The sequence below is a fragment of the Streptomyces sp. NPDC050534 genome (genome assembly GCF_044457745.1).
In the GTDB taxonomy this organism is placed as follows: Bacteria; Actinomycetota; Actinomycetes; order Streptomycetales; family Streptomycetaceae; genus Streptomyces.
Map to the genome: position 1 here is coordinate 62243 of NZ_JBITHF010000015.1, position 113411 is coordinate 175653.

At 69.4% G+C, this 113411-nt stretch carries 99 protein-coding genes and 10 pseudogenes; 58 read left to right on the forward strand and 51 right to left on the reverse strand.

What is annotated here, in order from left to right; translation table 11 throughout:
- Positions 1–50: 50 nt before the first annotated feature.
- The 8 genes and pseudogenes from ACIBN2_RS38095 to ACIBN2_RS38130 all read right to left on the reverse strand — a co-directional run bounded on the left by ACIBN2_RS38095 (position 51) and on the right by ACIBN2_RS38130 (position 6812).
- Positions 51–167 carry a DUF6207 family protein gene (locus tag ACIBN2_RS38095; RefSeq protein ID WP_399141829.1) on the reverse strand — a complete coding sequence of 39 codons (117 nt, stop codon included), beginning with the start codon at positions 165–167 and terminating at the stop codon, positions 51–53.
- A gap of 302 nt (positions 168–469) precedes the next feature.
- The gene (locus ACIBN2_RS38100; RefSeq protein WP_399141557.1) at positions 470–1177 is read right to left on the reverse strand and encodes a plastocyanin/azurin family copper-binding protein; all 708 of its coding nucleotides are present in this window, start codon (positions 1175–1177) and stop codon (positions 470–472) included.
- Positions 1165–1683 (reverse strand): hypothetical protein, encoded by a 519-nt coding sequence (locus ACIBN2_RS38105; RefSeq protein ID WP_399141559.1) that lies wholly within the window; start codon positions 1681–1683, stop codon positions 1165–1167. Before ACIBN2_RS38105 ends, ACIBN2_RS38100 begins: the two co-directional genes overlap by 13 nt.
- Before the next feature lie 120 nt (positions 1684–1803).
- Complete coding sequence (locus ACIBN2_RS38110; RefSeq protein WP_399141560.1) at positions 1804–2826, reverse strand: cupredoxin family copper-binding protein; 1023 nt, start codon at positions 2824–2826, stop codon at positions 1804–1806.
- Positions 2827–2885: 59 nt separating this feature from the next.
- The gene (locus tag ACIBN2_RS38115) at positions 2886–4202 is read right to left on the reverse strand and encodes a copper resistance protein CopC (protein WP_399141562.1); all 1317 of its coding nucleotides are present in this window, start codon (positions 4200–4202) and stop codon (positions 2886–2888) included.
- Entirely contained in the window at positions 4199–4810 is a 612-nt protein-coding gene (locus ACIBN2_RS38120; RefSeq protein WP_399141564.1) for a hypothetical protein, read from the reverse strand. Before ACIBN2_RS38120 ends, ACIBN2_RS38115 begins: the two co-directional genes overlap by 4 nt.
- A gap of 714 nt (positions 4811–5524) precedes the next feature.
- Positions 5525–5770 (reverse strand): annotated as a pseudogene (locus ACIBN2_RS38125) (transposase); the annotation flags it as partial.
- 139 nt (positions 5771–5909) lie between these two features.
- On the reverse strand, positions 5910–6812 hold the full coding sequence (locus ACIBN2_RS38130; protein WP_399141831.1) for an NAD(P)-dependent oxidoreductase: 903 nt from the start codon (positions 6810–6812) through the stop codon (positions 5910–5912).
- Between the two features lie 134 nt (positions 6813–6946).
- On the opposite strand from ACIBN2_RS38130, the gene ACIBN2_RS38135 reads away from it, so the two are divergent.
- Positions 6947–7564 (forward strand): TetR/AcrR family transcriptional regulator, encoded by a 618-nt coding sequence (locus tag ACIBN2_RS38135; RefSeq protein WP_399141565.1) that lies wholly within the window; start codon positions 6947–6949, stop codon positions 7562–7564.
- 809 nt (positions 7565–8373) lie between these two features.
- Here the strand turns inward: ACIBN2_RS38135 and ACIBN2_RS38140 are convergent.
- Complete coding sequence (locus ACIBN2_RS38140) at positions 8374–8778, reverse strand: winged helix-turn-helix transcriptional regulator (RefSeq protein WP_399141567.1); 405 nt, start codon at positions 8776–8778, stop codon at positions 8374–8376.
- Between the two features lie 144 nt (positions 8779–8922).
- On the opposite strand from ACIBN2_RS38140, the gene ACIBN2_RS38145 reads away from it, so the two are divergent.
- The 3 genes from ACIBN2_RS38145 to ACIBN2_RS38155 all read left to right on the forward strand — a co-directional run bounded on the left by ACIBN2_RS38145 (position 8923) and on the right by ACIBN2_RS38155 (position 12809).
- Entirely contained in the window at positions 8923–9795 is an 873-nt protein-coding gene (locus ACIBN2_RS38145) for an SDR family oxidoreductase (protein ID WP_399141569.1), read from the forward strand.
- Positions 9796–10456: 661 nt separating this feature from the next.
- Complete coding sequence (locus ACIBN2_RS38150) at positions 10457–11683, forward strand: CARDB domain-containing protein (protein ID WP_399141570.1); 1227 nt, start codon at positions 10457–10459, stop codon at positions 11681–11683.
- A gap of 127 nt (positions 11684–11810) precedes the next feature.
- The gene (locus ACIBN2_RS38155; RefSeq protein ID WP_399141572.1) at positions 11811–12809 is read left to right on the forward strand and encodes a hypothetical protein; all 999 of its coding nucleotides are present in this window, start codon (positions 11811–11813) and stop codon (positions 12807–12809) included.
- 302 nt (positions 12810–13111) lie between these two features.
- Here the strand turns inward: ACIBN2_RS38155 and ACIBN2_RS38160 are convergent.
- Positions 13112–13327: pseudogene (locus tag ACIBN2_RS38160) on the reverse strand (transposase family protein); the annotation flags it as partial.
- A 143-nt stretch (positions 13328–13470) separates the two neighbouring features.
- Between ACIBN2_RS38160 and ACIBN2_RS38165 the strand changes: the two are divergent.
- Positions 13471–13815, forward strand: a complete 345-nt coding sequence (locus ACIBN2_RS38165) for a VOC family protein (RefSeq protein WP_399141574.1) — start codon at positions 13471–13473, stop codon at positions 13813–13815.
- 217 nt (positions 13816–14032) lie between these two features.
- Complete coding sequence (locus ACIBN2_RS38170) at positions 14033–14596, forward strand: dihydrofolate reductase family protein (RefSeq protein ID WP_399141576.1); 564 nt, start codon at positions 14033–14035, stop codon at positions 14594–14596.
- A 286-nt stretch (positions 14597–14882) separates the two neighbouring features.
- Here ACIBN2_RS38170 and ACIBN2_RS38175 read toward each other — a convergent pair whose 3' ends face one another.
- Both ACIBN2_RS38175 and ACIBN2_RS38180 read right to left on the reverse strand, forming a co-directional pair.
- Complete coding sequence (locus ACIBN2_RS38175; protein WP_399141578.1) at positions 14883–15212, reverse strand: ANTAR domain-containing response regulator; 330 nt, start codon at positions 15210–15212, stop codon at positions 14883–14885.
- Positions 15212–15643 carry an STAS domain-containing protein gene (locus ACIBN2_RS38180; protein ID WP_399141580.1) on the reverse strand — a complete coding sequence of 144 codons (432 nt, stop codon included), beginning with the start codon at positions 15641–15643 and terminating at the stop codon, positions 15212–15214. The genes ACIBN2_RS38175 and ACIBN2_RS38180 overlap by 1 nt, the downstream gene beginning before the upstream one ends.
- 127 nt (positions 15644–15770) lie before the next feature.
- Here ACIBN2_RS38180 and ACIBN2_RS38185 point away from each other — a divergent pair, with 127 nt between their 5' ends.
- Positions 15771–16109 (forward strand): helix-turn-helix transcriptional regulator, encoded by a 339-nt coding sequence (locus tag ACIBN2_RS38185; RefSeq protein WP_399141581.1) that lies wholly within the window; start codon positions 15771–15773, stop codon positions 16107–16109.
- A gap of 381 nt (positions 16110–16490) precedes the next feature.
- Here ACIBN2_RS38185 and ACIBN2_RS38190 read toward each other — a convergent pair.
- Positions 16491–16742: pseudogene (locus ACIBN2_RS38190) on the reverse strand (DUF2267 domain-containing protein); the annotation flags it as partial.
- 89 nt (positions 16743–16831) lie between these two features.
- Positions 16832–17191 (reverse strand): ATP-binding protein, encoded by a 360-nt coding sequence (locus tag ACIBN2_RS38195; RefSeq protein WP_399141583.1) that lies wholly within the window; start codon positions 17189–17191, stop codon positions 16832–16834.
- A gap of 553 nt (positions 17192–17744) precedes the next feature.
- On the opposite strand from ACIBN2_RS38195, the gene ACIBN2_RS38200 reads away from it, so the two are divergent.
- Positions 17745–18089, forward strand: coding sequence for a MerR family transcriptional regulator (locus tag ACIBN2_RS38200; RefSeq protein WP_399141585.1), 345 nt, complete (start codon positions 17745–17747; stop codon positions 18087–18089).
- Positions 18090–18358: 269 nt separating this feature from the next.
- On the opposite strand, the gene ACIBN2_RS38205 is transcribed toward ACIBN2_RS38200, so the two are convergent.
- Together ACIBN2_RS38205 and ACIBN2_RS38210 are read right to left on the reverse strand one after the other, a co-directional pair.
- On the reverse strand, positions 18359–18745 hold the full coding sequence (locus ACIBN2_RS38205; RefSeq protein WP_399141587.1) for a pyridoxamine 5'-phosphate oxidase family protein: 387 nt from the start codon (positions 18743–18745) through the stop codon (positions 18359–18361).
- 659 nt (positions 18746–19404) lie between these two features.
- Positions 19405–20316, reverse strand: coding sequence for a LysR family transcriptional regulator (locus ACIBN2_RS38210; protein ID WP_399141589.1), 912 nt, complete (start codon positions 20314–20316; stop codon positions 19405–19407).
- A 275-nt stretch (positions 20317–20591) separates the two neighbouring features.
- Here ACIBN2_RS38210 and ACIBN2_RS38215 point away from each other — a divergent pair, with 275 nt between their 5' ends.
- The 3 genes and pseudogenes from ACIBN2_RS38215 to ACIBN2_RS38225 all read left to right on the forward strand — a co-directional run.
- Positions 20592–21224 carry an NADPH-dependent F420 reductase gene (locus tag ACIBN2_RS38215; protein WP_399141591.1) on the forward strand — a complete coding sequence of 211 codons (633 nt, stop codon included), beginning with the start codon at positions 20592–20594 and terminating at the stop codon, positions 21222–21224.
- A gap of 96 nt (positions 21225–21320) precedes the next feature.
- Positions 21321–22262, forward strand: a complete 942-nt coding sequence (locus tag ACIBN2_RS38220; protein ID WP_399141592.1) for an SDR family oxidoreductase — start codon at positions 21321–21323, stop codon at positions 22260–22262.
- A gap of 91 nt (positions 22263–22353) precedes the next feature.
- A pseudogene (locus ACIBN2_RS38225) lies at positions 22354–22572 on the forward strand (NAD(P)-binding domain-containing protein); the annotation flags it as partial.
- A gap of 33 nt (positions 22573–22605) precedes the next feature.
- Here ACIBN2_RS38225 and ACIBN2_RS38230 read toward each other — a convergent pair.
- Both ACIBN2_RS38230 and ACIBN2_RS38235 read right to left on the reverse strand, forming a co-directional pair.
- Positions 22606–23724: a fatty acid desaturase family protein gene (locus tag ACIBN2_RS38230; RefSeq protein WP_399141593.1), complete on the reverse strand. Its 1119-nt coding sequence runs from the start codon at positions 23722–23724 to the stop codon at positions 22606–22608.
- 7 nt (positions 23725–23731) lie between these two features.
- Positions 23732–24793 carry a ferredoxin reductase gene (locus ACIBN2_RS38235; RefSeq protein WP_399141594.1) on the reverse strand — a complete coding sequence of 354 codons (1062 nt, stop codon included), beginning with the start codon at positions 24791–24793 and terminating at the stop codon, positions 23732–23734.
- Between the two features lie 87 nt (positions 24794–24880).
- Between ACIBN2_RS38235 and ACIBN2_RS38240 the strand changes: the two genes are divergently transcribed.
- Entirely contained in the window at positions 24881–26020 is a 1140-nt protein-coding gene (locus ACIBN2_RS38240; RefSeq protein WP_399141596.1) for a PucR family transcriptional regulator, read from the forward strand.
- Between the two features lie 477 nt (positions 26021–26497).
- On the opposite strand, the gene ACIBN2_RS38245 is transcribed toward ACIBN2_RS38240, so the two are convergent.
- The gene (locus tag ACIBN2_RS38245) at positions 26498–27424 is read right to left on the reverse strand and encodes an alpha/beta fold hydrolase (protein WP_399141598.1); all 927 of its coding nucleotides are present in this window, start codon (positions 27422–27424) and stop codon (positions 26498–26500) included.
- A 443-nt stretch (positions 27425–27867) separates the two neighbouring features.
- Between ACIBN2_RS38245 and ACIBN2_RS38250 the strand changes: the two genes are divergently transcribed.
- Complete coding sequence (locus ACIBN2_RS38250; RefSeq protein WP_399141599.1) at positions 27868–28458, forward strand: TetR/AcrR family transcriptional regulator; 591 nt, start codon at positions 27868–27870, stop codon at positions 28456–28458.
- A 350-nt stretch (positions 28459–28808) separates the two neighbouring features.
- Here ACIBN2_RS38250 and ACIBN2_RS38255 read toward each other — a convergent pair whose 3' ends face one another.
- Positions 28809–29318: a universal stress protein gene (locus ACIBN2_RS38255; protein ID WP_399141601.1), complete on the reverse strand. Its 510-nt coding sequence runs from the start codon at positions 29316–29318 to the stop codon at positions 28809–28811.
- Between the two features lie 1032 nt (positions 29319–30350).
- Here ACIBN2_RS38255 and ACIBN2_RS38260 point away from each other — a divergent pair.
- A complete protein-coding gene (locus tag ACIBN2_RS38260) occupies positions 30351–30947 on the forward strand; it encodes a hypothetical protein (protein WP_399141603.1) in 597 nt (198 codons plus the stop codon).
- On the opposite strand, the gene ACIBN2_RS38265 is transcribed toward ACIBN2_RS38260, so the two are convergent.
- Complete coding sequence (locus ACIBN2_RS38265) at positions 30907–32070, reverse strand: epoxide hydrolase family protein (protein WP_399141605.1); 1164 nt, start codon at positions 32068–32070, stop codon at positions 30907–30909. The genes ACIBN2_RS38260 and ACIBN2_RS38265 overlap by 41 nt on opposite strands.
- Positions 32071–32167: 97 nt before the next feature.
- Here ACIBN2_RS38265 and ACIBN2_RS38270 point away from each other — a divergent pair, with 97 nt between their 5' ends.
- On the forward strand, positions 32168–32767 hold the full coding sequence (locus tag ACIBN2_RS38270) for a TetR/AcrR family transcriptional regulator (protein ID WP_399141607.1): 600 nt from the start codon (positions 32168–32170) through the stop codon (positions 32765–32767).
- Between the two features lie 465 nt (positions 32768–33232).
- On the opposite strand, the gene ACIBN2_RS38275 is transcribed toward ACIBN2_RS38270, so the two are convergent.
- Positions 33233–33769, reverse strand: coding sequence for a TetR/AcrR family transcriptional regulator (locus tag ACIBN2_RS38275; protein ID WP_360268504.1), 537 nt, complete (start codon positions 33767–33769; stop codon positions 33233–33235).
- Between the two features lie 75 nt (positions 33770–33844).
- Between ACIBN2_RS38275 and ACIBN2_RS38280 the strand changes: the two are divergent.
- From ACIBN2_RS38280 to ACIBN2_RS38305, 6 genes and pseudogenes are all read left to right on the forward strand, one after another.
- Positions 33845–34892, forward strand: a pseudogene (locus ACIBN2_RS38280) (aldo/keto reductase).
- Entirely contained in the window at positions 34889–35608 is a 720-nt protein-coding gene (locus ACIBN2_RS38285) for a DUF998 domain-containing protein (protein ID WP_399141609.1), read from the forward strand. Before ACIBN2_RS38280 ends, ACIBN2_RS38285 begins: the two are co-directional and overlap by 4 nt.
- A gap of 10 nt (positions 35609–35618) precedes the next feature.
- Positions 35619–36641, forward strand: a complete 1023-nt coding sequence (locus tag ACIBN2_RS38290) for an SDR family oxidoreductase (RefSeq protein WP_399141610.1) — start codon at positions 35619–35621, stop codon at positions 36639–36641.
- Between the two features lie 500 nt (positions 36642–37141).
- Positions 37142–37531 carry an SAVMC3_10250 family protein gene (locus ACIBN2_RS38295; RefSeq protein ID WP_399141612.1) on the forward strand — a complete coding sequence of 130 codons (390 nt, stop codon included), beginning with the start codon at positions 37142–37144 and terminating at the stop codon, positions 37529–37531.
- A 482-nt stretch (positions 37532–38013) separates the two neighbouring features.
- The gene (locus ACIBN2_RS38300) at positions 38014–40539 is read left to right on the forward strand and encodes a sigma-70 family RNA polymerase sigma factor (protein WP_399141613.1); all 2526 of its coding nucleotides are present in this window, start codon (positions 38014–38016) and stop codon (positions 40537–40539) included.
- A 593-nt stretch (positions 40540–41132) separates the two neighbouring features.
- A complete protein-coding gene (locus ACIBN2_RS38305) occupies positions 41133–41381 on the forward strand; it encodes a hypothetical protein (protein WP_399141615.1) in 249 nt (82 codons plus the stop codon).
- Positions 41382–41483: 102 nt separating this feature from the next.
- Here ACIBN2_RS38305 and ACIBN2_RS38310 read toward each other — a convergent pair whose 3' ends face one another.
- The 6 genes from ACIBN2_RS38310 to ACIBN2_RS38335 form a co-directional block, all read right to left on the reverse strand.
- Complete coding sequence (locus ACIBN2_RS38310; RefSeq protein WP_399141616.1) at positions 41484–43442, reverse strand: helix-turn-helix domain-containing protein; 1959 nt, start codon at positions 43440–43442, stop codon at positions 41484–41486.
- 77 nt (positions 43443–43519) lie between these two features.
- The gene (locus ACIBN2_RS38315) at positions 43520–44557 is read right to left on the reverse strand and encodes a branched-chain amino acid ABC transporter permease (RefSeq protein ID WP_399141618.1); all 1038 of its coding nucleotides are present in this window, start codon (positions 44555–44557) and stop codon (positions 43520–43522) included.
- Positions 44554–45420, reverse strand: coding sequence for a branched-chain amino acid ABC transporter permease (locus ACIBN2_RS38320; RefSeq protein ID WP_399141620.1), 867 nt, complete (start codon positions 45418–45420; stop codon positions 44554–44556). Before ACIBN2_RS38320 ends, ACIBN2_RS38315 begins: the two co-directional genes overlap by 4 nt.
- 64 nt (positions 45421–45484) lie before the next feature.
- Entirely contained in the window at positions 45485–46732 is a 1248-nt protein-coding gene (locus ACIBN2_RS38325; RefSeq protein WP_399141622.1) for an ABC transporter substrate-binding protein, read from the reverse strand.
- A 62-nt stretch (positions 46733–46794) separates the two neighbouring features.
- Positions 46795–47487 (reverse strand): ABC transporter ATP-binding protein, encoded by a 693-nt coding sequence (locus ACIBN2_RS38330; RefSeq protein WP_399141623.1) that lies wholly within the window; start codon positions 47485–47487, stop codon positions 46795–46797.
- Positions 47480–48238 (reverse strand): ABC transporter ATP-binding protein, encoded by a 759-nt coding sequence (locus tag ACIBN2_RS38335; RefSeq protein ID WP_399141624.1) that lies wholly within the window; start codon positions 48236–48238, stop codon positions 47480–47482. The genes ACIBN2_RS38330 and ACIBN2_RS38335 overlap by 8 nt, the downstream gene beginning before the upstream one ends.
- Positions 48239–48479: 241 nt before the next feature.
- On the opposite strand from ACIBN2_RS38335, the gene ACIBN2_RS38340 reads away from it, so the two are divergent.
- On the forward strand, positions 48480–50087 hold the full coding sequence (locus tag ACIBN2_RS38340) for a long-chain fatty acid--CoA ligase (protein ID WP_399141625.1): 1608 nt from the start codon (positions 48480–48482) through the stop codon (positions 50085–50087).
- A gap of 81 nt (positions 50088–50168) precedes the next feature.
- Positions 50169–51545 carry a tannase/feruloyl esterase family alpha/beta hydrolase gene (locus ACIBN2_RS38345; protein ID WP_399141627.1) on the forward strand — a complete coding sequence of 459 codons (1377 nt, stop codon included), beginning with the start codon at positions 50169–50171 and terminating at the stop codon, positions 51543–51545.
- Positions 51546–52725: 1180 nt separating this feature from the next.
- Here the strand turns inward: ACIBN2_RS38345 and ACIBN2_RS38350 are convergent.
- Positions 52726–53796, reverse strand: a complete 1071-nt coding sequence (locus ACIBN2_RS38350; protein WP_399141628.1) for a PHB depolymerase family esterase — start codon at positions 53794–53796, stop codon at positions 52726–52728.
- A gap of 842 nt (positions 53797–54638) precedes the next feature.
- Here ACIBN2_RS38350 and ACIBN2_RS38355 point away from each other — a divergent pair.
- The 3 genes from ACIBN2_RS38355 to ACIBN2_RS38365 all read left to right on the forward strand — a co-directional run bounded on the left by ACIBN2_RS38355 (position 54639) and on the right by ACIBN2_RS38365 (position 57583).
- Positions 54639–55406, forward strand: coding sequence for a hypothetical protein (locus ACIBN2_RS38355; RefSeq protein WP_399141630.1), 768 nt, complete (start codon positions 54639–54641; stop codon positions 55404–55406).
- Positions 55407–55520: 114 nt separating this feature from the next.
- Positions 55521–56192, forward strand: coding sequence for a response regulator transcription factor (locus ACIBN2_RS38360; RefSeq protein WP_399141632.1), 672 nt, complete (start codon positions 55521–55523; stop codon positions 56190–56192).
- Positions 56189–57583: a sensor histidine kinase gene (locus ACIBN2_RS38365; protein ID WP_399141634.1), complete on the forward strand. Its 1395-nt coding sequence runs from the start codon at positions 56189–56191 to the stop codon at positions 57581–57583. Before ACIBN2_RS38360 ends, ACIBN2_RS38365 begins: the two co-directional genes overlap by 4 nt.
- A gap of 87 nt (positions 57584–57670) precedes the next feature.
- On the opposite strand, the gene ACIBN2_RS38370 is transcribed toward ACIBN2_RS38365, so the two are convergent.
- Both ACIBN2_RS38370 and ACIBN2_RS38375 read right to left on the reverse strand, forming a co-directional pair.
- Positions 57671–58321, reverse strand: coding sequence for a response regulator (locus tag ACIBN2_RS38370; protein WP_399141635.1), 651 nt, complete (start codon positions 58319–58321; stop codon positions 57671–57673).
- Positions 58318–59412 carry a sensor histidine kinase gene (locus ACIBN2_RS38375; RefSeq protein ID WP_399141636.1) on the reverse strand — a complete coding sequence of 365 codons (1095 nt, stop codon included), beginning with the start codon at positions 59410–59412 and terminating at the stop codon, positions 58318–58320. The genes ACIBN2_RS38370 and ACIBN2_RS38375 overlap by 4 nt, the downstream gene beginning before the upstream one ends.
- 185 nt (positions 59413–59597) lie before the next feature.
- On the opposite strand from ACIBN2_RS38375, the gene ACIBN2_RS38380 reads away from it, so the two are divergent.
- Both ACIBN2_RS38380 and ACIBN2_RS38385 read left to right on the forward strand, forming a co-directional pair.
- Positions 59598–60323: a class I SAM-dependent methyltransferase gene (locus ACIBN2_RS38380; RefSeq protein WP_399141638.1), complete on the forward strand. Its 726-nt coding sequence runs from the start codon at positions 59598–59600 to the stop codon at positions 60321–60323.
- Positions 60324–60325: 2 nt separating this feature from the next.
- A complete protein-coding gene (locus tag ACIBN2_RS38385; protein ID WP_399141833.1) occupies positions 60326–61144 on the forward strand; it encodes a DedA family protein in 819 nt (272 codons plus the stop codon).
- Between the two features lie 355 nt (positions 61145–61499).
- Here ACIBN2_RS38385 and ACIBN2_RS38390 read toward each other — a convergent pair whose 3' ends face one another.
- The 3 genes from ACIBN2_RS38390 to ACIBN2_RS38400 form a co-directional block, all read right to left on the reverse strand.
- Positions 61500–61817: a hypothetical protein gene (locus ACIBN2_RS38390; protein WP_399141640.1), complete on the reverse strand. Its 318-nt coding sequence runs from the start codon at positions 61815–61817 to the stop codon at positions 61500–61502.
- 1144 nt (positions 61818–62961) lie between these two features.
- Complete coding sequence (locus ACIBN2_RS38395; RefSeq protein WP_399141642.1) at positions 62962–63807, reverse strand: aldo/keto reductase; 846 nt, start codon at positions 63805–63807, stop codon at positions 62962–62964.
- A gap of 101 nt (positions 63808–63908) precedes the next feature.
- Positions 63909–65096 carry an MFS transporter gene (locus tag ACIBN2_RS38400; RefSeq protein WP_399141644.1) on the reverse strand — a complete coding sequence of 396 codons (1188 nt, stop codon included), beginning with the start codon at positions 65094–65096 and terminating at the stop codon, positions 63909–63911.
- Positions 65097–65356: 260 nt separating this feature from the next.
- Here ACIBN2_RS38400 and ACIBN2_RS38405 point away from each other — a divergent pair, with 260 nt between their 5' ends.
- Positions 65357–66247, forward strand: a complete 891-nt coding sequence (locus ACIBN2_RS38405) for a LysR family transcriptional regulator (RefSeq protein WP_399141646.1) — start codon at positions 65357–65359, stop codon at positions 66245–66247.
- A 470-nt stretch (positions 66248–66717) separates the two neighbouring features.
- On the opposite strand, the gene ACIBN2_RS38410 is transcribed toward ACIBN2_RS38405, so the two are convergent.
- A complete protein-coding gene (locus ACIBN2_RS38410) occupies positions 66718–67023 on the reverse strand; it encodes a putative quinol monooxygenase (RefSeq protein ID WP_399141648.1) in 306 nt (101 codons plus the stop codon).
- 218 nt (positions 67024–67241) lie between these two features.
- Between ACIBN2_RS38410 and ACIBN2_RS38415 the strand changes: the two genes are divergently transcribed.
- Complete coding sequence (locus ACIBN2_RS38415) at positions 67242–67742, forward strand: sugar phosphate isomerase/epimerase family protein (protein ID WP_399141650.1); 501 nt, start codon at positions 67242–67244, stop codon at positions 67740–67742.
- A gap of 102 nt (positions 67743–67844) precedes the next feature.
- Here ACIBN2_RS38415 and ACIBN2_RS38420 read toward each other — a convergent pair whose 3' ends face one another.
- Positions 67845–69413: a PucR family transcriptional regulator gene (locus ACIBN2_RS38420; protein WP_399141835.1), complete on the reverse strand. Its 1569-nt coding sequence runs from the start codon at positions 69411–69413 to the stop codon at positions 67845–67847.
- 442 nt (positions 69414–69855) lie between these two features.
- Here ACIBN2_RS38420 and ACIBN2_RS38425 point away from each other — a divergent pair, with 442 nt between their 5' ends.
- From ACIBN2_RS38425 to ACIBN2_RS38480, 12 genes are all read left to right on the forward strand, one after another.
- A complete protein-coding gene (locus ACIBN2_RS38425; RefSeq protein ID WP_399141652.1) occupies positions 69856–70377 on the forward strand; it encodes a general stress protein in 522 nt (173 codons plus the stop codon).
- Between the two features lie 67 nt (positions 70378–70444).
- Positions 70445–72361 carry a molecular chaperone DnaK gene (gene dnaK, locus ACIBN2_RS38430; protein ID WP_399141654.1) on the forward strand — a complete coding sequence of 639 codons (1917 nt, stop codon included), beginning with the start codon at positions 70445–70447 and terminating at the stop codon, positions 72359–72361.
- A 10-nt stretch (positions 72362–72371) separates the two neighbouring features.
- Positions 72372–72956 (forward strand): nucleotide exchange factor GrpE, encoded by a 585-nt coding sequence (gene grpE / locus ACIBN2_RS38435; RefSeq protein ID WP_399141655.1) that lies wholly within the window; start codon positions 72372–72374, stop codon positions 72954–72956.
- A 6-nt stretch (positions 72957–72962) separates the two neighbouring features.
- On the forward strand, positions 72963–73916 hold the full coding sequence (locus tag ACIBN2_RS38440; protein ID WP_399141657.1) for a DnaJ C-terminal domain-containing protein: 954 nt from the start codon (positions 72963–72965) through the stop codon (positions 73914–73916).
- Positions 73916–74284, forward strand: coding sequence for a chaperone modulator CbpM (locus tag ACIBN2_RS38445; protein ID WP_399141659.1), 369 nt, complete (start codon positions 73916–73918; stop codon positions 74282–74284). The genes ACIBN2_RS38440 and ACIBN2_RS38445 overlap by 1 nt, the downstream gene beginning before the upstream one ends.
- Entirely contained in the window at positions 74275–76914 is a 2640-nt protein-coding gene (gene clpB / locus ACIBN2_RS38450) for an ATP-dependent chaperone ClpB (RefSeq protein WP_399141661.1), read from the forward strand. The genes ACIBN2_RS38445 and clpB overlap by 10 nt, the downstream gene beginning before the upstream one ends.
- On the forward strand, positions 76911–77357 hold the full coding sequence (gene trxA / locus ACIBN2_RS38455; protein ID WP_399141663.1) for a thioredoxin: 447 nt from the start codon (positions 76911–76913) through the stop codon (positions 77355–77357). The genes clpB and trxA overlap by 4 nt, the downstream gene beginning before the upstream one ends.
- Before the next feature lie 5 nt (positions 77358–77362).
- Positions 77363–77626, forward strand: a complete 264-nt coding sequence (locus ACIBN2_RS38460; protein WP_399141665.1) for a UBP-type zinc finger domain-containing protein — start codon at positions 77363–77365, stop codon at positions 77624–77626.
- On the forward strand, positions 77626–79407 hold the full coding sequence (locus tag ACIBN2_RS38465) for an FAD-dependent oxidoreductase (RefSeq protein ID WP_399141667.1): 1782 nt from the start codon (positions 77626–77628) through the stop codon (positions 79405–79407). The genes ACIBN2_RS38460 and ACIBN2_RS38465 overlap by 1 nt, the downstream gene beginning before the upstream one ends.
- Positions 79408–79454: 47 nt before the next feature.
- Entirely contained in the window at positions 79455–79952 is a 498-nt protein-coding gene (locus tag ACIBN2_RS38470; protein ID WP_399141669.1) for an Hsp20/alpha crystallin family protein, read from the forward strand.
- A 474-nt stretch (positions 79953–80426) separates the two neighbouring features.
- On the forward strand, positions 80427–82358 hold the full coding sequence (locus ACIBN2_RS38475) for an MFS transporter (RefSeq protein ID WP_399141671.1): 1932 nt from the start codon (positions 80427–80429) through the stop codon (positions 82356–82358).
- Positions 82359–82384: 26 nt separating this feature from the next.
- A complete protein-coding gene (locus ACIBN2_RS38480; protein WP_399141673.1) occupies positions 82385–82777 on the forward strand; it encodes a DUF2267 domain-containing protein in 393 nt (130 codons plus the stop codon).
- Between the two features lie 410 nt (positions 82778–83187).
- Here the strand turns inward: ACIBN2_RS38480 and ACIBN2_RS38485 are convergent, their stop codons facing one another.
- The 3 genes and pseudogenes from ACIBN2_RS38485 to ACIBN2_RS38495 all read right to left on the reverse strand — a co-directional run bounded on the left by ACIBN2_RS38485 (position 83188) and on the right by ACIBN2_RS38495 (position 85267).
- Complete coding sequence (locus ACIBN2_RS38485; protein ID WP_399141675.1) at positions 83188–84381, reverse strand: PP2C family protein-serine/threonine phosphatase; 1194 nt, start codon at positions 84379–84381, stop codon at positions 83188–83190.
- A 4-nt stretch (positions 84382–84385) separates the two neighbouring features.
- Positions 84386–84608 (reverse strand): annotated as a pseudogene (locus ACIBN2_RS38490) (ISNCY family transposase); the annotation flags it as partial.
- A gap of 209 nt (positions 84609–84817) precedes the next feature.
- Complete coding sequence (locus tag ACIBN2_RS38495; RefSeq protein WP_399141676.1) at positions 84818–85267, reverse strand: DUF1931 family protein; 450 nt, start codon at positions 85265–85267, stop codon at positions 84818–84820.
- A gap of 532 nt (positions 85268–85799) precedes the next feature.
- On the opposite strand from ACIBN2_RS38495, the gene ACIBN2_RS38500 reads away from it, so the two are divergent.
- Together ACIBN2_RS38500 and ACIBN2_RS38505 are read left to right on the forward strand one after the other, a co-directional pair.
- Complete coding sequence (locus ACIBN2_RS38500) at positions 85800–87089, forward strand: hypothetical protein (RefSeq protein WP_399141678.1); 1290 nt, start codon at positions 85800–85802, stop codon at positions 87087–87089.
- A gap of 442 nt (positions 87090–87531) precedes the next feature.
- Positions 87532–89706, forward strand: a complete 2175-nt coding sequence (locus tag ACIBN2_RS38505; protein WP_399141680.1) for an FUSC family protein — start codon at positions 87532–87534, stop codon at positions 89704–89706.
- A 119-nt stretch (positions 89707–89825) separates the two neighbouring features.
- On the opposite strand, the pseudogene ACIBN2_RS38510 reads toward ACIBN2_RS38505, so the two are convergent.
- Positions 89826–90218: pseudogene (locus ACIBN2_RS38510) on the reverse strand (phosphate-starvation-inducible PsiE family protein); the annotation flags it as partial.
- Positions 90219–90695: 477 nt separating this feature from the next.
- Here ACIBN2_RS38510 and ACIBN2_RS38515 point away from each other — a divergent pair.
- Positions 90696–91679: an AraC family transcriptional regulator gene (locus tag ACIBN2_RS38515; protein ID WP_399141682.1), complete on the forward strand. Its 984-nt coding sequence runs from the start codon at positions 90696–90698 to the stop codon at positions 91677–91679.
- Between the two features lie 470 nt (positions 91680–92149).
- Here the strand turns inward: ACIBN2_RS38515 and ACIBN2_RS38520 are convergent.
- Positions 92150–92506 (reverse strand): annotated as a pseudogene (locus ACIBN2_RS38520) (transposase); the annotation flags it as partial.
- A 247-nt stretch (positions 92507–92753) separates the two neighbouring features.
- Between ACIBN2_RS38520 and ACIBN2_RS38525 the strand changes: the two are divergent.
- Positions 92754–93253 (forward strand): annotated as a pseudogene (locus ACIBN2_RS38525) (pyridoxamine 5'-phosphate oxidase family protein).
- Between the two features lie 85 nt (positions 93254–93338).
- Positions 93339–93887: a GNAT family N-acetyltransferase gene (locus ACIBN2_RS38530; RefSeq protein ID WP_399141684.1), complete on the forward strand. Its 549-nt coding sequence runs from the start codon at positions 93339–93341 to the stop codon at positions 93885–93887.
- Positions 93888–94229: 342 nt separating this feature from the next.
- Here ACIBN2_RS38530 and ACIBN2_RS38535 read toward each other — a convergent pair whose 3' ends face one another.
- The gene (locus ACIBN2_RS38535; RefSeq protein WP_399141686.1) at positions 94230–94526 is read right to left on the reverse strand and encodes a hypothetical protein; all 297 of its coding nucleotides are present in this window, start codon (positions 94524–94526) and stop codon (positions 94230–94232) included.
- Positions 94527–94854: 328 nt separating this feature from the next.
- Positions 94855–95208 carry an iron chaperone gene (locus tag ACIBN2_RS38540; protein ID WP_399141687.1) on the reverse strand — a complete coding sequence of 118 codons (354 nt, stop codon included), beginning with the start codon at positions 95206–95208 and terminating at the stop codon, positions 94855–94857.
- Positions 95209–95610: 402 nt separating this feature from the next.
- Between ACIBN2_RS38540 and ACIBN2_RS38545 the strand changes: the two genes are divergently transcribed.
- Positions 95611–96054 (forward strand): glyoxalase, encoded by a 444-nt coding sequence (locus ACIBN2_RS38545; RefSeq protein ID WP_399141689.1) that lies wholly within the window; start codon positions 95611–95613, stop codon positions 96052–96054.
- Between the two features lie 630 nt (positions 96055–96684).
- On the opposite strand, the gene ACIBN2_RS38550 is transcribed toward ACIBN2_RS38545, so the two are convergent.
- The 3 genes from ACIBN2_RS38550 to ACIBN2_RS38560 all read right to left on the reverse strand — a co-directional run bounded on the left by ACIBN2_RS38550 (position 96685) and on the right by ACIBN2_RS38560 (position 99787).
- The gene (locus ACIBN2_RS38550; RefSeq protein WP_399141691.1) at positions 96685–97905 is read right to left on the reverse strand and encodes a metallophosphoesterase; all 1221 of its coding nucleotides are present in this window, start codon (positions 97903–97905) and stop codon (positions 96685–96687) included.
- A gap of 683 nt (positions 97906–98588) precedes the next feature.
- Positions 98589–99014, reverse strand: coding sequence for a DUF4267 domain-containing protein (locus ACIBN2_RS38555; protein ID WP_399141693.1), 426 nt, complete (start codon positions 99012–99014; stop codon positions 98589–98591).
- A 320-nt stretch (positions 99015–99334) separates the two neighbouring features.
- Positions 99335–99787, reverse strand: coding sequence for an anthrone oxygenase family protein (locus ACIBN2_RS38560; protein WP_399141695.1), 453 nt, complete (start codon positions 99785–99787; stop codon positions 99335–99337).
- A 90-nt stretch (positions 99788–99877) separates the two neighbouring features.
- On the opposite strand from ACIBN2_RS38560, the gene ACIBN2_RS38565 reads away from it, so the two are divergent.
- From ACIBN2_RS38565 to ACIBN2_RS38575, 3 genes are all read left to right on the forward strand, one after another.
- A complete protein-coding gene (locus tag ACIBN2_RS38565) occupies positions 99878–100456 on the forward strand; it encodes a TetR/AcrR family transcriptional regulator (protein ID WP_399141697.1) in 579 nt (192 codons plus the stop codon).
- A 488-nt stretch (positions 100457–100944) separates the two neighbouring features.
- Complete coding sequence (locus tag ACIBN2_RS38570; protein ID WP_399141699.1) at positions 100945–101130, forward strand: hypothetical protein; 186 nt, start codon at positions 100945–100947, stop codon at positions 101128–101130.
- Positions 101127–101438 (forward strand): hypothetical protein, encoded by a 312-nt coding sequence (locus tag ACIBN2_RS38575; RefSeq protein ID WP_399141701.1) that lies wholly within the window; start codon positions 101127–101129, stop codon positions 101436–101438. Before ACIBN2_RS38570 ends, ACIBN2_RS38575 begins: the two co-directional genes overlap by 4 nt.
- Before the next feature lie 259 nt (positions 101439–101697).
- Here ACIBN2_RS38575 and ACIBN2_RS38580 read toward each other — a convergent pair.
- The 4 genes and pseudogenes from ACIBN2_RS38580 to ACIBN2_RS38595 all read right to left on the reverse strand — a co-directional run.
- A pseudogene (locus ACIBN2_RS38580) lies at positions 101698–101874 on the reverse strand (hypothetical protein); the annotation flags it as partial.
- 185 nt (positions 101875–102059) lie between these two features.
- On the reverse strand, positions 102060–102284 hold the full coding sequence (locus ACIBN2_RS38585; RefSeq protein ID WP_399141702.1) for a hypothetical protein: 225 nt from the start codon (positions 102282–102284) through the stop codon (positions 102060–102062).
- A gap of 28 nt (positions 102285–102312) precedes the next feature.
- Complete coding sequence (locus ACIBN2_RS38590) at positions 102313–104574, reverse strand: MMPL family transporter (RefSeq protein ID WP_399141704.1); 2262 nt, start codon at positions 104572–104574, stop codon at positions 102313–102315.
- Between the two features lie 96 nt (positions 104575–104670).
- Positions 104671–105699, reverse strand: coding sequence for a terpene synthase family protein (locus ACIBN2_RS38595; RefSeq protein WP_399141706.1), 1029 nt, complete (start codon positions 105697–105699; stop codon positions 104671–104673).
- A 427-nt stretch (positions 105700–106126) separates the two neighbouring features.
- Here ACIBN2_RS38595 and ACIBN2_RS38600 point away from each other — a divergent pair, with 427 nt between their 5' ends.
- The 7 genes from ACIBN2_RS38600 to ACIBN2_RS38630 all read left to right on the forward strand — a co-directional run bounded on the left by ACIBN2_RS38600 (position 106127) and on the right by ACIBN2_RS38630 (position 111631).
- The gene (locus tag ACIBN2_RS38600; protein WP_399141708.1) at positions 106127–106303 is read left to right on the forward strand and encodes a transposase family protein; all 177 of its coding nucleotides are present in this window, start codon (positions 106127–106129) and stop codon (positions 106301–106303) included.
- Entirely contained in the window at positions 106300–106593 is a 294-nt protein-coding gene (locus ACIBN2_RS38605; protein ID WP_399141710.1) for a hypothetical protein, read from the forward strand. Before ACIBN2_RS38600 ends, ACIBN2_RS38605 begins: the two co-directional genes overlap by 4 nt.
- Before the next feature lie 450 nt (positions 106594–107043).
- On the forward strand, positions 107044–107649 hold the full coding sequence (locus ACIBN2_RS38610; protein WP_399141714.1) for a PEP/pyruvate-binding domain-containing protein: 606 nt from the start codon (positions 107044–107046) through the stop codon (positions 107647–107649).
- Positions 107583–107996 (forward strand): hypothetical protein, encoded by a 414-nt coding sequence (locus tag ACIBN2_RS38615; protein WP_399141715.1) that lies wholly within the window; start codon positions 107583–107585, stop codon positions 107994–107996. Before ACIBN2_RS38610 ends, ACIBN2_RS38615 begins: the two co-directional genes overlap by 67 nt.
- Before the next feature lie 55 nt (positions 107997–108051).
- Complete coding sequence (locus tag ACIBN2_RS38620) at positions 108052–108216, forward strand: hypothetical protein (protein WP_399141717.1); 165 nt, start codon at positions 108052–108054, stop codon at positions 108214–108216.
- A gap of 455 nt (positions 108217–108671) precedes the next feature.
- A complete protein-coding gene (locus tag ACIBN2_RS38625) occupies positions 108672–110063 on the forward strand; it encodes a glutamate decarboxylase (protein ID WP_399141719.1) in 1392 nt (463 codons plus the stop codon).
- A gap of 209 nt (positions 110064–110272) precedes the next feature.
- Positions 110273–111631: an anaerobic sulfatase maturase gene (locus tag ACIBN2_RS38630; RefSeq protein ID WP_399141721.1), complete on the forward strand. Its 1359-nt coding sequence runs from the start codon at positions 110273–110275 to the stop codon at positions 111629–111631.
- A gap of 167 nt (positions 111632–111798) precedes the next feature.
- Here the strand turns inward: ACIBN2_RS38630 and ACIBN2_RS38635 are convergent, their stop codons facing one another.
- Positions 111799–113079: a hypothetical protein gene (locus ACIBN2_RS38635; protein ID WP_399141722.1), complete on the reverse strand. Its 1281-nt coding sequence runs from the start codon at positions 113077–113079 to the stop codon at positions 111799–111801.
- Positions 113080–113411: the final 332 nt, after the last annotated feature.

A 113411-nucleotide genomic window follows, 5' to 3' on the forward strand; every position in this document is an offset into this window, starting at 1 on the left:
CCGGAGTGCCGGGGCGCTGGGCGGTGGGAGCGGACAGGGCTTACGTGCATTTACACCCTGACCTGGGGCTCATGCCGCGCGGCAGGCAGCTGGCACACGTCCCAAAAGCAGCGCAGCCGTACGCCGGGCTCGCCCGGACCTCGCGTCGTCCGCTCCGCCGGAGCGATCGCGCGGCGAGGAACTCCTGGACGGCCAAGACGGCCTGGTCATCGCACGCCGCGATCTCCAACCACGGCCAGTCCCGGCTCCGCCACGTGCCCCTCGGTGATTGGTCTCATGCACGGCACCACGTGCCGGCGGCCCCGGAGGTGCCGCGACCGCCGTGTCTTCGCCCGGACGGGCCGTCGGTTGAACGCCCAACTCGTGGAAGTCTTCGACACGATGGCAGGCGGTGAAGACCACTTGCGCTGACCGCCCAGGTCGAGATGCCACTCCCGGGGCGGCGCGGCACCGGACACCGCGGGCGTTGTCAATCCGTGCTTCGTTCGTCGTTCCGGGATGGGAAGGCGGCCGAGCGGGAGCCGACCAGCAGCAGGCACAGGACCGCCACACCCGCGATGACGCCGCTGAGGAGAAGGAGCGGATTGAGGGGGCGGGTGGCGGAGGCGGCGTTCTGGGTGTCCACTGCGGGTTGCGCCGCCCCGGGTGGGGCGGAGGTGGAGGTGGTGGCCGTGGGGGCGGGGGACTGGTCGTCCGTCTTCGAGGCTGCGGGCGCACCGGCTTTGGCAGTGGGGCTCATGTGCATGGACGGGGGCATTGCCGGGGTGGGGCGGGTCGTGGGTGCGGCGGATGTCGGGTGCTGGTGGGCGGTGTGGGTGGGGGCGGCGGCAGGTTCGACGACGAGCTGGGCCGTCATGTTCGGGTGCACGGTGCAGACGTAGCCGTACGTCCCGGCGGTCGCGAAGGTGTGGCTCCAGGTGCCGCCCTTGTTGAGCATCGGGGAGTGGATCGACGCGGGGCCGGAGGTGGTTTTGACGTCGTGGGGTGCTTGGTCCTGGTTGGTCCAGGTGACAGTGTCCCCGGCGGTGATTGTCAGGGTGCGGGGGCTGAATGCGTAGCCCGACATGAGGAGTTGGTGGGTGGTGGCCGCCTGGGCCGCGGGCGCGGGCAGGACGGCGGCGGAGCCGGCCACGAACAGGGCGGCGAGCAGGGCGCGCGGTACGGTCAGGCGGGGCATGTGAACTCCGCGGCGACGAGCAGCCGGATGCGGGCTGCGGGGCGGGTGCGGGGCAGGGTGAAGCCGGTCGTGCGACGCAGGGCGCGGTAGGGCACAGCGAGGGTGCCGAGGACGAGCAGCCGCTCGGCGGTGCGGTCGACGACGCGGAGCGGGAGCGTTGTTTGGACGGGGGTGTCGTCCAGGGCGAGTGCACCGGCCACGCGGAGGCGGGTGCCGTCGTCGTTGGCCGTGATGTTTGTACTGAGGAAGGTGAGCGATTTGCCGCGGAGCAGTCGGCCCCCCAGCTCCAGGCTCAGTACGCAATCCTCGGCGTCGGACGTGACGGTGAGGGTGGCGTCGAGGGGGGTGAGGCGGCGGCGCAGGGTGGGCAACGGGCCCAGGCGGCCGGTGAGTTCGGTGATGCAATGGTCGGGCCGGGCGGCGCTGTAGGTGCCGGGCTCGGGTAGCCATTCGGGGCCCGGGCGGGGCGTGGGCAGGGTGGGGGTGGGAAGGGTTTCGGTGGTCATCTCGGCACCTCGGTGGGCGAGTGAATTTGAGGGCGGGGAGAATGAGGCGGGCGGCGGGCCGGCCGACTGTGACTCGGCCGGCCCGCCGTGTCTTGCTGAGGCCAGCGGGCAGGGGCTGGTTCAGCAGGAGTTGGTGACGTAGTCCTCGGTGGGGGCGAGCAGATGCTCGGCCCAGACGGTGTGCATCTTCACGTAGGCGTCGGGGTTGAGGATGTCCGTGACCTGCTGGCCCAGCGACTCCTGAAGGTGCGCGGAGTTGATGTGCTGGAGCAGCACGCTGAGTGTGTCGTCGGAGACGCTGCCGGCGCCGTTCACCGCGGGGGTGAGGATCGACTCCAGCCAGACGGTGTGCATCTTGATGTAGCTGTCGAGCTTGAGCGCGTCCTGGACCTGCTGGCCCGGGGACTCTTCCAGGTGCGCCTTGTCGATGTGCTGCAGGATCGGCAGCAGGACCTGCTGGACGCTGACGCACTGCTTGTCGCCGCCGTCGTCCCCGCCGCTGGTGCCGCCGGAGCTGCTCCCCCCACCGGTCGACCCGCCGGTCGACCCGCCGGTGGAACCGCCGGTCGAGCCGCCTGTGCTGCCGCCCGTGGAGCCGCCGGCGGACCCTCCGGTCGAGCCGCCCGCGGACCCGCCGTTGGAACCGCCCGTGCTGCCGCCGCTGTCGTCGGCGACCACGGTGACGGACGCCGTCATGTCCGGGTGGACCGCGCAGTAGTACTTGTACGTACCGGCCTTGGTGAAGGTGTACGACCAGCTGTCGCCCTTGTTCAGTGTGCCGGAGTCGAATTTGGCGGGGCCGCTGGTGGTGGTCACCGTGTGCGGAGCGGTGTCCTCGTTGACCCACTTCACGGTCTGGCCGACCTTCACCGTCAGCTTCGGCTGGGCGAACTTGTAGTCCTTGATCTCGATGGTGTGGTCGGCCGCCGCGGCCTTCGTGGCCGAGTGGTCCATGTCCGCCATCGACTGGGCTTCGGCCGCCGGTGCGGCACTGTGCGGGGTGGAGGCCCCGGCAGATGCCTGGAGCAGGCCGAGGCCGGCGACGGCGGCGAGTCCGGCGCCCAAGCCGGTGGCGAGCAGCACCCGGTTGCCCACCCGTGTGTGCCGGTGGTGCGGGGGTGCGGTGGTTTCCTCAGTGTGCATGGTGGTGCGTCTCCCTTGTGAGATCCCGTGTGAGGTGAGTGGAGTGGGACGGGCGCCGGTCAGCGGCCGGGGGCGGACGTGACCAGCAGACTCGTTGCGGCGAGGACGACGAGGACGAGTCCTGTCTCCGCTGCTACCGAGTGGACGAAGGGCCGTACGGTGGCGCGGTCGCCACGCAGCAGCACGGCGATGTCGAGCCGTGTCTTCACCCAGCCGCGGCTGCGCTGGGCGATCAGCAACACCGTGGCCAGTACGGCGAGTTTGAGCAGGAGTAGCCGCCCGTAGCCGGTGTGCACCAGGGCGTCGAACGAACCGATCACCTGCCAGGTCAGCACTGCCCCGGCCGCCGCGATCGCGGCGACCGAGACCCCGGCCAGCGTGGAGTAGCCGGGAACGACGGTCGACAGTTCCTCGGGACGGCGCCGGGGCAGCACGCCGATCAGGAGCAGCGTCAGGCCGCCCAGCCAGAGCGAGACACCGAGCAGATGGACCAGGTCGGCGACCGCGCCCCAACCGGGGTGCGTGCCCTCGGAGTTGTGTCCCGTCATGCCGGTCGTACGCAGCAGCCCGAGACCCACTGCCAGAGCGCCGACGCGCCAGCCTGGCGAGCGGGCGGCGCGGTCCCCGCCCTGTAGGAGGGCGGCCAGGACTACCGCGGCGAGCACCCACATCAGCACGCGGCAGGCGGCCACGATGCCGACCTCGCTGGTCAACAGGTCGGTGTAGGTGGCGGGTTGGAGTACGTCGTCGAGCGTGCCCATCGTCCCGTACGCGCCCTGGAGTCCCGGTGCGAGCAGGCTTGTCGCGAGGCCGGCGGTCCAGGCGAGTGTGAGGGTTCGCCGGGTGCGACGGTCTTCGGTGCCCTGCGGCCACAGCAGCGCGAGGAAGGCCACGCCGCCGACGAACAGGGCGAGTGAGAGATAGCCCGCCCAGCGGACGGCGGTCCAGGCGGCATGCAGGGTCGCGGACGGTTCCGGTGCCGCCTGCGCTGCGGCGTCGGACGTGGCCTTCGCCGTGAGGGGGAAGGAGAGCGTCCCGGATGTGGGATGCCCGTCTTCCATGTCAAGTACCTGCCAAACCAGGGTCAGCCGGCCATGACCGGCGGCTTTGGGGACGCTGACCTGGAGGGTGTTTTTTCCGTGGCCGGTGCGGGAGGGTGACAGCACCCGGCCGGCCGCCTTGATGTGCACGTCGGTGAGGTCGACCGGCTCGCTGAAGGTCAGCTTCACGTTGGCCGGGGTGCGGGCGAGCCGGGCGCCGTTCTTCGGGGCTGAGGACTCCAGTTCCGTGTGGGCCGAGGCGGGCGGCGCGGCGAGCAGCAGCGCGGCGAGGGCGGCGAGCGCGACGACGAGCAGAGACGGTGGACGGTGTCTCACGGCAGCGCCTCCGGGATCACCGAGGGCGAGGGGGCGACGCCCACGCACAGCGACGAGAGGGTGTCGGCCGATGGTGCGGGCGAGGGGGCCGGAGCCGATGTGGCCGAGCCGAGGAGCCCGTCCAGCAGACCGGTGACCGGAGTGACCGCACCGTTCAGCAGCGGCTGCACGAGACGGACCTCGCCCTCGTCGCAGGGGCCCGACGGGCTGGGTGAGAGGGTGGGGGTAGAGGAGGGCGAGAGGGTTGGCCCGGGTCCGTTTCCGTCGGCGCCGCCCGTACCGTGATCGTGGTTGCCTTCACTGTTGACCGGCGAAGTGGCTTCGGGATTTTCGCTGTCGCTTTCTCCCGACCCGAATCCGCCCACTGAGCCGGACCCCGAATTCACCACGGAGGTGACGGGGGGACCGGTGGCGGAGCCGGCCGAGGGCTGGCGCGACGGGGACGGGGTCCCGGCGGCCGGTGGTGACGCGGTGTCGACGGTCGTCGGTGCGGATGCGCCGATGCCCGAGGCGTAACCGAGCACCACGACGACGGCCGCGACGAGTGTCCCCGCGACGAGCTCGTCGCGGTGGTCTCCTGGCCAGGACGCCCTGGCGAAGAAGGACATGGCCCCTCCTGATGCTGTGTGAACTGCGGTGCACAGGAGTGGACAGGGGTGACGATTCTCTTCGACTACGCGTCCGTTAATCGATCGTTTCGTTGCCTCATTTTCGGCCTGGGGCGGTCTGTGAGAACGGACCTCACTGCCCCAATGCACGCAATGCATTCCGTGAAGAAATCGAAGGTACCGTGAATTCGAACACCTAAGGCATTTCCTCTTTCTCGGAATCGCCGTGAATGCACACGCGAGTGGGGCGGCCGTTCATCCGCCCCAGCCCGAGCCGTGGCGCCTTCCAGTGGGAGCGGCTCGGGCATGTCGGAACGTGTGAGGCGAAGCTCGTGCAGAAGAGGCAGTGACGTCCGCCTGGCGTCAACGGGCTGGTCATCTCACTCGCCGCGAAGGGCCCGACGGCCGTCGAGGTCCAGGCCCACTTGGCCGAGGTCCATGACCTCGACGTTTCCTGCCAGGCGATCTCGACGTGCGGGCGCCGGCGCGCAGCGCGCGGATGGTGGATCGACAGGCGCCTTCTTCTACGGGAGTTGGGGGGCGAGCGCGGCCGTGCCGTCTCCAGCGGTGGCCGCACGCGGCAGAGTTCGAGCCGTCGGTCGGCGAGGCGGCAATCCGTCAGTTCAAGAAGAATCCCCAGATCGCCGCTGTCGCAGAGTTGGTGTGGGTCGCCCTCGACGCGCACGCAACCCTGACCGGTCCGGGCCACGTCCCGGGAACTCTGACCTTGACCGGGCCGACATCGGTCAGCACTGTTTTGGTGCGGGTGCCGTTGCGGCTGTTGCCGCTGTTCTTCCGGGCCGGATCGTGCTTCTCACGACCGACGTGATCGGTGATCTCGCCCTTCAGCGCCCGCATGGTCGGCCGCTGTAACAGCCCACCCTCGCCGGTCAGTTGCGGGCCCTCACCACGGGCCCGGTCAACCAGCGTCGCGATCAACTGCTCGTCCGACGTGGCCATCCCGACCGACTCGACCACGCGCTGTTGCTCGATCGTGGTCTCACTCACTTGGCGTCTCCGTGATCAACAGATCCGCCGTTGATTGGACGCTCCCGGTGCGCAGCGGGCCCCCGTCGTGTCGCAGAAGTCCGACGATCAACTACTGGCGCAGGGCACTGGTCGTGTGCGGGCTACCGTCCGTGCGGGCCTCCAGGGCTCGCAGGACGGCCACCATGTCCTCGTGACCGTGCCCCTGCGCCACGGTCTCGCCGAAGAGGGTGTGGCAGATGTCGAGGAGCGGGGAGGCGAGGCCTGCCTTGCGGGCGGCCTCGGCGATCAGCCGGTTGTTTTTGAGGACGTCCGTGGCGGCCGCCTGGACGGTGAAGTCGCGGGAAAGCAGCTTGGGCGACTTCATCCGGGAGACGGAGCTGGCCATCGGGCCCGCGTCCAGGACGTCCCGCAGCAGGCGCTGGTCGAGCCCGTGCCGGTCGGCGAAGTGGAACGCCTCGGTCAGACCGGTCACCTGGGTGATCAGGAACAGATTCACGGAGAGCTTCATCAGCAGAGCGTTCGGGACGGGACCGCAGTCGAACGTCTGGCGGCACATGGGGGCGAGCAGCGGCCGTACGGCCGCCACGGCCTCGTCGTCGCCGGCCAGCATCGCCACCAACACCCCCTGCTCCGCCGGGACTCGGGAGCCGGAGACCGGCGCCTCGGCATACCGTCCGCCCGCGGCTCGGATGTCGTCCTGGAGGCTGAGGGAGTACTCCGGCGAGGTCGTCCCCATGTGGACGACGGTGCGTTCGGCGACGAGGGCGGCGAACTGCGGGGTGCCCCGGCCCAGCACCGCATCGACCGCCCCCTCGTCGGCCAGCATGAGGAACACGACGCCGGAGCGCCCGAAGACGTCGGCGGGACGCGCCGCGACCTCGGCACCGGCGGCGCGCAGGGGCGCGCACCACTCCGACGTGCGGTTCCACACGACGAGGTCCGTTCCGGCGCGGGCCAGATTGAGAGCCATGGGCTGCCCCATGACCCCGAGTCCGATGAACCCCACGGTCACGATGCACCGCCGTTCCCGGCCCGCAGGAGCGGAGCCGTCGCCGCAACCGCTTATGACAGCGGTCATAGTAGCCGCCTCTATGACCGTGGTCATAGAGTGGGCGGCGAAGTGCTCGCAACATCCCGGGGGTCGAGATGGCAGCGTCGCAGTCGTCCGCACGCGGACCACGCGAGCGGATGGTCTTCAGCGCGGCCCAGCTGATCCGGCGCGACGGGGTCGCCGCGACAGGGATGCGCGAGGTCGCGGCCTATGCGCGCGCGCCGCGCGGCTCGCTCCAGCACTACTTCCCGGGCGGCAAGGAACAGCTGGTCAACGAGGCCGTGGGCTGGGCGGGCCGGTACGCGGCCGACCGCGTCGCCCGCTTCCTCGCCGCCCTTCCCGAGCCGACCCCCGCCGGGCTGTTCGCCGAAATGGTGCGCCAGTGGACCGACGAATACGAGACCGCCGGCTTCGCGAGCGGCTGCCCGGTGGCCGCCGCGACGGTGGACTGCGCGGAGTCCGCCGCCTCCACCCGCAAGGCCGCGGCCGCCGCCTTCTCCGCCTGGACCGAGCCGGTGGCCGGGGCCCTGGCCGGCCTGGGCGTGCCGCACGCGCGGACCGCGTCCCTCGCGACGCTCATGATCAGCGCCCTGGAGGGCGCCATCCTCATCGCCCGCGCCGAGCGCGACGTGCGCGCCCTGACGACCGTGGTGCAGGAGCTCGGACCGCTTCTCGACGCCGCGGTGGACGACACCGCGCGCGAGCCCCGGTGACCGCAGCGCCACCGGGTCGACCCGCCCCGGCATGATCAGCATCATCCCGACGCGTTCTGGCGGGCTGCCGTCATGCTCGAGGAATGTGTGCTGCTACGTCCACTGCCGGCTCGAAACGAGGTTTATGGATACGGCGTCGCCCTCGCCTACCTCGAGGCTTCGGGAGAGCGCGTGGACACGAAATTCGAGCTGTGGCGGGAACTGATCTACGACATTCGCGCGATGCGGCTGGACTCGTACGGCATCGCCGAGAAACTGCGTTCGTGGCGACAGACGTAACCGGACCAGCGGCGCGTACGCCGGCTTTGAGGAGGTGCGAACCTCGGACGCCATACAGGCGGCGACGGCAGACGATGGGCGGGTTGCCCGTGCTGCGCCGCGGGCAACCCGCTATCGCAGAGACTGGGGCCTTTCGGTTGGATCCTCGGAAGGACCGGAGAATGATGTCCGCGACATGGAGTGCAGCCCGGCGGATGGTGGCTGCCTTTTCGTAGCGGGGGGCGATGCCCCGCCACTGCTTGAAGCGGTTGACGCAATGCTCGCCGGTGTTGCGTTGCGTGGAGGTCTCACGGTCGAAGGCGGGTGACCTGCGCCCCGGCTGCCGCGGCGCAGACGGTGACCGCGTTGGCCCGCGGGAGCGGAAAACCCTGGCGCGGATGCCGCGGCGGCGCAGGTGCTTACGGATCGCCCGGGACGAATACGCTCCTGAGGTTGAACTCGTGATGTCGCCGGGTTGCTCAGGTGAGTCTGATTGTCGGGCCGGTCTCGGCGAGGCAGCCGTCTACGACCAGACCGTGGGCCGCCGCCGATTACCGGGTGCGCTCAGTGCGGTCGTCGTACTCTTCGCGGGCGGTGATGACTTCTTCGATGTGCAGCACGGACCACTCCGTGAGCGCCTTCAGCGGTTCCCGCAGCGTCTGGCCGAGCGCGGTCAGCTCATACTCCACGTGCGGCGGCACCTCCGGGTAGACGGTCCGACTGATCAGCCCGTCGCGTTCGAGGGTGCGCAGCGTCTGGGTGAGCATCTTCTCGCTCACGCCCGCCAACGCCTGCCGGAGCCGGCCGAACCGAGAGGTCCCGTTCCGGCCGAGTTCGCCCAGCACCAGGACCGCCCACTTGCTGCCGATCTGGTCGAGCAGGTCCCGCGACGGGCAGCCGCGCTCGTACGGATCGAATGACGGTATGGGCCCGGTCACGTTCTCGACAGAAGCCATACGGCTCACCTCAATGCTATCGCTCCGGTAAGTACCATACCGAAAAGTGGCTACTCCCCAACAGAGAGTGTCCAGGTCATTCTGTGTTCCATCCCGCCGCGGACGGACCGCGGCAGGCGTGCGAGGCACGCACGGAGGGAAGGAATGACCATCATGCCGATCGTCGTCACTGGAGCCACCGGTCAGCTGGGCAGGCTCACCATCGACGCACTGCTGCGGCGCGGGATCCCGGCCGCGGACATCATCGCGACCGGCCGGGACATCGCAAGGATCAAGGATCTGGCCGACCGAGGCATCACGGTACGCCGCGCCGACTTCGCGGACACCGACAGCCTGGCCGAGGCATTTGCGGGGGCGGACAGGCTGCTGCTGATCTCGGCCTCGGTCCCTGTGGGCGAGCGGGTCGCCAACCACCGCCGCGTGATCGACGCCGCGGCGTCCGCAGGCGTGTCGCTAGTGGCGTACACGAGCACGACGCACGCGGACACGGCCACGACCGTCATCGGTGCCACGCACGGCAAGACCGAAGAGTATCTGCGGGACCGCGGAATCCCCAGCGTGCTGCTGCGCAACGGCTGGTACCTGGAGAACTACACCGGCCAACTGCCGCAGATCCTGCAGAACGGCGCCGTCGTCGGCGCCGCAGGCGAGGGGCGGATCAGCGCCGCCTCCCGTGCCGACTACGCCGAGGCCGCAGCCGTCGTCCTCACCGCCGAAGGCCACACCGGCGCCGTGTACGAGCTCGGCGGCGACGAATCCTTCACCCTGACTGAGCTCGCCGCCGCGATCTCTGCTGCGGCCAGAAAGCAGGTTACCTACGCCGACCTCCCGGTGACCGACTTCGCCCAGGTACTGGCCGCCGCGGGCCTACCCGCCGAGCTGGCGGAGGTCCTCGCTGACGCTGACCGCGGCATGAGCCGCGGCGAGATGTACACCGACTCTGGCGACTTGCGCCGCCTGATCGGCCGCCCGCCCGTGACCCTGGCCGAGGCACTCGCGGTCGCCCTGCATCACTGAGGTTGCGTCATCCCGTGCCGGCTCCGCCGCAGTCAACCTGATCAAGGCGCGGCTGGAGAGGGATCAGAAGCGGTCGGTCGAAGCAACCGTGACCAAGCCGGGCGAGCAGCCTTTCATCGTGCGGGCTTCCGGCGAGAAGATCTCAACCGAGTGTCCTCGACGAGAGCTCGAAGGCTGCGGTGCAGGGAGCATCACAACCGACGTCTCCCGGATATAGCGGGAACTGAGCAGGCGGGCGGGAGCGTGAATGCAGCGGCGCCATGGGCGGGTGGCTGTACCAGCACAGCGGCTGGACGTCGCTGCAGTCCTTCGCCAACGCCGTCGGCTACAGCCGGGGCACGCTCTCACGCTTTGTCTCCGGCGAGTGGCGTCCCGCGGCAGCGACTTCCTCTCGTTCCTTTCGGCTCATCGGTGGCCGAGCCCGCCGGTGCGTGGTCGATGCCGAGGCAGCGGCGTGTTCGACAACGGCCTTGCGGTAGCCGCCGCCCGGCCCAGGTCTTGCGAACTGCGCGGTGAGGGGCTCGGGTTGGTGGCTGGTGAGCGCCGCTACAACCAATGGTGACGATCAGGTGTCCAGTACATGTCGTGATCGGGTGGCGTGGCAGATGATCTGCCGGGTCGGCCGGTGCGCCGTTGTGCTGCCGTCGCTGAGGAGCTGGTCGTGCGTCCACTGCTGCGTGGCTGGGTGAGGTTTGTGGCCGCGGGGGTGATCGGGGTGGGGGTGCCCGCCATGGCGGCACCCGCCTCACACGCCGACGAGGCCCAACCGGACCTCGTGGTCTCGTCGTTGCCCACCTCCTCGCCGAAGCCCGGTGAGACCTACGACCAAGCCGTCACGATCACCAACAACGGAACCGCCGCCGCGAGTGATGTCACCTTCCGTGTACGTCTCACCCGCGGGCTCGACTTCACGGCACCCGAGAAGGGCTGTACGTACAGCGTCGTAGCCGACCAGGTGAGGCAGGCGCTGTGCAAGCTGGGCCAGGTCATCGAACCGGGCGGCTCCGTCACCACCCCAGTCCGGTTCACGGTCTCCTCCAAGGGGCTGCTGGAGGTGGTCGAGTACGGAACGGGCCGCACCGGACAGCCGCCCGGTTCGGAGGGATTCGACGACAGCTACCGACGCCTTGCGTTGACCGTGGGCAGCACCGCCGACCTGGCGGCCGTCGGCGATGAGGCCACGGCCGAGCCGGGCGAACTGGTCAAGGTCACGGCCACGCTGCGCAACGACGGCCCGGGATGGATCCACAACCAGGAGAGCGATGACCAGCCGGGCCTCCTTGTCCGGATCCCTAAGGGCACGAAGGCTGTTCAAGTACCCCAGGAGTGCGCGCCGTTCGGAATCGATGGACCGACCGGCCCGTCGGAGCCCGGCCATCCGGTATACGTGTGCTGGCACAGCGACAACCTGCTGGAGGTGGGCCAGTCGCTCAGCTACCTCTTCGTGCTGAAGGTGACATCGGCGTCGGGTCGAACGCGCGGTGAAGTGAAGGCCACCTCCGTCTACGACATCCCCCCGGTGTTCGACGAGAATCCTGCGAACGACACGGCGTATCTGACCATCCACGTTCCGGAGCGGGGCGGATCTACGTCGAGTGGTTCCTCCGGCGGCTCCGACGCAAGCGGCTCCGGATCGGGTGGCCGGGGCAACGACAAGGACCCGCGCGGTCAGTCGGTGGGTGGTTCGAGCAGCGGTGGGGCTCAGACGTCGTCCTCCGGCTCCGTCGCCGACGGCCTTGCAGGCGGCGTGGGCACCGTGCCCTCGCGCGGGCGCCTGGCCGGCACGGGCACCGGCCGCTCGGTGCTTGTGGCAGCTGTCGGAGCGGCCGTACTCGTCGGTGGCGGATCGACAGTCCTGTTGTTCAGGCGCCGGTCTGCGACTTCCTGAGCGTGGACGGACCCGCTTGCGGCGATCGGCCACAAGCCGCCGACCTGCAGCGTCCGACGATCGAAGATCAACATGCCATCGACCCTGAGATTGTGTCGCGAAGAGAATCCGGTGAGGAGAACCGCCCATGCCACGGATGCCCTGCTTCGGCGCTGTGTTCATGCTGCTTGCCGCGGCGACGGCCATAGCCGGGTGCGGCCGCCCGCAGGCCTCGCCGGCCCGGGAGCCGTCAGCGAGCCGGGCCGCGTCTCACCCGGTCGTCCGCCTTGGCGCGGACGGTCGCACGCTGATCCCCGGCGGGCCGCCGCTCCCGTTCCATGTCTCCGTCGGGGGCCTCACCCCCGGGCAGGCCGGCCACCGCTACCTGGCGGTCTACGTCGGGACCGTCGCCGACCGGCTCCAGGTTCGTGAGGACAAAGGGTGGCGGGATACGGAGCTTTCCTGGACCAACGAGCAGGACGACAACGGGGAGTTCGTCGCCCGGGTGCCGCTCTCGCAAGGCGGCAAAGAGCGGACGCGGATCGACTTGCGGCTGATCGCCGCGGACCAGCAGAACGAGTACGAGAACAACCGGCCCCGTGCCTCGTATGACATGGTTTCCGCTGAGATCGCCCAAGAGGGTCGGGATCCGGCCATCCACCCGACGGCGGCCGCGGCGCGGTTGCGTCTTCCCGTGGACGCCACGCACCTCACGGTCACGGTCCCGGACATTCTCAAGGCCGCCCCGGGTGGCCCGGCGGTGGAGTGGTCCGTGCGGGTGCGCAACTCGGCGGGCGAGCGCACCCGCTCGGGCCTGCGCATCGCGGTTGCCCTGTCACCCGCGTCAAAGGACGCGTCCGTGCAGCACGTGCACTGGTCGATCGACCGCGGAGGCCGGTGGGAGGACCTGACCGGACGAACGTACACGGAGACCGACGTGTTCTCCCTCAAGCCGGGTGCCTCACGGACCGCCCGGATCCGCATCGCCCTGCCGGTCGGCCCGGTCCCGGCGAGCTCTGGCGGCGTCGGTGCCGTCCTGTGGGCCTCGGTCGGCGCCCCCTGGTGGCCGTCCGGCCCGGACCGGCCCTCAGGGGTCACCATCGACCCGTTGTCCACCAACGTTCTCACCGACCCCACCGCGGGCTGACTCCGACGGGTGAGCAGCCGGCCGAGGTCGCAGCCCTCGGCCAGGGCGGCACCGTCACCCTTGTGCGTGATGACACCCGGAACCTGACCAGTCAGTCACAGATCCGTGGCCAATCGGCCATCGAGCGGCCACGGTTCGTGAGATTCGGCCACGGGATCTGAGATCCAACAATGGCCGTCACACGGGTGCCTGGTGATGGCGTGGCTTTAGGTTGAGATGTCGACCAGGGCCCGGAGATTTGCATGGGATCGGTTGACGGCCTGCTGACCGGCGGAGAGGCGGTCCCACCGGCCGCGGTACGCGTAGCGGTAGACGGTCGTGGCGCCGATCCCGAAACCGGCCGAGAGCTGAGCATACGGCTGGCCGTTGCGGAGGTGGGCGAGAGTGAGCAGGGCCTGGCGGCCCGTGCTCAGGCGCCGCCATCGGGTGCCGAGGACACGGCGGTGCTCCCGCAGACGGGCGGTGAGGAAGCGTAGGGCGGAGCTGGACACGTCGGCGCCGGACGGGGAGACAAGCAGGCGAAGCCTCTGGTGGAGACGGTTCTCTTGGTCGAAAACCCATCTACCAGGGGCTTCATCTTCCAGAACCGGGCTACTCCCTCCGATGAGTTTTGGTCACGGGAGTGGTCCGACCTCCGAAGCGACTGTGAGGAGTGATCCGAGTGGACCTGTACAGCATCATGTGCGTGAGTGACCGGATCAAGGCACGTGGGTGGTTCGAGGCGTTCTTCGGGCGCCCAGCGGACGAGATCATCGGCGAGGAATACCTGTGGCAGCTTGGTGAGAACGCATGGGTTGTCGTCGACGATCGGGACATGCGCACTGAGCGAGTGGGCGGAGCCATGATCACGCTCGGTGTGAACGACCTCGACGACATCCTGGCCCGACTCGCCGCACACGGGATCGACCACGAACCGGTCGAGACCTACAGCAACGGCGTGCGCCACGTCGTCGTGCTGGACCCTGACGGGAACAGCCTGTCACTTGCCGAGGCGCCCATCCGGTGAGTTTCTATAACGTGTGCGCTGCGCTGCGCCTGACCTGCTCGGATTGAGGTTGGAAAACGCTCAGTCTCAGATCGATGCTGTTTCCTCGGCGGAACGATGAGTCTGCGGCTGGGGCACAGAGTACGAGGACTACGTGCGAGCTCAGATCGCGCTCCGATGAGTTTCCCGCGCCGCGCCGGTCTGTACGCGTGCGACCGACTCACGGAAGGCTGGCGCCATGCGGAAACTGATCTACGGCATGAACCTGACCCTGGACGGCTACATCGCCGCGCCCGGCGACGACATCGGCTGGAGCGTGCCGAGCGACGAGCTGTTCCAGTTTTGGTCCGACCAGCTGCAGGCGACCGACCTGTCGCTGTACGGGGGCAAGCTGTGGCAGACGATGAGCGCCTACTGGCCGACCGGCGACCAGCAGCCCAACGCCACTCCGGCGCAGATCGAGTTCGCGCGCCGCTGGCGGGACATGTCGAAGGTGGTGTTCTCCTCGACGATCGACAAGGTCGACTGGAACACCCGCCTGGTCACCGGTGACGCGGTCGCCGAGATCACCCGGCTCAAGGCCGAGGACGGCGGTCCGATGGACATCGGCGGCGCGACGCTCGCCGGGGCGGCCATGCGGGCCGGGCTGATTGACGAGTACGTGCTGGCCACCGCGCCGGTCCTGGTGGGCGGCGGCACGCCGTTCTTCACCGCGCTGGACAGCTGGGTGAACCTGAACCTGGTGGAGACGCGGACGCTTCCCGGCGGCGTGATCCTGACCAGGTACGGGACGAGGCGCTGACCACCCGTCACGCGACTCGACCGTCTGCCGGGGTCCGCGCGAACGTGAAGGACACCACCGGGGCGGGCCGCCGTCTATGCGGCTTGCCATCCACCACCACCGGGCCGTTCTCGGTGAGCTGTAAGTAGTCCGGGATGTGCTTGCGGACCTGTTCTTTGACCTCGGCCGTCAATAGGAACGGCACTCAGCCGGGCCTTCGCTCTCGCCGGCGCACGCCCCGACCTGTTGCGCCAGGAGGCGGCCGGTACGTGACCCTCGCGCCGAGCCCTGGATCCTGATGGCCGTGTCACTGGTCGTTCGTTCGCTGGGTCAGCTTCTTCGACAGTACGTTTTCGATCTCCGCAGGCAGTTGGCCGGAGTGCACCCAGGAGATGAGCGCCTCGGCTACCCGGCGCAGCTTGATGTTGGTGTGCATGGACGTCTCGCGGATCATGTCCCAGGCTTCGTCGGGCGTCACCCCGTACACCGTGACGATCACACCGAGCGCCTGGTCGATGACCGCGTGGGAGTGCACCGCCTGCCGAAGCTGCGCGATCTCGGCTTGCAGTTGGAGGATGGTTTCGGAGCGGGTCGCGGGCGTCTGGGGCGCGTCGGCCTGCTGGTCGGGGCCAGACATCACCGGGGACTCCGCTGTGGGGGGCACGTCGCCGCGTGCGTGAGGTGGGGCAGGGTGCCGGTGAGGGTGAGCAGGCGGTGAACGGCCGGGCTGGCAGCGCGAACGACGAACGACTTGGCCATCCCGTGGGCGCGGTGACGCATGTGGAGCAGGACGTTGAGAGCGGCGCAGTCGCAAAAGCCGACGCCGGAGAGGTCCAGTTCCAGGCCGCCGGTGGCGCGGGTGAGTGCCTCACTCAGCGTCTGCTGCAGGATCGGGTTGGTGTCCAGGTCGAGTTCGCCGCAGACGAAGACCGTGCTGCGGTCGCCGGCGGCCTCGACGCTGAAGGTGAGCGGCACCGGCAGGGCCGCCGACGTCGACGGCTGCTGGAGTGCGGCGCCGTAGACAGTGCAGGGCACGTCTTCCTGGGGGAAGGCCGCGTGAGGGGACATCGGTGCTCCCGGCGCAGATCGGCATGTCGACTGCTTCCAGCATCACCCCACCAGCTGTTCACGTCAACTGAAACATGAAAAATCGTTCGCCCTTTTGAATGCGTGAATCGAACCGTATCCTGGTGGGATGGATCGAGCGCCACAACCGCACGCAGGCTGGACCTTTCTGACCAATCATTCCCGGGTGCTGGCGGCCATCGCCGAGGATCGCACCACCCGCGTCCGCGACATCGCGGCCCGCTGCCGGCTCACCGAGCGGGCCGTGCAGAAGATCATCGCCGACCTGGAAGAGGGCGGGTACCTCACCCACAGCCGGGAAGGCCGCTCCAACGTCTACAAGATCGCCCCCGACCGGGTGCTGCGCCATCCCGCCGACGCCCCGGCCACCGTCACGGAACTGCTGTCGGTGCTGGTGAGCCACGAGGCCGGGCATCCCGCCGCAGTCACCGCAGACCACGACGGCTGACCGATACACGATCAGTGGGACACCTGCCTTGAGGAGCCTCGTTCCTCGAGTCCGCGGCGGCCGTCGCGCCTGCCGCGGTGCTGGCGGCGGCCCTTGTCTGAGAACCTGCCGCCTGGAGATCCCCCGCCCCTGCGCCCTTTGCTGGGACCTCGAGGGCATCGGGTTCGCCATCCCGGCCACGCCAATGTCTGGTGCGGCGCCGGCGCAGCCGCGCCGTTGCCGCAGGTGGTGGCGGAGTGCGGCGGAACGGCGATCACGTGGTGCGCATCCGCCCGGCCTTCCCGCCCCCCGTCCGGCTTGCTGCGCCGGTGCGGGGACGGCTCCAGGCCTGGGTCCCGGGCGGGGTCAGGCCCGGAGAGGTGACCAAGGGGCAGGGGCCGGCTAAGCGGCTGGCGTGAGTTCGGCGCGGCCGAACAACAGCGCGTGGCCGGAGGGGAACTGGCGCAGGATCCGAGTGAGCGGGTCAGGACCGACCAAGGCTGCGACGACGCCAAGCACAGAGCCTGTGTCCCAACGGGTGGGGCCCACGGGGGAGTCGGCGCGGGCGGCGAGGTCGTGGACCAATGCCCAGCCGATGAGGGGTCGGGTGTCGGGGAGCTGAGCGGTGAGGATGCGTGCGGCCTCAAGATCAATCTCAGTGGTCCGCGGGTGATCCTAGGGCCGCCATCACCGCGGGAGGCGGGCGTGGATGGTTTTGCCCCGCCCGGGGCAGGGAGTGAGGTTCACCTCGCGGGCCAGACGGCGGACCATGGACCATCCGAACCCGCCGGCGCCTCCGTTGAGGTCAGGGGCGCGTTCGCGCGGGAGTGCGGGACTGGGTCGCTGACAGCGACCTGCATCGCATCGGCAGTGGCGCCAAGACGGAGGATGCAGCGGCCGCCGCCGTGGCGCAGCGCGTTGGTGGCGAGCTCGGAGACCACGAGAGCGAGGGTTTGCGCCGCCTCGCAGGCCGGAGTGGGATCCAGGGCCTTGGTGAAGACTCGGGCGACGTCACGGGCGCGGGCGATGTCGGCGGGGCTGCCACCCTTCACCACGACCGGGGCCCCGGGGACCTGCGTGCGTGTCGCCTCCATGTCGGTCATGCACTGTCACCCCTCCTGGATCGGCGGTGCCTTCGGGCTCAGCGCCTGCCCGCCCAGTCGGGAAGCAACCAGGGCGACAGCCTTTCGGGTGTATGTGCCATAGGAGGCCACTCGTCAGACATGGAGGAAACCTGTCCTGGCGGTAGTAGACATTGGGGTCTCACGGAGTTACTGTGTTCTCGTACCCAGGAAGTCGACGTGGGCACGGCAGACACGAACTGCCGTGCCGGCAAGTCCAGCAGGGCACGGCCCGCAGCGGCCGTGAGCAGTACCCGCGATATCCCAGCAGTACAACCGAGTAACCGAAGAAAAGGAGCAAGACGCCATCAGGATCGCCCGGGCGAGGAAGCAAGTCCGCCCGGTACGCAAGGCCCCGGATTGGAAGGTGGTCCCCGGTCACGCATACAAGATCCCCGCAGTCCCGCCCTCCCAGGCGGAATCCCGCGGACACAGAAGACCGGCACGGTTAGCCGGTAGATGGTGTTGAAAGCTCGGGGCCCGGGCGCCAGGACGGCGCCCGGGCCCCCCGACGCGTCCCCGGAAGAAGAGGTCTATGCCCCCTGCCAGTCCGCGTCTCGCCGACAGCCTCGACGATGACGACTACCCCGCCTACACCATGGGCCGGGCCGCCGACATGCTCGCCACCACCCCCGCCTTCCTCCGCGCCCTCGGCGAACACCGCCTGATCACCCCGTTGCGCTCCGAAGGCGGACACCGCCGCTACTCCCGCTACCAGCTGCGCATCGCCGCCCGCGCCCGCGAACTCGTCGACCAGGGCACCCCCATAGAGGCCGCCTGCCGCATCATCATCCTCGAGGACCAACTCGAAGAAGCCCAGCGCATCAACGAGCAGCTGCGCGCCCAAGGCGTCGAGCCGCTGCCGAAGGCCTCGGCCTGATCAGGGCGTGTGACGCGAGCTGAACACCGGCCGCCGGCAGACAGAGCCGCCCGCAGCGGTCGGTGGCCGGCTGCATGCGGTCACCGCCGGCCGCGGTGTCCACGGTGGTGGCCGCGGTGCTGGTGGCGATGCCGGCGTGAATCCCGGCTGCCCGGTGGACCGGGCAGAGCCTGCGGCGACGGCCAGGCATACCGGCCGTCCTGACAGACGGGATGCACTTCCAAGAGCAGGGCGAGGGCCTTCCTCACGTGGCGTCGACCGGCTGCTGGTCAGGCGCGCCAGGCGGTAGCCGGTGACAATCTCGGCCGAGATCCGCACGACGTGATCCATCGCCCCGTCGAAGCAGGGATGAGGAGTCTGCGGTAGCGGGCCGCCTCCGATGACGTGGTGACCGGGACGGCCCGGCCGGTGACCATGACGGTCCAGCCGATGCGGGCGTCCAGATCGAGGCAGTCAGCCTCGTAGGCAACGACCCGGCCGATGCCCGTGGCGCTCAGCAGCGCCGATCCGGGATGGGTGTGGATGACGATACTGTCGCCGTCGACCAGGTGGTTGACCGGGCGGACAACCGGAAGTGCCTGGTGGGCCAAACCGATGCGGTCCACCGGAACGCTGGTCAGCAGCGCCAGGGACTCCTCCCGGCCCAGTTCGATCATCCGGCCCGTAGGTACAGCAGGGAACTCACTTGTCCTGACAGGCTCCCGTCCCGAACTCCTGGCGGGGTTCGCGCGCTGGGAGGACGTCTCCTTCGACTACACGGGGCCGGGCCCAGGCCGAGGGCCTGCAGCCGACCGGCGAGGTCGGGCGACTCCAGCAACTCCGAACGGCTGGTGGAGTCCGCCCACTCCTGGAGTTGTCGCGCGGCCTCCTGCAGGCTGGAGGCTCGTGATCTGCGGGAGCTGCGGCACCACACTCCGGGACTGCGCGCCGAATTCACGCAGCTGCGTGCCGCCCCCAACGCCGGTGACCGCCACGGCAGCTGGGAGGCGCCGCTGGGCCGGATCCGCGGCGTCGCCGGCCTGGAGCTTCTGCTGCCGCCGTCCGTCCACTTGCTGCGGCAGTACGCCGGACAGGGCCCCGGAGTGATCGTGTATGCGGGGGAGCAGCGCGGCCACGCGCTCATCCTGCGGTCGGCCGGCGAAAGGCCGGTTCAGGTCGTCCCGCTGACCGGACACCCCGCCCAGGGCCCTCGCGGCTTGACAGACCGCACTAGGAATCACCGTGCGCCGACATCGCCTCCGCCCCCGAGCTCCATGCCTTCGCCATTGCTGTGGCCGCGTGCCCCTGTTGGCGCTGCTGTTGTTAGTCGGACCGCTCAACCGTGCTTAGAAACGGTATCGCTTGCAAGCTGCCACATTTCATAGTTCCCACATTCTGCCGTGATCTCGGCAGTCGCCTGAGCCGCAGTGAAGAAGTCATCCACTACTGGCGACGTGCGCGATGCCGCCACCGCGAGGCACACCTGGTCGGGCGCCAGGTCCGGGATGGGCACATAGATGATGTCCGGATGTGAGTAGAACACGGTCGCCGAACGGGCCAGGAACGAGATGCCCCGGCCAGCCGCGACATGCTCGAGCGTCTCGTCCACCCCGTGCACCCGGTATCCGGCGTTAGGGTGCGGGCGCCTGGTGGGCTGCGTGCTCGGGTCGGCATGCCAGACCAGCGGTTCGCCGGCCAGGTCGGCCTCGGTGACCTCCTCCTTGCCGGCCAACCGGTGGCCGGCGGGCAGCACCGCCACCCGCGGCTCGGTGTACAGCGGGGTGACGCGCAGGCCGGCCTCGTCGATGGGCAGCCGCACATAGCCGACGTCGATGCGGCCGTCGAGCAGCATCGGGGCCTGGTCGTCCCATTCGATCCGCTGCACGTCCACGACCACGTCCGGGTGCCGGGCCTCGAACGCCCGCGCCGCCGGGATGACCGGGATGCCGGCCCGGAAACCGACCACCAGCCGCCGGCTGCCGCGGGCGGCCACAGACACCCGGCCGCGGATGGCGTGCGCGGAGGCGAGCAGCGGACCGGCGTCCTCCAGCAGTTGTCGGCCCGCGTCGGTCAGCGCTACGCCGTGGCGATCCCTGGTGAACAGCGAGGCGCCGAGATCCTGCTCGAGGGCGCGGATCTGACGGCTGAGCACCGGCTGCGCGATATGCAGCTCATCGGCGGCGCGGCCGAAGTGCAACTGGTCGGCCACGGCGACGAAGTAACGCAGTTTGCGCAGGTCCAGATCCATGGCGTCTCCCGGTCCGGTGATGCCTTCAGGGTATCACCACGGAAAAAAGAGGTCTTGGACACCTGCTCAGGCCAATGGCAGCCTGAATAAGTACCTGATGGGGCCGAAGCGAATTCGGCACAGGAATTCGACATCGGAACGTTATGGCAGGGCCCAGGCCCTAAACGAGCACATCAGGAATTGAACGCCGCCCATCGCGCCATTCGACGGCATAGCCGTCAACGACGCCAGGGTGGGCATGGCGTCCTATCCAGCTCCAGAAAGCAGGCACACCCATGAGCAGCATCAGCATTATCGGTCTGGGGAACATGGCCCGCGCCCTGGCCGCCCGGGCGCTCGCCGGCGGCAACGCCGTCGAGATCATCGGCCGTGACCCGGACAAGGCCAAGGAATTGGCCGCCGTGCTCGGCGGCGCCACTGCCGGGACGGCCGGCACCGCCCCGGCCGGGGACATCGTCATCCTGGCCGTGCCGTACGCCGGCGCGGCGGCGGTGGTGAGCGAGTACGGGGACGCACTGCAGGGCAAGATCATCATTGACCTCACCAACCCCGTCTCCCTCGATTTCAAGGGCTTTGTCACCCCCGACGGCAGTTCCGGCGCGCAGGAGATCGCCAAGGCCGCCCCCGCCGGCGCGCACGTCGTCAAGGCGTTCAACACCCTGTTCTCCCATGTGCTGGCGGCCGCTGCGGCCGAGGGTCGTCGGTTGGACGTGTTCATCGCCGGCGACGACGCGCAGGCAAAGGCACGCGTGTCGGCGTTCATCGAGAGCCTGGGGCTGCGTCCGCTGGACTCCGGGGAGCTTCCGATGGCGCGGGCACTGGAAAACGTCGGCCTGCTGGAGCTGGGCCTGATCACCCACTCCGTCCAGCACGCCAACTTCTCCCTCGGCGTCACCATGCTCGGCTGAGCGCACCCGCACCACCACGACTCGTGCCGCATCACGCCCGTCGGTCTGCGGCACGAGAAGAACAGCCCCTCCACCTACCTTCACAAGGACAGTAAGATGCGCGTTCTCGTCGCTGGGGGGACCGGCCATTCCGGTTCCTACATCATCCCCGAGCTCATCGCCGCCGGGCACGAGGTCACCGGCCTCGCCCGGTCGGACACCGCCGCAGCGGCGGTGTCCGCGCTCGGGGCCAAGGTGCGTCGCGGTGACCTCCAGGATCTCGACGGGCTCAAGGAGGCAGCCGCGGACTCCGACGGCGTCATCCACGTCGCGCACAGGCAGGACCTGCTGCCATCCGGCGGGATCGACGCCGTGGCCGCCGCGGAGCTCCCGATCATGCTCGCGTACGGCGAGGCACTGGCGGGAACCGGAAAGCCGCTGGTCGCGGCGGGGAGCATTGGCTCGCCCGGGCAGCACTTGGGCCGACCGGCCACCGAGGAGGACCCGGCCCTTCCCGGCGGCGATGAGTACAAGGGCACCCTGCGGGTTCGTAACGTCGTGGAAAGGGGCGTAATCGGCCTTGCCGAGCGGGGGGTGCGGTCTTCGGTCGTGCGGGTAGCCAACATCGCGCACAGCACGACCGATCGTGCCGGTTTCCTCCCCACGCTGATCGCGCTCGCGAAGGAGAAGTGCTTCATCGGCTACCCCGGAGACGGCGCGAACCTGTGGAACGCCGTGCACGTCCGCGATGTCGCGTCCCTGTTCCGCCTGGCGCTGGAGAAGAAGGGGCCGGCCGGCAAATACTGGCACGCGGTCGGGGACGGGGCCATCCCGTTCCGCGAGATCGCCGAGGCCATCGGCAGCCGTCTGGGCCTGCCCGCCGTGAGCATTCCCGCGGACGTTCTGATGGTGCCGGGATACTTCGGGTTCCTCGCGAACATCGTCACGCAGAGCTACCCGGCGTCCAACCTCATCACCCGCCGGACCCTCGGCTGGGAACCCGCTCAGCCCGGCCTGCTCGCCGATTTGGACAACGGCCATTACTTCTCCGCCGGCTGACGGCAAGGACCCGAATTACAACGAGGGACCCGAATTACAACGAGTCCTGCAAATGACAAGGGTTCGGCTTTTCTGGAGAGACGCGGAGAATATGACGACTGTGGGATTTATCGGAAGCGGATACGTCGGCAGTACCGTCGCGTGGCTCGCTATCGAGGCCGGGCACCAGGTCGTGCTCAGCAACTCACACGGTCCCGAGACGCTCGCGGACACGGCCGCGGAACTGGGGCCGCGGGCGTCCGCGGCGACGAGCGAGCAGGCCGCGGCGGCCGGTGACATCGTCGTGGTCGCGGTGCCCGTCAAGGCGTTCCGCAACTTGACTGCCGTGCCACTGGCCGGGGAATCAGGCGGCGACGAGCTCCCGCTTGCGGTCCGGCGTCTTGACCTGGGGCTTCTTGTTCGGCAGCGAGAGCCGGAAGACCTTGTGCCAGGCGGAGAACACCTGCTTGGCCAGCGGCCCGGTGACGTACTCCAGCTCGTACTTTTCGAACAGCGCGCGCACCTTCACCGCGACCTCGGCATACCGGTTGCTCGGCAGGTCCGGGAACAGGTGGTGCTCGATCTGGTGCGAAAGGTTGCCGGTCATGAAGTGCATGGCCTTGCTGCCGCTGATGTTCGCCGAGCCCATCATCTGGCGCAGGTACCACTGGCCGCGCGTCTCGCCCTTGATCGAGCGGCGCTCGAAGACCTGTACGCCCTCGGGGAAGTGCCCGCACATGATCACCGAGTGGGACCAGATGTTGCGGACCAGGTTCGCAGTGAACGTGGCGGCGAGCGTGGGGAGGAACGACGGGCCCGACAGCAGCGGGTGGATCACGTAGTCCTTGAGTACCTGCTTGCGGATCTTGCGGCCCACGTCCTTGGCCCGCGCGCGGAACTCCGGGTTGTTGCGGCGGCTCTTGTGCAGGTTCTTACCGAGCTCCAGGTCGTACGCGGCGATGCCGTACTCGAAGAAGCAGGCGTTGATGAAGTTCCACAGCGGCTGGCCGAGGTGGAACGGGTGCCACTTCTGGTCCTCGTCGACGCGCATGATGCCGTAGCCGAGGTCGTTGTCCTTGCCGATCACGTTGGTGTACGTGTGGTGCAGCTCGTTGTGCGAGTGCTTCCACTGCTCGGACGGCGAGACGTGATCCCACTCCCAGGTGGTGGAGTGGATCTTCGGGTCTCGCATCCAGTCCCACTGGCCGTGCAGGACGTTGTGGCCGATCTCCATGTTGTCCATGATCTTCGCCACGGACAGACCGGCGGTGCCGAGCAGCCACGCGGGCGGGAAGATCGAGAACAGCAGCACGCCCCTGCTGGCCAGCTCGAGCTTGCGCTGCGCCGAGATGACCTTACGGATGTAGGCGGCGTCTTTCTCGCCGCGGCCGGCGATCACCTCGTCGCGGATCGCGTCCAGTTCGCGGCCGAGCTCCTCGATCTGCTCCGCGCTCAGGTGGGCGGTGGGGTCGATGGCGGTCACGGTGCTCCTACCGTTCGATGTCGCAGGGGCCCGCCGCGGCGGACACGCAGGTCTGGATGAGGACGCCCGGCTCGGCCTCGGTGATCTCGCCGGTGCGCAGGTCGCGGACGGCGCCCGCCTTGAGCGGCGTGACGCAGCCGAAGCAGATGCCCATGCGGCATCCGGAGGGCATGAGTACGCCGGCCTCCTCGCCGACGTCCAGCAACGGGGTGGCGCCGTCCGCGTCGACGGCCTTGCCGGTGGCGCTGAACGTGACCTCGCCGCCGGCGCCGGCGCCGGCGACGACGCTGCTGGGGCGGAAGCGTTCGGTGTGCAGGCGCTCTGGTACGCCGTGCTCGCTCCAGTGCTTTTCGGCGGCGTCGAGCAGTCCCGCGGGCCCGCAGGCCCAGGTCTCGCGCTCGGCCCAGTCGGGCACGAGTTCGTCGAGACGGGCGATGTCGAGCATGCCGTCGGTGTCGGTGTGCACCTCGGTGAGCTGCAGCTTCTTGTCCGCGACCAGGTCGTGCAGTTCGTTGCGGAAGATCACGTCGTGCGGCTGTGGTGCGCAGTGGACCATGACGACGTCGTTGAACTCGGTGTCGCGCAGCATGCCCATCACGGGCGTGATGCCGCTGCCGGCCGTCAGGTAGAGCACCTTGGCGGGCTTGGCCTCGGGCAGCACGAAGTCACCGGTCGGCTGGTCGAGCTGGATCAGCGTCCCCGGTTTCGCCCTGCGGACCAGGTGGTTGCTGACCTTGCCGTCCGGGATGGCCTTTACGGTGATCGTGACGCGGCCGTCCTGGCGGCTTGTCGCGGAGGTGATGGAGTAGGCGCGCCACAGGCGCACCCCGTCGACGTCGACCCCGATCCGCACGTACTGACCGGCTGTGTGGCCGCGCCAGCCCCGTCCCGGCCTGATCACGACGGTCGCGGCGTCACCCGTCTCGGGGTGCACGGCCTCGATGCGCCCCCGCAGGTCAGCACCCGCACGCAGCGGGCTGACCAGGTCGAGGTAGTCCGACGGCAGCAGCGGCGTCGTGACCATCTCCAGCAGTTTCCACGCCCTGCTGCGCAGGGCTGCACTCGTCATGACTCCAGCTTGCTGCGCCTCAAGGCGTAAAGTCCTGACCGCAGGATGTGAATCTGGTCGGTCGAATTGTTCGCAAGGAACAAAATCGTGAGCCATGCAATCGAGAGGGCCAGCGAACTGGCCCTGGATGAGACGACGGTCACCGCACTGCGGGCCGCGCTGAAGAGCACCGCCGACGAGGTCGTCCAGGCGATCATCGACGAGGTCCCTCCCTACGCCAACGCCCTGGCGGGCCACATGGGCGCCACCATCCGCCGAGCCGTCCGCACCGCCCTGGGGCACTACCTGGACCTCGCCAGCGGGAACGCCACAAGCGGCGACGCCAGTGACGCAGCCTACGAGCTGGGCCGCGGCGAGGTGCGCGACGGCCGTTCCATGGACGCCCTGCTCAGCGCCTACCGCGTCGGCGCCCGCGTGGCCTGGCGATGCCTGGCAGCGGGCGCCGTACCCGCAGGCCTGCCCGCCGCCGAGGTCGCCAAGTTCGCCGAGCTGACCTTCGCCTACATCGACGAGCTCTCCGCCGCGAGCGCCGCGGGCCACGCCGACGAACTGGCCGCCCGGGGCAGGGACCACGAGCGCCACCTGGAACACCTGGCCCGCGACCTCCTCGCCGGCGCGAGCCCCGACGTGCTGCTGGCCTCTGCTCAAAGGGCCGGATGGCAGCCTCCCGTCTCGCTGACCGCGGTCCTGCTGCCCGCCGCCCAGACCCGGCCCGCCTACCGCACGCTCGACCCGAGCACCCTCGTCCTCGACGATCTGCCGGACGCCACCGGTGTGCTGCTCGTCCCCGACGCAGACCGATCACACCTCTTGCGGCAGCTGACCGACCGCACGGCCGTGGTCGGCCCGGCCCGGCCATGGACGCGTGCGTCCGCCTCGTACGCACGAGCCGTGCGCGCGCGCTCGCTGTCCTCCGATATCCGCGACACCGAGGACCACCTGCCCGAGCTGGTGCTGAGCGCCGACGCGGACGCGTTCGCAGACCTGCGTGCCCGAGCCCTCGCACCGTTGCGGACCTTGCCCGTCGCAACCGCGCGGCGGCTGGAGGAGACGCTCCGGGCGTGGCTGCTGCACCAGGGCAGGCGCGACGAGGTGGCGAAGGCGTTGTTCGTCCATCCCCAGACCGTCCGGTACCGGATGTCGCAGTTGCGGGAGCTGTTTCCGGATCTCGCATCGCCGCACCGGGTCCTTGAACTGACGCTGGCGGTCGGTCTTCGGGTCAGCTGACGCGTACTCCGACGGTCCATGACCGCGTCCGCGAGCGGTCCAGGAATCGTGCCTCGTCCTCGGTGCCATCTTCGGCCGTGTAGGGCCGCGAGGGCGATCCAGAGCCGGGGGAGAAGAGGGATGTCTGATACGTCGTCAAGCTCGCGTGCGGCTCAAGAAATGGAGCCTGGTTCGGATGCGGGCGCGGTGGGCGCAACTCGCAAGGGTGTCCGGTGGTGGCTTGTGACGACTGTCCGACGGACACCGCACTGGAGATGTCGGCTTCAACCGGCGCGCCGTCCGGAGACGGTGTCATCTACACCGACCGCAGCGGACCCAACGCCTGCCTATCGGCGGTGCGGTGGGTGTACTCGCGACCGTTGTGGTTGCCGGCCTGTGGGCCGGTCCACCACCTGTGGTGACGCGGAGAGGCCAGGACAAGGGCATCTTGGCCGCCGTGCGCCTGGGCGGGTGCGCAGCCGGGCAGGACGAGTGGCGTCAGTCGCCGCCGGCGATGAAGTCGGCTATCGCGGCAGCGACGGCTTCGGGCTGCTCATCGGGGATGAAGTGCCCGGCGCCCGGCACGACGACTCCGGTCGTGTGGTCGGCCCATGGGCTGATGGAGGCCGCCATGTCTGGGATGGAGCCGTGGCTGCTGGATATTCCGAGGATGGGTACGGTCAGGTGCTGCCGGCCCAGCGCCTGGTGGTTCTTGCGCGCCGACTCGTCGGCGTCTCGGTAGTACGCGAGGGAGGCGCGAAGGCCGCCGTCGGCGGCGAGGGCCGCTGCGTAGTGGTCGAGGTCGGCGTCGTCGAATGAGCCGGGAGCGAGGGCCTTCACCTTCAGGAACCAGCCCACATACTCCCGTTCGCGGCCGGCGAGCAGCGTCTCGGGCAGGTCGGGCACGAGGTGGAACGCGAAATGCCAGGTCTTCCACGCCCGGGCGGGGTCGGTGGGAATCGTTTCCGGGAGGGTGATGCCGGGGATTCCGGCGTCGAGCAGGGCGACCCCGCGCAGGTGGCGTTCGTAGTTGAGGGCGAGGGAGAAGGCGACCCAGGCGCCGATGTCGTGGGCGGCCAGCCAGTAGGCCGGCACGCCGAGTGCCTTGACGGCGGCGTGGACGTGGGTGGCGACCGTGTGGGTGTCGTAGCTGCGCTCCGGGCGATCGGAGTGGCCCTGGCCCGGCAGGTCGATCGCGATGACGCGGAACCGGCCGGCGAGGCTGGGCATGACCTTTCGCCAGGCCCACCAGGTTTGCGGGAAGCCGGCGAGCAGGACGACGGCCGGGCCGTGCGGCCGGCCGCCTTCGACGGCATGAAGGCGGATGCCGTCTGCGTCGACCCAGCGGTGGGTGAATCCGGCCAGCTCGTGCAGGGGCAGGTCGCGGACGGGGCTACTTTCGGAGACGGTCACGGGATCCTCCATCGGTGTTGGGGTGTGCTGATCCGGCGGTTCGCTCGAGGCCAGGCCCGTGAGGGCGATGCAGATGACGAGGGCGGCCGGCGTGGCGCTCGAAATCCGGGTCCCGGTGGCCTGATCGGCGAGGCCCAGCAGCAGGACGGGGACGACCAGCCCGGAATGGATGAACAGGAATCACGTCGCGCTGAGTTCAGCCCGGTTGCCGGGATCGCACGGCGCTCCGTGACGTCCAGGCCGCGGCGGAACCTCGATGACGACCCTCATCGGCGCAGGCGTCGGAATTGTGTTCATCAGCGCACCGCCGGCTCAGCTCATCGCACCGCCCCATCCCGCGACGGGAAGGCCCGGTCACGACCATGTCTGAACGCTAACACATCTTGAACTGATCGGTTCAAGATGGAATGATGGACAGCATCCGGAACACCGAGACACCGGCAAGGAAGTGCCACGTGGCAGGCAAGAAGCAGTTCGACATGGACACGGCGCTCGACGCCGCGATGATCCAGTTCTGGCGCGCCGGCTACGCCGACACCTCGGTCGACGACTTGTCCCGGGCGACCGGCCTGAACCGCAGCTCGATCTACTCCTCGCTCGGCGACAAGGACACGCTGTTCCTTCGCTGCCTGAATCGCTACGCCGCGCGCTACGGCGACAAGTACGACGCCGCCCTGTCGCGTGCCGCCGCCGAGCCCCTTGCGGCTGTCCGGGCGTTCTTCGACGTCACCCTCGAGCGCATCGCCGATCCCGAACTGCCCGATGGATGCCTGATTGCCCAGTCGGCCATGGCAATTCCGGCGCTGAGCCCGGCCGTCGCAGCGCACGCCAGGCAGGCGCTCGGCTTCCAGCGCCTGCGCCTGCGCGCCGCGCTGAAGGCCGGCCGACTGGCCGACCAGGACGCCGATGCCTTCGCTGTACACGCGGCGGCCGTGAACCAGTCTCTCGCTGTCATGAGCAGAGCCGGGGCGAGCCCGGCAGAGCTCCTGGCCGTAGTGGGCGTGACCATTGGCGCGCTCTCGCAGGCGTTGCGTGCGCGCAACTAAGCAGTTTTCAAACGGTGCCTGCCGGGCCCGTGCCACGGGAAGGCGTCGGTGTGAGGGTGCAGCTCATGGCGTGTTGACTCCTCCCCCTCCTCAAGGAGGGGATTCCTGGCTCACGCTGGACCGCAGGCAGGTCCGCCCTGCCCTCAACGCAGACGGGACATCTGCCGCCGATCGTGTCTCGCGGCGCCGGCCGCCACAGGGCGCCCCGGAGCGCCGACCTGATGCGCCCGGGGGCTGCGCGCCGGCCGTTTGAGCGCTTGGGGCACGGGAGTTGAAGCAGGGCGCGGCCGCGAGGAAACCGGTGGGGGGGTGGACGCGTCGGCTGGAAGGGCGGCGTGTCCGTGTGGCGTCTACCGGTGGTGCGGCGGGTGGGGTGGGTGTGGGGGCGGGGCCGGGATGCTGGACAGTCCTGGTGCGCTCTCGGGCCAGACGAGGAGGACGGGGCAGGGGGCGTGGTCGATGACGAAGCGGCTGTGCGGGCCCAGGCTGTGGGGGCCCAGGCGGCTGCGGTCGCCGTCCCGGGCCAAGATGAGCAGGTCGGCGTCCTGGGCCGTGGCGATGACCTCGCGTTCGATGCGGCCGGTGCGCGCGATACGGGTGCAGGGCAGGTCGAGCCGGTCGGCCGCCTGCTGCAGCAGGCGTTGCGTGGACTCGGCGGCGAGCTGTTCCACCCGGCTGCCCGGATCCTGTGCCGGGTGGCCGCGGCCGAGGAGGCCGGCGAACGCGCCGTGCGCGATCGCCGCAAGCTCCTCATCGGCCACGTGAACCAGCACGATGTCCGACTGGTCGGCCGCGTGGGCGCGGGCGGCGTCCACGCAGGCGGGCCAGGTGCCCTCCACGATCCACACCACGACGGTCATACCAGTCCGCCTCCCGCCTCTCGCCCCGGCCTCGCCTCAGTGTCCGATGCGCCCGCGATCCGCCGCCACACCAGTGCCGTCACCAGATCAGCGCCCGGATTGCCAGGGTAGGGGAGGGGAGCGGGGTGGGAGCTGCGAGTCTCCCACCCCGGACCGGGCGGGGCTGCGAGACACCCGCCCGCGGGTGCCCGCCGGGCCACTGGCAAGACGCCGGCCGGCACCGCTCTGCCGCCAGGGCACGGCAGACACCTCCCGTCGAGACCGCGCCCGCACGCCGGACACCGGCTCCCCGGCAGGATCACAAGGGCGGCTGCACCGCGCAGTTGTTTAACGTGACTCTTACCCGGCGCGGCGGTCCCCTGCGGCCATGCAGGGCCCGGCCGGCGACGCGCCGAACACCGGGGAATCCACGGTGAGATGGGGCATCACGCTCCCCGGCGGGGGAGGTGACTTCGGGGCCGCCACGCTGCCAGCCGGACAGCGATGACGGGCGACAGCGGCGCCCTCCACCGCTTTGCCGCCCGGGCCCTGGTCCTGCCACGGGACGGCCGGTGGTGGGAGGCGGTATCCACCGCCTTCCTGGGGGACTGGGCGTGTGCGCTGGACACCCCCGAGGGCCTCGCTCACGAGCCCGCAGTCGCTGAACTGCGCACCGAAGCCCGGCCATTCACCGACACTGGCGCCACTTTGGCGACGCAGGACCGCCGGTTCGCGGGTACTGCTCCTGGACACCCCCGTCGTGGACGGGATGACGCTGTACGACCTGATCCCCGGGAGTCCGTCCGCGAACGTCAACCTGCCGAGCAGATCGGCGAACTCGTCGCTCGCCTGCGCGAGTCGCCGTGAACGCGAGGCGCTGTCGACCACGGCCAAGGCCGTCCTCGCGATGGCCGCCGACCCGGCGCTGCTTACCAGCAGATCATGGACGTATTCGAGCACGAACGCCGACCGCTCCGCGCTCGTAACACGATCTTGGTCGGCAGCCTCAGGGCCTCGTGATGTTGTGGCTTGAGCTTCCGATATGTTCGTGGCATGAGTGGCAGCTTCGACGTGGCCCAAGCTCTGTCCGGTGGGGTCTCCGACCGGGACCGAGCCTGGACATTTATCCGCGACTTCGCTGCCGCTTGGGGCGAGCCGCTGGTCGAACACGCCGGCTCTCTTACGGCGGAACTGGCACGGGCGGAGGCGACGCTGGGCTGCTCGCTGCCGGCCGCGCTGCTCGACGTCTATGCACTCGTGGGCTCTCGGCCCGACTTGGTCGCCAACCAGGACCCCTTGCTGCCGCCTCACGAGATGTTCGTGGATCTGCTGGCGACGCCTCAAGAAGGCCCACTCGTGATCGTGTTACGAGCTCTACGCGCCGACCAATACCTCGCGCTGGACCTGGCCTTGATGCCCAAGCGCGTCGACGGCACCCGCGCGAAACTCAAACGCCTCGTCAGCCTCGGGTTCCTCGACGAGACCGAACCCGACTGTTCAGGCAGCCCGGCCCTCATGCCCGGCAGCGCCCGCCGACCAGCAATCCTGATCCAGACCAACGGGCGGACGGTAGAAGACTCGCTTTTGCCCCTGGGCTCGCGCGTTGGCGTCAGGAACGAAGGGTGCGCAGGCCGGTGCGGATTTCGCTGACCAGGATTTCGGGCTGTTCCAAGGCCGCGAAGTGCCCGCCCTTGTCGGCCTCACCGTAGTGGATCAGATTGCTGTAGGTGTCTTCGATCCAACTCCGTGGCAGGCGTGGGATGTCCTTCGGGAAGACGGTCACCGCGACCGGAAGCGTCAGCTTCGGGCCGGCGAGAGTGGCCGATTTGTTCTCCCAGTAGATGCGGCCGGACGACGCTGCGCTGTTGGTGAACCAGTAGAGGGATATCGCGTCGAGCATGTCGTCCATGCTGAGGGCGTCCTCGGCGAGCCCGTGGTTGTCGGTCCTGGACTGGAACTTCTCGTAGATCCAGGCTGCCTGACCGGCGGGAGAGTCCGCCAGGGCGAATGCGACCGTCTCCGGCTTCGTGCGCTGAAGGTGGTTCGACCCGCCGAGATCGCCGGTGTAGAGGGCGAGGGTCTCCACGGCGTAGCGCTGTTCGGGCGACAAGATGTCGGGGATTTGTGCGGGAAAGGCGTACTGGGTGTTCAGATGAATTCCGAGAAGCCCCTCTGGTTGCATGGCCCCGAGGGCGGTGGTGACGACGGCTCCCCAATCGCCGCCTTGCGCGGCCCATCTCGTGTAGCCGAGACGCTTCATCAGCTCCGCCCACGCGCTTGCGATGCGCCCTACAGTCCACCCGGTCTCGGTGGGTTTTTGGGAGAACCCGAACCCGGGGAGCGACGGGACGACGACGTCGAATGAATCGGCGGCGTCTCCTCCGAACGAAACCGGATCGGTCAGCGGGCCGATCAGCTTCAGGAACTCGACGATCGAGCCCGGCCATCCGTGCGTGAGTACCAGCGGCATCGCGTTGGGATTCTTGGACCTGACGTGGATGAAGTGGATGTCCAGCCCGTCAATCTCGGTCAGGAATTGGGGGAAGCGATTGAGCTCGGACTCGAAGCGCCGCCAGTCGTAGCCGCGCTCCCAATAGTCGACCAGAGATCTGGCGTTCTCTACGCGAACCCCTTGCGACCAGTCGCCCACCGTTTCCGGATCCGGCCATCGAGTCCTGGCCAGTCGCTGCTTCACGTCGTCGATCTCCGAATCCGGGATCGAGACGGTGAACGGGCGGACGAGGGCCGAGGTCGGCGGCGTAGGTGCGGTCATTGGCTTCTTCTCCTGGGCTTCGAAGCACAGCGCAACTCTCCATTGCACACTGATGTGCAATCTACTTCACTGCACACCGGTGTGCAACAATGGTGCCGTGCCCACCGAGTCCTCCCGTGTGCGCTCGATGAACGAGACACGCGATCGCATCCTCGACGTCGCCCTCGACGTGCTGGGAGAGAACCCCGACGCCGGCATGGGCGACATCGCCTCCGCTGCCGGCGTCGTCCGTCGCACCGTCTATGGCCATTTCCCCTCGCGCCACGACCTGGTTCGCACACTCACGCAACGGGCTGTCACCGAGATGACCGCCGTGCTCACCGAAGTCACCGCATCCGAGGCAGAAGCGGACGCGGCGTGGGCCGAATTCATCGCCCGCCTCTGGCCGGTGGCGCACCGGTACCGAGTGCTGCTGGCGCTGCGCCGCGGCGAGTACGGCGAGGCGATCCACGGCCTGCTCGGGCCGGTCGACGAGCTCCTCGCCGACCTCGTGAAACAGGGCCAGGACACCGACGTGTTCGCGCAGCACCTGCCGGCAGGCATTCTGAGCCAGGTTGCCTACGGCGCCGTGTTCGCCATCGCGGACAGCGACCTGTCGAACGGGACCCTGGGTGCCCGAGCAGCGACGATCACGAGCCTGCTGATGCTGGGAGTTCCCGAGACGCGCGCAATCGCTCTCGTGGGCGACCAACGCTGACCCGCAGCACTCAAGCGGAGCCGTGGATTGTCCTGCACCGGACACGACATCGTCGCCACACCCCGCCAAGAGTCCGGTGAGAACACTGTGATCGCGACGATGTCGACATGTCTCTGGTTGACGGTGCCTGCCGCTCGGCCCGGATCGCGCTCGCTGAGGTCAGCAAAGAACTGATCTCGCTCAGGCCGTGGCAGGGGGGCCCGGGCCGGAGAGCTGGGCCGCGGCGCACACGCTGGGTGCGGCTCAGCCCGGCGTGGGTCGCCCCGACGGCGCCGTGGTCGCCACCATCGCCACCGCGCTGTGTCAGTCGCACCCCGTGCGGACGCGCGCCCTCAACCCTTCAGCGAAGGACCGGGCTTGAGCTGTGCCGACGCCACCGTTCTCCGGGCCGAATGGCGCGCCGGGCACCGGCAATGACGGGACGCCAAATCGTCCATGTGGCATGCCCTGTTGCGTGCGCGTCGTCTACCGGTGCGTGCGCAGTCCGTCGAGGATGAGCGCGAGCATGTGGGGTGCCCGGTCCTCGGGGCTGGACGCGGCGCGCCACAAGGCGCCGGTGAGTTGGAGAAAGTCGCCTGGGTCGGCGTCCGGGCGGATGCTTTCGTCCTTCTTGCCGGCGTCGAGGAGTTCTGTGATCGCGGCGATGACCGGCCCGTAGCTCTGCTCGCTGATCGCCTGGTGCGCGCCCGGGCTGAGAGCGTCGCCGAGGCCGTGTTTTCTGCGCATGGCCTCGACGAGGTCGGTCGTCCAGTGGCGGAGCGCTTCCAGCGGCGGCATCTGGGCCAGCAGGTCGGGCACGGTGTTGATGATGCGCGCCACCTCGTCCTGGTAGACGGCCAGGACCAGCGACTCGCGGGTGGGGAAGTTGCGGTACAGGGTGCCCGCGCCGACTCCCGCGCGCTGGCCGATCTGGTTCATCGACGTGCTGCCGTCCGCCGCGAGCGCTTCGCGTGCGGCGGCGAGGATGCGTGCCCTGTTCTCGCGGGCGTCTGAGCGGACCACAGGACCTCACCTTGCTAAGTGGAGAGTTCTCCACTACGTTATGCGGAGACCTCTCCACATACTTTAAGGAGCGTCATGCATTACATCAAGCTCGGCATGACCGGCCTCGACGTGTCCCCGATCGCGATCGGTGCCATGACCTACGGCGAGCCCGACCGCGGGCACCCCGTCTGGTCGAAGGGCGAACGGGACGCGCGCCCGCTGATCCGGCACGCGCTGGAGGCGGGGATCAACTTCTTCGACACCGCGAACATGTACTCGAACGGTTCCAGCGAGGAAATCCTCGGCCGCGCTCAAGGACTTCGCCGACCGTGATGCCGTGGTGATCGCCACGAAGCTGCGCCATCCGATGCGGCTGGGGCCCAACGGACGGGGACTTTCACGCAAGGCGATCATGACCGAGGTCGACCATTCGCTGCGCCGCCTCGGCACCGACTACATCGACCTGTATCAGGTACACCGCAACGACCATGCGACGCCGCTGGAGGAGACCCTCGAAGCCCTCAGCGACCTCGTCAAGGCAGGCAAGGTGCGCTACCTGGGCGCCTCGTCCATGCACGCGTGGGAGTTCGCGAAGGCGCTGCACCTGCAGAAGCAGAACGGCTGGGCGCGGTTCGTGTCGATGCAGGACCACTACAACCTGCTCGCCCGTGAAGAGGAGCGGGAGATGATCCCGCTGTGCCTGGATGAGGGCGTCGGCACGATCATCTGGTCGCCGTTGGCCCGCGGCCGGCTCACCCGCGCGTGGGACGACGCCCGCTCGACAGTGCGCTCCGAGACGGACGGCGCCTATGCGGACCTGCTCTACTCGCCAGAGCAGGAGGCATCCAACCACGCGATCATCGACGCGGTCGGACAGGTCGCGGACGCCCACGGCGTCAGCCGCGCACAGGTCGCGCTCGCCTGGCTGCGACGCCAGCCGGTCGTCACCGCACCGCTGGTCGGCGCCGGCTCGATCCGGCAGATCGACGAGGCCGTGGCCTCCCTCGACATCGACCTCACCGACGACGAAGCGGGCGCCCTGGAAGCCCCCTACACCCCCCGGTACGACTGGCAGGGCGTCTCCGACGAGGCCGAGATGGAGGCCATCCGCAAGCGCGTCCCCGGAATGGCCCTCGCATGAACCCGATCGTCCGCTCCGGCGCCGCTGCCCGCGCCGGAGCCCTCTTCATCCTGCTGGGCCCGCTCGTGTCCTGGCTCGCCGAGTTCATCACCGCCGCCGCATGGCAGGACCCGCCGTACGCGCCCCTGCACAACTGGGTCAGCCACCTCGGCCTCACCGGTCCGGCACAGACCGCGTTCGGCCAGGTCGCCAACTCCCCCCTCGGCGCCGTTATGGACACCGGCTGGGTGATCTACGGCATCCTCCTGATCGTCGGCGCGTTCCTCGTGTTCGACCCGCGCAAGGGCACCCGCCCGACCGTCATCGTGATCTGCGCCGTCCTCGCCGGTGTCGGGGTCTCGCTCGTCGGCATCTTCCAAGGCTCCAACGCGAACGTCGACAACGGCCTGATCGCGTTCCACACGGTCGGCGCGCAGAGCGTCATGCTCGCCGGGAACATCATGGCGATCGTCGTCGGATCCGGCGGAGTCCGCATCGGTCTCGCCAGGAGCCGATCGATCGCGAGCATCGCGCTCGGCATCGCCGGACTGATCGCATTCCCCCTCTTCATGGCCGACGTACTCACCGGCTGGATGTGGAACGTGGGCATGTTCGAGCGCGCCGTGATCTACCCGATCATGATCGGCCACGCCCTCCTCGGAAGCAGCGTGGCCGCTGCCCAGCGGCGTCCTGCGACGCGCCCGCTGACGCCTCTTGATACACGACTCACGAGCTGAGGAGACACAGATGACACGGGTACTGGTCACCGGAGGAACCGGATTCATCGGGAGCTGGTGCGTCCTGACCCTCCTCGACGCCGGCCACACCGTCCGCACCACCGTCCGCGACCTGCGGCGCGAGCCGGCACTGCGCTCCTGGCTCCACGCGGCCGCGCCGTTCGACGACGACCGTCTCACGGTCGTGCCCGCAGACCTCGAACACCGCGACGGCTGGGACGACGCCGTAGCCGACTGCGACTTCGTCCTCCGCGTCGCCTCGCCGACCCTGCGCCACACGCCGGCGAACGGCGACGAGTTGGTCGTCCCGGCACGCGAGGGCGTCTTGCGGGTGTTGCGTGCCGCCCGCGACGCCGGCGTGAGCCGGGTCGTCCTGACAAGCGCTTTCGGTGCCATCGGGATCGGGCACCCGCCGCGCTCGACCCCGTTCACCGAGGAGGACTGGACCAACGTCGACAGCGATGTCCCGCCCTACCAGCGCTCCAAGACACTCGCCGAGCGCGCCGCCTGGCAGTTCGTCCAAGACGAAGGCGGTGGACTGGAGCTGGCAGCGGTTCATCCCGTGGGGGTCCTTGGACCACTCCTCGGCCCGGACGACCCACCGTCCCTGCGTCTTGTGCGCAGAATGCTCGAGGGACGGGTTCCTGCGTGCCCTCCCTTCGGGATGGGCTTCGTCGACGTGCGCGACGTCGCGGATCTCCACTTGCGCGCGATGACCGATCCGGCAGCCGCCGGCGAGCGTTTCCTTGCAATCGCCGGACACAGCCTGCGCGTCGTCGACATCGCACGCGTTCTGCATGACCGCCTCGGTGAGCGCGCCGCGAAGGCCCCGACGCGTGAACTGCCCGTGTGGCTCGCCCGCGCACTGGGCGGCGTGAACCCGGAACTGCGACTGCTCAAGCACCAGCTCGGCCGGGATCTCGACGCCACAAGCGCCAAGGCGGAGAAGCTTCTCGGGTGGCGAGCGCGTCCCATCGAGGACACCATCGCGGACACCGCCCAGAGCCTCCTCGCCCACGGCATCGGGACCTGACCGCCTCATAACGAGTGGCCGCAACTGGGAAGAATCTGCCCGGAGTTGGCGCAGCACTTTGTCCAGTCCCGGCGCGAACACGCCCACCAGGGACATGGCGACTCCCGCACCGCCACCGCCCACCGGTAACCCCCTTTTGAGTCTGCGGCCTCCAGTGCCTCACCGTGATGCAGCGGCCGTACGCCCCTCTGACAGGCAGTCGGCCGCCGGATTCCTTACACGGCAACCAAGCTTCTTTGGGGCGTGTTCGTGCCCGGGCCCATGGGCTTCGCGGGGGAGCACATATCCGGACCCCGCGATGCACGGGGGTGTGGTGCGGGAGGGGCGGCGGGCGGCCCGGTGGCGACCCGGGCCTTGCGGGGGAACGGGCGCCCATGGGCGGGGAGTTCACAAGAACGAGGACCCGGAGGCCAGGGCGGGACGCTGGGTGTATTTCGAAGCCCCGTTCGACACCGTCATCGCCGGGGACACCGTCCTCTTCCTGGACACCCCGGCGGCGTGTGGACGGGCAGGAACACGAGAGCCTCCTGCTACTCCTGCGCGGCAGCGCCAGTCACCTGCTGATCAACGCCCCTGCGGCGTCCATCGATCCCCGTGACCTGGGCATGAACAGGAGCGCCCTGAGCATGGTCCTGCGTGATCTTCGGCGGGTCCCGCTTCCCGAGGCAGAGCACCTGGCTGCCGACCCCGTGGCGGCACGACCGCATCCCTACGCAGTCCACATGGTCCTGCGGGCGGGTAACGGGAGCCCCGACAGCGCGGCGTGGATGTGCGGGTTCGCACGCGTCACACGGAGCGTCCCGCCGCGCGATGCCACCCTGGATGAGCCGCGCCCCGCTCTCGTGGCGACCCCGTTGTACGTCGAGTACGCACACGACCTGCCCTACTGATCGCGGGCAATGTCATCCGGGCCCCGCGCTCGGAGAGAGCCTTGAGGCTTGGACCGGTAGCGGCGCCACCGGCGGCCGCAGCCCTGCGCACACGTCCCGCGTGCGAGCCGGCCCCCGGCCGGTCCGGGCGCGGGTGCCGCGGCGTGGCGTACCGGTGCGCTCCGGCCCGGGGGCGCCGGTGGCGGCGGGGGAGGGGGCTAAGCGGTTTGGGTGTGGGGGCCTCCAGAGGGTGTCGGGAAGGCGGGGCGGTCGGGGAGGTGGGGCGGTCATGGAGTGGTCGGGCGTGTGCGGGGCCTGGGCGGCGTGGGGCTGGCCGTGGTGGGGCGGGCTGTGGCGTTTGTGCTTCGTGAGCGCGTCCGGCGTACCACAATGACGGCTGTGCTGCACCGGATGCCGCGCCGCGGCGGCTGCGTCCCGGTCACGGACGCGGACGGGATCACCTGGGCGGTGCGCTCGGGCGGGTGGGAGGGGGACAGGGCGGGGTGAGTGAGGAAGACTTCGACGCGCTCTACCGCTCCCTGTACCGGGCGTTGTTGGCCAAGGCGTATCTGGCCGCGGGCAGCCGTCTGCAGGTGGCGGAGGACGCCGTGCAGGAGGCCTTCATCCAGTGCCGGCGGCGTATGAACGATCCGGTGCGGCCGCGGGTGGAACACTGGGGCGGGTGGCTGTCGGTCACCGTGGTCCGCGAGGCGCTGCGGCGGCGCAGCACGGAGATCCTTTTCGATCTCGGCCGGCACGACAGCGCGCTGGATGTGCCGGATGTGGCCGTGGAGATCCACCTCAAGGAGGCGTACCGCAGAGCCTGCGCCGAGATGGCACGCTTGAACGAACGGCCGCGCCGGGCGATGGTGTTGCGGTTCCTTGCCGGACTGAGTCCCGCCGAGGTCGCCGCGGAGATGGGTATCGCCCAGGCGACGGTGCGGGTACACATCGCCGAGGCTCACCGGGCGCTTCAGCCGCTGCGGGTGGAACTTGTGCAGTTGGGCATCGTGAGCGACGAGTGGAAGGAGGGGGAGGCCGTGGCTGAGACACCTGCCGACCTGACGGCCGCTGGGCAGGCAGCGTCCGGTGATGGACCCCGCCCGCCGCAGCCGCCGAGGCCCACCCCGGCGCAAAGCGAGGACGAGGCAGCGCTGGCCTCCCTCACCCAGGCGTCCGAGACGGCCGTCGCCGAGGCCCTGTCCCCGCTGGTGGATGTCGAGGCCTCGCTGGCCAGGGTCAAGGAGAGCATCGCGGCCCGCGCCGCAGGATCCCCGGCGCCGGCCGCACCGCAGCGCGGGCGGGCACAGCACGAGGACCGGCTGAGGTTCGTGGGCGCCGCCACCCGGCGCATCGCCCGCGGCATGGACCCGGATGAGATCCTGATGGGGCTGTGCCGGGCGAGTGTGCCGACCTTCTGCGACGCGATCGGTGTCTACCTGCGCGAGCCTCTGCCGGTCGGCGAGGAACGGCCCGCCGAGCGGCTGCTGCTGCGCCTGCGGCACACCGACCGGATCTCAGCCGGCCGCGACAGCGCCGGCGCGGCAGACGGCGAGCCCGCCCCGGCACAGCCGGCGGACTGGCCGCAGCCCGACGCGCTCGGCGCCGCGCTGCACGAGGTGGTGCCCGGCAGCGCACTCTACGAGGTGCTGCGCGCGGTGCGCCCGGTCCTCACCGACACCCCCGCGACCCGCGCCGCCGTGGCCGAACTGCTCGGCGACGAAGGGAAGATGCAGGCACTGCTGTCCGGCGGACGGCAGGCGGTTCTGGCCCCGCTGCGGGGACGGCGACGGGTGATCGGCGCCGTGCTGTTTTTGCGCGCAGAACAGAGTGACGCCTTCGCGCACGACGACCTGCTGGTGGCGGCCCAGCTCGCCACGCACAGCGCGCTGGGTATCGACAAGGCGGTCCTGTACGGCCGGGAGGCCTACATCGCCGACCAGTTGCAGCGCACCATGCTGCCCGAGACGCTGCCGCACTCCACCGGTGTGCGCCTGGCCTCCCGCTACCTCCCGGCCGCCGAGACCACCCGGGTGGGCGGCGACTGGTACGACGCGATCCCGTTGCCCGGCGGCCGCGTCGCGCTGGTCGTCGGCGACGTCATGGGCCACTCCATGACCTCCGCCGCGATCATGGGCCAGCTGCGCACGACCGCTCAGACCCTGGCCGGGCTCGACCTGCCGCCGCAGGAGGTGCTCCATCATCTCGACGAGCAGGCCCAACGCCTGGGTACCGAGCGCATGGCGACCTGCCTGTTCGCCGTCTACGACCCGGTTATCCACCGCATCACCGTCGCCAACGCGGGCCATCCACCGCCCCTCTTGCTGCACCCCGGCGGCCAGGCCGAGGTGCTGCAGGTGCCGCCGGGCGCACCGATCGGCGTGGGCGGCGTCGACTTCGAGGCGGTCGAGCTCGCCGCGCCCGCCGGAGCGACCCTTCTCCTCTACACCGACGGCCTGGTCGAATCCCGGATGCGCGACGTGTGGAGCGGCATCGAACTCGTGCGGGACAAGCTCGCCGCGACCGCGCACCTGACCGGCCCGGATGCGCCACCGTCGCTGGAGGTGCTGTGCGACGAGGTGCTCGACCTGCTCGGCCCCGGCGACCGGGACGACGACATCGCCCTGCTGGCGGCCCGCTTCGACGGGATCGCCCCCCACGACATCGCCTCCTTCACCCTTGAGGCCCAGGACACCGCCCCGAGACGCGCCCGCCAGTTCGCCCGGCAGACTCTGACTGAGTGGGGACTTGCCGAACACAGCGAGGTGGTCGAGCTCCTCGTCAGCGAGATCGTCACCAACGCCGTATGCCGCACCTCCAGGCCAGTCGGGCTGCGGTTGCTGCGCACCGACGTGCTGCGGTGTGAAGTCACGGATGATGCAACGCAGTTGCCCCGGCTGCGGCATGCCCGGGCCAGCGACGAGGGCGGCCGGGGGCTGTATTTAGTGAACCGTCTGGCCCGGCGGTGGGGGGCCACGCGTCTGGGCGCGGGCAAGGTCGTCTGGTTCGAACTCGCCATCACCGCCTGACGCGATGCACCCATCCATCTGGTGGGACCGGCCCTCAGGCCGAGCCACAGGACATAGAGCACCGGCACAGGGCGGCGACCGGTCTCATGCCGACCCGGTGGCCCTCTGCGGCCGTGTGCGCCGCACCATGTCACGGGCAGGGTCGCCGGTGCGGCCTGCCGGGGCGAGCATCGTGCCGCCCTGCCTGCCCTGACCTTCCTTGAACTTGATCTCGCCCAGGCCGTGGCGGTGGCGCGCGAGGAGAGCTGGGAGCTGGGCCCGCAGCGCACACGCTGGGTGCGGCTCAGCCCAGCGTGGACCGCCCCGACGGCGCCGTGGTCGCCACCACCGCGGCCGCGCTGTGTCAGTCGCATCCCGTGCGGATGCCGCGGCGCCGGTGCTCGGTGACGGCTGGTCCGGGCGGATCGTCAGCACCCACGACCGGGGCATCATGCGCGACCTCGCCACCGCAGCGGATCACCACGAACTTGCCGGCACCCACGCCGAGTTCACCGAGTTCAAGGAGCGTCGTCGGCTCCTCCCATCCAATCTGGCAGCCGAGGACGACGAGCTCCAGCAGTTCCGCCGCGAGTGGGCTGCGTCAGCTGGCCGCGGTGTTCGAGACCGAGCCGTCGGTCTTCGAACTCGACCAGCCGTTGCCGGAGTTCATCCTGGCGAGAACGAAGCTGGAGGGTTCGCAGAGCCGCTCCGACCTGATCAGCGACCTCTCGGTGCGCGAGCGGCTGACGGTCCGGGAGATCATCTCCCGGCTCGGCGGCGGACGCGGGCGCTTCGAGTTCGTCGGAATGCCCGAGCAGGTCGCGGACACGATCACCGCCTGGTTGGAGGGCGGTGCGGCGTAGGGCTTCAACATCCAGAACGCCGTGAAGAGCCCGCACAAGATCTGGACCTGGAATCCTGGAACGGATCGGGTGGTCGGCGCCCCATGCGCGCGCCGAAGTGAATCAGTGCACATCCAGCACGCTGTGCACCTTGAGCGCAAGGTGGACCTGGAGCGCGTGGTCGCCGTGGCGCCACTGCGGCCCGAGCAGCGCGGTGACCCGGTCCATGCGCTGGTAGAGCGTGTTGACGTGGACGAACAGCCCGGCGGCGGTGCGGGTGAGGCTGGCGTCGCAGGCGAAGTAGGTCAGCAGGGTGCGGACGAGATCACAGCCCCGACGCTCGTCGTAGTCGAGCACGGGGCCGATGATGCGGTGGACGAACTGGTGCAGCTCCTCCCGGCCGGCCTGGCTGAACAGCAGCCCGTAGATGCCGAGTTCGTCGGGCGAGGCGCCCTGGCCGTCCCGGTCGAGAGCGAGCAGAACGTCGAGGCACTGGGCCGCGTCGCGGTGCGCCTCGATGACGGCGTCGACGCCCGGAGCCGCCGACGCGCCGCCGACCGTGACCGCGTCGGACACGTTCCTGGACAGGTGGGCGGCCAGCGAGCGGGCCGTCTCCGCCGGCGTGTGATCGCCGGGTAGCAGGACGACGACGTCGCCACGGTACTCGCCGGCCAGGCCCTTTGCCTGGGCGGCGAAGGCGGCGGCCGCGTCGGCGATGGCCCGGCGATGTCCGCCGCCGCGGCATCGGGCGGCCAGGACGGTGTGCGGCCGGCTCAGGTCGAGGCCCATGAGTGCGGCGCGGCGGCGCAGTCCCTCGAGGTCGCGGTGCGGGGCACCGAGCAGGTCCTCGAGGATCTCGCCCCGCAGGCGGTGCTCGGCCTCGGCGACGCTGCGCTCGCTCAGCAGCATGAGCGCCGTGACCAGGGCCGCGCGCTCCAGGGAGCGCACGTCGCCGGCGTCGAGGCGTTCCCTCACCAGGGCCAGGGAGCCGAGCGCTTCCGTCCCGGCCGTGATCGCCGTGGCGCAGGCTGAAGTACCGGTTCCCGTGCCGGGGATACGGCGGGTTCGACGGGACTCCGAGCTCAGTACGCAGGCTTCGCGGACCGCGCGTGCGGTCGCTGACTCCTGTGGCAGGGAGCCGCCGACACTGGTGTGTTCGACCATCGGATCCCCGCCCACGGCGGCCATGACACGGCCGGCGGGGTCGAGGACGAAGATGCTGCCGCCGAGTACCTCGGCCAGGTTCTGGGCGACGTCGTCCATGCCACCTCCGTGCAGGACGATGCTGGTCAGTCGCTCGTGCAGGGAGGCGGCCTGCTCCACGGACGCGCTGTGGGCCTGGATGACGGCGTTCGCCTCGGTGAGGTCGTCGACGGCGCGTTGGACCTCCTGGAAAAGGGTGGCATTCTCGATGGCGATGGCGGCGTGGTTGGCCAGGGACACGAGCAGGGCCACGTCGTGGTCGGAGAACGGGCGGGCGCTGCGGTTGGCCGCGAACAGTACCCCGATGACCCTTTCGCCGAGTTTGAGTGGCACACCCTGGATGGCGATCAGCCCTTCGTCGCTCACAACGTCGTCGACGGTGTGGTCGAAGCGCGAGTCACGCAGATAGTCGGGGGTGTTGTAGGGGACGGCGGTCTTGGCCACCAGGCCGCCGAGCCCTGCTCCCATGGCCAGCCGGGCGTGTTTGAAGGCGTCGGTGCGGATGCCGTCGGTGACTCGTACGTAGTTGTCGTCATGCTGGGCGTCGTGCAGCATCATGTAGGCGGCGTCCGCGGCCAGCAGGACCCGGCCCCGGCGGACGATCGCCTGGAGCACCGCCTCCAGGTCACGCAGGGAGGAGAGGTCGCCCGCGGTCTCGTACAGCGCGGCGAGTTCGTCCTCGCGACGGCGGCGCTCCTCCAGCTGGTCTCTGACGTGCAGTGCATCGTCCACCAGCGGGCGCAGGTGCGGTAGTTCGCCGGCGGGGCAGCCGTCGAGGAGCGCCTCGTAGGCCTCGGGGGCGGCGCGGTCGCGCAGCAGGCGCAGCAGCCTGCGGGCCGTGTCGATGCCCGGGTTGCTCGCTGACAGGTCGGTGGTCATGGTCCCCCCTCGGGCGGCTCGGGCGGCACCTCGTGAGTCGGTGTTGCACCGCGGACGGTGAGGGCGTGGTGCGCTGCTTACGATGGCACGCGTTCCGGCGTGCCGTCATGATCCTTGCCGGCGTCGGACCCGGGCTCGTGGGCCTCGGGACCAGAGCCCGCGCCTGTCCGGCTCGCATGCGCGATCGTGCCCCACACTCCACGCCGGAAGACCAGCACGGCGACGATGAAGACACCGCCGGTGACCAGCCCGGTCTCCTCGAAGCCGGCGGTGGACAGCCAGTCCTCCAGGCGCACGACGGCTGCGGCGCCGAGCAGGCTGCCCCACAGGGTGCCGATGCCGCCCAGGATCGTCATCACGACCACCTCGCCCGAGGTCGTCCAGTAGACCTCCTGCAGCGAGGCGAAGCCGTGGTTGACGGCGAAGAGGCCGCCCGCCAGGCCGGACAGGAACGCCGAGACGACGAAGACCACGAGCTTGTACCGGTCGACGGGATAGCCGAGCGCCCGCATCCGGTCGGGGTTCTCCCGCACGGCGGCGACGACCCGGCCGAACGGCGAGCGTACGATCCGCCAGGCCGCCGCCAGGCCGAGCAGCACCGCGGGCAGCATGGCGTAGTAGAAGAAGAAGGAGTCAGCCAGGTCGATGCCGGGCAATTTCCGCGGGATGCCCTGCAGACCGTTCTCGCCGCCGGTGACGTCGCCCCACTGGTTGGCGATGAAGTACACCATCTGCGCGAACGCCAGGGTGACCATGGCGAAGTAGATGCCGCTGCGGCGCACGGCCAGCCAGCCGATCGGTGCGGCGAGCAGTGCGGCGGCCGCGGCGCCGCCCAGCACGGCGGCGTAGAACGGCAGTCCGCTGTGGATGGCGATCAGCCCGGTCACGTACGCCGAGGTTCCCCAGAAGGCGGCGTGTCCGAAGGACAGCAGGCCGGCGTGCCCGAGCAACAGGTCGAAGGCGACGGCGAACAGCCCCCAGCACAGGATGTCGGCGGCGACCGGCGGATACAGCAGCCAGGGCAGGGCGAGGGCCGCGAAGAGCCCGGCGGCGAGCAGGCCCCACCGGACGGCGGTGGGATACCGGCGCAGCTTGCCGAGGAGGGCCGGGATCATGCGTGTTCCTCCTTGCCGAACAGCCCGGCGGGCCGGATCAGCAGCACGACTGCCATGAGCAGGAAGACTGAGGTCTGGGACAGGAGGGGGACGTACAGGTTGCCGAGGGCCTGGAGCATGCCGATGACGAAGCCGGCCAGCACCGAGCCGAAGACGGAACCGAGTCCGCCGATCACGACCACGGCGAACACGGTGATGATGAGGTCGCCGCCCATCGAGGAGTCGATCGCCCGCATGGGGGCCGCGAGCACTCCGGCGAGCGCCGCGAGACCGATCCCGAAGCCGAAGACGGGGGTCACCCAGAGCTTGGTGTCGATGCCGAACGCGCGGGTCAGTTCGGGACGTTCGGTGGCCGCCCGCACGATGGTGCCGATGCGGGTGCCGGTCAGCAGCAGCCACACCGCCAGGCAGGTGACGATGGACATGCAGAGGACGAAGACCTGGTAGCGGGGGAAGTCGAACAGACCGAGGTCGACGGAGCCGGTGAATGGCGCGTGCGCGTACGGCTGAGAGTGCGAGCCGAATTTCATGCGCAGCAGGTCCTGGCAGACCAGGGCGATGCCGAAGGTCAGCAGAAAGTTGTAGAGCGGGTCCAGGGCCGCGAGGCGGCGGATGAGCAGCCGCTCCATCAGGGTGCCCGCCACCGCGAGGACCAGGGGTACGAGCAGCAGCGCCCACCAGAAGCCGAGCCCGGCACTGTCGGCGAGGACGACCGCGCCGAACGCGCCGAGCATGTAGACGGCCCCGTGGGCGAAGTTCACCACGCGCAGCATTCCGAAGATGACGGCGAGGCCGAGCGCGAGCAGGGCGTAGAAGCTGCCGCTGACCAGCCCGTTGAAGGTCTGTTGCAGGAACGAGGTCATGGGTGGTCCCGTCGTCGGGCGGCGGCCCGCCGCGCGTCGCGGGCGGGCCGCCTGTCTGGGAGGGTCAGCTCATGTGACAGTCCGGCGAGGGCTTGTCGAACGCCTCGGCGGCGGGGATGGTGCCGACCAGTTCGGTGTAGTCGCCGTCCTCCTTCGCCTTCGCCGGGTCCTTGACCTGGACGAGGTAGGCGTCGTGGACGACGCGGTGGTCCTCGGCGCGCACGGTGGCGTTGCGGGCGAAGAAGTCGTCGACCTTCATCCCGTCCAGCTTCTTGGAGACCTCTTCTGCCTGGTCGGTGCCCGCCTTCTGCACGGCGTCCAGGTAGTTGGTGGCCGCGGAGTAGTCGGCCGCCTGGTCGAACGTCGGCCACTTGCCGGTGCGCTGCTTGAACCGGCCGGCCCACGCACGGGACTTGGCGTCCAGGTTCCAGAACCAGGCGGTGGTGAACATCGTCCCGGTCAGCTTGTCGGCGCCGATCGCCTTGATGTCGCTGTCCGTGAGCAGGCCGACGGCGAGCTTGATGCCCTTGTCCTTGAGTTTGAACTGCTCGTACTGCTTGACCACGTTGGCCAGGTCGCCGCCCGCCTGGAGGGCGCCGAGCACGTCCGGCTTCGGGTGCAGGCCGGGCGCCTTGAGCAGGAACGTGGAGTAGTTGTCGCTGGGGAAGGGGGTGGGATCCTTGGCAACCACCTTGCCTCCCGCCGCTTGGACGGCGGTGGTGAACTTCGCCTGCATGTCCTGCCCGAAGGCGTAGTCCGGGTAGATCATGTACCAGTTCTTGCCGCCCTGCTCGGTCACTTTGGCGCCGGTGCCGTGCGCGAGCATGTAGGCGTCGTACGCCCATTCATAGGTGTAGGGGTTGCAGCTCTTGCCCGCGAGTTCGGTGGTCGCCGCCGCCGTGTTGAAGTACAGCCGCTTGGACTGCTGGGCGACGGTCGCCACCGCCAGGGCGGCCGACGAGGTGGGCACGTCGAAGAGGGCGTCGACCTGCTTGCGCTCGTACATCTCCCGGGCCTGGGTGTTGGCGACCTCCGGCTTGTTCTGGTGGTCCGCCTTGACGACCTCGATGCTCTTGGTGACCGCCTTGTCGCCGTGCTTCTTCTTGAAGTCGTCGACGGCCATCTGCACGGCGTCGACCGAGCCCGGCCCGGCGATGTCGGCGTAGACGCCGGAGAGATCGGTGAGCACACCGAGCACGATCTTGCCGTTGCTGACCTTCCCGCCGCCCGAACTGGGCCCGCCTCCGCCGCAGCCCGCGAGGAGCGCCCCCACCGCAGCCGTGGCCGCGACCGTCGACAATGTGCGCTTCATCTGTGGTGCCTCCTGATCGATACGTCACTCAATGCGGCGCGGTGGTGAAAGGTGATGGTGTGTCACAGTCCGAGGTGCGCCAGCAGTTCGCCCTCGCGCTCCCGCGCGTCGGCGTTGTCCAGCGACTCGACGATGCGGCCCTGCGCGAGGAGGTAGTGGCGGTCGGCGACCGTCGTGGCGAACCGGAGGTTCTGCTCCACGAGGAGCACTGCCACGCCGTGCTCCTTGGCCTCGCGCAGGATCTCGCCTATGCGCTGGACGATGACCGGGGCCAGCCCCTCGGTCGGCTCGTCACACAACAACAGCCGCGCTCCGGCCCGCAGCACCCGGGCCAGCGCGAGCATCTGCTGTTCCCCGCCGGAGAGCTTGGCGCCGGAGAAGCGCCGGCGGGCCGCCAGTGCCGGGAACGTGTCGTAGATCCGTTCCAGTGGCCACGGTGAGAACCCTCTGACCGGCGGCAGGGTGAGGTTCTCCTCCACCGAAAGGCCCGCGTAGATGCCGCGGTCGTCGGGGACGAGGCCCAGGCCGAGACGGGCCCGCCGGTGCGGGGGCGCCGTGGTGACATCCTGGCCCGCGAACCGTACGCGGCCCGACATGGACCGGTGCAGGCCCATCGCGCAGCGCAAGAGCGTGGTCTTGCCGGCGCCGTTGCGCCCCACCAGGGTGACCACCTCGCCCTCGCCGACCCGCAGGGACACGTCGTTCACGACCGTCGCCTCGCCGTGGCGGGCGCTGACCCTCTCGATCTCAAGCAACCTCGGCCCCCAAATACGCCTCGATGACCAGCGGGTCGGCCTTCACCTGGTCGTACGGGCCCTGGGCGAGCACTTCGCCGCGCTGCAGCACGGTCACGGTGTCGGCGAGGGAGCCGACGATGCTCATGTTGTGCTCGACCATCACCACGGTGCGGCCCGCACGGATTCGGGAGATCAACGCCGTGATCCGGCCTACGTCCTCCAGGCCCACGCCGGCCGTCGGCTCGTCCAGCAGAAGCAGCTTCGGGTCGACTGCGAGCGCGATGGCCAGTTCCAGGGCCCGCTTCTGCCCGTACGGCAGGCTTTCGGCGGTCCGTTCGGCCAGCCGTGCCAGGCCGACCTCGTCGAGGAGCTCGACGGCCCGAGCGGCAAAGCGGCGCATCAGCTTGTCGCTGCGCCAGAAGCGGCGGCCCAGACCGGTGCCCGACTGCAGCGCCAGCTCCACGTGCTCGCGGGCCGTCATCTGCGGGAACAGGCTGGTGACTTGGAAGGAGCGGGCCACACCGAGGCGCGCGATGCGCTCGGGCGGCTGCCCGGTGACATCGTGCCCGGCGAACGTGATGCGCCCGCCCGACGGTTTCAGGAACCCGGTGAGCAGGTTGAACAGCGTGGTCTTGCCGGCCCCGTTGGGGCCGACCAGGGCGTGAACGGTGCCTTCAACGATGCTCAGGTCCACCTCGTTCACGGCGCGGAAGCCCTGGAACTCCTTGGACAGTTGGTGCGTGGCCAGAATGGCGCGCGGTTGTCTCATGACCGCCTCGGCTGCACGGGGGATACGCCGGCGGATGCCGATGTGACGCAGACGTTAAATTCGGACACCCCCGGCGGCTACGGAGACAACCTCCACACCGTGCCCTCAGCGGATGTGGGTTCCTCCCGGTCACCAGTCGCCGCGCGCAGTGGCGGGGTGGGGATCCACTCCACACCGGATGCTCATGGACCGTGGGAATCCGCCGTGGCCGAGCCGTCGCCCGGCGCCCACGATGTGCCCCATGGCGATGATGGACACCCCGTTGACCACGTGGCTGCTCTTCGGGCACGCCCCGCGTTACTTCCCCGACACCGAGGTCGTCACCCGGTTCCCGGACGGCCACGTGCACCGGTACACCTACGCCGCCTTCGCGCGCCGCGCCCAGCAGCTGATGCACGCCCTCGACGCCCTCGGCCTGGAGCCCGGCGACCGCGTGGCGACCCTGGCCTGGAACAGCTACCGGCACCTGGAGGCGTACTGGGCCATCCCCTGTACCGGACGCGTGCTGCACACTCTCAACCTGCGGTTGTCCCTCGAGGACCTGGCGTACGTCATCGATCACGCCGACGACCGGGCAGTCCTCGTCGACCCCGACCTGCTGCCCCTTCTGGAGAAGGTGCACGCGCGTGGCGGCCTCAGCGGCGTTCGCCACCTGGTGGTCCTCTCCGACACCGTGCCCCCCACCACGCTGCCGGGAGTCGTGGCCTACGAGGAGCTCATCGCAGACCACCCCGGCAGGTACGAGCCCCAGGACATCGACGAACGAGCGCCGCTGGGCCTGTGCTACACCTCAGGCACCACCGGCCGCCCCAAGGGCGTGGTCTACACGCACCGCTCCACCGTGCTGCACGCCATCGCCGCCTCCTCCCAGGCCGCGATGGCGATCGGCCCCGCAGACTGCGTGCTGCCGGTCGTGCCGATGTTCCACGCCAACGCCTGGGGCATCCCGTACACGGCCACTCCGTACGGCGCGAAACAGGTCTTCTCCAGCGGCTCGCTGTACCCCGCCGCCCTGGTCGAGCTGATGGCGGCCGAGCGGGTCACGGTCGCCGCCGGGGTGCCCACCATCTGGATGTCGGTAGCCAACGAGATCGCTTCGCGCGGCGGCCTGCCGGAGCTGCGTCACCTGCTGTGTGGTGGATCCCGCCCGCCCCGCTCACTGATCGAACGCTACCGGCGCGACCTCGGCATCCCGCTGGTCCAGGTGTGGGGCATGACGGAGACCTCCCCGCTGGCCTCGCTGGCCTGGCCCAAGGAGCGGATGCGGGACTGGGACGAGGAACGGATCACCGACGTCGTCCGCACCCAGGCCGGACTGCCGCTGCCCGGCGTCCAGATGGAGATCCGCGACGAGGACGGCCGCCCGCTTCCGTGGGACGGCGCCTCGATGGGGGACCTGCTGGTACGCGGCCCCTGGATCGCCGACTCCTACCTCGGAGGGGACGGCGCCAACGCGTTCACCGAGGACGGCTGGTTCCGTACGGGCGACATCGCCATCGGCTCACCGCACGGCTACATGGTCGTCGCCGACCGCGCCAAGGACCTGATCAAGTCGGGCGGCGAGTGGATCTCGTCGGTGGACATGGAATCGGCCGTCATGGCTTTGCCCGAGGTCGCCGAGGCCGCGGTCATCGCAGTCCCCGACGACAAGTGGCAGGAACGCCCCCTGATCTGCGTCGCCACGCGCCTGGGCAGCACCATCACCCTCGACCGCGTCCGCGACCACCTCGAACGCAGCGGCTTCTCACGCTGGCAGCTGCCCGGCCGGATCGAGGTCATGGAGGCCATCCCTCGCACCGGCGTCGGAAAGGTGGACAAGAAGACGCTGCGCAGGCGATTCGAGACCTGATCGCGGCCAACGGTCCGGCGCCATCAGCAGGTTGTGCACCATCCACCGCGTCCTCGTTCCCCCAGCATCCGGAGCCGCATCATGCATCCCAGCCGACGAACCACCATCCTGTCCGCGGCCCTGCTGGCGACCGCAGCGATGACCCCCAGAACTGAGGCCCGAGCCGCCGACGGCCCCGTCGGCCCGTGCGGCCACAGGCGCCCGGTCAACGTCCCCGGCGCCGAATTCCAGCGGGTCTCCTGCCACAACGACCTGACGACCAGCGCACTCGCCGGCACCCCCTACACCGACACTGCCGACTGGGCCGGTCTCACCGCCCAGGGCACCCGCAACCCCTCCGGCGTGCCCGGCCTGCAGATCGACGGCTACTTCCCCGACTCCTCCCACCTCAACACCGACCACGGCTGGAACCACGACGCCCAGTTCGTCATCCGCCTGCCCGATTACTGGAACGGCAAGCTGGTGGTCACCGGAGCCCCCGGTGTACGTAAGCAGTACTCCCTGGACACCCTCATCTCCGACTGGGTGCTGGCGCAGGGGTACGCCTTCGCCTCCACCGACAAGGGCAACAGCAGCCCGGACTTCTACACCGACGGTCAGCATCCGGGCGACGCGGTCGCCGAGTGGAATCGGCGCACCACTCAACTGACTCTCGCCGCCAAGGCCGTGGTCGCCCAGCACTACGGACACACCGCGCGCCGCACCTACATGACCGGTATCTCCAACGGCGGCTACCTCACCCGCTGGCAGTTGGAGAACTGCCCCGAGCTCTACGACGGCGGCGTCGACTGGGAAGGCGCCCTGTGGCGGCCCGACGGCCCAAACCTCTTCACCTTCCTGCCCACCGCGGTCGCCCGCCAACTCGGCCAGGCCACCGACGAGGACATGTACGCAGTCGGATTCGCGCGCGGTTCTGAGTTCCTGTGGCCGTACCACGAGAAGGTGTACTGGGGCCTGACGCAGAAGATCTACCGCGCCGAGTTCGACCCCGGCTATGACTCCAACTGCCCTGGAGCGTCGGCCGGTTCGACAGCCGAGGAGATCCTCGCGCCCTGCCCCTCCGACGCCGCCTACGACTACACCGCACGTCCCGGTGCCGTCCACGATGCAGTGGCCCGGGTGTCCCTGACCGGCCGCATAGGCAAACCCATGATCACCCTGCACGGCACCCTGGACGCACTGCTCCCCATCGGCGCGCAGTCCGACGTCTACGCGCGGATGGTCGCCGACCAGGGCCGGTCCGCACTGCACCGGTACTACCGGATCGAGGGCGGCACCCACGTCGACAGCCTCTACGACACCCACCCGGACAAGCTGCGGCCGATCCTTCCCTGCTACCGCGCCGCCTTCACCGCCATGACGTCCTGGGTGGAGCGCCATGAGGAACCGCCGGCGAGCCGGACGGTCACCCGACCTGCCTCCTCCGGCGACCTCGTCAACACCTGCTCCCTGGACTGATCCTCCGTCCGGCCCAGGCCCAGGCCCAGGCCCCGGCAGCGGGACCCGGTGCACTATGAACCCCGCTTCAGCTCCTCCAAACCACGCCGCTCGTGGCGACTCACGTGGTCGCGTCCCGAGCCCGCCGTGGTACTGGCCCTGTCCCTGAACACCGTCGTCCTCGCACTCTCCCCGGTCCCGGCGCAAGCCGCCGGGCTGCAGGAGGTGACGGGCTTCGGCTCCAATCCGGGCAATCTGCAGATGCTCCACTACGTTTCCGACGACCTGTCGACGGGCGCCGCTCGTCGCCGTGATCCGGCCCGACGCCGGTCCAGGCGCCGGGCACCAGCTCGCGACCGTGGACCGAGCAGGCGGAGAGGTGCCGCCGAGCGGGCACGAGAGTATCCGAGGCTGTTCCGTGCCACGCAGACCATGCAACGGCCGAACCGACGAACCTGAAACCCCGTCAACCCGCCCTGCCCAACTGATCAGCGCCTCCCCCTCCACACCGGGAGAGGTGGTTCTCCTCGAACTCGACCGGGCTGAGGTGGCGAGCCGTCTCTGGATGCGACGGGAGTCATAGAAGCCGTGCAGAGGCCGGGCATTGATCCGCTCGTGTTCCCAAGGGGATTCGGGGAGGAAGAGCTGCAGCCACTGCACTGTGGGATGCTGGGCTCCCGTCACCAACTCGGCCCCAGCCAGACATGTCAGCGTCTTGTTGCGCTCCCTCGGCTCCAGCAACCCGGTCAGGTTCTGACGACCACTGACCCATGTCAACAAACGGCCGCTGGGGTTCGCAGGCCCACGGAACGGCACCCGCCTCGAAGGGACGGGTGCCGTTGGGCTTGCCGCGACTGTCCGGGCTTCGCCCGCCGATGCGTGTCCGAGGGCCATCGCGCTCGCGGCGTCACGGTCGGTCTGGCCACCGGATGGGATCTGCCACCGGCCTCATGACGCTCGGGCTGGGCCTGGACTTCACCGCCTCAGCGTCCACGGATTGCCAACCGGAGTGCTGCTACTGGACTCGTGGTCGGAGTGCAGGAGGTGAGCACTGACCGTCGGCAATGACGTAGCTGCCGGAACCGGTCTCCTCCAGGGTGTGCCTGAATCGGTGTGGCTGGTGCCAGTGACGCGGAGGTGTTGACCTTGCTGCCGCTGCGGCAGAGGTTGTAGGAGGCCGCGCCCGAGATGCCGTTCCAGCTCAGCGAGCGCTGCGGTTGGTGGTGCCAGCAACCGTGCGGCCGGTGGGGGTGGCGGGACCTGCCTGGTCGAGGCCGAAGAACTTGGCGGTGTAGTAGCTGGAGCAGATGTAGTTCAGGTAGTAGGTGCCGGTGGTGCCGCACTGATCGGCGCCTGACCCGGGGTTGACGGCCAGGCCGTGCTGCATGCCGGAGACCATGAATGTCACCACCGCGGGGTCGCCGTGCGCGTCGTTGTAGAGGTTCTCGGTCGTGCCGCCGGGCAGCGACCGGGTGCTGGACGGGGTCTGGCCGATGCCCCAGACGTTGGTCCACCCGTCCCTGCTGTACGTCAGCTCGGCCGGGTTGACCTTGGTGTCGGCGCCGCCCTGCCAGACCGCCACGCGCGGGTACGGCCCGGTGTAGCCGGTGTGGGCGCCGCGGATGAGGTCGCCCCACTGCTGCGGGGTGTGACTGGTGGTTCCAGTTGTGCAGTTGGTGTTGAAGATGCCGGTGGTGGAGCACTGGGCGGCCGGGCCGGAGTCGATCGAGCCCGCGGCGAAGACGTCGGGGTAGGCCGCGAGCATGTCGGCGGTCATCCCGCCGCCCGCCGACAGCCCGGTGATGTAGATCCGGTGCGGGTCTACATGGTAGTTGGTCTCCGCATACTGGATCATGTTGTAGATCGACAGAGCCTCGCCCTGGCCGCGGCTGTCGTTGGACGGGGTGCCCCAGTCGAAGCAATTGACGATCGGGTTCGTGTACGAGGGCTGCTCGGGGAAGACCAGCGCGAACTTGTACATGTCCGCGTACTTCGGCCAGCCGGAGTTGCTGTAGTAGTCGCTCGCGCTCTGGGTGCAGCCGTGCAGGGCGACCACGAGCGGCGCATTGGGCGGCAGGTTGTCGGGGACGTAGCTGTACATGTTGAGGCTGCCCGGGTTGGAGCCGAAGCCGCTGATCCTCGTCAGCCCGGAGGCGATGGCCGGGCTGGCCGTGGCCACCCCTGCGACCAGCAGGAGTGCCAATGCGGCCAGCGCGCCCAGGCTACGGGCGAGACGGCTTCCGACCTTGTGTTTTCGTGCTAAACGCACCATGACTTCCTTCTGGTTGGGGATCGTTGGACACGGGTTGTTCGCACCGTCGACGCCCAGGGAGTGACGGCATCACCACAACCGCTGGCCGTAGTGTGCGACCCGCTCCCAGCGGGATGACATGTATGCGTAACCCACTCTTCATAGGGGCGTGATGGGGGGCTTTTCCATGGACGGGTGGTGGCGACCCCGTGAGACTCGCGGACGCCCCGGCGGCGGCCGGCGCCACACCGATCGGCAGGCCGGTCCGTACGGGACACGGAGCGTCTACGGGACACCACGTGCGGGACACGGCACCTGGACGCGCAGCCGGATGACCACGCAACGGGGCCGGCGGGGAGGCATCTTGCGTGGCTGCGCGGCTGGTTGCGCCCCGGCGCCGTGCGCTGCGGATGCACGGCAGGGCAGGCAACGCCCACGACGTCGATCGCTTCCTGACCGGTCCGGGAGCGAGCCCTTCGGTAACCGGGGAGCTTCACCGTCGCGTGTACCACCCGACGCACAACCGACCCGCCAGGGGCACCATCACTCTCCGCGCCGATCGCGTTGCAGTACCGGGACCGGCCCGCTGACAGCCGACGTGTCATCTTCAGGCGCAGCACCACGGTGCACGAGATCGTCACCACCGGCACCGCAAGTTCCGAACGATCTTTGCCACCGTCTGCACAGTGGGCGCCTTGCCGGCGGTGAGTCCTGTGATGGCCGCCGCGAAGCGGTGGCTGCTCTCCGAGGTCTGAAGGTGTTCTTAAGGTGCGGTGAGAGTTGCGTTATGGCTGCCGGTCGAGGGTTGTTCCCGCAGCGCCGGCGCACTGGCCCGGCGCGCGCACGACAGAGGAGAAGCAGACATGCGTCGCAGGACGAAGACAGTGGCGGCCCTGAGCGTGGCGCTCACCATCGGGGCCGGAGCGACTTGGGGCAACGCAATGGCCTCGACCGGCAACTCCGCCCGGCAGCCCGAGCCGTCAGCGACGGCGCAGCAGGTCAAGAAGGGCGGCACGGACGCCGCGCCCTGCGTGCAGTTGAAGCCTGGCGGCCAACCGGGCAGCTACCTCGTCGCGTCGGGTGGGACGAAGGCCAAGGCCGTGTCGCTGGACCCGACGCTGCTCGCCAAGCTGCGCGCGGCGGTCGCCAAGGCCCCGCATGGGGGCAAGGTCTGCTTCGCCGAGCCGGCCGGCGACGACCGGCTGGCGGTGCTTGCAAAGAAGCTCGGCGTGAGCGACGACCAGATCCTCGCAGCCCTCGCCGACGTCAAGGCCAAGGTGCTGGCCAAGGGTGGCACCCTGGACAGCGAGGCGGCCGTCCAGATCTTCGCTCATGACCTGGGAATCAGTGAGGCCAAGGCCAGGGCCCTGCTGGCCGCGTTCACCGACCAGTCGGCCCAGTCTCCGAAGTTCACCAAGCCGGGCGTCGGTGAACTGCGGTACTCCAACGACTTCGTCAGACTGCTGGCCGTGAAGCTGGGGCTGTCCCAGGCCAAGGTCGAGGGCGCACTGAAGCAGACGTCACCCAAGGACGAGGCCGGCCTTGCGAAGGTGCTGGGGGTGGGCGAGAACAAGCTCAAGCTTGCCCTGCAGGGAGACGGCCAATTGCCGGCCGGGCTGACGAAGAAGTAGGGACACTGTGACAGGCGGGCTGGGCGAGCGATGGGACGTTCGCTCGCCCAGCCCGGCAGACCCGCGGGGGAGTGCCTGGTCCGGTTCCACGGCCCGAGAGGAATGCCGAGCGCAATGCGTGTGCTGGTGGTAGACGACGACGCAGCGGTCCGCCGCTCATTGGCGCATGCCCTGGGACGGGACGGCTACGAGGTCTCCCAGGCTGCAGACGGCGTTGAGGCCCTGGAGGCGTTGACGCGTGACAGCTTGGATGTCGTGGTTCTGGACGTCCTCATGCCCGCGCCCAACGGCCTGGACGTGTGCCGTCGCCTGCGTTCTCGGGGAGACCGTACACCGATCCTCATGCTGACGGCCCGTGATCTGGTGGAGGACCGGGTCGCGGGGCTGAACGCGGGTGCTGACGATTACCTCGCCAAACCCTTCGCCCTGGAGGAACTGCGGGCCCGGGTCCGCGCTCTGCTGCGGCGAAGCGGTGCAGACCAGGAACTGCTGTGCTACGCGGACGTTGAGTTGGACACCGCGGCCTGCGCCGCCCATCGCGATGGACGCAAGCTGGAGCTGACCCGGACAGAGTTCACATTGCTGGAGCTCTTCCTGCGCAACCCGCTCCGGGTCCTCAGCCGGGGCGTGATCTTCGAGGCCATCTGGGGGTACGACTTCGGACCGAGCTCGAACACCCTGTGGGTACACATCAGTTACCTGCGCACAAAGCTGGAGGCCGGCGGGGGACCGCGGCTGATCCAGACCGTGCGAGGCATGGGTTATGTGCTTCGGGAGAAGCCGTGAGCCTGCGCAACCGGGTAGCGCTGGCTGGATCGACTGTCGTGCTGCTCGCCCTGGCTGCCGCCTCCGCGGTCCTCTACCCCCTGATCAGTGCCCGGCTGAGTACCCATGCCAACCAGACCCTGGTTGCCGCTACCCGGCAGGCACCGGAGCTGCTGAGCGCCTTCAAGCTCAAGGAGGCGACGGCAGCCGAGGCCTCGGGGCGGATCCCGGACACCCCGCTGCAGATCGGCGGCACCACTGTGCAGTTCGCGCTCCTGCCTGCGGGCATCGGCAGTGACGGAAAGGAGTTCGTCGCCCTGACCCGCAGGGACTTTGACGTCGCCGCGGGGCGCAGCCCTGCCTACTTCCACGACGCGGCGTGGAACGGCTCGCCGATGCGGGTGTACTCCGCCGCGCTCGCAGACGCCCCCGGCATTCTGGTCCGCGCGGCGGTGCCGGCTGCGGAAGTCGATGCTCCCCTCTCCCAGTTGCGCGAAGTCCTCGCCGTGATCGTTTTCGGCGGCACACTGCTGGCCGCAGTCGGAGCCCGCCTGGCTGCCAACCGGGTACTGGGCCCGGTGCGTCGGCTGACCGAGGCCATCGAGCACGCCGGCCGGACCCAGGACCTCTCGGCAGAGGTCGAGGCCGGTGGACGTGACGAGATCGGGCGGCTGTCCCGCGCCTTCGCCGCGATGATCACGGCCCTGGACCGTTCGGTGCGCAGCCAGCGCCGGTTGGTCGCCGACACCTCGCATGAACTGCGCACCCCGCTGACCAGCCTCACCACCAACCTCGAACTGCTCGGTGAAGACCAGGGACTCGACGATCCCCAGGCCCCGCAACTCCTGCGCGATGCACTGTGCCAGGCGCACGAACTGGCCGGCCTGGTCAATGATTTGGTGGATCTGTCCCGTTACGGTCAACAGTCCGTATGTCATACCGAGGACACCCGCCTCGACGAACTGGCCCTGCGCGTTGTGGAACGGGCACGTGCCCGCGGTACTCGGGTGAGGCTGGAACTCGTGGCCGAGCCCTGCATGGTGCACGGGGACCCGGAAGCTCTGGAACGGGCCATCGGCAACCTCGTGGACAACGCGCTCAAGTTCAGCCCGCCGGGGGAAGCGGTACGTGTACAGGTCACCCGCGGTGGACTGGTCGGCGTCACCGACGTCGGCCCCGGCATCCCCGAAACGGACCTGCCCTATGTCTTCGACCGCTTCTACCGCTCGCCTGCCGCGCGCTCCCTGCCCGGCTCGGGCCTCGGCCTGGCCATTGTCCGCCAGATCGCCGAGAACCACGGCGGCATGGTCTCGGCACTGCCCCAGGCGCGCGGCGTCCGGCTGGAGCTGTTGCTGCCCACACTCTGCGGAGACCGTACGCGGATGACAGAGCCCGTCGCGAAATCCAGCTGACCGCGTCGAGGGTGTCGGGTCAGTGGGTGCGGTTCGCTTCGCAGGGGGACGCAGGAGGGACGTGTCGGACCCGCGGAGACCGGCTGGTCAGGGAGTGAGTCCTGCATCGCGTGCCAGGAGTGCGGCTTGGACGCGGTTGGTGACGTCCAGCGCGGTCAGGATGCGGCTGACATGGGCCTTGACGGTACTTTCGCGCATGGCGAGGTGGGTGGCGATGTCGGCATTGGTGTCGCCTCGGGCGAGCCGTGCGAGGACATCGCGTTCGCGCGGGGTGAGCCGTTTCAGCCGGGCCCGGGCCGTGGTGGTCCGGGGCTGGTTGGCCGCGTGGTAGCGGTCGATGACGCGGCGGGCCGCGGCGGGGTGGAGCATGGCCGAGCCCGCGGCCACCAGGTGGACGGCGCGCAGGATTTCGGCCGGGTCGGTGTCCTTGAGCAGGAAACCGTCGGCTCCGGCGGCCAGGGCGTTGTAGACGTACTCGTCGAGATCGAATGTGGTCAGCGTGATCACCTTCGGAGGGTGGGGCAGGGCTCGCAGCCGCGTGGTCGCGGCGATACCGTCCATGCGGGGCATGCGGACATCGACGAGGGCCACATCGATGCGGTGGGCGGTGGCCTGCTCGATGGCCTGGAGACCGTTGGCTGCCTGGGCGGTCACCTCGATGTCCGGGTCGCCGTCGAGGAGGTCGGCCAGGCCGAGGCGGACCAGGGCGTCGTCGTCGGCGATCATGGCGTGGATCATGCGGGATCGCCGCTCTGTCCGAGGTCAAGGGGGTGGGGGATGCGGGCGGCCACGCGCCAGGCGCCCGCGCCGGCGGGGCCGGCGTGCAGGTATCCGCCCAGGGCGGTGACGCGTTCGCGCAGGCCGATGAGTCCGTAGCGGGAGTCGACGGCTACGGTACCGACGGTGCTGGCGGTGTTGGTGATCTCGACCAGGGTGGCCGGCGTCCGGTAGTCGACGCGCACCGTCACCATGGCGCCGTCGGCGTGCTTGCGGACATTGGTCAATGCTTCCTGGACGATGCGGTACACGGCCAGGCGGTGGGTGGTGGGGACCTGTTCCGGCCGGCCCTGGGCCGTCAGGTGGACGGACTGGCCGGCGGCGCGGGCTTCGTCGACCAGGTCCTGAACGTCCATGAGGACTGGGGGGAGCGCGGCCTGGGGTTGTGCGTCGGGCTCGCGCAGGGCCCCGAGTACGTCGCGCAGGTCGTTGAGAGCTTCGGTGGAGGCGGTGCGCAGCAGGCCGAGTCGTTCAGTCACCGGGGCGGGCAGTGCGTCGCCCTTGGTGGCCAGCACACCGGTGTGCAGGGCGATCAGGCTGAGCCGATGGGCAAGCACATCGTGCATCTCCGCCGCGATACGGGACCGTTCCGCCACACGGGCGGCCTCCTCGCGCAGTTGCGCCTCCACGCGCAGATGCTCCATCTCGGAGGCCAGCGCCCGCATCAGACGCCGCCGATTGCCGAGCCACAGTCCGACGACGAGGGCGAACGGCCACGTGACCAGCACGGTCAAATAGGCTCCGTCCACAGAGAACCGGGTCGGGGGGAAGCCGAGCAGATTGACGCTCAAGGCGACTGTGGCACAGACCGCTGCCGTACGCCTCCGGCGCGCCACCGCCAGGTCGAACATGACGACGGCCAGCAGCAAGATGGTGAGCGAACCCCACCACGTGGTGACAGCGGTCACTACCACCGGCGACACAGGCCACCGCCATCGCGGCACCAGCAAGACCACTGCGCACACGAGCGCTGAGGCGGCGGCCGGTATCACATACCTTTCGCCACTGACGGACACGCTTTTCGTGACGGTCACCAGCACGCCGAATGCCACGACCCCTGCCCGCGCGCCGACGGCAGCCCACCTGGAGATCTTGCCTGTATCCACCTTGGCAAACCTAGACCGTGCAGCTCTGCTCTCCACCCACGATCGTGCACGCTCACCCCCTACTTTCGTAGGGGGAACCCGCCGTACAACGGCGGATTCGCGGCCGGACGCGGATTCTTAACGTTCATTCCATGAATGACTGGACCACGTCCCACGAACGCGTCCTGGCCCAGCGTCAGGCCGAAGGCTGGATGTTTCTGATCGAGGCGGCTCGCGATATGCGGACCACCGGTGCCATCGCTCCCAGCGGCAACGCTCTGTGCCGCGTTCTGACCGGCCCTGTCCGGGCCCTGCCGCCCGGCCCCCTCGCAGTCCTGGAGGCTGGGGCCGGCACCGGAGCGACAACTCGGGCCCTGATCCCTCACCTGTCCCGCGGCAGCCACCTTGACATCGTCGAGGCCAACCCGCGCTTCGCCGCCCGTCTGGATCGCCTCGTCGCCACTCACCTGCACCTGGCCGGCCACGCCGTGGAGGCAAGGGTGCACCAGGCCCATGTCGAGGAGTTCGACGTAGGCCGACGCTACGACGTCATCATCTCCGGCCTGCCCCTGACCAACTTCACCCCTGCGCAGGTCGAACGCATCATGTCCCGTTACATGGAACTGCTGCACCCCGGAGGCACACTCGCCTACTACGCCTACCTCGGCACCCGCACAGCCCGCACCCTGATGACCTCGCGCGCCGAAACGCGCCGCCACGCCGCAGTGGACGAGATCATGACCGCCTACCGGCGCGCTTACGCCGCCTGCCGCTGGACGGTCTGGGCCAACCTGCCGCCGGCGCATGTCTGGCACCTGCAGCGTCCCCCGGCCGACTCGGGCCTTCCCCAACAGCACACCGGCGAGGTCCGGCGGTGAACATGCTCATCAACACCCTCGGTCACCTCTCGCCGAGCCTGGTCTACACAGTGGTGGCTGCGGCCGCGCTGGCCGAATCGATCCTCCTGATCGGCGCGTTCGTCCCCACGCTGACCCTGCTCATGACCGCCGGAGTACTCGCCCGCACCGGCCAGGTCAGCCTTCCTCTCGTCATCGCGGTCGCGGCCGGGGCCGCGGCAGCGGGTGACTTCCTCGCCCACCGCACCGGCGGCTTCCTCGGTCACCGACTGCGCACCGGCCGGGTCGGCCGTCGCATTCCGGCCGCCCTCTGGGACCGGGCCGAGACGCTGATGACACGCCACGGCGGCCGGGCCGTCTTCCTCGCCCGCTTCCTGCCGGTGCTCCGCACCCTTGCTCCGCACTTCGCGGGCGCCACCCGACTCCCTTACCGCCGCATCGCTCCCTACAGCGTCACCGCCGCCTGCCTGTGGGCCACAGCCGAAGTCGGCGTCGGGTATGCCGCCGCGATCTCCCTCCAACACATCCTCACCATGAGTGGCCCCGCGACAGCCGTCATCGCCCTGATCGTCTTGGGGGCCGCACTCCTGTGGCGCCACGTTGCCCGGCGCCCACGAAGCGCCACCTCCCCTGCTCCCGGTGACCGCGGCCGTCGGGACCGCAGGCCGGACGAGACCACGAGTCAAACCCGATTGCCGGAGGAACCTCACCCCGCATGTGCTGCGCAGTCACCGTCACCAGCGTCGTCGGCGAACTCGCTGCTCTCGGCTACGAGGTGGTCATCGGCATTCGCGACCCCGAGACACCCGCACCGAGTCCCACGGGGTTTCCCTTGTAGGTGACGAGCGTGCTGCGAGGGAAGTCTGGGTCATGGCACAGAAACGTCAGCCGTCCGACCCGGAGTTCCGTTGACGCATTGATCCGGCGATGGGGCCGGGTATGGAGGTGTGCCACACCTCTGCGGACGCATGCCCCAGCGAGTGCCTGTATTCGTGCGCTGCCACCGCTATTTAGCATCGGATCGCCACACGTGGTGTGGGTACCTGCGGCACCGCCCGACACCGGGACGGCGCCGATGGAACAGCGGGCGTATATCGCGGGGATCGGCATGGTCCCGGCCCACCAAGCGGCGAGGGCTGTCCGTCAAGGCGCAAACGCAGCGCCACAGGCCGGAAGTTGCCCAGGCGTCCCGGAAGCTCACGCCCGGACCCACGAGGTGGCCTCGGCGCAAAAACAGGGTTTCCGTGCTTCCGTTTGAAGGGATTGACAGTGCAACTGCTCGCGGGCATGCGGCCGCCGCCGCAGTCCCTCTCTGACGCAGCTTTGATGCATGCGGTCCGCACCGGCGAAGTCGATTGCTTTCGGCATCTGTATCGCCGCCACTGCTCCGCCGTACAGGCCTACGCCCTTCAGTGCCTCGCGAGTCCACTGCATGCGCGCGAGGTGACATGGCATGTCTTTGCCGGCCTGCTGCACCAGCTGCTGTCCGGTGAGCCCATTGCGGACCGTCGTCATCGCGGCTGCTTACGGCTCCAGTTACTGGCGAACGTACGCACGACCGCGATCACGAGCTGGCACCTGGAACCTGAAATACTGTCACCGCACTTCAGGGACTGGGTCTCGGCAGGATCCCGGTGGCCCTGGGACGATAACGGCCAGTTGGCTATCGCATTCGAGCGTCTGTCCGCGACCACCCGGTGTCTGCTGTGGCACTCGGTGGTCGAAGGGGACGCGTCCCCTTTGACGGCCAGTATCACAGGGTTGCTCCCCCGTGCCGTTCCGACTGCAAGTGACCGGGCCAGAAGCACACTGCGCCAGTTCCGCACCGCCCTGCATCTAGAGCGGGTGGAGCGTGGGGCCTGCAGGAATGTGATCGGCCACATGGCCTTGTGGCCCGATGCACCCCCGGACGACGACCATCTCCGCGCATGTTCCGCCTGCTTGAGCGTCCACACGGACGCCACCCAGCTCGACCAGCAACTGCAAGCGCGATTGCCATTGGGGTTGTTGGGATGGTGGACCGGCGAACCTTACCTGCAGGCGAAGACCGCCATCCCCGTTCCTTGGGGCGACCCGCCCTTCCTTGAGACACTTCTTGAAAGAACCCGGTCCGGTGTACCCGCCGCGGAGCATTCGGACAGGCGCCTGGCCTCGTCGGACACGTTCCCCTGGCGGCTCTCGTCGGACACGTTCCCTTGGCGCCTGAGGAGGCGCATATCGCTCCTCGTCCGTGGTCGCTTACAGGCTGATGCCACCGCAGAGGCTCCGGACAGACCTGCAGCAACGGCAGGCAGAGCCCCGGGACGCCACAGAGGGAAGAAGCGCGCGCTCGTCCTTACCCGCACCCGAAACAACAGTCGTGATCGGTAGTTTCCTGGTCGGGATTGGCGCGGGCATGTTGCTGACCGCTTGCGACCAAGCGAATGGGCCGCAACCACATCCGCCCTCTGTACTGTCGCATAGCACTGAGGGCCCGCCGTGGCTGGAGCTCGAGCACCCGTCAAGGCCTGTGGAACTGGGTGGTCTGAAGTTCTGGTGGTCGTTGGGGCGCGTCATGTCCCACAGTTGCACGCTGCCGTCAGCACTGCCGACCGCCGGCACGCTGCCATGGGAGGTGAAGGCCAACCCGGTGTCGGCGCCGCCTCGGCGGCCAACTCCTTCAGAGCATCTCCAGGGGCGTGGGCCCGCTGGGCGGCGGGAACGCCTCGTCGAGGGCGTCGAGCGCCTCGGTAGGAAGGTGGAGGTCCACTGCGCCGCGGTTCTCCCGAACGTGGTCGGGTGATCCGGAACGCGGGATCGCGGCGCCCCCCTGTGCCAGCACCCAGGCGAGCGCCACCTGGGCCGGCGTGGCTCCGAGGGCCCGGGCCACGGCACCCAAAGCCTCGACCTTCAGCAGCCGCCCCTGCTCGATCGGGGAGTAGGCCATGACCGTCACCCCGGCCGCGCGGCACCAGGGGAGCAGATCCCACTCGATGCCGCGCCGGGAGAGGTTGTACAGCACCTGGTCGACGGCCGCGGCGTCGCCGCCGGGGAGGGTGGTCAGCTCGACCATGTCGGCGACGTCCAGATTGCTCACGCCCCAGTAACGGATCTTCCCCGCCTCCATCAGGTCGGTGAATCCCGCAAGGGTCTCCTCGAGTGGCCACCGTCCCCGCCAGTGCAGCAGGTAGAGGTCCAGCCGTTCCGCGCGGAGTCGCCGCAGGCTGCCCTCGCAGGCGGCGACGGTGCCCTTCCGGTCGGCGTGGCCGGGCAGCACCTTGCTGACCAGGAAGACCTCTTCCCAGCGTCCCCGGAGGGCCTCCCCGACGAGCTCCTCGGCTGCACCGTCGCCGTACATCTCCGCCGTGTCGACGAGGGTCATGCCCAGGTCCACGCCCAGCCGCAGCGCGGCGATCTCCTGTTCACGCCGGGCCGGGTCCTCGCCCAGGTACCAGGTGCCCTGCCCGAGCGCCGCGATCTCCTCACCGGAGGGGAGCGCGATCGTTCTTGCCGATTCCGCAGACATCTCGGGCCTCCCGTCTGCCGCGGATCCGTGTCACGCGCACCCGCACCGAGTGCCCAGGTCCGCGCCTCCCAGACGGCCGTGTCGCATGCGCCGCGGGCAGGTCAGGAGGGGCGAGCGGACTGCGCCGAAAGCTCGCCGGGACGGGGTACGCGATCGCGCAACGCGACGGCAACCGACACAACGGCGCCGCAGGAGAGGACCGCCGCGAAGCCGATCATCGCGATCTGCACGGCGAAGTGCCGCAGGGCGATGCTGAACAGGACGGACGGCAAGCCCATTCCGAGGTACGCGACGACGAAGAACACGGCGAGGACGCCCGCGCGTGAGGCGGGCTCGGCCACTGAAACGGCACGTTCGACGCCTCCCTTGAACAGCAGACCGGAGCCGGCTCCCGACAGGGACACGGCGACCAGGTAGAGCCAGAGCGCCGGGTGGTAGAGGGCGACGGCGCACAGGACCAGGCCTACCGGGAAGACCACCGCCCCCACGGTCAGGACCCGGGGCAGTGGGAGGCGGCCCAGCACCAGCTGGGCGGCCGCCGCGGAACCGAACATGAGGAAGGCCGCCAGGCCGACCACGAGGTGCGAGTCGGTGTGCAGGGTGCCGTGGAGCACGTTCGCCCCGAGGGAGGAGATCAGGCCGAGGATCGCGAAGGCGAAGGCACCCAGCGCGCCGGCCGCGCCGAACGTCCGCCGGCCGCCAGGGCGCAGGACGAACCTGCTGGGCGGTTCGGCCGCGGGCAGCTCCAGGTCCACGGTCTCCGGGGTGGACAGCACCAGCGCCAGGCACACTGCCATGGCGAGCGTGAAGATCGCCTGGGTGGTGATCAGGGGCGTGGGAAGCCACTCGGCGGCGGCTCCGGCGACCAGGGGCCCTGAGGCCAGGCCGCCGAGGTTGGCGGCGGTGGCCACAATGCCGGGCAGCACCGAACCCGTCCGTTCCGGACGGGCCTCGTGGTGGAGGTCGTGCAGGTACGTCGTCGCGGTCGAGGCCATCAGCCCCAGTCCGACACCGTTCAGGATCCTGCCCGTGATCAGCCCCGGCAGGTCCCGCCACACGATCAGTACGATCGACGCGACGATGCCGACCAGCAGCGCCGGGACGATGATGCGCCGCCGGCCGAGCCGGTCCGACAGGTGTCCCAGTCCGAGGAAGGCGGCCGCTGCGCCCACGACCATCGAGGCGTACGCCACCGTGACCGTGGTCGCGCCGAAGTGGTCCCGGGTCTCGTACAGCGGCCACAGCGGCGTCGGCGCGGTGCCGAAGGCCATCAGCACGGTGAAGGCCACCGCCACGAACCAAAAGCCGGTCGCGTGCGAGGCACGGCGCCGGGCACGGGGCGGCAGGTCGGCGGGAGCGGGTGCAGGGATCCGGTGAGTCGGGTCGCCAGGAGCGTCGACTGTGGGACGGCTCAGCGGCGTCGGAACGGCAGGCAGGGGTACCCCTCCTCGAGCAGAAGTGGATGGCGCTTTCCATCTTCCTCACCAGCCTGGATCATTGCCAACGAATGTTTTTGCTGGGTTCGAGCAATGCGAGTGATACTTCTCGTGTGGAGCTACGTCAGCTGGAGCAGTTCATCGCGGTCGCCGAGGAGCTGAGTTTCACGCGGGCCGCCCGTCGGCTGCACGTGGTGCAGTCCGGGGTGTCCGCCGCGATCCGCTCCCTGGAGCGCGAGCTCGGCTGCGCGCTGTTCGAGCGCACGTCGCAGCAGGTCCGGCTCACCGGGGCGGGCGCCGCGCTGCTGCCAGAGGCTCGGGCCACCCTGCACGCCGCCCAGGCGGCCCAGGACGCCGTACGTGCCGCACAGGACACGCTGCGCGGCACGGTGAATGTGGGCGCCATGGCCTCGGTGGAGGTGGTGGACCTGCCTGCGCTCCTCGGGCAGCTGCACGCGCGGCATCCGGCGATCGACGTCCGTCTGCGGCTGGCGACGACCGGATCGGCCGGACTGGCGCACGCTCTGCAAAGCGGGGACCTGGACGTGGCCTTCCTGTCGCTGCCGGAGCACAAACCCGCCGGGATCGACGCACGGGAACTGGCCACCGTGCCGCTCGTCCTGGTGGTGAGCGCCGCCCATCCGCTCGCGCAGCGGGGGGAGGTGGCACTTGCGGACCTCGCGGGGGAGCCCTTCGTGGACTTCCCGCCGGGCTACGGCAACCGCGAGGTGGTCGACCGGGCGTTCGCGGCGGCGGGCGTCGTACGCCGGGTGGCACTGGAAGTGCCCGACATCGACATGGGGGCGGCACTGGTCCGGCACGGTCTCGGCATCGCTTTCCTGCCCGCCTTCGCCGTCGCCCGCACCCCCGGCCTGCACGTCCTGGACGTGCACGGCACCATGCTCCGCTGGAGCATGCATCTCGGCACGTCGTCGGCCCGGCGGCCCAGCTCGGCCCTGCGGGCGCTGCTCGACCTGGTCGACCTCCACGTCCTCGCCCTGTGACGCCCGGGCCGCGGCCCGGGCGCCACCCGTCGGCGGTGTCCGGCGCCCTTGCGTCGGCCTCGCTCCGGCCGCGACATCTGCCGCAGCATCCGCTGACGCTCACGCTGCCGTCGTCCATAGGCGGCGTCGGGCGCCTTCTCGTCCCCTTCGAGGCTGGTGCCGAAGGCCCCGCCGATCATCGCGATGGCGGTGATGAACCAAGGCCTCCTCTTCTGGCGCGACGCGGCCTCCCTGGATCAAACCGAGGGAGGGCCACCCACCCACCCACTGCAGCGCAGAAGCAGGGCCTCGGTGCCGGACTCCACGTTCTCTCGGGCCATGACTGCGGGACCACGGCAGCGCGTGGGCCGGCGCTCACCCCTTACGGCCGTGTCAGCCGGTCTGCCCATCAACTCCGCTTCCAGGCACACACATTCGAGCTGGGTCGGGATCAGTCCGACGCGTCGGGCGTGTACCAATCCGCCTGGTCTTCAGGGAAGTTTGTGGGCGAGGACGTCGAGTCGCTCGACGGAAGGCGGTTGGGCGAACAGTTCGCCGGCCCGTTCCGTCAGGGCGCTGCCCAGGCGGCCGGCGAGGTGGGCCTGGCGCGCGTCGTCGTCGGGGAAGGCGTCGAAGATGGCGAAGGTGGACGAGCTCAGGCGCACGGCGAACCAGGCGACGGTGCCAGGCTCCTCCTGCACAAGGGCAAGGCCCTCGCGGAGAAGGGCAGCGACCTCTTCCTCTTTGCCGGGCAGGGCCTCGACCTGTACGTGCAGCGCGACGTTGATGTCGGCCATGAAAGGGCTCCTTTCCGATGCTCGGCCGCCCGGGAGCGGCCGGCACCGAAGTGACCGGTTGGCGTCGAACGGGTCTCCTGTAGACCGCATCGACGCCTCGTAGTCTCTCTTTTTGCCCCATTTAGCGAATATGTGAACATGTATGTGTGGGTTTGATCGGTGGCTGCACCGCGCTGCATGCAGCGCCACTTCCGAAGCATCTCTCAGCTTGTCCTCGCGTGTTCGGCGTCAACACGTTCGTATGGACCTCTCCGCTGACGACGCCTCAGTTGTCCGACCTCGCCGAGAAGATCGCCGACTGGGAGTTCGGAGCGATCGAGCTGCCCCTCGAGCAGGTCGGAGACTGGGACGCCGAATCGACCGCCGAGATCTTGAGCCGGCATGAGCTGCGGCCGGTGCTGTGCGCCGTCATGCCACCAGGCCGGGATCTGGTGGCCTCCTCACCCGACGTCGTCAGCGCGACCCAGGCGCACCTCCTGAAGTGCGTCGACGTCGCCCAGCAGATCGGCGCGGCCCACGTCGTAGGGCCCATCTACGCGGCCGTCGGCCGCACGTGGTGGGCGACGGCCGACGAACGGGTCGCGACGCCCCGGGAGGGGCGCGAACGGTTGCGGCCCATCGCGGACTACGCGGGTGAGCGTGGTGTACGGCTGGGCGTCGAACCGCTGAACCGGTACGAGGCACGCCCGGCCGTGACCACCTTGACCGGCCCGGCGTGAGCTAGACACCGACTTTGACCAGTTTGAGCGTCCGCCGAGGTCACAGGCGACTTGTTCGAGCGTCGGGCTGACCCGCTGCACCGGCCCTCCGGGTGACCGTGGTCAGGGCCGCCCGTCCAGGATGATCTTCCAGACGCGCGTTGCCACCTGCAGATTGAGCCGGGTGTCCACATCTGCCAGGTCGCTGTCGCTGATCTCACGGATGCGCTGCAGCCGGTAGCGCAGGGTGCTGCGGTGGACCGTCAGCGCGGCGGCCGCATCGTCGTAGTTGCCTCCGTAGTCGAAGTAGCGCGAGAGCGTTTCCACCAACTCCGTGTCGTGCTCTGCGTCGTAGTCGATCAGGTGGCCGAGCCACTCTCGCACGAAGCCTTCGAGTTCTCGGAGATCGTTGCCGGGCCCCAGGATCCGGTACAGCCCGAGGTCGTCGAAGAACGTCGTGCCGCTGCGCTGGCGGGAGTTCTGCCGCACCTCCAGGGCCCGCAGTGCCTCCTGGTAGCAGCGGGGAACGCCGTCCGGGGAGTCGCAGCGGGTGCTCACCCCGATCGCGCCGCCGGGCGTCCCCAGCTCATGGGCCAGCGCCGTGTGCACGGCATCGTCGTCGGGCCTTGCTTCGGTCAGCAGGACCACACGGTCGCCGCGACGGGTGATCAGCGGCCGCGCCGCCGTGGTGGCCGTCGCTTGCTCGACGGCCCGGGTGAAGGAGTCGTCTGCGGCGTTTCCCGGCCAGTGCACCACGACCACGTAATGGCTGCGTTGCAGATCGTGGCCGAGGGCTTCGGCGCGGGCGTAGGCGCTCGTCTCGTCAGTGCCCTCCAGCAGGTCGTCGATCAGCTGGCGGCGCAGCCGCAGTTCGACCTCGGTGAGCTCGCGCATATGCAGGAGCTCCTGAGCGAGCAAGCGCTGGGCGTGATCCAAGGCGAACATGGTGTGCTCGTCGGCCGTCGCCTCGGGGTCCTCGAGGGCGAGTACGCCGAGGAGGTCGCCGCGCGGCCGGGCCAGGGCGATCAGCTGGGCCTTGACCCTGACCGGGCCCGCCTCGCGCGCGACCTGCCCCAGCATCTCTTCCTGGTAGGTCGAGGACCGCACCGGATAAGGGTCGGGCCGGTCGGGACCGGCCCAGGACCTCAGGTTGCCGAACCGGTCCTCGATGAGCGCCGACAGCCCGGTGAGCTCGTACAGCGCTTGGGTGATGGCGTCCTCGCCGCCGCCTCGGGCAGCGACACGGGCGAGGGTCTCGTGCACCGTCTTCTGCAGGTGCAGCTTGGAGCGCATTGCGTCCAGCTGCCGCAGTGCGGTGTCCCGTTCGGTGCGGAGTCGGCTCAGTTCGCCGGCGTCGTCGTGCTGCGAGGCGCGCGTGGCCGCCAGTGACAGGGCCGCCGATGTGAGTCCCACGAGGGTCGAGAGGAGGAAGTGCCCCTCCTCGTCGGGTCCGGAGTGGGAGGAGACCACGATGTAGCCGAGCAGACCGCCGGCCCCGCGCAGGCCGAACGCCCAGTTCCAGGACCGCTCCGGAAGGGACACGGAGCCGTCAGCCTCGCCCAGCTCCTTCATGCCTGCGTCGTCGACCGGTGGCGCTCCCGCGTCCTGGCCGGGGACGCGAGACAAACCGTCGCCCGTCGCGAGGTATCCGGCCTCGGCCTTGTAGGAACCAAGGGCACTGACATGCCGCATGGCCAGACGCACGATCTCACTCTGCTCCACACAGGTGAACAGGGTGCGGGACAGCACCAGCAGCCCGTGTGGGTCCAGCACCGCGAGCGGACGGGGGTCGCGCCGTTCGGTGCCCGCGGTGTCGCTCGGGAGGCGGGACGCTTCGTGGCCGAAGACGTCAGGGGACAACCTCTGTGACGGACGGCAGGCCATAGATCACTCCGTTCTCCGGTCATCGGAGGCGATCAAGCGAATCGTGGGATCCACGCCTGGGCGAGGCCCGCGTACCCAGCCTAGGCAAGGTCATCCGGCTTGTCGGGATTTGGCCTTGTTCTCATGGAGTGACCGAGTGCGTCGATTTCTGACCTGCCGGGTGCAGGCGGAGCGGACTGCCCGCTTGCCACTCTGGGGTTGCCCGGGATCGCCCGGGTACACCGGTGGCCGTGGCGGGAAGGACTGGCTGATGAACGAGCAGGCCCGCAGGGCCATCGCCTCGTACAGCACCTACCAGAAGGCGGAACGCGCCGTCGATCACCTTTCCGATCAGGTTTTTCCCGTCGAGAGGGTCATCGGGCAGGACGTGCGCCTGGTCGAGCAGGTGACCGGCCGCATGGGACGTGGCGGGGCCGCCCTGCACGGCGCGGCGAGCGCCGCCCTGTCCGGCGCACTGTTGGGATGGATCTTCGGGCTGCCGAACTGGCTGGCCCCGGTCGTGTCGGCACTGCTCCTGGCCCTGTACGGGCCGGTTTTCGGAGCACTCGTCGGCGCTCTGCTCGGCCTGCAGGTGTACGCGGCCCAGCGTGGCCGCCGGGACTTCGCCTCGGTGAGTTTCATGCAGCCCGGCCGGTATGACGTCGTCGCCGACGACGCGGTCGCCGACGAGGCGGTGCGGCTGCTGGCCGAGCTGCCCAGCGGGACCGGCACCAGCACACGCAGCGGGGCTTGGACGAGCAGCCGCCCGCGGAGCGGTCCCGCCGTCACCTGAGCGATTGCGGAAGACGGGCGCGGCTCCGAGGGCGCACGGGGGCCGCCCGTCGCGGAAGGAGTTCCTCATGGCCAAGGCAGTAGGCATCGACCTGGGCACCACGAACTCGGTGATCGCCGTCTGGGAGGGCGGCGAGCCGACCGTCATACCCAACAGCGAGGGCAACCGCACGACGCCGTCCGTGGTGGCCTTCACCGACACCGGCGAGCGCCTGGTGGGCCAGCTGGCCCGCCGACAGGCGATCCTCAACCCCAAGGGCACCATCTACTCGGCCAAGCGGTTCATCGGCCGGCACTTCGACGAGATCTCCGAAGAGGCCAAGGCCGTCGCGTACGACGTGGTCGAGGGAGACGGCGGGGCGGCCCGTTTCAAGGTGCGCGACAAGCTCTACGCGCCCGAGGAGATCAGCGCGCAGGTGCTGCGCAAGCTCGCCGACGACGCCTCCAAGCAGCTGGGAGAGCGGGTCACGGAGGCGGTCATCACGGTGCCCGCCTACTTCAACGACGCCCAGCGCACCGCCACCAAGGACGCCGGACGGATCGCCGGCCTGGAAGTGCTGCGGATCATCAACGAGCCGACGGCGGCCGCCCTCGCCTACGGCATGGACAAGAAGCAGCACGAGACGGTGCTCGTCTTCGACCTGGGCGGCGGCACCTTCGACGTCAGCATCCTCGATGTCGGCGACGGCGTGGTGGAGGTACGGTCCACGGCGGGCGACAGCCATCTGGGCGGCGACGACTTCGACCGCCGGCTGGTCGACCAGCTCGCCGACGGCTTCCAGAAGGAGAACGGCATCGATCTGCGCAAGGACCCGCAGGCCCTGCAACGACTCTTCGAGGCCGCCGAGAAGGCCAAGACCGAGCTCAGCTCGGTGACCCAGACGCAGGTCAGCCTGCCCTTCATCACGGCCGACGCCTCCGGGCCCAAGCACCTGACCACGACGATCATGCGGTCCACGTTCGAGCAGATCACCGGCGACCTGGTGGAGCGCTGCCTGGGCCCGGTGCGTCAGGCCATGGACGACGCCAAGGTCAGTGACAACGACATCGACGAGGTCATCCTCGTCGGCGGCTCCACCCGCATCCCCGCCGTCCAGGCCCTGGTGCGGAGGCTGACCGGCGGCAAGGAGCCCAACATGAGCGTCAACCCCGACGAGGTCGTGGCGATGGGCGCCGCGATCCAGGCCGGGGTCCTCAAGGGCGAGGTCAAGGATGTCCTGCTGCTCGATGTCACCCCGTTGTCGTTGGGCGTGGAGACGCGCGGCGGCGTGATGACGAAGATCATCGAGCGGAACACCACCATCCCGGTTCGCCGCTCCGAGACCTTCTCCACCGCCGAGGACAACCAGCCCGCCGTCGACGTCGTCGTCCTGCAGGGCGAGCGGGAGAGGGCCGCCGACAACCGGGTCCTGGGTCGCTTCCAGCTCACCGACATCCGCCCCGCGCCGCGCGGTGAGCCGCAGATCGAGGTCATCTTCGACATCGACGCCAACGGCATCCTCAACGTCACCGCACGGGACAAGGACACCGGCAAGGAGCAGGGCATCACCATCAGCGAGAGTTCCAACCTCGACCGCAGCGAGGTCGAGCGGATGGTCCAGGAAGCCGAACGCAACCGCGGCGAGGACCAGGCCCTGCGCGAGGCAGTCGACGCCCGCAACGAACTGGACGCCATCGCCTACCAGGTCGAAAAGCGCCTCGGCGAGCTCGGCGACGCCGCGCCCGCACACGAGAAGGCCCGCGCCGACATGCTGGTGGCCGAGGCCCGCGAGGCGGTCAAGAACGAGGCCGGGGCGGACAAGGTCCGGCCGCTGACGTCCGAACTCCAGCAGGTCTTCGCGGGGCTCGCGGCTCACCAGACGGAAGCCGCCGCGGGCGGTCCGGCGGGCACCGGCTCACCGGACGGATCCAGTTCCGGCGGGGCCGCGCCGGGCGGCGCCGGGGGCGACGACGATGTGATCGACGCCGAGTTCGACAAGGGCTGAGGTGCCCGCCATGCCCATCCCACCCCGGGGCCGAGAGCCCGACCCGCCACCGGAAGGCGCCGTACAGCCGCCGCGCGGGGACCTTGAGCAGCCCGGACCGCCGACCGAGGAGGCCGAGCCTGGGCCCGACGCAGCAACCGGCGCCGCCGCACCCGACGACGAATACGCAGCCGCGCTGCGAGAGGCCGAGGACCGCTGGCGCCGCGCCCTGGCCGACCTCGACAACCTGCGCAAACGCCACGCCAGGGAGCTGGAGCGGGTGGCCGGGGCCGAACGTGCCCGTACGGCTGCGGCCTTCCTGCCCGTCATCGACAACCTGGAACTTGCCCTGAGCCACGCGGCCGCCGACCCCGGTGCGATTGTCGAAGGTGTCCGGGCTGTGCGTGACCAGGCCGTGAACGTCCTGGAGCGGCTGGGCTACCCGCGTCACGCAGAGAAGGGCGTGTCGTTCGACCCGGCCCGGCACGAAGTGGTCGGCGTGGTCCAGGATCCCGACGCCGATCCGAACACCGTGGTCCAGGTGCTGCGACCCGGTTACGGGGAGGCCGAGCGGCAGCTGCGGCCTGCCGCCGTGACCGTCGCCAAGCGGGAGTGACCGTCCATGGCACGCGACTTCTACGAGGTGCTCGGCGTTCAGCGCACCGCCGACCGGGACGAGATCCAGCGGGCCTACCGCACCCTGGCCCGCAAGTACCACCCCGACGTCAACAAGGACCCCCAGGCGGAGGAGCGGTTCAAGGAGATCAATGAGGCCTTCAGCGTCCTGTCCGATCCGGAGCAGCGAACCCGGTACGACCGCTTCGGCGAGGACTTCCGGAAGGTCCCGGAGGACTGGGAGGAGCGAGTCGCCGCGGGTGCCGGCGCCGGCGCCGGCGCCGGAGCCGGCAGTGGCTTCCGGTGGACCACCGGCGGTGGCCCCCGGGTGCGGTACTCCACGACGGGCTTCGACGGCGAGGGGGTCGACGTCGAGGATCTGTTCGGCTCGCTGTTCGGCGGCGCCGGGCGGATGCGCGTGCCCGGCGCCGACCAGGAGGCCGAACTGCCGCTCACCGTCGAGGAGGCCTATCGGGGCGGCCGCCGTACGGTCACCCTCGCCGGGCCGACCGGGCAGCGGCGCTACCAGGTCGACGTGCCGCCCGGCACCACCGACGGGCAGCGCATCCGGCTAGCCGGGGAGGGCGGGCGCGGGAGCGGCGACGACGCTCCCGCCGGGGACCTGTACCTGAGGGTGCGGATCCAGCCGCACCCCGAGTTCCGGCTCGACGGCCGGGACGTCCACGTGAGGCTTCCGGTCACCCCGTGGGAGGCGGCGCTGGGCGCGACCGTGCCGGTGCGCACGCCGAGCGGTGCCACGGCGAAGGTGACCGTGCCCGCCGGGTCCTCCAGCGGACGGCGCCTGCGGCTGCGCGGCGAGGGCATGCCGGGCCCGCGCGGCGCGAACGGAGACCTGTACGCGGAGTTGCGGATCATGGTGCCGCCTCGGCTGAGCGACCGGGAGCGCGAGCTGCTGGAGGAACTTGCCGCTGTCTCCTCGTTCGACCCCAGGAGGACCTGATGAGCGACCGACCGGCCGAGGCCCGCCCGTCCCACGCACGCACGTACGAGGTGGGCGTGCAGTACGCGATCGTGCCCGTGCCCAGGCTCTCCCTGGAGACCGTGGCCCGCCGCTCAGGCCTCCATCCCGATCTGATCCGTCGGTTCGTCGCCCTCGGACTGGTGGACGCCGGCCGTGACGCCTCCGGACGGCTCGTGTTCGCCCCAACGGCCCCGGCCGCCCTGGCCCGCGTCCAGCGGTTGCGCACCGGCCTGTGCCTGAACTATGCGTCCCTCGGTCTGGTGCTCGACCTGCTCGACCGCATCAGCCTGCTCGAAGCCGCGCTGCGGCGTGCAGGCATGAGGAGTGATCTACCACCATGGACATGAACCGCCTGACCCAGAAGTCACAGGAAGCCCTGCAGGAGGCCCAGAGCGCCGCCGGCCGCCTGGGCCACACCGAGGTCGACGGCGAACATCTGCTGCTCGCCCTCCTCGACCAGGAGGAGGGCCTGATCCCGCGGCTGCTGCAGCAGGCGGGCACCGAGCCCAGGGAGTTGCGCGCGGCCGTACGCGAGGAGCTCTCCCGCCGGCCCAAGGTGACCGGCCCGGGCGCGGCGCCGGGCCAGGTCTTCGTCACCCAGCGCCTGGCCCGGCTGCTGGACGCGGCCGAGCGGGAGGCCAAACGCCTCAAGGACGAGTACGTGTCCGTGGAACACCTGCTGCTGGCGCTGGCCGAGGAGGGCTCGGCGACCGCCGCCGGGCGCCTGCTGAAGGAGCACGGCGTGACCCGGGACTCCTTCCTCGGCGCGCTCACCCAGGTCCGCGGCAACCAGCGCGTGACCTCCGCCAACCCCGAGGTGGCCTACGAGGCCCTGGAGAAGTACGGCCGTGACCTGGTCGCCGAGGCCAAGGCCGGGCGGCTCGACCCCGTCATCGGCCGGGACGCCGAGATCCGCCGCGTCACCCAGATCCTCAGCCGCAAGTCCAAGAACAACCCCGTTCTGATCGGCGACCCCGGCGTCGGTAAGACCGCCATCGTGGAGGGTCTGGCCCAGCGCATCGTGCGCGGTGACGTGCCGGAAGGACTGCGCGACAAGATCGTGTTCGCCCTCGACATGGGCTCCCTGGTCGCCGGCGCCAAGTACCGCGGTGAGTTCGAAGAACGCCTCAAGGCCGTACTGAGCGAGGTCAAGGCCGCCCAGGGGCGCATCCTGCTCTTCGTCGACGAACTGCACACCGTCGTCGGCGCGGGCGCCGCCGAAGGGGCCATGGACGCGGGCAACATGCTCAAGCCGATGCTCGCCCGCGGCGAACTCCACATGATCGGCGCCACCACCCTCGACGAGTACCGCAAGCACATCGAGAAGGACGCCGCCCTCGAACGCCGCTTCCAGCAGGTCCTGGTCGACGAACCCAGCGTGGAGGACACCATCTCCATCCTGCGCGGCCTGCGCGAACGCCTCGAGGTCTTCCACGGCGTCAAGATCCAGGACACCTCGCTGGTAGCGGCGGCGACGCTCTCCCACCGCTACATCACCGACCGTTTCCTGCCCGACAAGGCCATCGACCTCGTCGACGAGGCCTGCGCCCGGCTGCGTACCGAGATCGACTCCATGCCCGCCGAACTCGACGAGATCACCCGCCGGGTGACCCGCCTGGAGATCGAGGAGGCGGCCCTGTCCAAGGAGACCGATCCCGCCAGCAAAACCCGTCTGGAGGAGCTGCGCAGGGAACTGGCCGACCTGCGCGGCGAGGCCGACGCCAAACATGCCCAGTGGGAGGCCGAACGGCAGGCGATCCGCCGCGTGCAGGAGCTGCGCCAGGAACTGGAGCAGGTCCGCCACGAGGCGGAGGAGGCCGAACGCGCCTACGACCTCAACCGCGCCGCCGAACTCCGCTACGGCCGCCTCCAGGAGCTGGAGCGCCGACTCGCCGCAGAGGAGGAGCAACTGGCCGCCAAACAAGGGCAGAACCGGCTGCTGCGCGAGGTCGTCACCGAGGAGGAGATCGCCGAGATCGTCGCCGCCTGGACCGGCATCCCCGTCGCCCGCCTCCAGGAGGGCGAACGCGAGAAACTGCTGCGCCTCGACGAGATACTGCGCGAGCGCGTCATCGGTCAGGACGAGGCCGTCAAGCTCGTCGCCGACGCCGTCATCCGCGCCCGCTCCGGCATCCGCGACCCTCGCCGCCCCATCGGCTCCTTCATCTTCCTCGGCCCCACCGGCGTCGGGAAGACCGAGCTGGCCAAGACCCTCGCCCGGGCCCTGTTCGACTCCGAGGAGAACATGGTCCGCCTCGACATGAGCGAGTACCAGGAGCGGCACACCGTCAGCCGGCTCATGGGGGCCCCGCCCGGATACGTCGGCTACGAGGAAGGCGGCCAGCTCACCGAGGCCGTACGCCGCAAGCCGTACTCGGTCGTGCTGTTCGACGAGATCGAGAAGGCGCACACCGATGTCTTCAACACCCTGCTGCAGATCCTCGATGACGGCCGCATCACCGACGCCCAGGGCCGAACCGTCGACTTCCGCAACACCGTGATCATCATGACGTCCAACATCGGCTCCGAGCACCTCCTCGACGGCGCCACCGCCGAGGGCGAGATCAAGCCGGACGCCCGCGCCCTGGTGATGGGCGAGCTGCGCGGGCACTTCCGCCCGGAGTTCCTCAACCGCGTCGACGACATCGTGCTGTTCAAACCGCTCGGCGAGCGGCAGATCGAGCGGATCGTGGAGCTGCAGTTCGACGAACTGCGCCGCCGCCTCGCCGAACGCCGCATCACCATCGAACTCACCGACGCGGCCCGTGAGTTGATCGCCCACCAGGGCTACGACCCGGTGTACGGGGCCCGCCCGCTGCGGCGTTACATCTCCCACGAGGTCGAGACACTCGTCGGGCGCGCCCTGCTGCGCGGCGACGTCCAGGACGGCGCGAAGGTCCGCGTCGACGCCGAGCACGGAGAACTGGTGGTCACCTACGACCAGCCCGAGGACGTGAAGGGAGCGAGGGCGGCATGAGCACCGTGCAAGCCACCAACGTCACCTGTCCGCACTGCGGGCGCACCAACCGGGTGCCGGCGGTCGCCGAGGGCCGCCCCAGGTGCGGCAACTGCAAGCAGCCGCTGCCGTGGATGGCCGACGCGGGCGACGACGACTTCACCGAGGTCGTCGAGCAGGCCACCGTGCCCGTCGTCGTCGACCTGTGGGCCACCTGGTGCGGCCCCTGCCGCATGGTGAGCCCCGCGCTGGAGAAGGTCGCCGCCGATCTCGCGGGCAAGATCAAACTGGTCAAGGTCGACATCGACAGGAACCCGCGCCTGGCGCGGCGGTTCGAGGTCCAGGCGGTACCGACGCTGCTGGTCCTCGATCAAGGCGAGACGGTCGCCCGGCAGGCGGGGGCGGCGCCCGCCCCCGCTCTGCGCCAGTGGGTGGAACAGTCGATCACGGCCCGGGAAAGGTGATCCGGATGACCCTGCACGCAGACCCCCACCTCGCGTTTGTCCGGCCGGTCCAGCCGCTGACCCCAGAAGGGTGTCAGGAGTGTCTGCTGCTCGGCTCCCCGTGGGTCCACCTCAGGCTCTGCCTGACCTGCGGCCACGTCGGCTGCTGCGATTCCTCGCCGAACCGGCACGCCCGCCGTCACGCCGCCGCCGACGGCCATCCGATCGTGGCGTCGCTGGAGCCCGGCGAGGACTGGCGGTGGTGCTACGTCCATGAGGCGTTCGTGTGATGCCCGGCGACGAGACGCGGCCGGGCACAGCGCCTGTGCCGGACGAGGCGGAGGAGAGCGTCCCCTTCGAGACTCCCGACATCTACGGCGCCTATCCCCGCCTGTCGGACGACCAGATGACCCGCCTGGCGCAGCATGGCCGGCGGCGCGCGGTTGACGCCGGTGACGTGCTGATCCGGGAGGGGGAGCGGTGCGAGATGTTCTACGTCGTCCTCAGTGGCTCGGTCGCCATCGTCGAGGGCTACGGCACGCCCGATGAACACCTGCTGCGTGTGCACGGCCCTGGCCGCTTCATCGGTGAACTCGGCCTCCTGAACGGACAGGTGGCCTTCTACACCGCCGTGGTCAGGGACCCCGCCGAGATCCTCGGCCTGTCCATGGATCAGCTGCGTGACCTGGTGACCCGGGACTCCACCCTGGGCGATGTGGTGCTGCGCGCCTGCCTGGGCCGCCGCGCTCTGCTCGTCGGGCAGGGCGCCGGTTTCCGCATCATCGGCTCGCGCTACTCGCCCGACACCCGGCGGCTGCGCGAGTTCGCCGCCCGCAACCGGCTGCCGCACCGCTGGATCGATCTGGAGACGGACGAGGAGGCCGAGGCGCTGCTGCGGCGCTTCGCGGTCGGTCCGGAGCAGACGCCGCTGGTGATCTGGCGGGACACGACCCTGCTGCGCAATCCGAGCAACGCCGAACTGGCCCGGTTCATCGGCCTGCCGAGCCTGGAATCGGGCAACGGCCGCGGCGATCTCCTCATCGTCGGCTCCGGTCCGGCAGGTCTCGCCGCCGCGGTGAACGCCGCCTCGGAGGGCCTCGGCACGACCGTGGTCGAGGCGCTGGCCACCGGCGGCCAGGCCGGGACGTCGTCCCGCATCGAGAATCTGCTCGGCTTCCCTTCCGGCATCTCCGGCGCCGAACTCACCGAGCGCGCCGTGCTCCAGGCGGACAAGTTCGGCGCCCGGATCAGCGTCCCGGCGGAGGCGGCCCGGCTCGAACGGCGGGATGACCACTACGCTGTCGGCTTCGCCGACGGAAGCGAGGTCACCGCCCGTACCGTCGTCCTCGCCACCGGCGCCCGCTACCGCCGCCTCCATGTGCCCGGCATCGAGCCGTTGGAGGGCTCGAGCGTCCACTACTCGGCGACCGTCTACGAGGCCCAGCAGTGCCGTACCGACCCGGTGGCGGTGGTCGGCGGCGGCAACTCCGCGGGCCAGGCCGTGCTCTTCCTGGCCGGGTACGTACCGCAGGTGTATCTGCTCGTCCGTGGGCAAAGCCTCGAGGCGCACATGTCCCGCTACCTGATCGATCAGATCGAGCGCCACCCGCGGGTGCGCGTCCTGCTGCGCACCGAGGTGACCGAGGCACACGGCGACAAGGCGCTGGAGGCGGTCACCGTGGTCGACCGCCGTACGGGCGAGCACCGTCACCTCGAGGTGCGGGCCCTGTTCGTCTTCACCGGCGCAGACCCTCACACCGCTTGGCTGTCCGGCGCGCTCGCCCTCGACGCGCGCGGCTACGTGCTCACCGGCGCGGAGGCGCAGGCCTGCTCCGTTCCCGAGCTGTGGCAGAGCCAGGGCCGCGACTGCCTGACGTTGGAGACCAGCCTGCCTGGCGTCTTCGCCGCCGGCGACGTCCGCAGCGGCTCGGTGAAGCGCGTGGCCTCCGCGGTCGGCGAAGGCGCGATGAGCATCCACTTCGCGCACCGCTACCTGGGCCACACGGCCGCGCCCGGTGGCACCGACAGCTCCCCGCACACCCGTCCGAAGGAGTCCGCTTGGCTCGCATGACACCCAGCGGGCGACGAGATCACGAGAAGGAGAAGGAGGCGATGGGAATGACCACGCCCGTCCGGCGCCACCGCGGTGGCACGATGCAGGACAGGCCCCTTGGCTGGGCACGCAATCCGCTGACGGAGTTCGACCAACTGCTCAGCGAGATGAGCGGACTGATCGAATCCACGGTGGGAGGCGCGGCGCCCGCAGTCGCGTGGACACCCCTGGCGGATGTCACGGAGTCCGACGACGCCTTCCACGTCGAGATCGAACTCCCCGGCGTCAAGAGCAAGGACGTCAACGTCGAAGCCAACGGCCAGGAGCTGGTGGTCACCGGAGAGATCAAGGAGAAGGAACGCAAAGGCGTCCTGCGCCGGAGCACCCGCCGCACCGGATCCTTCGAGTACCGGCTGCGGCTGCCCGGAGAGGTCGACACCGAAAAGATCAATGCGCAGATGTCGGACGGGGTGCTCACCATCACCGTCCCCAAGGCCGAGGTGGCAAAGCCCCGGCACATCGAGATCAGCGAGACGAGTGAAAGCACCGAGAGCAGCGGCTGAGACGCGAACGCCGCGGTTCCGGGCACCCGTCCGGCACCGCGGCCGGGCCGGCGAGGCTCGACACCCGGGGTGACTCATGTACGACGTCCCGTGTCACGACCCCTTACGGCGGCGGGGACTCGGCAGGCGGCTCCCCACCGGCTTCCTTTCGGCGCCGCAGACGCCAGGCGCGCAGCAGCCGAAGGGGGAGCAGACCCAGCGGTGCTCGCCGGCCCATGTCCTCCTGGTCCTCGCGGTCGAATGCCCGTGCGTAACGCTCGGCGTCCTGGGCCGTCGGATATCGCTTGCTTCCCTCCGCTCCGCACCCACGCGCGCAGTGCCAGAGCATCGTGTCGCCCTCATGGAGAAAGCGAAAACGGTGTCCCAGAAGGTGGCAGCGCAGCACAGCAGACCACCCTATGCGGACGTGTCCATTCCGGCCCGTTCTGTCCCTCTCCAGGCAACAGCCCGTGGCCCTGAACGAGGAGGCGTGGCATGACCACCACCGCCGAGCTCGGTGTCGTCACGACCAAGGTCCCCGCCCGGCTTGACCGGCTGCCGTGGTCCCGATTCCATTGGCGGATCGTCATCGGTCTGGGCGCCGTCTGGATTCTGGACGGACTCGAAGTGACGATCGTCGGGGCGGTTGCCGCCCGTATGACCGAGCCGGGCAGCGGCATCGACCTGACCAGCGCCGACATAGGAACTGCCGCCGCCATCTACGTGGCAGGCGCATGTGCCGGCGCTCTCCTGTTCGGGAGGCTCACCGACCGCTACGGGCGCAAGAAGCTGTTCATGGTCACGCTCGGCATCTATGTCCTCGCCACCGTCGCGACCGCCTTCGCCCACGACGCCTGGTACCTCTACCTCGCCCGCTTCATCACCGGTATGGGCATCGGCGGAGAGTATGCCGCGATCAACTCGGCCATTGACGAGCTGATCCCCGCCCGCAACCGCGGGCAGGTGGATCTGGCCATCAACGGCAGCTATTGGGTCGGTGCGGCGCTCGGCAGCCTGGTCGCCGTGCTGCTTCTCAACGAGAGTCTGCTGGCAGCCGACCTCGGCTGGCGGCTGGCCTTCGGCCTGGGCGGCATTCTGGGCCTGGGCATCATGCTGGTCCGCCGCCATGTGCCGGAGAGTCCGCGCTGGCTGTTCATCCACGGGCATCAAGCCGAGGCTGAACGCATCGTCGACCGGATCGAGGCCGAGGTGCACCAAGAGACCGGCCGCGAGCTGCCGGAACCGGGCGAGGCGGTCACCGTACGGCAGCGCGACGTCATCCCGTTCACGGAGATCGCCGGCGTAGCTCTGCGGCGGTATCCGCGTCGCGCCGTTCTCGGTCTGGCGCTCTTCGTCGGACAGGCGTTCCTGTACAACGCGATCGTCTTCGACCTGGGCACGATCCTGAACGGCTTCTTCCACGTCGGCTCCGGCTCGATCCCCTACTTCCTCGTCCTCTTCGCGATCGCCAACTTCCTGGGACCACTCCTTCTCGGCCGGCTGTTCGACACCGTCGGCAGAAAGCCGATGATCGCGGGCACCTACTTCGGCTCGGCGGTCGTGGCAGCCGTCCTCGCCGTCCTGCTGATCAACGGCTCCCTGACGACATGGTCGTTCTTCCTGCTGGTCTCGCTGACCTTCTTCGTGGCGTCTGCGGGAGCGAGCTCGGCCTACCTGACCGTGAGCGAGGTCTTCCCCATGGAGACCCGAGCCCTGTCCATCTCGCTGTTCTTCGCGATCGGCACGGCCGTGGGCGGAATCACCGGCCCGCTGCTGTTCGGCCGCTTGATTCACAGTGGCGATGCCGACCTGGTGGCCATCGGCTTCCTCATCGGAGCGGCAGTCATGGCGCTGGGCGGGGTGGCCGAGGTCTTCTTCGGTGTCCGGGCCGAACAACAGTCCCTGGAGAACATCGCCCGGCCGCTCACCGCCGAGGAAACCGAGGCAGCCTGGCGCAACGAGCCCGCGCCGCAGGACGCACGAGACCGCCTCCGGCCCGCGCCCGTCCGGCAGGCCGCGCACGAGCGGGAACTGCGGATCGCCGAGCGCACCGCCCGCCGCCGGGAGCGGGAGCGCGCCGGAGCCCGCCGCTACCGCCCGGGCACCGGACCGGGCAGCACCCTGTACTCGCCGGGGATGGCCGGCACCGCGGGCACGGCAAGCCGTACGTCCGCCATGGCCGAACACCGCCTCGACGACGAGATCGAACAGATCACCCACACGCTCCAAGAAACCGGCCCGACCAGCCGCGACAGACTCGAACAGGCCGTGGGCGGCCGCTCCTGGGGCCCCGGGCGCTTCCGCCGTGCCCTGCGTGAATCCGTGCGGGAGTCCCGCGCCAAGGGCCTTGCGAACGGTAGCTACGCGCCGGCGGACGGACGCGGCCGGCCCGACAGGGGACCGGGCGACCCCCATAACCAGCGGTGACCGGAGCGGGCAGAAGGAAGGCAGCGATGAAATACGACGGATTCCTCGCCCGGGTACGCGAGCGAGGCGAATACAACGACCAGCACGAAGCCGCGGACGTCACCAACGCCGTGCTGGAAGTGCTGGCCCAACGGATCAGCCCGGGGGAGGTCAAGGACCTCGCATCCCAGCTGCCCGGCCCACTGGGACAGGTTCTGACCCATGCCACGCCGCAGCAGGCGAGGAGCTTCGGGATCGAGGAGTTCTACCGCCGGGTCGCCGAGCGCACCCATGCCCGGCCGCGTACGGCGCAGTGGGACGCCAGCGCGGTCCTGACCACCGTTGCCGACGCCGTCACCGGCGGAGAGCTGAATCAGGTCATCAGCCAGCTCCCCTCCAGTTACGCGGTCCTGTTCGGCAAGGCCGACCTCGCGGACTGAGCCCGTGAGGCGCGATGGTTGCCGAGCGTGATGATCCTCCGACAGTCCGGCTGCCGGAGGCACTGGAGGCCGTGGGGGATCTCAGCCCGGCACAATGCCGCAGGAGCGTCGTGGACCGACTCCCAGCCGGGCGCCACAACGGCCGGCTACGAGGCGGTGTGACTGCGGCCGGGCACCACAGAACCCAAGCCTCCGGCACCATCCGCCGGCAAGGCCGACAAACAGGGCGCCGCTGCGGCCAAGGACCCGCGGCCCGTCGCCTGGGGCCCCTGCCTGCGCGGGTATGGCGCTGCAGATGTGCGGCGCCATACCCGCCGCTTCTCGGAGACGGAGCTACGCCCGGCATCCACCGACGTAGCGTCTGTGCCCTCGGAGTCCGGCGCCACGGCTGCGCCCTCCGGCTCTTGCGGTCACGGATCAGGGGGCTGCCACTCGAACATCAAGATCGTGGCGTCGTCGCTGAGTTCGTTGTGCCGATGTTCGAGGATGGCGTGGATGAGCAGGCGCAGCACTTCCGGGGCGCTCTGCCCTGCTGCGGTCGACCGGATGATGTAGTCGGTGAAGCGCTCGAGGCCGAACTCTTCGCCTGCATCATCGCGTGACTCCACGACACCGTCTGAGTAGAACAGTATTCGGTCACCGGGTTCGAGGCTGACGTCGTGCACCTGACGGGCGGTCCCGGCGAGACTGGCGGGCAGACCCAAAGGAGGCTCAGGTGGCCGCTCCAAAGCCTTGTGGAGCAGGCGGTGGCGACGGATGAGCAACGGAGGCGGGTGGCCGCAGTTGCACCAGCGCAGCACACCGGTGGGCATGTGCAACTGGGTGAAGACACCCGTGCAGAACTGCTCCGGAAGCCACGTCGCCAGCGCTTCGTCCACGGTGCCCGCGAGTTCGTGCAGGTCTGCCCCGCTGCGCCGGGCGTTGCGGCAGCCCGCCATGGCGACAGAGGTGGCAAGTCCGGACGCCAGGTTGTGCCCCATGCCGTCAAGGATTGTGGCGTGCAAGACGTCCTCGGTGAACGCATGGTCGAAGGCATCGCCGCCCAGTTCGTACGCGGGCTCCAGAACCGCCGTCGAAACGACCCGCCCGGTGCCGATCGACCGGGGAGGGAGAAAAGCCCTCACCATTTCCGTGGGCAGGTGCATCGGCCTGGTACGCATGCGCTGCGCGATGGTGTCGCCGTAGGTGCGCTTGGAGGTGACGATCAGTGCGAGGAGCAGCGCCGTCGTTCGACAGCGCCGTAGCTTGAGCCCGTCCAGGGTGCTCATGTTCAGCTCCACGACGCCCAGCCGCTCCGCTCCGTCGGCCAGGGGCAGCCATACGTTCAGTCCGCCGGAGGAGCCTTCTTCCACTCGGAGAGAGTCGGTGCGGTAGGCCCATCCGGCCGGCGAAGTGTCGAGCTCCAGTTCCGGCTCGCCTTCGACAAGCGGCACCAGCAGTCTTTGCTGGATGTCGACCAGATAGATAACGGCCCTGCCCAGACCCATGGCCTCGGCATACCGGTTCAGGACCACGGGCAGTTCCGCAGGTGATGCCAGCTGGGCTGCTCTGACCAGTTCCTCCAGCAGCCGCTCCCCGGGCCCGACGGACATGTCCCTGTCCATGCCTTCGATGATCCCCGCGAGGTCGAGCCGCCACAATCTGAGTGCTCCGGTACCCGCGACGTAGGCCGATCAGCATCGGGTGCCGGGGCTTGCCCCTTGCGGATTGGTCGGGCTTCGGGATCGGCTTAGGACACCAGCGGGGCGGGGATCGTGCGGATGCCCGCAAGCCGCACAGCGGTCTGCTCCAGCAGCCGGCGGGTGCCCGCCGCGGTCTTGGCCAGCTCACCCGTTCCACAGCAGGACGAGTTCCACGTGGACGCGGCGCTGTGGCGGGCCCTGGACCGCCTGGCGCTGTTGGCGGAGGTCACACCCGCTCTCGGCGGCACCCGGGACGTGGACGAGGCCCTGCGGCGTAGGGATCGTCGCGGCAGCCGAAGAAGCAGAGCTCGCTGCCATTGTTTGGGCCATGACCTGCACCGCCGGGTCCGGTCGCCACTCACAGCAGGAGGTCGAAGACGGCTCGGGCCTCGTCCCAGTGCTGGGTTTGGGGGTTCTTCAGGTCGGGGTGGAGGGTCTTGAAGCTCTGGGCAAGGGCCAGGCTGAGTCCGCCGATGATGTCCGGATAGGCCGCCTCGGTCTCCTCGTCGGGCGTGCGGTCCAGAGCGGGATGGGCGGCGAGCTGTTCCAGGATCGGCTTGAGTTCTACTTCCTGGTCGATCTTCCGGAAGTGGTGAATGCTCTCCTGCAGGCCTTTGGTGATCGGTAGGTCACAGGTCCGGATGATGTCGCGCCCGTTGGCCTTGGCAGTGGCCTGGGCGACGGTCAGCAGATCGTAGAGCTTGGCGTCGACGAAGTCGCTGTAGCGCTTGAGATCGTTCTTGTCGACGTCCAGCCCGGCGGCCGCGCGGAAGAACCTTTCGAACCTGGCGATGGACATCACGGTCATGACGGCAACCTCCGTCTGCGGGCGCCGGGGTGGCTCCCGGCTCCCTGAGCTTCCCCGTCAGCCTGGCCGACGGGGGCGCGCGAACGCATGCGCATGTCGGGCCCAATTAGCTTTCCTGTATTGCCCTGCCAGGCCAGGCGTCCGACTGCCTGGGTGGTCGGACGGACTGCGGATCGACAGCAGGGTGAACACCGCGGCGCGGAGCGGCCCACGTCAAGGGTGACCCTCCAGATGTCGCTGCTGATGAGGCCGAACGTCGCGGTGGCGAACACGCCAGGGAGCGCTCGGGAGAGGCCGGTGGACAGCAAGGAGCCAGGGCGGCCGGTTGACGCGGACCATTCCGCCCAGCAGCCGCAACCGCCCCCGGACGCCGGGCAGCACGTAGTGCGGTGCCTCGCCGGCGTTCTGGAACCTCCCGGGCGGCAGGCCTTTGCCGGCCTCCGAAGTGGGGCGGTCGGTGGCGCGGCGTGCGAGTGCGGGCCAAGCTGGGGTCGGAGCGGGCGTTCGTGGTGGCGCACGCGATCGTGGCCCGGTGGTGGGAGCCGGTTTCGTGCTGGGAAGAAGAGGAGATCCGCCCTACCGCCTGCACCTGATGGCGGAGGCCGACGTGTCCCGCGGCGTCGACGTTACCTCGGCGGCACCTGTGGGCACTTGCGATCGCGGGGCAGCCGACGAGAAGGGTCCAGTCATGCGGGTGTCGTCTCAAGGCGTTACGGTCGTGGCTCTCCTGGCGGATCCGGACGCGCCGACCGAGATCGCGCAGCGCATGGCCCAGACACTTCCTGCTCGGCTCGCCGACAAGTCGGGCCAGGGGCGACGGTTCGACGTCGAGGTGATCAGTGAGCCCTTCACCGCAGGGACCGAGGACCCGCCCACACTGATGCGCCGGATCATGGACCGCGGAAGTGCCGAGAATTGGGACATCGTCGTGGCCCTCACCGACCTTCCGCTGCACTCGCACGGGCGCAGGCTCGTTGTGAATCTGAGTCACGAACACGGCTTGGCGCTGCTGTCACTTCCTTCGCTGGGGGGCTTGCGGCTGCAGACGAAGGCCCGGCGGGCCGTGGAAGAAGCCGTGCTTGGCTTGGCGGGTCCGCGGGCCACAAGGGCTGAAGAACCTCCGCAGAGTCAGCCGCTGCTGGGGCCCTTGGTCAGTCGTCTCGCGCGTATTCACCCGGGCACGGTCGATGAGGAGGAGACCGCTGATCTTCGGTACGTCGTCAGTGGGCCGCGCGGTTACCTGAGGGTGCTCTTCGGTATGGTCCGCGCCAACCGGCCTTGGCGGTTGGTGCCGGGCTTGTCGAAAGCCCTGGCGGCCGCACTCGCAACGGGGGCCATCGCCACTCTGGACTCCACCACCTGGAGCCTCACTGAGGCCCTGAGCGCGCCACGCCTCGTGGTCGCCATGGTCGGGTCAGTCGGGCTCATGATCGGCTGGCTGATCGTAGACGGGGAGCTGTGGCATCGATCAGCAGAGGTCTCGCGGGAGGCAAGGCAGAGGGCGAGGCTCTACAACGCCTCGACGGTCGTGACTGTGGGTATCGGGGTGCTCGTCTGCTACGTGGGTCTGGTCGTCATCAACTTGGTGTGGGCGCTGTTCATCCTCAACGGCCGAGTGTTCGCCTCCCTGACACGAGCCCCGCTGCACGCCACGGAATACTGGACGTTGTCCTGGTTCGTGGCTTCGGTCGCCACCGTGGGCGGAGCGCTGGGATCAGGCTTGGAGAGCGACGAGGCGATCCGGGCGGCCGCGTACTCCAAGCGCGAACAGGAACGACGCCACATGCTCCAAGACAACCACGATGACCAGCCCTCGAAGTGAACCGATACCGGCGCAAATGGCTCCTACGGGTGGCGGTCCCTCGGACCACCCCACGTCCGCTGAACTTGGCCGCCCCCCTCAGCTGGCGGGCGACGGGCATCAGGCTGAGCAGGGCCGGCGACAGCAGCGCAATGTGCACCGGCGGGCTGATCATGGCGATGATGGGGCGGGTGTGGTCCCGGGCAGGGCAGGTCCGTCCCCCTTCTTCAGCCGCTTCGCGACCTCCGCCGGCCATCCCGGATCGGCTACGAGGACGACGTCCAGCTGCGACCGCTGAGGCTGAACAGGCGGCAGGGATGTGGTCATCGCGCCCCGTACTGCGTGGGTGCCGGTTTGTGGGTGTAGGCCGGCCGGGGTCGCGCGCCCGCCGGGCGCGGTGCATTCAGGAGGCGGCGGCGCGGCCGACGCGACCCGGCAGGGTGTTCCGGCTAGGCTCACACCCGTGACGTGGCTGCGGGCCTTCGGGGAGGTCGTGCGATCCGGGCTCACGATCGAGGAGACGCGGCTGGAGCCTCTGCTCGCGCTGCGCGCGGCCGCTGGGGTGGCGATCGTCATCGGGCCGGCGCTGTGGCTGGTCTCCCCTGCGTATGCCGCGTCCGCCGCCCTTGGTGCCTACTCCGCGGGTGGTGCCACCTTCCAGCGCACCTGGCGTCCACGCAAGGTGATCGCGCTCGGCGCGGGCGCGGGTCTGGCGCTCAGCACCTTCGTGGGCTACCTGGCGGCGGGGCGACTCGTGACGTTCCTGCCACTGCTGGCCGTGTGGGCCTTTGCCGCGGGCATGGCGTGGGCCGTCGGATCGACCGCTGGGATCGTCGCAGCGACGACGGTCGGCAGCATGCTGGTGACCGTCACCCTGCCCACGAGCGTCGGGCGAGCCCTGGAGCACGCCGGGATCATCGCGCTCGGGGGCGTGGTGCAGGCCGTGCTGATCTTGCTGTTCCCGATCCGCCGTTGGGGGGCGCATCGTGACGCGCTCGCCGACGCCCTGGCCGCCGTGGCGGACTACGCCCGCCGGTTGAGGCACGACCCGACCGTCCCGTTCGACCCGGAGCCGTTGATGACGGCCCGGGACGCGGCCGCCGTGACGCCATCACAGGCCCGAACCCGTCCCCCCGTCCTCCACGGCCCCCGGGGCCTCGCCGAGCGCATTCGGCCGGTCGTCGCCGCGCTCGCCGACCCGGAAGTCGGCGCCCCGGCGGAGGGACCCGGGCGGGACCGCGCGCGGGAGTTGCTCAATGCGGCCGCTGACGTCCTGGACGCGGCCGCCCGTTCGATTCGCCGCGGCACTCCCGCCGGAGTGCCGTCCGGGAGCGCGGACGTCCTGCGCGTCGACGAGGAGCACGAGGTGCTGGAAGGGCCCGCCCGGCAGGCCGCCGAGCGGCTCGTGGAACTGCTCGGAGAGGCGTTGGAGATCGCCGAGTGCGGCGGCGCGCGCGGGAAGACGCCCACGCCGCCCGGCCCCGCGGGCGCCCGATACCTGGTGCGCCCGACAATGTTCCGGTTGGTCCCGGTTGTCGTCCGGGCGGTCCGCCGTGAGCTCCGCCGGGACTCGCCCGTGTTCCGGCACGCCGTCCGCCTGGCGACGGTGGCAACGCTCGGCTATCTGATCGCCGCCCGGCTACCTCTCGGCCACGGCTACTGGGCGCCCATCGCCTCGGTGATGGTGATGCGGCCGGACTTCCACCGGACGTACGCGCGTGCGGTGGCCCGCCTCGCCGGGACCCTTGCGGGGGTCGCGCTCGCCACCGGGATGGTGCGGGCCCTGGGCCCGGACGCGCATGTGTTCGGCGCGCTGGCGGTGGTTTCGGTGGGCCTGTCGTACACGCTGACCCGTACCGGCTACGCCTACTCCCAGTGCTTCACCGCCGCGTACGTCGTCTTCCTGCTCGGCATGGGCGGCCAGACATGGGAGCAGACGGTCCCGGAGCGGGTGGTGCTCACCCTGCTCGGTGGGGCCCTGGCAATGCTGGCGTACGTGGTGTTCCCCGCATGGGAGACGCCCCGGCTGCCGGGCCGGCTTGCGGACTGGCTCATTGCCAACGGCCGCTACGCGGCCGCGGTGCTCCGCAACTACGCCGAACCGACCCGGGAGCATCGCGCCGACATGCGCAGGGCCCTCCTGGCGAGCAGGGAGGCACGTGCCGCCTGGCAGGAGGCCTACGACCAGGCAAGGCAGGAACCGGTCCGCCCCAGGGGGCTGACGTCGCGCGAGGCGGAGGAGGCGCAGGAGGCGCTCAAGGGGTTCGGCCGGGCGGCGATGCTCATGGAGAGTCACCTCCCGCGGGCCGACAGCCCTTTCGTCCCCGAGGCGGAGCGGTTCGCCGACGCCCTGGAGGCGGACACCGCGCAGGCGGCAGTCGACGTGCGCGAGCACAGGAATCCGGACTGGGGGCGCATGGAGGAAGCGCTCAACGCGTGGGAGGACGCCGCCGGCAACCGGAGCCCGGTCGTGCGGCGCGAGGCGGAACTGCAGAAACGGGCCTTGGAAGACCTCGCGACGGCCGTGAGCCGCACCTCCCTGGAACGGGACGTCGGCTCTGCTCGCGAGGAGCAGCGGGTGCAGGCGGCCGTGGCGGCGGAAGGTGACGGATCAGGACCCGCGCACCGGGGCGGGTGACGGCTCCGGCGACGAGGAGCGCGCGCCTCCTGGAGCGGGAAGTAGTCTCCCGGCCGCGTCGAGCGCCGCCACACATACACCGCTGTCGCCATCACGAGGATCAGCTCCGCCAGGATGAGCAGTTCGATCCCCTCGACGTGCCACCGGATGGACTTCTCCGCCTCGGCCGTCACGATGAGCACCTTGCAGATGCCGGCAATCAGGCCGGCGAGGAGGAACGGCTCCGCGTCGAGGGTCTGGTTCCTGAGGGTGAGGCGGACGGTGTGGAGCAGTTCGGCCACGATGAACAGCACAAGGCCGTTGTCCAGGGCGGAGAGAACGACCCTCTCCGCGCGGTACGGCCCCTGGATCGCCCTGATGACGTCGTGGACGACCCGGTCCGCAGGCCCGGTGTGCAACGGGTGGACGAGCGACGGCTCCTTGTGGTGGCAGTCTGGGGGGAAGCGGCGGGGCGCGAAATCACCGAGGCCTACCCGGCTGCCCTGAGATGTCACGATCCGGCACTCGAACATCCCGAGAAGCACCGCTCTCCCGGAACGCTCATGACAAGGGATTGGGAGATGGTGTTCTCGCCGGTGAGGCGCCGGGTCATGAGGTCGGTCATGGCGATGTGAATCACGGACATGGCATGCGCCGCCGCCGCTATCGGGGATAGCCGAAGGCCCACCTTCAGCATGTGCTCACAGACATCGCCGTGAACGTCGAGCGCTTCAGCGGTCTGTCATCGGCCGACGGAGTACCCCCACGCCGGCCACCGACCGCATTCCAGAACTGACTTAACCAGCACGGGATTCCTCGCCTGAAATCCTGACGGGCCGTCAGCAACCGATCCTCGGAGCTCCAAGAACTCCGACAAGGTCAGGCTGAGGCGACGTCTCGTTCCGGTCAAATCCCCCGTGAGAAGGAAAAGTGGGGGCACGGTAGCAGGCAGTGGATGACGGTAATGTGCACCATCCCTCGTACGGTCCAAAGGCGCAGGAGTTTGCGGTATGCACCACTCGCCCAACCAGGGCCAGGATTTGCTGAAGTTCCGGACGACGGATGTGGACGGGGCTCGGCAGGTCCTCCAAGAACGCTTCTACGCCAACTTCATCGACGTGCCCGACGGCGGCGCCGAGTTCATGGCCCGGTACGACATCGCCGCACTCGGTCCGCTCACACTCGGACGACTCGCTTTCGGCACGGAGGTGCGCATAAGGTTCGGGGAACTCGGCTCCTACCACGTGGACATCCCCCTGGGTGGCCACCTGGCCTGGCGTCAAGGAGCGCGCACCAATGCGGTGGCGACCACCGCGAACGCCGCCGTCTTCCAGCCGCACGGCGACACGGCCCTGGATCGAGTGAGCACCGACTGCTCCATGCTGGCCGTGAAGATCGACCCCAAGGCCCTCAACCATCAACTCGAACGCCTTCTCGGCCGACCGCTGCGCACCCCCGTCACCCTCACGCCCGAACTCGACGTCGCGCGCGGCGCGGGCCTGAGCTGGGTACGGTTGATCCGCGCGGTGTTCGACGAGATGCAGGCCGGCGGGCTACTCACCCGGCCGATGGTCGCCCGCCCGCTCCAGGAGGCCCTGCTGACCGGGCTCCTCCTCGCCACCGGCCACCGCTACCGCGACGAGCTCGACCGACCAAACCCCGCCCTGCGCCCGGGCCCCGTCAAGCGTGCTGTCGAGGCCATGCACAGCATGCCGCAACACCCTTTCACGGTAGGTGAGTTGGCCGTGCTCGCCGGGGTGAGCGTGCGGCGACTCCAAGAATCCTTCAAGCAGTACGTCGGCATGACCCCGCTGGCCTACCTCACCGACGTCCGCCTCACCCGCGCCCACGACGAGCTGCGCCGCGGCACACCGGGCGAAGTGAACGTGAGCGAGGTCGCCCACCGTTGGAGCTTCGGCCACCTGGGCCGCTTCGCGTCCCGCTACCGAGCGCGCTTCGGCGAGTTGCCCTCGCAGACACTGCGTTCCGGGTGACCACAGCCCACGCCAACGCCCCGCGCTGTGCGGACAGCGGCCGCGCTCAGTGGATCGTGCGCGGCAGCTACCACGCCCTAGGATTCCTGGTGTTCGCGCGTCCGCTCTTCGGTCCGCCGCGCGGACATCGGCCGACCCATCTCCACCCCTTCGGGCCGGTCACCGCCCGCCGGCCCCCCCAACAGCCGCGGGCGAGTCGGCAGCGCACATGCGGCCTGGAACCTCGCCACGGTGTACTGCCCGACACCGGTCAAGGTCCGGGCCGGGGTCGGCGCCGGCCCGGACCTTGACCGTACCGAAGCCACACCGATGAGGCAGAACCCTCGTCCGGTCCTCGGAAGGTCCCGGGTTCGCAGTCATCACAAAGAAGTTACTCAGGTTGAACTCGTGGAGTCCGGCGATCTGATCGCGTCATCATCCATGGTCGGACCGGTGGGTGGCAGACAGCCGTCGATCAGGTGAGGCCGGTGGCGCAGGCCGACAAGAAGCACCGAGTCGATCGCGCGGCGAGACCAGTCCAACTCGCCGCGGGAGCCGAGTTCGTCGAGGACCAGGCGGTGGAGTTTTGCCCACACGCGGGCCTACGTCCACTCGGTGAATCGTCGGTGGGCCGTCGCGCCCGACGGCCCGAACGATGCGGACGGCAACTGCTGCCACGTGCACCCCGACGTCGCCACGAAGACAATTGCGGTCAGCACTTCGCGGTCGCCGTGCCGATGGCGGCCACCGCCCTGAGGCCGCGATGGCGCCTCCGGCACCACCCGCTGGAACATCTCCCACAACTCGTCCGGCACCAGCCGCTCAACGATCCCTGCCACGACTGCCAGCTTATCCAGGCAAATGAGATGACGTCTTAGGTGCCGGCTGTACCACGGTCAGGGTCCGTACCTACTGGTGGACACACGAGGGGCTGCGGCTCGCGTACCGCGGCGCTGCAGGACTCTCGCGGCCGCCGCTTGGCGGCAACCCAACGGCCGTCAAGCCGAGTGGTCGGCCGGGCCTGGCGGATGTCGAGAATGCTCCGGCGGCTCCGTCCCTGGTGCGGATCACGACTACGACCCTGGAGGGACGGCTGTGCGCGCGAGTGAGATCACCGAGATTCTCAGCCGGCCTGTCAGTCGGGAGCTGTTGGCCCGCGATGTGGTCCGGCTGGCGTACGTGGCCAAGGACGGCACGCCCCGGAACGTTCCGATCGCGTTCACCTGGAACGGTTCCGAGATCGTCATGTGCACCACGAAGAACGCGCCGAAGCTTCCGGCGCTGCGCGAGAACCCGATGGTCGCCCTGACGATCGACACCGAGGTGCACCCGCCCAAGATCCTGCTGATCCGGGGCCGCGCCGAACTGGACGTCGTCGACGGCATCCCCGAGGAGCACCTCCAGATCAACGGCTCGTACGAGATGACGCCCGAGCAGCGTGTCGAGTGGGAGGCCGAGCGGTCCGCTCACTCTACGACGGCATGGTCCGGATCGTGGTGACCCCGACGTGGGCGAAGCTGATCGACTTCGAGACGACGCTGCCGAGCGCGGTCGAGGAACTCGTCCGCCGGCGGGCGGAGCAGGTGAGCGTCTGAAGACGGTCCTGGCCGGCCTCGGCCGGTGGTGTCGCTGGTGTCGGTGGAGGCGTTCGCGTGCGTCGCGGTCGATTAGGCTTCCTCGATGTTCGAAGGAAAGCTTGTACGACTGCGCGCGCTGCGCCCCGAGGATGCTGAACACCATGTCCGGTGGCGCAACGACCCGGAGGTGGTGCGCTGGGCCGCGGCCGGTGACCCGATGTTCGGCCCGGTCACCGCGGAGGCGGTCCGGCTCGGCTTCGACACCATGCTGCGGCTGAGCCCGAGGGAGTCGGCCGTGTTCACGGTCGAGGACCTGACGGGCGGGACGGTGATCGGCATGGCCGACTACCGGGACCTCGACCCCCACGCCGGGGTGGCCACGCTCGGAATCACCATCGGCGAGCGGGAGTTGTGGGGTGGCGGCTACGGCAGTGACGCGGTGCGGCTGCTCGCGGGCCACCTGTTCGGTGCGTACGGTCTGAGCCGGCTGGAGCTGGACACCTGGAGCGGCAACGAGCGCGCGGTGCGCGCCTTCGCCCGGCTGGGCTTCCGGGAGGAAGGCCGCCGCCGGTCGGCTGTGCTGGTGGAGGGGAGGCGCTACGACCGCGTGCTGTTCGGAATGCTCCGTGAGGAGTGGGCGGAACTCGCGTGACGCCGTAGAGGCCCGCACAGGGGGCGTGGCCGCAGGGACGGCGGATTACGCTGGCCGCGCCGCAACTTTGTGCGCTGGGTGCCGCGTTGGCGCTCACCCGGCCGTGGGCGGGCCGCATCGCGTTCGTACCGCAGGCGCAGTGTTCACGGGTGCGGCACGGTGGGCCGGCCGCTTTCCCCCGCAGCGGCGGGCCGGTTGTAGCCTTCGGCGGGCGAGAGCGGCGGCGACGGGAGTGTTCGGGCCAACACGCCGGTGAAGGTGGCCCGTTCGCTGGATCGACTAAGAACCGGGCGGATGGTGTCGGCGATCCGGTCGGTGACTGGTGCGGTGCGGCCTGCGCCCCTACCGGGTGACCATGCTGAACACCGGATAGATCTTCGGCTGCGCGTCGGAGACGCCGAGCTCTTGCAGGATGGGAATGATGGTCTCGCCGAACTGCTGGAATGCCTCCTCGGACTCCCACACGTCGACCACGAGCCATCCGTCGGCCGTGGGGGCGGAGGTGTGCGAGATGAGACCGGGAACCGGCCAGTCCGCGGGGCTCTTCACCGGGCCGGGCCGCCCCGCCACCTTCTCCACGCTCTGCTCGTATTGGGCCTGGGTCATCCCCTGCACTTCGAAGACCGCGACGATTGGCATGCTGGGCTCCCGTTCAGGACGGTACGTAGTCGGGCCCAGTCGACCATCCTGGCGAGCCGCAGGCACGTTGGCCTACGCCGATCGGGCACGCCCCGCGCCTGGCCATGCGGCGCTGGAGAGTGGGGTCGACACGAAGCACGTATCGCGTCAGGACCGGCTTTTGCGGAGATGGTTTCCCGACGGCCGCGGCGAACACGCCGTCCGGGAGCAGGAGTTGCCCGCTTGTGGTCCCGCTCACCCGTGATCATCCGGCCGTCTTGGGTGACGGCCGCCTCCACCGCGCCGTCGCCGGCCTGCTCCCTCGTCATGGCCCGGCCGTGCCTTCCCGTCACCTCCACAGCACGCCATCGTCCTCATGCTCGCGGACCCGGAATGCGATCATCTGCTGCAGCAGGCCTGCGGGGACGGGCCTGCCGTAGGGGAGCTGCACCGATCCCTTGCCGGTGGTGAAGGCGGCGAGCTCGTCCTCGAAGGCGGCGCGGGTGCTGGGCGTGAACACGACGTTCGCATGCTTCGTGTCGCCGTTGACGGTGAACAGGATGGTCCCCGACGGGTGCACCCATGCCAGATGGCCCCACTTGATGGCCTCGCCCGCCTGGGGAACCGCCGTGTGAGCCAGCGCGCGCACCGGCTCGAGCAGGTCGCGGGCCGGCCCGGCGAAGTCTTCGAGGTACTCGTCCACCGTCTGCGCCCTGCCCGTGGCGCCAGTGTGGCAGGTCCGGTGCGGGAGCCGGGGGAGGCAAGCGGGCTTCGCCTCCTGGGCGACGACCCGCCGCAAAGCGGGGCAGGTCTGAGCCGGGCGCGCCGACCGCCGGGCGCGTGTGCGCCGGCGAGTGGGCTCCGGCCTTCGTCGGCCCCGGTCTGCTCCTGTCCCACCACGAGCAACAGGACGGTGCTCTCGATGGGACCCTGCACGCCGTGCGTCAGGCCGCTGACCGGCCGGTTGGGCAGGTCTCCCGCGAAACGGACCATTCTGGTGCGACAGTGGGCCGCGGCCGGCAGCATCCGGTGAAGCGGGAACCGCCGCTGAAAGCGGTGCCGATGAGGCCGAATTCCTTGTGGCCTCGCAGGCCAGTCGCAGGGAGTGCTACCGGCATGGACGTCCGGTTCATCACGAGCGTGGCCGTGGTCGTCGCCCCGCCGCGCGCTGTTCATCGAGACTCTTGGCCTCCCCCTGGAGGGTGAAGGCAATGACCACTCCAGCGGGAGCGTCCCCGGCAGCAAGCACTTCGGCCTGTGGCCGCTGTCGCAGGCGGCCGAGTCATGTTTCGGCACGGCCCGGTGGCCCGCCGGCCGGGTGGTCCCGCAGGCATCGATCGAGTTCGAGGTGGCGAACGCGGAAGCGGTCTCAGCCGCCGGTGCGGAGCTGCAGCGCGCCGGCTTTGAGCTGGTGCACCAGGCCCGCACCGAGCCGTGGGGCCATACGGTGGCCCGACTCCGCACGGCGGAAGGCTTGATCGGCGGGATCTCCTACGCCCCCTCTTTGCACGACGACAGCACCCCCGATGAGCCGGGCCGGGACCGGTGAAGACGACGTTGGCCTTCCGCTCGCCCTCACGGGCGGTACGTCACACCGGTGTTCGGGGCCTTCTCGGCGGACCGCCCCTGGAGGCGGCGCTGCGGCGAGGCGCGAGGCGTGCTGGTGCAGCAGGTCGAGGAAGCAGCGTAGCCGGACGCCGGGTTGGCACACCCCTCCTCATGCGGTCCTGACCGGTGCGGCACAGTCGCGGTCACCTGGGTGGGCAACGGTGGGGGTGGGAACGTGGGGCGTTTTGGCTCGCGAAGCCGGCGTAGGGGCATACCGAGCGAGCCGGCGCCCCTGGCTGGGGCTGCTGAGAATCTCGGTGGCAGCGTCGCCGAGATCGACCCGAGGTATATCGACGACCCGAACGGCTACGTACCTCCCGAGAATCCGCGGCGCGTGGTTGGTGGATGGCAGCGGGAAACTGACAGGTGAGTACCAGGAGAATCCTCGTCATGGGGTGCCACGGACGACTGGCGTCGTCCGTCGCTGATCTGTGTATGCGTGGCTCGCTGGAGCGTTCGGCCTGGGACTGGTGCGGATCTTCTGCCCGTTACGCGACCCGGATCGTCCGTTGACGTCGTACCCCCCGACTGGTGGGCAGCTCCAGGCGGATGTGTCGGCCCGCCGGTGCTCCTAGGCAGAGGTGGGCTGGTGCGGGGAACGGAGCACGAGCAGGGTGATCTCGCTGGGGGCGAAGACGCGGAACGGCGGGCCCCAGAAGCCGGTGCCGCGGCTGGTGTAGAGGACGGTGCGGGTGCCGTGGTGGCTCAGTCCGCTGACGACGGGCTGGTCGATGCGGACCAGGTGGTGGAAGGGCCAGATCTGGCCGCCGTGGGTGTGGCCGGAGAGTTGGAGGTCGATGCCGTCGGCTGCCGCCCGGTCGACGAACTTTGGCTGGTGCGCCAGGAGCAGGACCGGTAGGTCGGGGTCGGCGCCGTTCAGAGCTCCCTCCAGGTGGGCGCGGTGGCCTGCCAGGCCGGAGGACTCGGCGGTGACGTCGTCCACGCCGGCGACCACGAGGGTGTCGCCTCCGCGGTCGAGCAGGAGATGGCGGTTGCGCAGCGGTTCCCAGCCCAGCTCGTCCATCAGGTCGACCCAGCCCTGGGCCTCGCTGTAGTACTCGTGGTTGCCGGTGACGTAGACACGGGCCCGGGTGGCCCGCACGGTAGCGAGTGGGGCGGCCTGGGCGTGGCGGCGGTCGGCCGTGCCGTCCGCGATGTCGCCGGTGTGGCAGACCAGGTCGGCTTCCAGGGTGTTCACTGTTTCGCATACCCGTGCCGACCAGCGGGCGCGATCGAGTGGGCCGTAGTGGGTGTCGGTGATGAGGACGACGCGGAGGCCGTCCAACCCGGCGCCCAGCCGTGGGAGTTGCACGTCGAGTCGGCGCACGCGGGGAACGCGGCGGGCCTCGGCGTACCCCCAGGTGAGGAGTACTCCGGTCACGCCGAGGACGGCCCAGGTGATGATGCGGGCCCGGTCCTGGCTCTCGCCGACGCCGGCCACCGTCAGGGCGAGCCGCAAGAGGACGCCGAGCAGAATGGACCAGGTGAACAGAACCCAGCTCGTGCCGAGCAGGGTGTCACCGATGATCGCCGCCCGGTCCTGCTGGCGTCGGCCGTGGCCGCGCGTCATCGCGAGCGGCATACCGACGAGGCCGAGGACGAACAGGGCGGTGCCGAACAGCGTGACGGGCAGCGGCCAGTGCTGGCCGGTGTACAGGAGCACCCCGCACGGCACGGCCCACAGCAGGACGGGGGCGATCAGGGGGATGTAGCGCATCAGGCGGCGCAGTCGGCTCGGCGGCGGCTTCTGCGTTGCACCCTCGGCGGTCCGGGTGTGGCTGGTGTCGGTCACGCTGCCCCTCTCTGACCAGGCTGCCGTCTCGCGCACTGTATCCGGTCGCCTCCGGGCCGGCCGGACCGGCGTTCATAGGCGCGGCCCCGGTGGGCGAAGGGTTCTCTGCGTGAGGTCAAGACTCCACCGCAGAGACTTCCTGCTCGGGGGCCCCTTCGGCGTCGCGTCTGCCTGGGCGCAGCGTCCGCCTTGTTCTTCGGGGCTGCCCCCTCTGGCGGGGCTTTCGCCTCTTCGGTGGCGGCCCTCTCCAGGGCCGTGAGGACCTCCTGGTGCGGGTGCATCCCGGCAGCGTCGTGGTGGGCGCGTGCGGTGGTGGAGGTGATGCTGATCAGGGACAGGTCTTGCCTCGCCCCGCTTCGCCGCCTCCGTGATCAGGTCCTCCAGCAGGGCATCGAACACGCCGGGGTCACGCCACTGGCGGAAGCGGTTGGAGGAGGTCGACCAGGTACCGAACTCGCTTGGCACCTCTGCCACTGCCCGACGGTTCGGAGCCGCCGGATCACGCCCTCGAAGTGCTGCCGCAGGATCTTGGGGTACGGGTCGTACTTGCCGATCGGCAGGTGCGGCTCAATGAACTCCCGCTGCTTGTCCGTCGATTGAGCGCGCGTCGCGTATGACGGTCTACCGGGCCAGGGTCTGCAACGGGGCGAAACCCACGGTTTGATCACGACCCGATCCGCGCCCTAGGCGGGTTGCGGGGCGGGTGTTGCCGGAGCGGCCGCGACCGTGCGGGTCTCGCGCATGATCAGCAGGCCGTTGACCACCATCAGTGTCGCGGTCAGGCAGTGGACGCCGACCGCGGTGGCCACTGAGCCGTGGTGGGCCAGCACGGTGGCCATGTCGCCGTATGCGGCGAGGGCCTCCACCAGCAGCACCCAGCCCAGCGCCCGACGGTGGCCCGTTACCAGCAGGATGCCCAGGACCAGGGCCAGGACGACGTCGCGGATGCCCTTGATGATCAGGAAGCCGTCGCCGTCGCCGGACGGCCAGCTCGGCAGGCCGAAGCCGGGCGCCGTCGTCTGCGGGCTCAGGATGAACTCCGTCCCGAACCAGAGGATGAAGAGGATGAAGGCGGCGGTCAGAACGGTATTGATCTTCTTCAGCGGCATGGTTCTTCTCCTTGCGGGTCTTCGTCCGCTTGGTGGGCTTCCTGGTGCTTGCTGAGGCGTAGGGGGCCTGATCAGTCCGCGCGGACGCGGCTGATCGAGGGGCGGGGCTCGCCGGGATCGCAGGTGTGGGGGAGAAGCGGCAGCTGCATGTCCGAAGGTCGGGAGTTCGGTGGTCAGCCGCCCCCGGGGAGTGGGGATTTTGCGCCGCCGGTGCGGCGTCGGCCGGCGGGTCAAGCGTCCGGAGCCCTCCTGGGCTCACCCCGAGGGGGCGAAAGCCGTTGATAGGAGGCGAAGGGGCGCCTGTTGGAGCGGCAGTGGGATCAGACGAGGACGAGGGCGGTGGCGAGCAGGGCGAAGGCGGCGATGATGATGGCGACGCGGACGTAGTGGTAGCGGTCCCAGCGGTGCAGCTGCTGCTTCCAGTCGGCCGGCCGATTTTCGGGGGTCCAGGTCTTGTTGCGGTTGTTGATCGGGACGAGCAGCAGCATCGACATGATCACGCTGACGATCAGCAGCGCGGCGGCGGTGGCGACGAGTCCGGCGCCGTGGTGATGCCATCCGGCGACGGCCCAGACCGCGCCGAGGACGAGCGAGCCGATGTACCAGAACGGCATCAGGGCGCCGAGCATCCGGCCGCCGTGGGCATGGCCGAGCTGGCCGCTGTCCCCGGGCAGCGCGTTCAAGATCCGGTTCATGATGAAGGCGACGGAGAACTCCACCCCCACCATCAGGCCGACGACGACGGTGGTGACGACCCCGAGTGCGTTGAGCATGACGATCCCTCCATGAACTAGCGTTGCTAGATATTGAGGCAATGCTAGTCCTGCTGCCGCTCGGTTGTCTAGCGGTGCTAGGATCGGCTCATGTCGGTACAGGAACGCAAGCAGCGCGAACGGGCGGAGCGCGAGCGCCTCATCTTGGCGACGGCCCGCGAACTCGCCGAGCAGCAAGGCTGGGACGCGGTCACCACCCGCCGGCTGGCCGAGCGCATCGAGTACAGCCAGCCCGTCCTCTACAGCCACTTCCGCGGCAAGCGGGAGATCATCGGCGCCGTCGCCCTGCAGGGAGCCGCCGAACTGGCCGCGGAGGTGCGGGCGGCGACCTCCGCCGCGGACGGCCCGCGCGCCCGGGTCGCCGCGCTGGCCCGCACCTACCTCGACTTCGCCGCACGCAACCCGGCGGTCTACGACGCCTTGTTCCAGCTCGACGGTGGCCTGCCGTACGCGCAGGAGGACACCCCGGAGCCTTTGAAGGACGCCTTCGCCGCCCTGCTGGAGAGCCTCGAAGAGGTGGCCGGCGACGGCGTCCACCCGGGGCTGTTCACCGAGGTGTTCTGGGCGTCGCTGCACGGCCTTGCGACCCTGACCCGGGCGGGCCGCCTGCTGCCCGAGGATGCTGAGACGAGGGTGGAGCTTCTGGTGGACCGGCTCGCCATGGTCTGACTCACCGTCCCGGCGGGCACGCCGCCGCGGCCCTTGAGCCCCGTCGCCTGCCTGCGGTAATGCTCCGGGTCGCTCTCGTCCACCCGGCGCAGCCGCAGATCGCGAAGCCCCGCACTCCAGACGGGGGCACCCGCCCCGGAGGCTGCGATCACGACCCGATACGCGCCCTGGTGCTCGAACCGACGGGTGGTGAAGGTGCTCATCGGGAGTTGAACGCCGGATCCGTCGCCGACATCGACGAAGGCATGTCGCGGCGCTCAAGGTGAGTGAGCGACTGCCGTGGGCACAAGGTCCGGGCCTGTTACGGACCAGGCGCCGTGCCTTTGGCGCAAAGGTGCAGGTCAGAGGTCGCGCGGTCTGCTATGAATCTGGTCGGGCGGCCGGGCCGTCGCGTGCTTGATCCGTGCGCGGCCGGCGGTCGGGCATCGCGGGCAGGCGCCCGGGGTGGGGATTGCAGTGATGGCGTTTCTGCCACTAGTTTTGGTGTCATGAGTGCCATCACGCTGCGGATCCCGGACGGTATGGACAAGCAGCTGCGGGATGCCGCGGCCGGCGCCCCGTCGCTCAACGACTACATCCTGCGGGCCGTGCGGCGTCAGATGACGCTGGACGCTGCACGCAAGCTCGCCTCGGTCGAGCCCCTCGACCTGACGGGCGAGGGCGACGCCCTGTGACGGTCCGCAAGGGCGAGGTGTGGGATGTGGACACCGGCAAGGGGATGCGCACGGTTCTCGTCGTAAGCCTCGACGGTCTCGCCGAGGCTTACGGCGCGGTCGTCGTCCTGGTGCTGCATGCTCCCGCGCAGCACCCCGACACGGCGATGAGCGTGCGCCTGGCCGCCCCGGTGGATGCGTCGGTCGTCGCCGTCAATCTGCTGCAGCTGTCTGTGTCCCGCTTCGAGACCGGCACCTGCCACGGCAGTATCGGTCCTGGACAGCAGGAACAGATCGACAATGCGCTGCGCGCCGTCCTGGACCTGTAGTCCCGGCCGGCCGGTGCCGTGGATTGCTGGGGATGGACCGTTGGCCCCGGCGCCGTCGGCGACATCGCTGTGACCCCTCGGTCTCTACCGCGAGGTCGTCGGACACCTGGTGCAGGAGCTGGCCGGAGCCGCCGTCCCCCCGCTGCCGGTCCCGCCCACCGACCACCGGCCCCTCGACGCCTCCCGCTATGTCGGCACCTTTGAAGCTCCCGGGTGTTCGGCAACAGCATCACCCAGGACGACGACGGCCGGGTCTGGATCAGGGGGACCCCAAGGGACTCGCCGCCGAGTTGGGCATGGAGACCACCACCACCGAACTGGTGCCCTCGACGGCGACACGCTGATCGCCAAGGAGCCGGAGAACGGTTTCCGGGCGCGGGAGCGCGGTGACGTCGTAGGTCTGGTACTGGACCCGCCGGCGGTAGTCGGTCCATCCGGAGGCGAGCGTTCATCGGAGCCCCCTTCCAGGAGTGCCTCGATCTCGGGTGCTCCTGGTGACATCGAACGTCAGCACAGGGAACGAACACGCAGCGCACCGGCCGCGGGTTCAGAGCCTTCTCCGACCGGCGCGGCCCACCCAGTCCAGGGCTTCGGCGTAGTCGCATGATGTCCGTTTCGTGATCATGCGAGTCCCAGGAGGGTGAGCGGGCGTCGTGTGTCGCGGGCGTTGCGGCGCAGGCTGGCCGCGATGTTCGTGACGCCGGTCAGCCGTAGTGCTCCGGCGGCCAGGTTGCGCCAGGTCGCCATGGCGCGGGGTGTGTTGCCGGTCCGCAGTTGGGAGGCGTCTTCGGTGAAGGTGGTGTCCCGGATGTGGTGCAGGGCCTCCACCTTCCAGTGATCGCGCACGAGGGAGGCCAGTTGGGCGGGGGGCGCTTCAGCGAGGCCGGACCTTCGAAGTCGTAGCAAACTCATCCCGCTGACCGGGATGGTGCGCTGGATCGGGGGGCGCTGGGGAGTATCCGTACCGGCTTGTTCTCCTGTGGAGGCGGTGCATCCACAGGGGTGCCCACCAGTTGGAAGGCCCGAGGATGGAGAGGAACGCCGGGACAAGGACGGGGCGGATGAGGAACGCATCGATCAGGACGCAGACTGCGCTTCCGACGCCGATGGCCTTCAGCATGAGGAGGGGGGACGTGGCCAGGCACAGCAGGACGGTGGTCAGGGCCGTGGCCGCGGAGGTCATCACCGCGGCGGTCTCCCGTGTGCCGGTGACGGTGGCGGTGCGGGTGTCTCCGGTGAGCTGGTGTTCCTCGCGGATGCGGGAAAGCAGGAACATCTCGTAGTCGGTCGCGAGTCCGAAGCACAGACAGGCAGTCACGATGACCAGGCTGGGGTCGAGATAGCCGGGGGCCTCGAACCCTCCGAGGAGCGGGGCGAGGTGTCCCTGCTGGAAGACCATGACCAGGACACCGAAGCCGGCGGTCAGACTCAGGGCTGCCATCAGCAGGGCCTTCAGGGGCAGGAGCAGGCTGCCGGTGAACAGGAACAGCAGCACGAAGGTGGCTGCGGCCAGGAGGCTGAGCGCTGCGGGCAGTTGTGCCACCAGTGCGTCCAGTGTGCTCACCCGCTCCGCAGTGCCGCCGAGGGCTGTGACCGGACCAGGGCTGGGCAGTGCGCGCAAGCGGGCCAGGGTCTGTGCCGCATGCTCGCTGTCTGGCGGGGCGGTGGGGACCACACGCAGGACGGCTCGCTTCGGCGAGGAAGGCGAGGTGTGCAGGGTCGCCTCGGCGACTCCGCGAGTGTGGCGGGCGGTTTCGGCGTAGGAGGCGAGTGCGGCGGTATCGGTATGGCGGGAGGTCACCACCAGCCAGATCGGGTCCGCCTGGCGGACGTCGAAGGTTTTGCGGGCTTGTTCCGCATTGGTGCGAACCAGTGAGGAGGCAGGTAGCAGGCGCTCGTCGGACGGAGAGAAAACTGCCTTCGTGAAGGGGGCCGCGGCGAGGCACAAGACCGCGACCAGTGGGAGGGCCCAGTGCCAGGGGCGGTTGGTGACGGAGTGCGCCAGGCGGCCCCAGATATCCCATGGTGCCGTGCGGCTGGGGCGCGTGGGGACCAGCCATCTGTCGCCGCGGGGGCCGAGGACGGTGATGAGGGAGGGAATGACCACTACCGCGGCAACCGCGGCCACGATGACCACGCTCACTGCAGCGTAGGCCAGCGAGGAAAGCGCGTAGAGAGGGAAGAGCACCAGCACGGCCAGCGAGAGCGCGACTGCCAGGCCGGAGTAGGCAACGGCCCGGCCGGCAGTGCGGACCGTGGTGCGCAGCGCTTCATCCAGGGGGTGGCCTGCGGCACGTTCGCGCCGGTATCTGGCAAGGAGGAAGAGGCTGTAATCCACCGCCAGACCGAAGCCCAACGCGGTGGTGATGTTCATCGCGAAGACGGATACCGGTATCACGAGACTGAGCAGCCTCAGGACGGCCAGAGTGACGGCAATGGCGATGGCACCGATCAGCAGGGGCAAGCACGCCGCCGCAAACGACCTGAACGCAAGCAACAGGATCAGGAACGTCAGCGGGAACGCAAACAGTTCGGCGCGGGTAAGACCCGTCTGCGCGCCGCGGATCAGCTCGTCGCCCACCAAAGCGGTGCCGCTCGCACGAGGTGACAGCTCGCCTTCCGCAACTTCGTGGGCCAAGGCGCGCGCGGTCGCGGCGGCGGTCTTGTCGTCACCGGCAATCTGGACGACGATCAACGCGGAGCGAGCGTCCGAGCCGAGCAGATATGTGGCTTGTGGTGTGGTGAAGGGGTCCGAGACCAAGGTGACGCCGTGATGGGAGCGAACGCGGGACACCAGCCTTCGTCCGGCCGCAGCCGGTGCGCCCGCGCGCAGATCCTCATCGCCCTGCACGGTCAGGATGAAGTTCGCCCGGGCCGGGATGGCGAAATCCTGGGCGAGGAGTTCCACCGCACGGTCGGCGGCGGGAGTTGAGTAGCGGTATCCGCCAGGGGACATCCGGGCGGCGGTTTCGGCGCCGATCACCCCGGCCGCCAACGCGATCAGAAGGAAGCCCCCGAGGAACTTTCCGGCATGCCGCTGGAAGGCCGGGGGTCGTGGCAGGTGCGTGAGCTCTTCCTCCTGCAGTGCGGGTGAAAGGAAAATTCGACTCCTGATCCACTGGAGCACCTTATTCATTACGTCTCCCGCTTTGCGGTGAACCCGGAATCAGGGCTTTGTCCCCCGCAATAGCCGTTTAACCTAACGCTGGGCGAAGGAATCGATGCCCAGATGTCACGACACGGGAGCGCCAGAGAAGATGGTCCGGTCCGGGGTAATGGTAATACGTTCAGGAATCGATCCGTCCCAGACGTGATCCTTGCCGTTGTAACGGGTGCTCGAAAATTCCCATGCCATGTGCCCGCCCAGGACATGGCGCCAATCCTCGATGTAGCGCCCCAATTCCTTTCGCCGTCCAGGATGGCTTTCCAGAAGGCTGGAGGCACGCGAAAAGAACTCGTCCTCGGCTGCGGCAACTTCACGGCATACCTTGTCTGCCGCTTCTTGGATGGGCATGCCTTCACACCGTTGCAGTACGAAGAGCGCGTTCATCTGCTCACCCGTGTAGTACTCGTTCCGGAACGACATCAGGTCATTGACGAGTACCGCATGATTACTGACGGCCTGGTGGAAAGCCTCGAAGTGACTATCCCCCCGTAGGTCAGAAAGCTCGATCCCGGTCGCAAACTCAAGGCTTACGGGGATCAGGTCGATTCCGAAATCGGTACGCCGAAGGGTGAGGTACGTCTGAAAGTCGTCGATCCTCTCGGGCCGCAACTCCTTCGCGTCGGACACCCGCGCCCAGCCGCTCAGCCCTTCCCGCACGAAGCGTTCCCAGTAGGGGCCGTAGGCAGCCGCAGACCTCTCCACCACCGACTCCCACAGCCGAAGAAACGGGGAGTCCGTCCGCCCGGGTGACGCGCTCATGGCCACAGCGATAATCTGCTCGGCGGTGGGACGGGAGGCCACCTCGGCATCAAAGAGATCATCCAGGGCGACCACAGCCGTCATGCAGATGCCGATGTCGAGCGTTTCCTTCCAGCCGGCGCGCGGGAGCACGAAAGCGGCCAGGTTCATCCCGTCAAATTTCTTCAGCAGGCTCTTTCCGTACTCCAGTCCAGGCTGCGTAAGGAGTTCTCCGTACCAGGCGTCATGCGCCTGCGACAAAGAATGAGCATCCCGGCGACGCTCGGCCACGAACAGTCGACTTTTCGACATCTGAAGTGGAATCGAAAATTCGGAGGAATCAGACAGCGCTGCCACTCAAATGACCTTTCCCGGCAACCGAGGGGGAGCTAGGATATCCCACGGTCCAACGAATCGTGAAATTCGACGACCTCACCTTTCCGCCCCGATCGGCCCCTCCTGGATGTCGCGAACGGTATTTCAATCACACTGATCTGCTTATGTGGTACCGGTGAAGAATCCTCGACATCGGAGCCGGCGGGCGGCAGGGCTTCGGCCTTGGTTGCAGGACGTCCGGTTCGTGACGATCCGCCAGTTCGGCGGCCATCCGGGAACGTGACAGGCACGGGCTCCCAAGATCATGGAGTCCTACGCCCCGTGATCCGAGTGGAAGACCGTGCCTGCCGGCGCATCATCACCGATCCCGCCCGCTCTTGACCAACTCCGTGATCACCCACGGCTCGCACCCGCAGAAGTGCCGGGCCTATTGGAGCGGCTGGCCGAGGTGCCCGACCTGCGTGATCCGCGCGGAGTGCGGCACACCCTGGTCGTCGTGCTCGCCCTCGCCGCGTGCGCGGTACTGACCGGGGCGAGGTCACTGCTGGCGGTCGGCGAGTGGATCGCCGACGCTCCGCCGCAGGTGCTGCAAGCCATCGGCGCGTGTCCCGATCCGCCACAGTGAAGACCGTTTACGCCGCCACCAGCCTCACCGCCGAGCACACCACCCCCGCCCAACTGGCCTCCCTCGTGCGCGATCACTGGAAGGTGGAGGCCCTGCACCACATCCGGGACACCACCTTCACCGAAGACGCCTCCCAACTACGGACCGGCAACACACCCCGCGCCATGGCGACCTGGCGCAACCTGGCCGCCGGAGCACTACGGCTGACCGGCGTCACGAACAACGCGGCCAGCCTGCGCCGCAACGCCCGCGACACACGACGCCCGCTCACCCTCCTGGGGCTCGCATGATCACGAAACGGACATCATGCGACTACGCCGAAGCCCTGCCACCCAGTCTGTGACGAACTCCACGGGATGCAAATTGAATTCCGAATGAAAATTGCCGGGAAAAACGACCTCTCGGCGTCCAGAAATGCATCCCTCCGGACCCTTTCTTTGAGCGATTCACCAGTAATATTCGGTCATTGGAAGCGGAGTCCTTCACTGCTTCGAGTTACCTGCTGTCGTGGTTCCCCGCTCCTGGTCGCGCCGCCGGTCGCACGCTCTCGGGACGGGCTCACGCATCTGTGACCTGCGCGTCCTGCGTGGCCGGGAGATCCTGTTGGTTGTCCGGACCGGGTGGAGAACGACCGGCGACATTCGGCTGAAGCGACTTCCGCGGCCGCGGAAGAGTTTTCTTGGATAGTGTCGTGAAACCTCTTGGTGAGGCCTAGCCGGAGTGCTTCGAAAGGAAACTAGTTGTCGCTCACCACGGGATCCGGTCCCCGGTTCCTTCGCGTCCTCACACCGTCCAGTGAGCGTTCTCAGATCGCCGAATGGGCCGGTGGAAAAGGGAGAAACCTCCACACGCTGAGCGCGTCCGGATTTCAAGTACCGGAGTGGTCCGTGCTCGGTCTCGACGTCTTCGCGGAATTCTGCCGCGGCAACGGACTGGACGAACGCCTGGTGAACCTGCTCGACGAGCGTTGGGACACACGGCCCGGGCAGATCGCCGGCGAGATCGCTCGTCTGGTCGAGGCCGCTCCTTTCGGCGAGTGCGTGGCCGCGGCCATCGCTCGGGCCTACCAGCAGACCGGCGGCGGCCTGGTGGCCGTGCGCTCCTCAGGGGCGGAGGAGGACGGCTCGCACCACTCGTTCGCCGGCGGTGTGTCCGCTGCAGGGCATCACAGGCCCCGTGGACCTCACCCGTCAGGGGTGATCACCAGCTCCCGGCCGCCGCTCATGCTGGAAGTCCAGCATTGGGCGCTACAGCTCACCGACGACGTGAGGAACCGATCATGGCCACGAGCACGACCCACCACCGCCGGTCGGAAACGTCCGAGGCGGCGGCCGGCGGACTGGTGATGTTCGCCGGCATCATGCTGTTCATCGCCGGAATCCTGGACTTGTTCCGGGGCATCATGGCGATCGCCAACGACAATGTCTACTTGTCCACCCCGAACTACGTCTTCAAGTTCGACCTGACCAGCTGGGGCTGGATCCAGCTGGTCCTCGGAGTGGTCGCCATGGGGGTGAGCGCCGGCCTCTTCACGCGCGCCGTGTGGGCCCGGGTCGCCGGGGTTGGCATCGCGGGGTTGCTGATCATCGCCAACTTCCTGTCCATTCCGTACTACCCCGTCTGGTCGCTCACGCTGATCGCCCTGTACGCCTTCGTCATCTGGGCCCTGTGCGTCGTACGGCGAGAGCCCTGACGGGAGCACTGGTGCATCCGCCTGCGGTGAACGGCAGTGGTGAGAGGCGCGAGACGTGCTCATCGCCCTGCTCGCGGTGCTGGGCGTCAACCTCCTGGTGCTGGTGGCGCTCCTTGCGGCCCTGCTCGGCCGACGGCGCCGGCTGTCCCGTCGGCCGGGCGCGCTCAGCGAGGCCGCGCGGGTCGTGGAGGGCGACGCCAGGGGGCTGCGCAGGCGGTGAGCGGCTGGCTATGGCCCGTGGGTCCGGGACGTCTTCGTCTGGACCCACGGCTCCGCTGCTGTTGCGCACCGTATTGCTGTCCGCGGCCGCCATTGCTCCCCATGGACGCCGTGAGCGCCGCACGTTCCGTCGCACCCAAGGCGATACGGCGCCCACGCCACCTGAGTGCGGTGGCCACCCTGACCGCCGCCCCCAGCACCCTGGTCGAGGTCGAGGTCGAGGTCGAGGTCGAGGTCGAGGTCGAGGTCGAGGTCGAGGTCGAGGTCGCTGAGCAGGACGATTTGCCTGCCCGGCCGCCTGCCACGGGCCCGACCAGACCGCCGCCGCGCAGCCGCCTCCGACACTCACCCAGCCGCCTTGCGTCATGCCCCGGGTGGACCACGCCCGCTGTCGGACTCCGGTGCCCGCTCATAGCCTCCGAGAGACATGGCAGGACGAGGCGAGAGGTGCCACCGGTGGCTCTGCACAACGCACAGGAAACGGCCGCCGACCCGGCCGCCGACATCTTCACGTCACCGATCAGTGAGAAACCCCTGTCCAAGCGGGCCATGCCGGATCTGCCGACGCCCCCGCACATCGTCTACCAGCTGCTGCGCAGCGAACTGCTCCTCGATGGCAACGCGGCCCAGAACCTCGCCACGTTCTGCACCACCTGGACCGACGACGAGGTCCGCCGCCTGATGGACCTGTGTCTCGACAAGAACATCGTCGACAAGGACGAATACCCGCAGACCGCGGAGATCGAGTCCCGGTGCGTCAACATCCTCGCCGGCCTGTGGCACGCGCCCGCCGGCTCCGACGGGTCCGAACCGGCCGTGGGATGCTCCACCACCGGCTCCAGCGAGGCCGCCATGCTCTGCGGCCTCGCCCTGAAGTGGCGTTGGCGTGACCGCCGACGCGCTGCCGGCCAGCCGACCGACCGGCCGAACCTGGTCTGCGGGCCGGTGCAGGTGTGCTGGGAGAAGTTCGCCCGCTACTTCGACGTGGAGCTGCGCCAGGTGCCGGTGGAGCCGGGCGCGACCGGCCTGCAGGCCCACCAGCTGCGCCAGTACGTGGACGAGAACACCATCGGCGTCGTGGCGATCCTCGGGGTGACCTACACCTGCACCTACGAGCCGGTGGCGGAGATCGCGGCCGAACTCGACCGCATCCAGGCGGAGACCGGCCTCGATGTCCCCCTGCACATCGACGCGGCCTCCGGCGGGTTCATCGCCCCCTTCCTCCACCCCGACCTGGAGTGGGACTTCCGCCTGCCCCGGGTCGCCTCGATCAACGCCTCCGGCCACAAGTACGGCATGGCCCCCCTCGGCGTGGGCTGGGCCCTGTGGCGCGACAAAGCAGCCCTGCCCGGGGACCTGGTCTTCCACGTCGATTACCTCGGCGGGGACATGCCCACCCTGGCCCTGAACTTCTCCCGCCCCGGTGGACAGGTCGTCGCCCAGTACTTCATGTTCCTGCGTCTGGGCCGCGAGGGATACCGGCGCGTCTACCAGGCATGCGCCGACACCGCGCAGCATTTTGCCCGGCAGGTCGCCGACATGGGCCCCTTCACCCTCCTCTACGACGGCGCCGGAGCACTCCCCGCCGTCTCCTGGACCCTGACCGATCCCGGCTCGGTCCGCTGGAGCCTGTACGACCTGTCCGACCAGCTCCGCATGCGCGGCTGGCAGGTCCCGTCCTATCCACTCCCGCCCGACCGCCAGGAGACGGTGATCCAGCGCGTTCTCGTGCGGCACGGTGTCGACCGGGACGAGATCGAACTTCTCGCCGAAGACATGCGCCGGGCGATCAGTCATCTCGACAAGGGACACCCGCACGACTCGACCCGCGTCAGCTTCCACCACTGACGGCACGTTTGGGCTGCTGGCCCGAGCCGACCACCGCAGCGCAGTCCCTGCACTCCCTCTCGCGGAGCCGCCCCGGCCCTGCTTCTGAGGACGCACGCGTGCTCGGCGCAGGCGCGGCAGGCGACAGGGTCGGCCGACCGGGGGAACTGCCCCTCACGTCGCCCGTGCCGGGTGACGCGCCCGGCGACCCGGCCGCCCATCCTGGGCCGATGAGCACCGTAGACCTGCCCGCCCCCACGGTGCGGCGCCGGCCGTTCCATCTGCTGGCCAAGCCGGCCGGGGCGATCTGCAACCTGGACTGCACCTACTGCTTCTTCCTGTCCAAGGAACTGCTGTACGAGGGCAGCAGATTCCGGATGGCGGACGAACTGCTCGCCGCCTACGTCCGGCAGCTGATCGAGGCGCACGGACCGGCCCCCGAGGTCACGGTGGCCTGGCAGGGCGGCGAACCGACACTGATGGGCCTCGACTTCTTCCGGCGGTCCGTGGAGTACGAGCGGCAGTACGCCCGTCCGGGCCAGCGCATCGTCAACACCATTCAGACCAACGGCACGCTCATCGACGCCGATTGGGCCCGCTACTTCCGGGACAACGACTTCCTGGTCGGTCTCTCCGTCGACGGCCCGCGTGAGCTGCACGACGCCTACCGGGTCGACAAGGGCGGCAAACCCACCTTCGACCGCGTCATGCGCGGGCTGGATCACCTGCGCGAACACGGCGTGCGGTGGAACGCGCTGACCACCCTGCACGACGCCAATGCCGGGCACGGCCGTGAGGTCTATGCCTTTCTCCGCGACGGCTGCGGCGCCACCCACATGCAGTTCATTCCGATCGTGGAACGCACCACCGCGCACGAACTGCCGCTGGCCAAGCACGGCTGGGGGGCCCGCGCCAAGGACCGGCCCCTGTACCGACAGGAAGGCGACCACGTCACCGACCGGTCGCTGACCGGGCAACAGTACGGCCGGTTCCTCATCGACGTCTTCGAGGACTGGGTACGCCACGACGTCGGCCGCGTCTACGTCCAGATGTTCGACGTGGCGCTGGCCAACTGGTACGGAGAGCAGCCCTCTCTGTGTGTGCACTCCAGGACCTGTGGCAGCGCCCTCGCCCTGGAACACAACGGCGACCTGTACTCCTGCGACCACTTCGTGGAGCCCGGGCACCTCCTCGGCAACATCGGTGACCGTCACATGCTGGAGCTGGTCGACTCCCCCCGTCAGCGGAAGTTCGGCCAGGACAAGTACGACACCCTGCCCCGGTACTGTCTCGACTGCGACGTCCGCTTCGCCTGCCACGGCGGCTGCCCCAAGGACCGCTTCGACACCGCCCCGGACGGCGAGCCGGGCCTCAACCACCTGTGTGCCGGCTTCAAGGCGTTCTTCCATCACATCGACCGTCCGATGCACACGATGGCCGGACTGCTCCGGCAGGGGCGGCCTCCCGCGCTGATCATGCACGAGTACGCGTCCGCCGACGCGTCCCGGCCGCACATCTCGCCCTGCCCGTGCGAGGGCGGGCGCAAGTGGGCCCGCTGCCACGGCAGACCCGTGACGAGCCGTCCGTAGCACCCACGTCCAGCACGTCCTCACGGCGATGGCCTGCAGCGTCGCCCGCATCGCCGACCGGGTCGACGCCGCACCCGGAACACGACAACGGACCACGCACTTCCGCACTCTGTGCCCAGCCACCGCATGACCTGCCCGACATCACCAACAGAGTCACGGCATTGCCGTCAGGTGGGTCTTCCTGCGGTGCTCTTGGTCCTGCCGGCGGGTCGCAGGTATGCGGACCAGCCGCCGGGCGGTCTCTGGCCGACCTCGAGGCTGCGCAGTCTGGCGAGGACGGCGGGGTCCTGGGCGTCGAGCCAGTCGACGAACTGCCGGAACGACACGAGCCGTACGTCCTTCGTGTCGGCGATCTGTTTGAGGGTCTCTTCGACAGCGTCCATGTAGATGCCGCCGTTCCATTCCTCGAAGTGGTTGCCGATGTACATCGGCGCGCGGTTGGTCTCGTAGGCGCGGTGGAAGCCGGCCAGGTAGGACCGCGTGGCCTGGGTGCGCCAGGCCGGGTAGTTGTAGGAGGGGGCGCGGGTGGAGTTGTAGGACTGGTTGGCGAGGATGTTGTAGTCCATCGACAGGACCTCGAAGCGGTGGCCGGGGAACGGCATGGCCTGCAGGGGCAGGTCCCACACGCCGTGCTTCTTCGAGGGCCAGCGCTGGACGCCGCCGGGCGAGGAGGCGTCGTAGCGCCAGCCGAGCTCGCGGGCGACCGGCAGCAGGTTGTCCTGGCCGAGCAGGCAAGGGGTGCGGCCGCCGATGAGTTCCTTGTCGTAGTCGAAGGGCAGCGGCGGGTGGTCGTGCCAACCGGTGTTGGTGCGCCAGGTCTTGACGAATGTACGGGCCTGTTCGATCTCGCTGCGCCACTGGGCGGGCGTCCAGTTGGCCACGGAGCCGGAGCCCGCGCAGAAGTGGCCGTTGAAGTGGGTGCCGATCTCGTGTCCGTCGGTCCATGCCTGGTGGACGTATGTGAGCGTCTCCTTGAGGTGGGCGTTGGTCAGGTAGCCGATCTCGGAGGCGCCCCGGGGGTTGTTCGGCGGGTTGTAGAGCCGCTTTCGCTCTTCGGGGAGCAGGTACAGGCCGGAGAGGAAGAACGTCATGGTGGCGTCGTGCCGGCGTGCCAGTTCGAGGAAGCGCGGGAACAGGCCGGTGCCGACCTCTCCGGCACCGTCCCAGGAGAAGATCACGAACTGCGGTGGCCGCTGGCCCGCCTCGAGACGCGTGGGCGCGGCGGGCTGTCTGGGCTGCTGGCCGGTGTGCGCGGTGGACCCGTCGCCGATCAGCCGGGGCAGGGCCTGGTCGGCGCCTGCTGCGGGCCGGTCGGGGTGGAGACGGGGGTTTGCCGGGGTCCGGCTGTGCGGCTCGCCGTGCCCGCATCCGGCGAGCGTCGCGGCGGCGGCGCCGAGGCCGACGCCCAGGCCGAGGCGTGCCGCGTCTCGGCGGGTGAGGTCACTCATGGGCATCCCAACCCGCGCCGTGTGAGGGCGCGTTGCGCGTCCCCCCACGGACAATTGGAACTATCACACCGTAAGGCAGATAAAACGATTAACGTCATATTTCTGACGGCGAGGCACGCAAAGGGCTGCTCAAGAGCGTGTGTGATTCCGGCATGGGCACGCCGGCCGCGGGCGGCCGAGGCCCTCCGAGAACCAAGGCGGTGTCGTCAGGGACGGGGCTGATGTGTCAAGCCGCCTGAAGCAGAGATGGAGCTCCCGCCGGAACCGTGTCGAACAGGAACACTGTTGAGCAGGCAGGAAGTCGCGACCGGCTTGTTCAACGAGGCGCTGCA

Bases quoted from the DNA above. Each gene is read 5' to 3' on its own strand.
- ACIBN2_RS38100 (WP_399141557.1), bottom strand. From the start codon at position 1,177: ATGCCCCGCCTGACCGTACCGCGCGCCCTGCTCGCCGCCCTGTTCGTG.
- ACIBN2_RS38105 (WP_399141559.1), bottom strand. From the start codon at position 1,683: ATGACCACCGAAACCCTTCCCACCCCCACCCTGCCCACGCCCCGCCCG.
- ACIBN2_RS38110 (WP_399141560.1), bottom strand. From the start codon at position 2,826: ATGCACACTGAGGAAACCACCGCACCCCCGCACCACCGGCACACACGG.
- ACIBN2_RS38120 (WP_399141564.1), bottom strand. From the start codon at position 4,810: ATGTCCTTCTTCGCCAGGGCGTCCTGGCCAGGAGACCACCGCGACGAG.
- ACIBN2_RS38135 (WP_399141565.1), top strand. From the start codon at position 6,947: ATGGCAGCGTCGCAGTCGTCCGCACGCGGACCACGCGAGCGGATGGTC.
- ACIBN2_RS38140 (WP_399141567.1), bottom strand. From the start codon at position 8,778: ATGGCTTCTGTCGAGAACGTGACCGGGCCCATACCGTCATTCGATCCG.
- ACIBN2_RS38145 (WP_399141569.1), top strand. From the start codon at position 8,923: ATGACCATCATGCCGATCGTCGTCACTGGAGCCACCGGTCAGCTGGGC.
- ACIBN2_RS38155 (WP_399141572.1), top strand. From the start codon at position 11,811: ATGCCACGGATGCCCTGCTTCGGCGCTGTGTTCATGCTGCTTGCCGCG.
- ACIBN2_RS38170 (WP_399141576.1), top strand. From the start codon at position 14,033: ATGCGGAAACTGATCTACGGCATGAACCTGACCCTGGACGGCTACATC.
- ACIBN2_RS38175 (WP_399141578.1), bottom strand. From the start codon at position 15,212: ATGTCTGGCCCCGACCAGCAGGCCGACGCGCCCCAGACGCCCGCGACC.
- ACIBN2_RS38180 (WP_399141580.1), bottom strand. From the start codon at position 15,643: ATGTCCCCTCACGCGGCCTTCCCCCAGGAAGACGTGCCCTGCACTGTC.
- ACIBN2_RS38185 (WP_399141581.1), top strand. From the start codon at position 15,771: ATGGATCGAGCGCCACAACCGCACGCAGGCTGGACCTTTCTGACCAAT.
- ACIBN2_RS38195 (WP_399141583.1), bottom strand. From the start codon at position 17,191: ATGACCGACATGGAGGCGACACGCACGCAGGTCCCCGGGGCCCCGGTC.
- ACIBN2_RS38200 (WP_399141585.1), top strand. From the start codon at position 17,745: ATGCCCCCTGCCAGTCCGCGTCTCGCCGACAGCCTCGACGATGACGAC.
- ACIBN2_RS38205 (WP_399141587.1), bottom strand. From the start codon at position 18,745: ATGATCGAACTGGGCCGGGAGGAGTCCCTGGCGCTGCTGACCAGCGTT.
- ACIBN2_RS38210 (WP_399141589.1), bottom strand. From the start codon at position 20,316: ATGGATCTGGACCTGCGCAAACTGCGTTACTTCGTCGCCGTGGCCGAC.
- ACIBN2_RS38215 (WP_399141591.1), top strand. From the start codon at position 20,592: ATGAGCAGCATCAGCATTATCGGTCTGGGGAACATGGCCCGCGCCCTG.
- ACIBN2_RS38220 (WP_399141592.1), top strand. From the start codon at position 21,321: ATGCGCGTTCTCGTCGCTGGGGGGACCGGCCATTCCGGTTCCTACATC.
- ACIBN2_RS38235 (WP_399141594.1), bottom strand. From the start codon at position 24,793: ATGACGAGTGCAGCCCTGCGCAGCAGGGCGTGGAAACTGCTGGAGATG.
- ACIBN2_RS38245 (WP_399141598.1), bottom strand. From the start codon at position 27,424: ATGGAGGATCCCGTGACCGTCTCCGAAAGTAGCCCCGTCCGCGACCTG.
- ACIBN2_RS38255 (WP_399141601.1), bottom strand. From the start codon at position 29,318: ATGACCGTCGTGGTGTGGATCGTGGAGGGCACCTGGCCCGCCTGCGTG.
- ACIBN2_RS38260 (WP_399141603.1), top strand. From the start codon at position 30,351: ATGAGTGGCAGCTTCGACGTGGCCCAAGCTCTGTCCGGTGGGGTCTCC.
- ACIBN2_RS38265 (WP_399141605.1), bottom strand. From the start codon at position 32,070: ATGACCGCACCTACGCCGCCGACCTCGGCCCTCGTCCGCCCGTTCACC.
- ACIBN2_RS38285 (WP_399141609.1), top strand. From the start codon at position 34,889: ATGAACCCGATCGTCCGCTCCGGCGCCGCTGCCCGCGCCGGAGCCCTC.
- ACIBN2_RS38290 (WP_399141610.1), top strand. From the start codon at position 35,619: ATGACACGGGTACTGGTCACCGGAGGAACCGGATTCATCGGGAGCTGG.
- ACIBN2_RS38310 (WP_399141616.1), bottom strand. From the start codon at position 43,442: ATGACCACCGACCTGTCAGCGAGCAACCCGGGCATCGACACGGCCCGC.
- ACIBN2_RS38315 (WP_399141618.1), bottom strand. From the start codon at position 44,557: ATGATCCCGGCCCTCCTCGGCAAGCTGCGCCGGTATCCCACCGCCGTC.
- ACIBN2_RS38320 (WP_399141620.1), bottom strand. From the start codon at position 45,420: ATGACCTCGTTCCTGCAACAGACCTTCAACGGGCTGGTCAGCGGCAGC.
- ACIBN2_RS38325 (WP_399141622.1), bottom strand. From the start codon at position 46,732: ATGAAGCGCACATTGTCGACGGTCGCGGCCACGGCTGCGGTGGGGGCG.
- ACIBN2_RS38335 (WP_399141624.1), bottom strand. From the start codon at position 48,238: ATGAGACAACCGCGCGCCATTCTGGCCACGCACCAACTGTCCAAGGAG.
- ACIBN2_RS38340 (WP_399141625.1), top strand. From the start codon at position 48,480: ATGGCGATGATGGACACCCCGTTGACCACGTGGCTGCTCTTCGGGCAC.
- ACIBN2_RS38345 (WP_399141627.1), top strand. From the start codon at position 50,169: ATGCATCCCAGCCGACGAACCACCATCCTGTCCGCGGCCCTGCTGGCG.
- ACIBN2_RS38350 (WP_399141628.1), bottom strand. From the start codon at position 53,796: ATGGTGCGTTTAGCACGAAAACACAAGGTCGGAAGCCGTCTCGCCCGT.
- ACIBN2_RS38355 (WP_399141630.1), top strand. From the start codon at position 54,639: ATGCGTCGCAGGACGAAGACAGTGGCGGCCCTGAGCGTGGCGCTCACC.
- ACIBN2_RS38360 (WP_399141632.1), top strand. From the start codon at position 55,521: ATGCGTGTGCTGGTGGTAGACGACGACGCAGCGGTCCGCCGCTCATTG.
- ACIBN2_RS38370 (WP_399141635.1), bottom strand. From the start codon at position 58,321: ATGATCCACGCCATGATCGCCGACGACGACGCCCTGGTCCGCCTCGGC.
- ACIBN2_RS38380 (WP_399141638.1), top strand. From the start codon at position 59,598: ATGAATGACTGGACCACGTCCCACGAACGCGTCCTGGCCCAGCGTCAG.
- ACIBN2_RS38385 (WP_399141833.1), top strand. From the start codon at position 60,326: ATGCTCATCAACACCCTCGGTCACCTCTCGCCGAGCCTGGTCTACACA.
- ACIBN2_RS38390 (WP_399141640.1), bottom strand. From the start codon at position 61,817: ATGACGACGGTCCGCAATGGGCTCACCGGACAGCAGCTGGTGCAGCAG.
- ACIBN2_RS38395 (WP_399141642.1), bottom strand. From the start codon at position 63,807: ATGTCTGCGGAATCGGCAAGAACGATCGCGCTCCCCTCCGGTGAGGAG.
- ACIBN2_RS38410 (WP_399141648.1), bottom strand. From the start codon at position 67,023: ATGGCCGACATCAACGTCGCGCTGCACGTACAGGTCGAGGCCCTGCCC.
- ACIBN2_RS38420 (WP_399141835.1), bottom strand. From the start codon at position 69,413: ATGCGGCATGTCAGTGCCCTTGGTTCCTACAAGGCCGAGGCCGGATAC.
- ACIBN2_RS38425 (WP_399141652.1), top strand. From the start codon at position 69,856: ATGAACGAGCAGGCCCGCAGGGCCATCGCCTCGTACAGCACCTACCAG.
- dnaK (WP_399141654.1), top strand. From the start codon at position 70,445: ATGGCCAAGGCAGTAGGCATCGACCTGGGCACCACGAACTCGGTGATC.
- grpE (WP_399141655.1), top strand. From the start codon at position 72,372: ATGCCCATCCCACCCCGGGGCCGAGAGCCCGACCCGCCACCGGAAGGC.
- ACIBN2_RS38440 (WP_399141657.1), top strand. From the start codon at position 72,963: ATGGCACGCGACTTCTACGAGGTGCTCGGCGTTCAGCGCACCGCCGAC.
- ACIBN2_RS38445 (WP_399141659.1), top strand. From the start codon at position 73,916: ATGAGCGACCGACCGGCCGAGGCCCGCCCGTCCCACGCACGCACGTAC.
- clpB (WP_399141661.1), top strand. From the start codon at position 74,275: ATGGACATGAACCGCCTGACCCAGAAGTCACAGGAAGCCCTGCAGGAG.
- trxA (WP_399141663.1), top strand. From the start codon at position 76,911: ATGAGCACCGTGCAAGCCACCAACGTCACCTGTCCGCACTGCGGGCGC.
- ACIBN2_RS38460 (WP_399141665.1), top strand. From the start codon at position 77,363: ATGACCCTGCACGCAGACCCCCACCTCGCGTTTGTCCGGCCGGTCCAG.
- ACIBN2_RS38465 (WP_399141667.1), top strand. From the start codon at position 77,626: ATGCCCGGCGACGAGACGCGGCCGGGCACAGCGCCTGTGCCGGACGAG.
- ACIBN2_RS38470 (WP_399141669.1), top strand. From the start codon at position 79,455: ATGACCACGCCCGTCCGGCGCCACCGCGGTGGCACGATGCAGGACAGG.
- ACIBN2_RS38475 (WP_399141671.1), top strand. From the start codon at position 80,427: ATGACCACCACCGCCGAGCTCGGTGTCGTCACGACCAAGGTCCCCGCC.
- ACIBN2_RS38480 (WP_399141673.1), top strand. From the start codon at position 82,385: ATGAAATACGACGGATTCCTCGCCCGGGTACGCGAGCGAGGCGAATAC.
- ACIBN2_RS38485 (WP_399141675.1), bottom strand. From the start codon at position 84,381: ATGGACAGGGACATGTCCGTCGGGCCCGGGGAGCGGCTGCTGGAGGAA.
- ACIBN2_RS38495 (WP_399141676.1), bottom strand. From the start codon at position 85,267: ATGACCGTGATGTCCATCGCCAGGTTCGAAAGGTTCTTCCGCGCGGCC.
- ACIBN2_RS38515 (WP_399141682.1), top strand. From the start codon at position 90,696: ATGCACCACTCGCCCAACCAGGGCCAGGATTTGCTGAAGTTCCGGACG.
- ACIBN2_RS38530 (WP_399141684.1), top strand. From the start codon at position 93,339: ATGTTCGAAGGAAAGCTTGTACGACTGCGCGCGCTGCGCCCCGAGGAT.
- ACIBN2_RS38535 (WP_399141686.1), bottom strand. From the start codon at position 94,526: ATGCCAATCGTCGCGGTCTTCGAAGTGCAGGGGATGACCCAGGCCCAA.
- ACIBN2_RS38555 (WP_399141693.1), bottom strand. From the start codon at position 99,014: ATGCCGCTGAAGAAGATCAATACCGTTCTGACCGCCGCCTTCATCCTC.
- ACIBN2_RS38560 (WP_399141695.1), bottom strand. From the start codon at position 99,787: ATGCTCAACGCACTCGGGGTCGTCACCACCGTCGTCGTCGGCCTGATG.
- ACIBN2_RS38565 (WP_399141697.1), top strand. From the start codon at position 99,878: ATGTCGGTACAGGAACGCAAGCAGCGCGAACGGGCGGAGCGCGAGCGC.
- ACIBN2_RS38570 (WP_399141699.1), top strand. From the start codon at position 100,945: ATGAGTGCCATCACGCTGCGGATCCCGGACGGTATGGACAAGCAGCTG.
- ACIBN2_RS38590 (WP_399141704.1), bottom strand. From the start codon at position 104,574: ATGAATAAGGTGCTCCAGTGGATCAGGAGTCGAATTTTCCTTTCACCC.
- ACIBN2_RS38615 (WP_399141715.1), top strand. From the start codon at position 107,583: ATGGCCACGAGCACGACCCACCACCGCCGGTCGGAAACGTCCGAGGCG.
- ACIBN2_RS38630 (WP_399141721.1), top strand. From the start codon at position 110,273: ATGAGCACCGTAGACCTGCCCGCCCCCACGGTGCGGCGCCGGCCGTTC.
- ACIBN2_RS38635 (WP_399141722.1), bottom strand. From the start codon at position 113,079: ATGAGTGACCTCACCCGCCGAGACGCGGCACGCCTCGGCCTGGGCGTC.